The organism is Vibrio sp. McD22-P3, from assembly GCF_021568915.1.
Classification (GTDB): Bacteria; Pseudomonadota; Gammaproteobacteria; order Enterobacterales; family Vibrionaceae; genus Vibrio; species Vibrio mediterranei.
In genome coordinates, this window is sequence record NZ_JAKGTN010000009.1 from 1 (window position 1) to 115,343 (window position 115,343).

At 45.1% G+C, this 115,343-nt stretch carries 85 protein-coding genes, 1 other RNA gene and 2 other annotated features (1 of these 88 running past the window's edge); of the genes, 34 read left to right on the forward strand and 52 right to left on the reverse strand.

Annotated elements, in window-relative coordinates; translation table 11 throughout:
• Positions 1-519: 519 nt before the first annotated feature.
• The 3 genes from clpB to rluD form a co-directional block, all read right to left on the reverse strand.
• Positions 520-3,093 (reverse strand): ATP-dependent chaperone ClpB, encoded by a 2,574-nt coding sequence (clpB, locus tag L2W36_RS11905; protein ID WP_236110140.1) that lies wholly within the window; start codon positions 3,091-3,093, stop codon positions 520-522.
• A gap of 86 nt (positions 3,094-3,179) precedes the next feature.
• The gene (gene pgeF, locus L2W36_RS11910) at positions 3,180-3,908 is read right to left on the reverse strand and encodes a peptidoglycan editing factor PgeF (protein ID WP_124940214.1); all 729 of its coding nucleotides are present in this window, start codon (positions 3,906-3,908) and stop codon (positions 3,180-3,182) included.
• Positions 3,908-4,882 (reverse strand): 23S rRNA pseudouridine(1911/1915/1917) synthase RluD, encoded by a 975-nt coding sequence (gene rluD / locus L2W36_RS11915; RefSeq protein ID WP_171389603.1) that lies wholly within the window; start codon positions 4,880-4,882, stop codon positions 3,908-3,910. Before rluD ends, pgeF begins: the two co-directional genes overlap by 1 nt.
• 130 nt (positions 4,883-5,012) lie before the next feature.
• Here rluD and bamD point away from each other — a divergent pair, with 130 nt between their 5' ends.
• From bamD to pheA, 4 genes are all read left to right on the forward strand, one after another.
• Entirely contained in the window at positions 5,013-5,738 is a 726-nt protein-coding gene (gene bamD / locus L2W36_RS11920; RefSeq protein ID WP_006072929.1) for an outer membrane protein assembly factor BamD, read from the forward strand.
• Positions 5,739-5,898: 160 nt separating this feature from the next.
• Positions 5,899-7,320: a lytic transglycosylase F gene (locus tag L2W36_RS11925; protein WP_236110141.1), complete on the forward strand. Its 1,422-nt coding sequence runs from the start codon at positions 5,899-5,901 to the stop codon at positions 7,318-7,320.
• A 286-nt stretch (positions 7,321-7,606) separates the two neighbouring features.
• Complete coding sequence (hpf, locus tag L2W36_RS11930; RefSeq protein ID WP_006072926.1) at positions 7,607-7,933, forward strand: ribosome hibernation-promoting factor, HPF/YfiA family; 327 nt, start codon at positions 7,607-7,609, stop codon at positions 7,931-7,933.
• A 122-nt stretch (positions 7,934-8,055) separates the two neighbouring features.
• Positions 8,056-8,175: a sequence feature (Phe leader region), on the forward strand.
• A gap of 12 nt (positions 8,176-8,187) precedes the next feature.
• Entirely contained in the window at positions 8,188-9,369 is a 1,182-nt protein-coding gene (gene pheA / locus L2W36_RS11935) for a prephenate dehydratase (protein WP_006072925.1), read from the forward strand.
• 69 nt (positions 9,370-9,438) lie between these two features.
• Here the strand turns inward: pheA and L2W36_RS11940 are convergent, their stop codons facing one another.
• Positions 9,439-10,098, reverse strand: a complete 660-nt coding sequence (locus L2W36_RS11940) for an OmpA family protein (protein WP_236110142.1) — start codon at positions 10,096-10,098, stop codon at positions 9,439-9,441.
• Positions 10,099-10,288: 190 nt separating this feature from the next.
• Between L2W36_RS11940 and yjjX the strand changes: the two genes are divergently transcribed.
• Positions 10,289-10,804 carry an inosine/xanthosine triphosphatase gene (gene yjjX, locus L2W36_RS11945; protein ID WP_236110143.1) on the forward strand — a complete coding sequence of 172 codons (516 nt, stop codon included), beginning with the start codon at positions 10,289-10,291 and terminating at the stop codon, positions 10,802-10,804.
• 43 nt (positions 10,805-10,847) lie between these two features.
• On the opposite strand, the gene trpR is transcribed toward yjjX, so the two are convergent.
• Positions 10,848-11,135, reverse strand: coding sequence for a trp operon repressor (gene trpR, locus L2W36_RS11950; protein ID WP_006072922.1), 288 nt, complete (start codon positions 11,133-11,135; stop codon positions 10,848-10,850).
• A 72-nt stretch (positions 11,136-11,207) separates the two neighbouring features.
• Complete coding sequence (gene sltY, locus L2W36_RS11955) at positions 11,208-13,151, reverse strand: murein transglycosylase (RefSeq protein WP_236110144.1); 1,944 nt, start codon at positions 13,149-13,151, stop codon at positions 11,208-11,210.
• A gap of 303 nt (positions 13,152-13,454) precedes the next feature.
• On the opposite strand from sltY, the gene ettA reads away from it, so the two are divergent.
• Positions 13,455-15,122: an energy-dependent translational throttle protein EttA gene (ettA, locus tag L2W36_RS11960; RefSeq protein WP_236110145.1), complete on the forward strand. Its 1,668-nt coding sequence runs from the start codon at positions 13,455-13,457 to the stop codon at positions 15,120-15,122.
• A 148-nt stretch (positions 15,123-15,270) separates the two neighbouring features.
• Positions 15,271-16,278 carry a M23 family metallopeptidase gene (locus L2W36_RS11965; RefSeq protein WP_006072919.1) on the forward strand — a complete coding sequence of 336 codons (1,008 nt, stop codon included), beginning with the start codon at positions 15,271-15,273 and terminating at the stop codon, positions 16,276-16,278.
• Positions 16,279-16,331: 53 nt separating this feature from the next.
• Here the strand turns inward: L2W36_RS11965 and tyrA are convergent, their stop codons facing one another.
• The gene (tyrA, locus tag L2W36_RS11970; RefSeq protein ID WP_062459831.1) at positions 16,332-17,459 is read right to left on the reverse strand and encodes a bifunctional chorismate mutase/prephenate dehydrogenase; all 1,128 of its coding nucleotides are present in this window, start codon (positions 17,457-17,459) and stop codon (positions 16,332-16,334) included.
• Between the two features lie 8 nt (positions 17,460-17,467).
• A complete protein-coding gene (locus L2W36_RS11975; RefSeq protein WP_006072917.1) occupies positions 17,468-18,541 on the reverse strand; it encodes a 3-deoxy-7-phosphoheptulonate synthase in 1,074 nt (357 codons plus the stop codon).
• Between the two features lie 250 nt (positions 18,542-18,791).
• On the opposite strand from L2W36_RS11975, the gene L2W36_RS11980 reads away from it, so the two are divergent.
• A complete protein-coding gene (locus L2W36_RS11980) occupies positions 18,792-20,495 on the forward strand; it encodes a sensor histidine kinase (protein WP_236110146.1) in 1,704 nt (567 codons plus the stop codon).
• Positions 20,492-21,217 (forward strand): two-component system response regulator BtsR, encoded by a 726-nt coding sequence (gene btsR, locus L2W36_RS11985; protein ID WP_236110147.1) that lies wholly within the window; start codon positions 20,492-20,494, stop codon positions 21,215-21,217. Before L2W36_RS11980 ends, btsR begins: the two co-directional genes overlap by 4 nt.
• A 92-nt stretch (positions 21,218-21,309) precedes the next feature.
• Here btsR and nagZ read toward each other — a convergent pair whose 3' ends face one another.
• Positions 21,310-22,293: a beta-N-acetylhexosaminidase gene (gene nagZ / locus L2W36_RS11990; protein WP_088876192.1), complete on the reverse strand. Its 984-nt coding sequence runs from the start codon at positions 22,291-22,293 to the stop codon at positions 21,310-21,312.
• Positions 22,294-22,395: 102 nt separating this feature from the next.
• Between nagZ and L2W36_RS11995 the strand changes: the two genes are divergently transcribed.
• Together L2W36_RS11995 and murQ are read left to right on the forward strand one after the other, a co-directional pair.
• A complete protein-coding gene (locus L2W36_RS11995; RefSeq protein WP_236110204.1) occupies positions 22,396-23,514 on the forward strand; it encodes an anhydro-N-acetylmuramic acid kinase in 1,119 nt (372 codons plus the stop codon).
• A gap of 8 nt (positions 23,515-23,522) precedes the next feature.
• Complete coding sequence (murQ, locus tag L2W36_RS12000; RefSeq protein ID WP_236110148.1) at positions 23,523-24,455, forward strand: N-acetylmuramic acid 6-phosphate etherase; 933 nt, start codon at positions 23,523-23,525, stop codon at positions 24,453-24,455.
• 40 nt (positions 24,456-24,495) lie between these two features.
• Here the strand turns inward: murQ and L2W36_RS12005 are convergent, their stop codons facing one another.
• Positions 24,496-24,837: a DUF2799 domain-containing protein gene (locus L2W36_RS12005; protein ID WP_031493145.1), complete on the reverse strand. Its 342-nt coding sequence runs from the start codon at positions 24,835-24,837 to the stop codon at positions 24,496-24,498.
• A gap of 276 nt (positions 24,838-25,113) precedes the next feature.
• Here L2W36_RS12005 and L2W36_RS12010 point away from each other — a divergent pair, with 276 nt between their 5' ends.
• Positions 25,114-26,598 (forward strand): carbon starvation CstA family protein, encoded by a 1,485-nt coding sequence (locus L2W36_RS12010; RefSeq protein ID WP_006072910.1) that lies wholly within the window; start codon positions 25,114-25,116, stop codon positions 26,596-26,598.
• Between the two features lie 75 nt (positions 26,599-26,673).
• Here the strand turns inward: L2W36_RS12010 and L2W36_RS12015 are convergent, their stop codons facing one another.
• The 5 genes from L2W36_RS12015 to thrA all read right to left on the reverse strand — a co-directional run bounded on the left by L2W36_RS12015 (position 26,674) and on the right by thrA (position 33,391).
• The gene (locus tag L2W36_RS12015; RefSeq protein ID WP_236110149.1) at positions 26,674-27,666 is read right to left on the reverse strand and encodes a Gfo/Idh/MocA family protein; all 993 of its coding nucleotides are present in this window, start codon (positions 27,664-27,666) and stop codon (positions 26,674-26,676) included.
• 87 nt (positions 27,667-27,753) lie between these two features.
• A complete protein-coding gene (locus L2W36_RS12020) occupies positions 27,754-28,551 on the reverse strand; it encodes an arylamine N-acetyltransferase family protein (RefSeq protein ID WP_236110150.1) in 798 nt (265 codons plus the stop codon).
• A 139-nt stretch (positions 28,552-28,690) separates the two neighbouring features.
• Positions 28,691-29,971, reverse strand: coding sequence for a threonine synthase (gene thrC, locus L2W36_RS12025; protein ID WP_236110151.1), 1,281 nt, complete (start codon positions 29,969-29,971; stop codon positions 28,691-28,693).
• Entirely contained in the window at positions 29,968-30,930 is a 963-nt protein-coding gene (gene thrB / locus L2W36_RS12030) for a homoserine kinase (protein WP_124940226.1), read from the reverse strand. Before thrB ends, thrC begins: the two co-directional genes overlap by 4 nt.
• 1 nt (position 30,931) lies before the next feature.
• Positions 30,932-33,391 (reverse strand): bifunctional aspartate kinase/homoserine dehydrogenase I, encoded by a 2,460-nt coding sequence (gene thrA / locus L2W36_RS12035; protein ID WP_038223951.1) that lies wholly within the window; start codon positions 33,389-33,391, stop codon positions 30,932-30,934.
• Positions 33,392-33,420: 29 nt separating this feature from the next.
• Positions 33,421-33,536 (reverse strand) — a sequence feature (Thr leader region).
• Between the two features lie 277 nt (positions 33,537-33,813).
• Here thrA and L2W36_RS12040 point away from each other — a divergent pair.
• Positions 33,814-34,287, forward strand: coding sequence for a hypothetical protein (locus tag L2W36_RS12040; protein WP_038223952.1), 474 nt, complete (start codon positions 33,814-33,816; stop codon positions 34,285-34,287).
• Between the two features lie 29 nt (positions 34,288-34,316).
• On the opposite strand, the gene L2W36_RS12045 is transcribed toward L2W36_RS12040, so the two are convergent.
• The gene (locus L2W36_RS12045; protein WP_006072903.1) at positions 34,317-34,799 is read right to left on the reverse strand and encodes a putative 4-hydroxy-4-methyl-2-oxoglutarate aldolase; all 483 of its coding nucleotides are present in this window, start codon (positions 34,797-34,799) and stop codon (positions 34,317-34,319) included.
• A gap of 100 nt (positions 34,800-34,899) precedes the next feature.
• Positions 34,900-35,289 carry a DUF3293 domain-containing protein gene (locus L2W36_RS12050; RefSeq protein WP_236110152.1) on the reverse strand — a complete coding sequence of 130 codons (390 nt, stop codon included), beginning with the start codon at positions 35,287-35,289 and terminating at the stop codon, positions 34,900-34,902.
• A gap of 329 nt (positions 35,290-35,618) precedes the next feature.
• Between L2W36_RS12050 and arcA the strand changes: the two genes are divergently transcribed.
• Positions 35,619-36,335 carry a two-component system response regulator ArcA gene (arcA, locus tag L2W36_RS12055; protein ID WP_006072901.1) on the forward strand — a complete coding sequence of 239 codons (717 nt, stop codon included), beginning with the start codon at positions 35,619-35,621 and terminating at the stop codon, positions 36,333-36,335.
• Positions 36,336-36,405: 70 nt separating this feature from the next.
• Here arcA and L2W36_RS12060 read toward each other — a convergent pair whose 3' ends face one another.
• The 3 genes from L2W36_RS12060 to L2W36_RS12070 all read right to left on the reverse strand — a co-directional run bounded on the left by L2W36_RS12060 (position 36,406) and on the right by L2W36_RS12070 (position 40,231).
• The gene (locus L2W36_RS12060) at positions 36,406-36,876 is read right to left on the reverse strand and encodes a hypothetical protein (RefSeq protein WP_006072900.1); all 471 of its coding nucleotides are present in this window, start codon (positions 36,874-36,876) and stop codon (positions 36,406-36,408) included.
• A complete protein-coding gene (arcB, locus tag L2W36_RS12065; RefSeq protein WP_236110153.1) occupies positions 36,873-39,224 on the reverse strand; it encodes an aerobic respiration two-component sensor histidine kinase ArcB in 2,352 nt (783 codons plus the stop codon). Before arcB ends, L2W36_RS12060 begins: the two co-directional genes overlap by 4 nt.
• A gap of 68 nt (positions 39,225-39,292) precedes the next feature.
• On the reverse strand, positions 39,293-40,231 hold the full coding sequence (locus L2W36_RS12070) for a TIGR01212 family radical SAM protein (protein WP_236110154.1): 939 nt from the start codon (positions 40,229-40,231) through the stop codon (positions 39,293-39,295).
• A 526-nt stretch (positions 40,232-40,757) separates the two neighbouring features.
• Between L2W36_RS12070 and gltB (L2W36_RS12075) the strand changes: the two genes are divergently transcribed.
• The 12 genes from gltB (L2W36_RS12075) (at position 40,758) to L2W36_RS12130 (ending at position 59,941) form a co-directional block, all read left to right on the forward strand.
• Positions 40,758-45,305, forward strand: a complete 4,548-nt coding sequence (gene gltB, locus L2W36_RS12075) for a glutamate synthase large subunit (protein WP_236110155.1) — start codon at positions 40,758-40,760, stop codon at positions 45,303-45,305.
• Entirely contained in the window at positions 45,305-46,774 is a 1,470-nt protein-coding gene (locus L2W36_RS12080; RefSeq protein WP_236110156.1) for a glutamate synthase subunit beta, read from the forward strand. The genes gltB (L2W36_RS12075) and L2W36_RS12080 overlap by 1 nt, the downstream gene beginning before the upstream one ends.
• 371 nt (positions 46,775-47,145) lie before the next feature.
• Complete coding sequence (gene gltB, locus L2W36_RS12085; protein ID WP_236110157.1) at positions 47,146-51,609, forward strand: glutamate synthase large subunit; 4,464 nt, start codon at positions 47,146-47,148, stop codon at positions 51,607-51,609.
• Between the two features lie 18 nt (positions 51,610-51,627).
• Positions 51,628-53,040, forward strand: coding sequence for an FAD-dependent oxidoreductase (locus tag L2W36_RS12090; protein WP_236110158.1), 1,413 nt, complete (start codon positions 51,628-51,630; stop codon positions 53,038-53,040).
• A gap of 89 nt (positions 53,041-53,129) precedes the next feature.
• On the forward strand, positions 53,130-53,570 hold the full coding sequence (locus L2W36_RS12095; protein ID WP_236110159.1) for a DUF1499 domain-containing protein: 441 nt from the start codon (positions 53,130-53,132) through the stop codon (positions 53,568-53,570).
• Between the two features lie 85 nt (positions 53,571-53,655).
• Positions 53,656-54,351, forward strand: a complete 696-nt coding sequence (gene mtnN, locus L2W36_RS12100; RefSeq protein WP_006072892.1) for a 5'-methylthioadenosine/S-adenosylhomocysteine nucleosidase — start codon at positions 53,656-53,658, stop codon at positions 54,349-54,351.
• A 48-nt stretch (positions 54,352-54,399) separates the two neighbouring features.
• On the forward strand, positions 54,400-55,353 hold the full coding sequence (locus L2W36_RS12105; protein ID WP_236110160.1) for a cobalamin biosynthesis family protein: 954 nt from the start codon (positions 54,400-54,402) through the stop codon (positions 55,351-55,353).
• Positions 55,354-55,357: 4 nt separating this feature from the next.
• Entirely contained in the window at positions 55,358-56,176 is an 819-nt protein-coding gene (gene btuF, locus L2W36_RS12110; protein WP_236110161.1) for a vitamin B12 ABC transporter substrate-binding protein BtuF, read from the forward strand.
• Positions 56,177-56,288: 112 nt separating this feature from the next.
• Positions 56,289-56,897: a TRIC cation channel family protein gene (locus L2W36_RS12115; RefSeq protein WP_216610721.1), complete on the forward strand. Its 609-nt coding sequence runs from the start codon at positions 56,289-56,291 to the stop codon at positions 56,895-56,897.
• Between the two features lie 115 nt (positions 56,898-57,012).
• On the forward strand, positions 57,013-58,467 hold the full coding sequence (locus L2W36_RS12120; protein WP_062459858.1) for an ATP-binding cassette domain-containing protein: 1,455 nt from the start codon (positions 57,013-57,015) through the stop codon (positions 58,465-58,467).
• 3 nt (positions 58,468-58,470) lie between these two features.
• Entirely contained in the window at positions 58,471-59,055 is a 585-nt protein-coding gene (locus tag L2W36_RS12125; RefSeq protein WP_236110205.1) for a flavodoxin family protein, read from the forward strand.
• A 31-nt stretch (positions 59,056-59,086) separates the two neighbouring features.
• A complete protein-coding gene (locus L2W36_RS12130) occupies positions 59,087-59,941 on the forward strand; it encodes a LysR family transcriptional regulator (RefSeq protein ID WP_268980716.1) in 855 nt (284 codons plus the stop codon).
• On the opposite strand, the gene L2W36_RS12135 is transcribed toward L2W36_RS12130, so the two are convergent.
• The 23 genes from L2W36_RS12135 to rsmI all read right to left on the reverse strand — a co-directional run bounded on the left by L2W36_RS12135 (position 59,883) and on the right by rsmI (position 89,169).
• Positions 59,883-60,662, reverse strand: a complete 780-nt coding sequence (locus tag L2W36_RS12135) for a TSUP family transporter (protein WP_062459860.1) — start codon at positions 60,660-60,662, stop codon at positions 59,883-59,885. The two genes, L2W36_RS12130 and L2W36_RS12135, sit on opposite strands and share 59 nt — an antisense overlap.
• 97 nt (positions 60,663-60,759) lie before the next feature.
• Positions 60,760-61,257, reverse strand: a complete 498-nt coding sequence (locus L2W36_RS12140) for a porin family protein (RefSeq protein ID WP_236110163.1) — start codon at positions 61,255-61,257, stop codon at positions 60,760-60,762.
• Positions 61,258-61,426: 169 nt separating this feature from the next.
• Positions 61,427-64,651 carry a carbamoyl-phosphate synthase large subunit gene (carB, locus tag L2W36_RS12145; protein ID WP_006072883.1) on the reverse strand — a complete coding sequence of 1,075 codons (3,225 nt, stop codon included), beginning with the start codon at positions 64,649-64,651 and terminating at the stop codon, positions 61,427-61,429.
• 16 nt (positions 64,652-64,667) lie between these two features.
• A complete protein-coding gene (carA, locus tag L2W36_RS12150; RefSeq protein WP_062459866.1) occupies positions 64,668-65,807 on the reverse strand; it encodes a glutamine-hydrolyzing carbamoyl-phosphate synthase small subunit in 1,140 nt (379 codons plus the stop codon).
• 545 nt (positions 65,808-66,352) lie between these two features.
• Positions 66,353-67,162: a 4-hydroxy-tetrahydrodipicolinate reductase gene (gene dapB, locus L2W36_RS12155; protein ID WP_006075634.1), complete on the reverse strand. Its 810-nt coding sequence runs from the start codon at positions 67,160-67,162 to the stop codon at positions 66,353-66,355.
• Positions 67,163-67,237: 75 nt separating this feature from the next.
• The gene (mutT, locus tag L2W36_RS12160) at positions 67,238-67,636 is read right to left on the reverse strand and encodes an 8-oxo-dGTP diphosphatase MutT (RefSeq protein ID WP_236110164.1); all 399 of its coding nucleotides are present in this window, start codon (positions 67,634-67,636) and stop codon (positions 67,238-67,240) included.
• Between the two features lie 87 nt (positions 67,637-67,723).
• Positions 67,724-70,456, reverse strand: coding sequence for a preprotein translocase subunit SecA (gene secA / locus L2W36_RS12165; RefSeq protein ID WP_236110165.1), 2,733 nt, complete (start codon positions 70,454-70,456; stop codon positions 67,724-67,726).
• 497 nt (positions 70,457-70,953) lie between these two features.
• Positions 70,954-71,871 carry a UDP-3-O-acyl-N-acetylglucosamine deacetylase gene (lpxC, locus tag L2W36_RS12170; RefSeq protein ID WP_031494089.1) on the reverse strand — a complete coding sequence of 306 codons (918 nt, stop codon included), beginning with the start codon at positions 71,869-71,871 and terminating at the stop codon, positions 70,954-70,956.
• A 99-nt stretch (positions 71,872-71,970) separates the two neighbouring features.
• The gene (ftsZ, locus tag L2W36_RS12175) at positions 71,971-73,200 is read right to left on the reverse strand and encodes a cell division protein FtsZ (RefSeq protein ID WP_031495612.1); all 1,230 of its coding nucleotides are present in this window, start codon (positions 73,198-73,200) and stop codon (positions 71,971-71,973) included.
• Between the two features lie 29 nt (positions 73,201-73,229).
• Complete coding sequence (ftsA, locus tag L2W36_RS12180; RefSeq protein ID WP_236110166.1) at positions 73,230-74,492, reverse strand: cell division protein FtsA; 1,263 nt, start codon at positions 74,490-74,492, stop codon at positions 73,230-73,232.
• A gap of 110 nt (positions 74,493-74,602) precedes the next feature.
• On the reverse strand, positions 74,603-75,397 hold the full coding sequence (locus L2W36_RS12185) for a cell division protein FtsQ/DivIB (protein WP_006072718.1): 795 nt from the start codon (positions 75,395-75,397) through the stop codon (positions 74,603-74,605).
• A 233-nt stretch (positions 75,398-75,630) separates the two neighbouring features.
• Positions 75,631-77,091, reverse strand: coding sequence for a UDP-N-acetylmuramate--L-alanine ligase (murC, locus tag L2W36_RS12190; protein ID WP_006072717.1), 1,461 nt, complete (start codon positions 77,089-77,091; stop codon positions 75,631-75,633).
• Positions 77,092-77,109: 18 nt separating this feature from the next.
• Positions 77,110-78,171, reverse strand: a complete 1,062-nt coding sequence (murG, locus tag L2W36_RS12195) for an undecaprenyldiphospho-muramoylpentapeptide beta-N-acetylglucosaminyltransferase (RefSeq protein ID WP_031494213.1) — start codon at positions 78,169-78,171, stop codon at positions 77,110-77,112.
• Complete coding sequence (gene ftsW / locus L2W36_RS12200; RefSeq protein ID WP_236110167.1) at positions 78,158-79,384, reverse strand: cell division protein FtsW; 1,227 nt, start codon at positions 79,382-79,384, stop codon at positions 78,158-78,160. Before ftsW ends, murG begins: the two co-directional genes overlap by 14 nt.
• Before the next feature lie 14 nt (positions 79,385-79,398).
• Complete coding sequence (murD, locus tag L2W36_RS12205; protein WP_236110168.1) at positions 79,399-80,727, reverse strand: UDP-N-acetylmuramoyl-L-alanine--D-glutamate ligase; 1,329 nt, start codon at positions 80,725-80,727, stop codon at positions 79,399-79,401.
• A 23-nt stretch (positions 80,728-80,750) separates the two neighbouring features.
• Positions 80,751-81,833, reverse strand: coding sequence for a phospho-N-acetylmuramoyl-pentapeptide-transferase (gene mraY, locus L2W36_RS12210; RefSeq protein ID WP_006072711.1), 1,083 nt, complete (start codon positions 81,831-81,833; stop codon positions 80,751-80,753).
• On the reverse strand, positions 81,830-83,194 hold the full coding sequence (locus L2W36_RS12215) for a UDP-N-acetylmuramoyl-tripeptide--D-alanyl-D-alanine ligase (protein WP_236110169.1): 1,365 nt from the start codon (positions 83,192-83,194) through the stop codon (positions 81,830-81,832). The genes mraY and L2W36_RS12215 overlap by 4 nt, the downstream gene beginning before the upstream one ends.
• The gene (murE, locus tag L2W36_RS12220; RefSeq protein ID WP_236110170.1) at positions 83,191-84,690 is read right to left on the reverse strand and encodes a UDP-N-acetylmuramoyl-L-alanyl-D-glutamate--2,6-diaminopimelate ligase; all 1,500 of its coding nucleotides are present in this window, start codon (positions 84,688-84,690) and stop codon (positions 83,191-83,193) included. Before murE ends, L2W36_RS12215 begins: the two co-directional genes overlap by 4 nt.
• 9 nt (positions 84,691-84,699) lie before the next feature.
• A complete protein-coding gene (locus L2W36_RS12225) occupies positions 84,700-86,436 on the reverse strand; it encodes a peptidoglycan glycosyltransferase FtsI (RefSeq protein WP_006072706.1) in 1,737 nt (578 codons plus the stop codon).
• Positions 86,433-86,753 carry a cell division protein FtsL gene (gene ftsL / locus L2W36_RS12230; RefSeq protein WP_006072704.1) on the reverse strand — a complete coding sequence of 107 codons (321 nt, stop codon included), beginning with the start codon at positions 86,751-86,753 and terminating at the stop codon, positions 86,433-86,435. The genes L2W36_RS12225 and ftsL overlap by 4 nt, the downstream gene beginning before the upstream one ends.
• A gap of 11 nt (positions 86,754-86,764) precedes the next feature.
• Complete coding sequence (gene rsmH / locus L2W36_RS12235; protein ID WP_006072702.1) at positions 86,765-87,715, reverse strand: 16S rRNA (cytosine(1402)-N(4))-methyltransferase RsmH; 951 nt, start codon at positions 87,713-87,715, stop codon at positions 86,765-86,767.
• A gap of 153 nt (positions 87,716-87,868) precedes the next feature.
• An RNA gene (gene rnpB, locus L2W36_RS12240) (RNase P RNA component class A) lies at positions 87,869-88,275 on the reverse strand.
• Between the two features lie 30 nt (positions 88,276-88,305).
• The gene (gene rsmI, locus L2W36_RS12245) at positions 88,306-89,169 is read right to left on the reverse strand and encodes a 16S rRNA (cytidine(1402)-2'-O)-methyltransferase (RefSeq protein WP_006072698.1); all 864 of its coding nucleotides are present in this window, start codon (positions 89,167-89,169) and stop codon (positions 88,306-88,308) included.
• A 62-nt stretch (positions 89,170-89,231) separates the two neighbouring features.
• Here rsmI and L2W36_RS12250 point away from each other — a divergent pair, with 62 nt between their 5' ends.
• Genes L2W36_RS12250 through L2W36_RS12265 form a run of 4 tightly spaced genes read left to right on the forward strand, consistent with a single transcriptional unit; the run spans position 89,232 to position 92,790 of the window.
• Positions 89,232-91,136 carry a penicillin-binding protein activator gene (locus L2W36_RS12250; RefSeq protein WP_236110171.1) on the forward strand — a complete coding sequence of 635 codons (1,905 nt, stop codon included), beginning with the start codon at positions 89,232-89,234 and terminating at the stop codon, positions 91,134-91,136.
• Positions 91,099-91,488, forward strand: a complete 390-nt coding sequence (locus L2W36_RS12255) for a YraN family protein (RefSeq protein WP_038224001.1) — start codon at positions 91,099-91,101, stop codon at positions 91,486-91,488. The genes L2W36_RS12250 and L2W36_RS12255 overlap by 38 nt, the downstream gene beginning before the upstream one ends.
• Before the next feature lie 2 nt (positions 91,489-91,490).
• Positions 91,491-92,081, forward strand: a complete 591-nt coding sequence (locus tag L2W36_RS12260) for a phosphoheptose isomerase (RefSeq protein WP_006072694.1) — start codon at positions 91,491-91,493, stop codon at positions 92,079-92,081.
• A 10-nt stretch (positions 92,082-92,091) separates the two neighbouring features.
• Positions 92,092-92,790, forward strand: coding sequence for a BON domain-containing protein (locus tag L2W36_RS12265; protein ID WP_171392134.1), 699 nt, complete (start codon positions 92,092-92,094; stop codon positions 92,788-92,790).
• A gap of 67 nt (positions 92,791-92,857) precedes the next feature.
• Here L2W36_RS12265 and ilvN read toward each other — a convergent pair whose 3' ends face one another.
• The 5 genes from ilvN to erpA form a co-directional block, all read right to left on the reverse strand.
• Entirely contained in the window at positions 92,858-93,352 is a 495-nt protein-coding gene (gene ilvN / locus L2W36_RS12270) for an acetolactate synthase small subunit (RefSeq protein ID WP_006072691.1), read from the reverse strand.
• Between the two features lies 1 nt (position 93,353).
• Positions 93,354-95,090 (reverse strand): acetolactate synthase 3 large subunit, encoded by a 1,737-nt coding sequence (locus L2W36_RS12275; RefSeq protein WP_038224002.1) that lies wholly within the window; start codon positions 95,088-95,090, stop codon positions 93,354-93,356.
• Positions 95,091-95,514: 424 nt separating this feature from the next.
• A complete protein-coding gene (locus tag L2W36_RS12280; protein WP_236110172.1) occupies positions 95,515-98,664 on the reverse strand; it encodes an efflux RND transporter permease subunit in 3,150 nt (1,049 codons plus the stop codon).
• A 9-nt stretch (positions 98,665-98,673) separates the two neighbouring features.
• Entirely contained in the window at positions 98,674-99,789 is a 1,116-nt protein-coding gene (locus tag L2W36_RS12285) for an efflux RND transporter periplasmic adaptor subunit (RefSeq protein ID WP_236110173.1), read from the reverse strand.
• 252 nt (positions 99,790-100,041) lie between these two features.
• A complete protein-coding gene (erpA, locus tag L2W36_RS12290; protein WP_006072684.1) occupies positions 100,042-100,383 on the reverse strand; it encodes an iron-sulfur cluster insertion protein ErpA in 342 nt (113 codons plus the stop codon).
• Positions 100,384-100,686: 303 nt separating this feature from the next.
• Between erpA and hemL the strand changes: the two genes are divergently transcribed.
• A complete protein-coding gene (gene hemL, locus L2W36_RS12295; RefSeq protein ID WP_236110174.1) occupies positions 100,687-101,979 on the forward strand; it encodes a glutamate-1-semialdehyde 2,1-aminomutase in 1,293 nt (430 codons plus the stop codon).
• Between the two features lie 45 nt (positions 101,980-102,024).
• Here hemL and L2W36_RS27320 read toward each other — a convergent pair whose 3' ends face one another.
• A complete protein-coding gene (locus L2W36_RS27320; protein WP_261359919.1) occupies positions 102,025-102,147 on the reverse strand; it encodes a hypothetical protein in 123 nt (40 codons plus the stop codon).
• 170 nt (positions 102,148-102,317) lie between these two features.
• Between L2W36_RS27320 and L2W36_RS12300 the strand changes: the two genes are divergently transcribed.
• The 3 genes from L2W36_RS12300 (at position 102,318) to L2W36_RS12310 (ending at position 108,100) form a co-directional block, all read left to right on the forward strand.
• A complete protein-coding gene (locus L2W36_RS12300) occupies positions 102,318-103,391 on the forward strand; it encodes an AI-2E family transporter (protein ID WP_006072681.1) in 1,074 nt (357 codons plus the stop codon).
• A 66-nt stretch (positions 103,392-103,457) separates the two neighbouring features.
• Positions 103,458-104,480 carry a 16S rRNA (guanine(1207)-N(2))-methyltransferase RsmC gene (gene rsmC / locus L2W36_RS12305; protein ID WP_236110175.1) on the forward strand — a complete coding sequence of 341 codons (1,023 nt, stop codon included), beginning with the start codon at positions 103,458-103,460 and terminating at the stop codon, positions 104,478-104,480.
• Positions 104,481-104,713: 233 nt separating this feature from the next.
• Entirely contained in the window at positions 104,714-108,100 is a 3,387-nt protein-coding gene (locus L2W36_RS12310; protein WP_236110176.1) for a response regulator, read from the forward strand.
• A gap of 100 nt (positions 108,101-108,200) precedes the next feature.
• On the opposite strand, the gene acnB is transcribed toward L2W36_RS12310, so the two are convergent.
• The 3 genes from acnB to mrcB all read right to left on the reverse strand — a co-directional run.
• Positions 108,201-110,798 carry a bifunctional aconitate hydratase 2/2-methylisocitrate dehydratase gene (acnB, locus tag L2W36_RS12315; RefSeq protein ID WP_038224012.1) on the reverse strand — a complete coding sequence of 866 codons (2,598 nt, stop codon included), beginning with the start codon at positions 110,796-110,798 and terminating at the stop codon, positions 108,201-108,203.
• Positions 110,799-111,100: 302 nt separating this feature from the next.
• Entirely contained in the window at positions 111,101-113,419 is a 2,319-nt protein-coding gene (locus tag L2W36_RS12320) for a patatin-like phospholipase family protein (protein ID WP_236110177.1), read from the reverse strand.
• A gap of 81 nt (positions 113,420-113,500) precedes the next feature.
• Positions 113,501-115,343, reverse strand: the 3' portion of a protein-coding gene (gene mrcB, locus L2W36_RS12325; RefSeq protein WP_096442817.1) for a penicillin-binding protein 1B. 548 nt of this gene lie beyond the right edge of the window; 1,843 of the gene's 2,391 nt are visible here — the last part of the coding sequence; its start codon lies off the right edge, out of view; its stop codon occupies positions 113,501-113,503.

Genomic DNA, 115,343 nt, shown 5'->3' on the forward strand with positions numbered 1-115,343 from the left:
TTTTGTTCGGCTCAATGAATACTGACTTTAAACTACCTTAGTAATCTAAAGCTATTATCGTTCCAACAGAACGATAATGAATTGACTGTGCCAAGTCTTCCGACTTGATTGGTCACTTCGTTTCATTGAAACCTAATTTGATACCGAAGTATCCAATTTGATTATCATCAACGAGTGCCCACACAGATTGATAGGTTTATATTGTTAAAGAGCTTGTTTTGAGCCTTACTCAAAACGGACGGTCATTTTAGCTATTTCAGTTATCGTGTCAACCACTTTCCTAACTAATTTTGCTTTACTTCTTTAGAAGCAACTTAACCTGCTAACTCGTGAAGGCTTTTAGTTGCCTCATCCCGTGTCAGCGAGGTGGCATTATAGAGATGAACCAATTCTTGGCAAGCGCTAATTTGAAATAAAATCGTTTTTTACAGCCGTTCGAACACAAAAGAAACAAAGCGTCGAAAAAAGACACAAAAAAGGGGGCTAAGCCCCCTTTTATTAGTCTATTTCCCTTGCTATTTACTGCCCGACAGCAATTTTGTCGTTGTTCACTATCAAACGAACTGGCTTAGTCGGGTCAACTTTGCCGGCAAGTATCTCTTTAGCCAACGGATTTTCGATACTTTGTTGAATCGCTCTTTTAAGCGGTCTAGCTCCATATACTGGGTCATAACCTACTTTGGCGATGTAATTTAAAGCTGCATCGGCAACCACTAGGTGATAGCCATTGTCTTCCATGCGTTTGCCCAAGCGTTGCAACTGAATACCCGCAATAGATTTAATGTGCTCCGCACCCAAAGGATGGAAGACCACACTTTCATCTACACGATTTAAGAATTCTGGCTTGAAGTGAGAGGTCACAACATCCATTACTTCTCGCTTAATACCCTCATAATCAAGCACCTGGAAATTCTCTTGGATACGAGATGAACCAAGATTCGATGTCATAATGACTACCGTATTTCTAAAGTCGACTGTTCTACCTTGTCCATCGGTCAAGCGACCATCGTCGAGAACTTGCAGTAGAATATTAAAAACATCAGGATGCGCCTTCTCAACTTCATCCAGCAAAATAACCGAGTATGGTTTACGTCTAACGGCTTCCGTTAGGTATCCACCTTCCTCATAACCTACATAACCGGGAGGGGCACCTACTAAACGAGCGACTGAGTGTTTCTCCATGAACTCAGACATGTCGATACGCACCATGGCGTCTTCACTATCAAACATAAAACTTGCAAGCGTTTTACATAGTTCCGTTTTGCCCACACCAGTTGGGCCAAGGAATAAGAAAGAACCTATTGGACGATTAGGATCCGCGAGGCCAGCTCGACTACGGCGAATGGCATCAGATACAACTTCGACAGCTTCCGCTTGCCCTATGACGCGTTTGTGCAGAACATCTTCCATTTTTAGAAGCTTATCTTTTTCTGCCTCAAGCATTTTAGATACTGGAATCCCAGTTTGCTTTGATAATACTTCCGCGATTTCAGCATCTGTCACTTTGTTGCGAAGCAAGCTCATTTCTTGCATTTCAGCTTGAGTCGCTAAATCGAGTTGTTTCTCTAGCTCTGGGATACGGCCATATTGTAGCTCAGACATTCGGTTCAAATCGCCTGCACGTCTTGCCACATCCATATCGAGTCTTGCCTGTTCGAGTTCAGACTTAATATGTTGAGTACCCGATAGCGCTGCTTTTTCTGCATTCCAGACTTCTTCCAACTCCGCATAGTCACGCTCTTTTGACTCTAACTCTTCATTTAGAGCAAGCAAGCGCTTCTCACTAGCATTATCCGACTCATTTTTGAGAGCTTGCTGCTCGATTTTTAGTTGAATGATTTTACGTTCTAACTTATCCAAAGATTCCGGCTTCGAATCTATCTGAAGTCGAATGCTCGACGCGGCTTCATCAATAAGGTCGATCGCCTTGTCGGGTAGTTGTCTATCAGTAATATATCGATGCGATAAACTCGCTGCAGCAACAATAGCAGGGTCAGTAATTTCAACATGGTGATGGAGCTCATAACGCTCTTTCAAACCACGTAATATCGCTACGGTGTCTTCGACGCTTGGTTCATCAACCAGTACTTTTTGGAAGCGTCGTTCTAACGCCGCATCTTTTTCAATATACTGGCGATATTCATCCAATGTTGTCGCACCTACACAGTGCAGTTCACCGCGCGCTAATGCAGGCTTTAACATATTGCCTGCATCCATCGAACCTTCACCTTTCCCAGCACCAACCATAGTGTGCAGCTCATCGATGAAGAGAATGATGTTACCTTCTTCTTTAGCTAGTTCATTTAGGACCGATTTCAAACGCTCTTCAAACTCACCACGATATTTGGCGCCAGCCACCAGTGAGCCCATATCTAAAGAAAGAACACGACGCCCACGCAAACCTTCAGGGACTTCATTATTTATAATGCGTTGTGCTAGTCCTTCTACGATAGCTGTCTTACCTACACCGGGCTCACCTATAATGACGGGGTTATTTTTGGTACGACGTTGAAGTACTTGAATGGTGCGGCGAATCTCATCGTCACGACCAATGACCGGATCAAGCTTGCCTTGTTCCGCTCGCTCAGTAAGATCGATGGTAAATTTCTCCAAAGCTTGGCGCTTTTCTTCCGCATTGGGATCATCTACTTTCTGACCACCACGAATTTGCTCAATTGCTTGGTTTACTTTTGCTTCTGTTAACCCTTGCTGTTTCAAAAGTGCACCTAAAGGGCCTTTATCTTCTATTGCTGCAAGCAAAAAGATCTCAGAAGAGATATAGGCGTCTTGACGCTTTTGAGCAATTTTGTCACAGAGATTAAATATTTGCCCCATAGCACTAGACAGCTGAACATCGCCACCGACACCTGTGACTTTAGGAAGTTTGTCCATTAACTCAGACAGCTTGGAACGTAATTGAACCACATCGACGTTCAGCATGGTTAATAGTGGACGAATAGAACTGCCCTCTTGGTTAAGCAAAGCAACCATAAGGTGGACAGGTTCTATATATTGATGATCTCGACCCAATGCCAATGACTGAGCATCAGAAATAGCAATTTGGAATTTGCTAGTAAATCGATCTAGGCGCATAGCAACCCCCGTTTAAATTACATACAGCTTGTTATGCAATTAAGATGGTTGCTAGCAAAACGGATTTCAAGACAAAGGAGTGAAAATCAGTGATTGATCCAGATAAAGCTTGCCATACGACCTGTCTTTCCATCACGTCGATAAGAAAAGAAACGCTTTTCATCGCTAAACGTGCATAAGTTACTCAGCGTTACATCACTGATCGCTGAAGCTTGTAATTTCATCTGTGCAATGAGTGCCAGATCAGCAAGCCATTTCTCTGGATTCACGCTTTCTTTAAACGCAATTCCATATTCAGGATTCATCTGACAAAATGCGTGTTTCACATCCAGCCCAACTTCAAAAGACTCAAAGCCAATTGCTGGTCCAATCCAAGCCTGTGCTTCACTATCGAACAGGCCAGCGGCCTTTTCGACAATCCCGTCGGCCAATCCACGCCATCCTGCATGGACCGCAGCAACTGCTGTTCCATCCTTTGCACATATTAGAATTGGTAAGCAATCTGCCGTCATGGCACTAAGGACGACACCGGGCGTTCGTGTAAAACTCGCATCCGCGTCCAATACCAGTTCAGTTGGAGCTTGAACGATAGCGACTCTAGTCGAATGAGTTTGATTAAGCCAAACAGGAGAAGACGGCATATTCGCACTGATTTCCAGTGCTCGACGGTTTGCCAATACACCGGAAGGTTCATCACCAACATGCATCCCTAAATTAAAACTGGAAAATGGAGCCTTTGAGACTCCATTCTCACGTGTTGAGCTTACCGCTTCAACATTATTAGGTTTGCTCCAGTTTGGCGTCAGAAGCGACATTAATAATCTTCTTCTTTGTTTAACTTAGCGTCTTCACGCAACGCTTCCGTCATGACCACCATGTCATCTGGAATAGGAGCATGGAAAGTCATCTCTTCTCCAGTAACTGGATGCGCAAACTTAAGCATTACCGCGTGCAGAGCTTGACGATCAAAGCTACGAATCATCTGAGTCAGTTCTTCGCTCGCTCCGCGTGGAATACGAGCGCGGCCACCATAAGCGCTATCACCTAACAGTGGATGCTGAAGATAAGACATATGAACACGGATTTGGTGAGTTCGACCCGTTTCTAGACGTAAACGAATACGAGTGTGCTCTCGGAAATGTTCTGCAACTCGGTAATGAGTTACCGCAGGTTTACCAAGTTCGTTCACAGCCATCAGTGTACGTTTAGTCGAATGACGACCGATCGCTTTATCTACCATACCACCAGCCGTCATTTTACCGATAGCAATAGCTTCGTATTCACGGGTGATGTTACGCTTTTGTAGAGCACGTACTAATCGAGTTTGAGCAGGAACCGTCTTAGCGACAACCATCAAACCTGTCGTATCTTTATCGAGGCGGTGAACAATACCTGCGCGTGGTACTTCTGCGATCGCTGGGAAATGATGTAACAACGCATTAAGAACCGTGCCATCTGGTGTCCCTGCTCCAGGATGAACAACGAAATCTCTTGGCTTATTGATCACAATAATGTCATCATCTTCGTAGACGATATTAAGAGGAATGTCTTGAGCTTCAAAGCGCTCTTCATCTTCTAGTTCAGCTTGAACGGTTATCAACTCACCGCCCATAACTTTGGTACGCGGTTTAGTGATTACCTCACCGTTAACGGCAATTTTTCCGTCCAGAAGCCACTCTTTCAGGCGCGAACGGGAAAAATCTGCGAACAATTCAGCTACAGCTTGGTCTAAACGTTGACCTAACTGGCTGTCTTTTACTGTATTTGTTAATTCAATCTGCTGAGCCATATCGAACTTTTTAAAAAACCTTGGGACTAATACCACGAGTGTGGATAATATAGCCCATCATTGTATCCGTTACTGAGAAGAAAAGTAATGGACACGGAAAAATATTTACGTCAAGGAAACTCGTTCTCGTATGAAACTACTTAAACTAACAAGCTTGCTTTCTCTAGCTTTGTTGTTTGGTTGTGCTGACAAAGAAGTCACCGTCCCAGATGTTCCGCCTTCCCAACTCTACGCTGAAGCTCAAGAATCGTTACAAGGTGGTAACTGGACATCAGCCATTGAGCGCCTTGAAGCGCTGGATTCTCGCTACCCATTTGGTGCTTACACTGAACAAGTACAACTTGATTTGATTTACGCTTACTACAAGAACGATGACTTAGCGCTGGGTCTGGCTACGATAGAGCGTTTTTCTCGATTGAATCCAACTCACGAACGTTCTGACTGGGTGTTGTACATGCGAGGTCTAACGCATATGGCACAAGACAGAAACTTCATGCATGACATTCTCAGGATCGATCGCTCAGACCGCGACCCTGAGCCAGTAAAAGCTGCATTTGCTGATTTTGATCGCCTACTAAAACGTTACCCGAATAGTGCTTACGCCGAAGACGCGCAAAAACGTATGGTTGCGTTGAAAAACCGTTTGGCTAAATATGACCTTGCTACCGCTGATTTCTATATCCGACGTGAAGCTTGGATTGCCGCTATCAATAGAGCTCAAGAAATTCAAAAAACCTATCCTGATACGGAAGCAGCTCGCCAATCTTTAGTACTGCAAAAGAAAGCGTACGAAGAACTAGGAATGCAAGAGCAAGTTGAGCGTACTGAGAAATTAATGGAACTAAACCCACTTTAGGGTTATAGACAAATCCACCTTCCAGAAGCGCTGCCAATGCAGCGCTTTTTTGTGCCCATAAGTTGGCAAAATTCCTTTTTTATTTATATATTTATCTTTAGCTAAGTAGCAAAAAGGGATAGTTGTGAAGGCGATTTTATTATGTTTTGTCATAGGGATCATGACACTTCCAGTAAGGGCTTTAGAGTTAACTCCTCTAAGTAATGAACCATATACTGGCGATTTGGATAGTTTAGTAGAGAAGCGTGTTATTCGCGTTTTGGTCTCTGCTGATCTTGGTTTCTATTACATAGAAAAAGGACAACCCAAAGGGATTGGAGCGGAACAGCTCTATCACTTCGAGAAAAATCTCAAAAAGAAATACTCCAAGATGAAAGTACAGGTTATTCCTGTACCAAGAGACGACCTCATTCCGGCTTTAGTTAATGGCTATGGAGATCTGGTTGTCGCAAACCTCACAATTACACCCAAACGACAAGAAATCATTCAGTTCAGTACCCCGATTCTCTCTGACATCAGCGAGCTGATTGTGACGACTAGCGATTATCCGTCTTTAGAAAGTGTCGAAGACCTGAGTGGTCAAGAAGTTTGGGTTCGTGGAAGCTCCAGTTATTTCGAGAACTTACAGGCACTAAATCAAAAACTAACCAGCAATGATAAGCCTCCTGTCTACGTTCAGTATTTAGAAGAAACGCTTCAAGACTACGAATTGGTCGAAATGGTCAAGCAAGGCTATATTGGAGCGACCGTCCTCGATAGCCATAAAGCATTCTTTTGGAACAAGACGTTTGACGATTTGAATATCCATGACTCAATACCATTGAGTAAAGATGGTCAAATCGCGTGGGCCATGCGCAAAGACTCACCAAAATTAGAGAAACAAGTAAACGCCTATATTAAAACGGCCAAGCAAGGAACATTGCTCGGTAATGTTATTTATAACAAATATTTGGATAACACAGGCTGGTTTTCAAAGGCCCTTGATCCTAAGAATGTCCAACAATTGGATAGGCTGATTTCATTGTTCAAGAAATATGGCGACAAATACGACTTTGACTTCCTTATGATTGCCGCGCAGGCTTTTCAAGAATCTAAGCTAAACCAAAACAAAGTCTCACCCAAAGGCGCTGTTGGCATCATGCAGGTCCTTCCAAGTACCGCTCGTGATCGCAATGTAAACATCAAAAACATCAATAAAATTGAAAATAACGTCCATGCTGGCGTGAAATATATGCGCTTTATCCGAGATAGATACTTTAGCGATGACGCGATAAGTAATGATGACAAAGTTTATTTATCGTTGGCAGCCTACAATGCAGGTCCGGGAAACATCGCTAAAATGCGGCGCTTAGCCACCAAGCACGGTTACGACCCCAATAAATGGTTTGGCAATGTGGAGCTGATGGCACGAAGAAATATTAGCTCTGAGCCCGTTACTTACGTGGCAAATATCAACCGATACTATGTTATCTACAAACAGCTAGAGTCTCTACAGCAGATCAGGCAGGAACAACAAGCACTAAACAGTGACATTGAATTTTATCGAGTTTTGGGGTCAAAAGAAGAGACCATTACTGAGTGATAGTGATCACACTTTAAAGTCGAGTGAATTTTAAGCAGGAGATTTCTTAGGTCGTAAAAACGCGCCAAAAATGGGGGATTTTCAGTGCGCTACTCTTTCCAAATTAATGACTTTTGACAGAAAAGAAAGTCTTTTCATGTGTTAACAGTAAAAAGTTTTGCGTTAGATCACATTTAAATTTTGAGGCGAAAAACCCTATCATTTTAGTGATATAGATCACATTCTTTTCTCCATGGATAAGTAATCTGGAGTTAACCCATGAGGGATGCAACAGAGGAAAAAACATATGAGAGTAAACATCACTGGTAAAAACATTGAGATCACCTCTGCAATCCGTGAGCATATCGAAAGCAAGTTTAAGAAGTTAGAAAAATGGCAAGTGGATATCATTAGTTGCCAAACTGCTTTCAGCGAAGAGCCAAACAAACAAATGAAATTCGAAGCGTCCATTACGGTACCCAAAGGCAAACTTGTCGCTTCCGCTACTCATGAAGATTTATACGCTGCCGTTAACGAGGTAGAACAGAAGTTAGAACGTCAGCTAAACAAACTCAGACATAAGCCAGAAGCGAGACGCACGGATAAGCCTGAGTTAGTAGAAGAAACCGAATAAAGGCTCGTAAATAAAACGATTGTAGAATAGCGCCGTAAGGCGCTATTTTTTTGCTTGACGCTCCCCACTCCCTTGCTTATTGTGTGGCTTAGCCCAAAAAAACTTAAGACTACATTTTCTATGTACCCGATTAATCTGTTCTTTTTTGACTTCTTTTTTCTCCACTAGGCTTGGAGGCTTCTTCGTTTTCGAAAGAAAAGTCAAAAACGAACGGAAAGCCTCCCAATGGGAGGTTTTTTTATAAGGATTATTTGATGACAGACACAAACTACTCACTTGAAGAAATTCGCTTACGTCTGAACGAGCTAGACGACAACTTGTTGCAGCTTCTTTCTGAACGTCGCAAACTCAGCATTGAAGTAGCAAAAAGCAAAGTAGAAACCTCAAAACCGGTTCGTGATGCAGCTCGTGAGCAACAGCTTTTGGTTAAGCTCATTAATAACGGTAAAGACAAGTACGAGCTGGATGCGTCTTACATCACAAAGATCTTCCACACCATCATTGAAGATTCTGTTCTGCTGCAACAGGTTTACCTGCAAAACCTAGCCAACCCGCAACAAAGCAGAAAGCCTGTTGCTAGAGTGGCCTTTCTAGGTGCTAAGGGTTCTTATTCACACCTAGCAAGCCGAGATTATTTCTCTCGTAAGAACACGGAGCTCATTGAACTCAATTGTGACCAGTTTAAAGAAGTCACAAAAACGGTTGAGTCAGGTCATGCTGATTTCGGTGTATTGCCTATTGAAAACACCAGCTCTGGCTCAATTAATGAAGTATTCGACTTACTGCAACATACGACTTTACATATCGTTGGTGAAATCACCCAACCTATTGAGCACTGCTTGGTTGCGACCAAAGAAATTCGTCTGGAAAACATCAAAACGCTGTACTCTCACCCACAACCTCATCAGCAATGCAGTGAGTTCTTGGGCAGACTATCAGGTGTTCAACTAGAGTCTTGTGCAAGCACAGCGGATGCAATGCAGAAAGTTCAGCAGCTTAATAGAGACGATGTTGCTGCAATCGGCCACGCAGCCAGCGGTAAACTGTATGGCTTGCAATCGATTCAAAGCAACATTGCTAATCAGACAGAAAACCATACTCGATTCATCGTTGTTGCAAGAAAGCCCGTTGAAGTATCAGCACAAATTCCAGCAAAAACTACCTTTATCATGGCGACGTCTCAACAAGCAGGTTCGTTGGTTGAAACCTTATTAGTACTCCAGCGCTATGGAATCAATATGACCAAGCTCGAGTCACGTCCTATTATGGGTAATCCTTGGGAAGAGATGTTTTATGTGGATGTGGAAGCCCACAAAGACTCAGAATCAATGCAGCAAGCCATTCATGAGCTTATAAAGATCACTAAGTACCTTAAAGTACTTGGCTGCTACCCTATTGATAACGTAAAACCAGTGATGCCCGATTTAGGCGAGTAAAAACAAATAGCCCCAGTCATCATGAGCTGGGGCTATTTCTATTTAATGAGCCGTAGCCTGTCTTCAAAGCTACTTGAGCGGCAGAATCTTAATCTCCACTCGACGATTACATTGACGCCCCTCTGGTGTAGAGTTACTGCAAATTGGGAATCGCTCACCATTACCACGGGCTACCGCACGACCTGCCGCTACATTCTGGCTAATCAAGAACGAACGTACTTGCTCAGCGCGCTTTTCTGATAGCTCTTGGTTGTATTGCGCACTACCCGTGCTATCGGTATAGCCTTCGATCACTAAACTGGTATCAGGATACTCAACCAAAATACGCGCTACACCTCTCAGTGTGTTGTGAATACTGCTGTTAAGAGCGTGAGAGCTACTGTCAAAACCAATACCGTTTTCTAAACGTAATAAAAGTTGATTGTCACCAACACGCTCAACTTGCACACCTGAATTTAACAACTCTTGTCTGAGCGCTTTTTCTTGTTGGTCGAAATAATATCCGACACCACCACCCAACGCTGCGCCACTCGCCGCACCAATAAGAATCCCACGACTATCACCACCTGAAGCAATACCAACAGCTGTGCCAGCAATTGCGCCAATCACAGCGCCTTTGGTTGCTGAGTTTGTCTCATACTCTCCTGTTGTCGCGTTTTGTCGCTGCGTCGATTGGCAGCCAACAAGAGAAATAAGCCCTAAGGCAACCACTACTTTTTTTAATCTCATTTCTATTATCTCTTATGCGTACAACATCACCACCAAATACAGAATATCGTACCATATAAATTCTAATTATTCCTAATGGAGGCATTTAGCACTCACACTAATGATAAAAAGCACACCGTTATTAAATGACAAATCTAAGGCAAATTTACGTTAGAATTAAGCCCAAACGTATAGACATGGATAAGTAAGAATGAACAAAGTGGTTATCGCGTCACTTAATCCAGCCAAAATCAATGCCGTAAAAAGCGCCTTTGAATCCGCTTTTCCTAACCAAAAGTTCACTTTTGAAGGGGTAAACGTGCCAAGTGGCGTGGCCGAGCAACCTATGAGCAATGATGAAACTCATCTTGGTGCTAAAACGCGTGTTCACAATGCCAAGAAAACCGTCAAAGACGGTGATTTCTATGTTGGGATTGAAGCAGGTTTAGATGGGCATTCCACGTTTGCATGGATGATTATTGAAACCGAGACACAGACGGGAGAATCAAGAAGCGCTAGTCTAATGCTTCCACCCGCTGTCGTAGACCAGCTGTCGCCAAGCGTTGAACTAGGCGATGTGATGGATAAGACCTTTGGTACCGATAATATCAAACAAAAAGGCGGGGCAATTGGTTTGCTAACCCAGCATCAGCTCACACGCAGTTCTGTGTATCACCAAGCGTTAATACTGGCGCTGATCCCATTTACCAATCCTGAACACTTCTAAAGACGTTTTCTCTGACAAGGTAAGCGAAACCCATAGGTTTCGCTTACTTAAGCAATAAGTCGCTAAGCGCGTTCTTATCTTTGTCGGCCAAGCGCTTTACTTCCGCAGAGCCGCGAGTAATGGTTGCCACACCTACGCCTAACATCTGACTAATTTGGCGTTGGGACATGTCTCCCTTTAACAACTCACAGAGAATGTTCACCCGCGCCGTCACTGCTTCACGTTCATCTGGTGTTAGCAACATCGTCATCAGCATTGCTTGCTGCTCACTGCTTTGCGAACGCTGAATAAGGTCGAGTACCTGTTGCCAGTCTTGATAGTGTGGTTCCATTTAATATTCCATCAGAAACATCCAGTTACCCATTCTAACTCCAAGCCCACATGAATTGGTAGCCCATCTCCACTAGTAACGTTTTTTCGCTTCCGCTTCAGTGAGGAAACTTCCCTGAACACCGAGTAAATCTCGATAGTAGACTTGAAACATTAGAATATTCTGAACGTAACCACGAGTCTCTCTAAAAGGTATCGCTTCAATAAAGGCGATGGCATCTAACTTGCCATCAGAAGCTTCACGCCAACGTTTTACGCGGTTAGGCCCTGCATTGTAGGCAGCTAATGCATAGATACGGTTATCATCGTAGTTATCAAGCAGCTCATTAAGGTAGTGCGAGCCTATCTCAATGTTCTTACCCACCTGATACAAGTCACTTGTACTGCCGTAGCGTATCTTGTGCTTTTTCGCAGTATACTTTGCCGTAGCTGGCATAATCTGCATCACGCCGCGAGCACCAACAGGAGAGCGCGCTTCCACATCCATCGCGCTTTCTTGACGTGCTAGCGACATGAGTAACACGCTATCAAGGTCGAGCTTGTCACTGTAGAAATCAAACCACCAGCGATGAGCCGTTGGGAAGCGCAATGACATGTTGTCCCACATTTTGGCAGAAATTGTCGCTACGACGGTGAAGTGATGCCAACGGTTCTTACCAGCATAAGCCGCTAACATCTGCTTCTCATCCGCAGTTACGTTAGACAACAAGAAACGCCACTCTGATTTAGCTGCGGCTATTTTGTCTCGCGCAATCAACTCTTCGATTCGATCTAAGCTAGCTTGATACGGCGCTACGACTTTAGGGTCTAACACTGTCGTGGAAATAGGATAAACAATAGAGTGCTCTAGGTATGTCGCGGCAGCGGCGCTGTAGAAGTTACGCTGACCTACAATCCCTTCTAGGCGTTGTTTTCCTTGCTCTTTGTTACCTGTTACCAACTCAGAACGCGCCAACCAATATTGCCAACGACTGGTTTCTTGTTTCTCTGGCGACATTTTGCTAATCCAACGGTTCAAGCCTTTCCAATCGGCTTGTTGCACCGCAAGACGCGCTCTACGTTCCAAGTAACCATCATTGCTTGATTGGCTAAGCACTTTATCACGCCAGTTAGCTTCGGCTTCGGAATCCGTCGTGATGTAACGCATCGCCACATAATCTTGCATCGACTGTTGCAACTCATCGTCTAGCGAGGCATTTTTACTCAGTTGAGTTAGTGCGGTTCTTGCTTTATCTCTGTCACTACGAGCTAACTTTCGGAGTGACAGTTCAGTTAGCTGGTTTTTATACGGTTGTGGGAATTTACTGTCAGCAAAAGACACCACCTTATTAGGTGATTTGAACAGGTCTTTAATTTGTTTCCCATGCTGTTTACCTGTCGATGTTGCCAGCTTCTTATTTAGATAGTTAATTAATGACCCATTACGCTTTTCAAAAGCAAGGATCATTCGCTCGACAATTAGTTGGTCGGTCAGCGCTCCTGACTTATCCCATTCCTTGAATAACTTATCACAAGCACTATCAACACTATTTCCACTCAACCATAAGTTTTGAGCGCCTTTGTACGCCTCCTGTTTATTCCCAGTTTTAAGCTGAGCATAGTGGTAGTAACATTGATATCGCTCGCCATTTGGGTAAGAGGTTTGAAAGGTTAGAATGTCTTGCCATTTGTTTTGACGGGCCAATTGATCCAAATACGGCGCTCTAATACGATAGGAGAAAGGGAAACCCTTATGCTGCTCAATAAATGTATTGACGTCCTCAATCGACTTATCTGCTAGTTGCAAAGAAAACACTCGATAATCGACATAAGGAGTCAAAGCGTAATCTTCAATTTTAGGCCGAAGTTTTTGATAACCACTGATATCTTTTTTATCAATGAGCTTTTGCGCCCTATCATAATCTGAGCGTTGTTGTTCTAGTTTTGTTTCTGCCGCAAATGCAGGCCATGCCAGTGAGGCTACTATGACCGAAGTAACTGCTAGCAGTCGTTGCTTATACCGTCCGTATAAAAGCATGTACCGATTTCCTTAGATGCTGTGAAGAATGACCAGTGAGCTTATTGTTGTCGTTTTTTATTGAGCCTTGTCAGCTTCATTTGAATACATGGTCAATCTTCAATTTAAGACCAATTACTCCTTCTTGCCAATGGGTTTGTCATTAAGAATTTGTTTCCATTGTTGAGAATTCCCTGACTCTTGGCGAAACCGCGCATTTTGAATGATATTGAGGCTTAAGATCGCACAACGAAAATTGAAACGTTCTGACTGCGTAGTGTAAAATAACAACTTTATTGACTTCAAAAGTAGGAACGATCGGCAATGGCTGAATACGTCTATACCATGTCGCGCGTGAGCAAAGTAGTGCCACCAAAGCGACAAATCCTTAAAGATATCTCTCTTAGCTTCTTCCCTGGTGCAAAAATCGGTGTTCTAGGCCTAAATGGTGCTGGTAAATCTACCCTTCTACGTATCATGGCGGGTATTGATACTGATATCGATGGTGAAGCGCGTCCGCAACCTGGTCTAAACGTAGGTTACTTGCCGCAAGAACCTGTTCTTGATGAATCAAAAACGGTTCGTGAAATCGTTGAAGAAGCAGTATCCGATGTTGCTGGTGCAATGAAGCGTCTAGACGAAGTGTATGCGGCTTACGCTGAACCAGATGCAGACTTCGACGCATTGGCTAAAGAACAAGGTGAGTTAGAAGCTCTTATCCAAGCGAAAGATGGTCATAACCTAGAGAACGCCCTAGAGCGTGCCGCTGACGCTCTTCGTCTACCTGAGTGGGATGCGAAGATTCAACACCTATCCGGTGGTGAGCGTCGCCGTGTCGCTATCTGTCGTCTATTGCTTGAGAAGCCAGACATGCTGCTTCTTGACGAACCAACCAACCACCTAGATGCCGAATCTGTTGCTTGGCTTGAACGCTTCCTAGTGGACTACAATGGCACTGTTGTTGCGATTACCCACGACCGTTACTTCTTAGATAACGCAGCAGGTTGGATTCTTGAGCTTGACCGTGGTGAAGGTATTCCATGGGAAGGTAACTACACTTCATGGCTAGAGCAAAAAGATGCACGTCTACAACAAGAAGCGTCTCAAGAGAAAGCTCGTCAGAAAACCATTGAGAAAGAGCTGGAATGGGTTCGTCAAAACCCTAAAGGCCGTCAAGCGAAGTCAAAAGCACGTATGGCACGTTTTGAAGAGCTACAAAGTGGCGATCATCAAAAACGTAACGAAACGAACGAGCTATTCATTCCACCAGGTGAGCGTTTAGGTGATAAAGTTCTAGAAGTTAACAACCTGACTAAGTCATTCGATGGCCGTGTACTGATTGATGATCTTTCTTTCAGCATTCCAAAAGGTGCTATCGTAGGTATCATCGGTGCTAACGGTGCGGGTAAATCGACATTATTCAAAATGCTAAGTGGCACAGAGCAACCAGATGCCGGCACGATTGAACTTGGTGATACCGTGAAACTGGCTTCTGTAGAACAGTTCCGTGATTCAATGAACGATAGCAATACGGTTTTCCAAGAGATCTCTGAAGGCGCTGATATCATTAAGATCAACAACTTTGAAATTCCTGCGCGCGCGTACTGCTCACGCTTTAATTTCAAAGGTAGCGACCAACAGAAGATCATCGGTGAACTTTCCGGTGGTGAGCGCAACCGTGTTCACCTAGCTAAGCTTCTTAAAGCGGGTGGCAACATGTTACTACTCGATGAGCCTACCAACGACCTAGACGTTGAAACTCTACGTGCACTTGAAGAAGCACTACTAGAGTTCCCAGGCTGTGCCATGGTTATCTCGCACGACCGTTGGTTCCTAGACCGTATCGCTACTCACATCATCGACTATCGCGATGAAGGTCAAGTTAACTTCTACGAAGGTAACTACACTGAGTACATGGATTGGCTGAAGAAGACTTTGGGTCCAGAAGCTGCTGAACCACACCGTATTAAATACAAACGCATCTCAAAATAACCGTTTGAATTTGAGATAAACTTGTTTTTTTTCAAGAGGGCGCTAATAATAGCGCCCTCTTTTTTTTGTGATTTTCACCCACAAAAAAACAAAATTAACTGAAAAATCACCACATTTCATAGACAAATGTGGTGTAGCGATAATCACTATGCCGAATAGAATCAAGGTAGTAATACCGAATGAACAAGGAAAGAAACGAACTCTGCGTTTAGGACGAAAGCGTACTTACACTGCCATCCTCTTCGCTGCAGCCTTTCCTGTTGCCTTGGGCTTAGTCGGTTATTCCTATAACCAATCTCAAACACAGCTGTCATCTACTGAAGTGTCTCTGACGGATCTACAGCAAGAAAAAGCGCTACTTGAAGCTAAACTGGAAGAACAAGTCAATGTCACTCACGATCTTTCTCAAGAACTTGAAGAGAAACGTGATGAGCTCCAACTCCTGAGCAAACGAGTTAATGACGTGGAAACAGTTCTTGGTCTCACCGATGAAGAGCTCTACGATGCTGAAATGCCATTAGCGGAGCGTATTGATGCGGCCGCCATTGACTCCGCAGTTCGTGCCACAATGCTGCGCTTAATTCCCAATGACAGCCCGGTTACTTATCAGCGCGTTTCCTCGTCTTATGGACGACGTACTAACCCTATATCTGGTAAACGCCAGTTACATACTGGTATCGACCTAACCTGTAAAACAGGTGAACAAATCTTAGCGCCAGCCGATGGCGTTATTGAAACGGTAAGACCAAGCCGTCAAGGTTATGGTAACTATATGACGGTGCGCCATTCATTTGGTTTTATGAGCTCTTACGCTCACTTACATAAGTTTAAAGCTAAGAGTGGGCAGTTCGTCAGCAAAGGAGACGTCATCGCTACGTGTGGAAATAGCGGTAATTCAACCGGACCACACCTTCACTATGAAGTACGCTTTTTAGGGCGCACACTTAACCCTCAATACTTCATCGATTGGAGCCCTGAGAACTTCGATTACGTGTTCGAGAAAGAAAAGAAAGTGCAATGGGCACCGCTGATTGATCTTGTCGGTAGCGTGGTTAAGCTACAAATAAACCTAACTAATGCACCCTATGTGGATTCTTCGATTAAAACTGCCGTTACCGAAGACACCACCAACGAAACAAGTGAACAGACAAACTAAAAAAACGCAGCGACTTCGCTGCGTTTTTTAATTGGTTCTTTCATCGCCCGCGTTTAACCGCGATGTATGGCATCGTTAGCCTGCTTCAGTAGGTTCTGACTCTCAGACATAAACTGCTGTGAATAATCACCAAACCACTCGCTAACTTCATTAAACTCAGAGATGAACTTATCTTTATCTTTGCTATCAAGCAGTGCTAATGCTTCTCCAAACTGTTTATGGAAGCACTTGATCATCTCAATGTTCTCTTCTGAAGACATAATAATGTCACCGTATAAGCTTGGGTCTTGAGCAAATAATCGACCCACCATCGCCAACTCGAGTCGGTAGATAGGTGAACTGAGTTTAACTAACGTATCTAAATCCGGGTTCTGCTGACTTAAGTGGCGACCGTAAGCAAACGAGGTAAAGTGACGAAGCGCTTGGATAAGCGTCATGCCTTTATCATGCTGCTCTGCAGAAATCTGACACAAACTTGCGCCCCAAATCTTGAACTGCTCCAACAGCCACTGGTATTCGTTCTCACCTCGGCCATCACAGTAAACAATCACCTGTTTCGCAAGGCTTGGTACATCAGGACCAAACATCGGGTGAAGACCAACAACGGGACCTTTGTGAATATCAAGCATTGAGTTCAAAGGTTTAGATTTGATCGATGTTAAATCACAAAGGATACAATCTTTCGGTAACGCATTTAGCTTTTCAATCACACCCTCAGTGAGGTGAATCGGCACAGTGACAACAACCAAACCAGCGTTATCGAGAATCTCATCTGCACGATCCCAATCTTGGCTGCCTAGTACTCTGACTTCGTAGCCAGACAGTTTGAACATTCTACCAAATAGGCCACCGAGTTGACCGTTACCACCAACGATAACCACTGAACGTAACTCTGGATTTAGACATTTGAATCCAGAGTCTTTTTCGCTCGCGTAAGACTCGCGCATCGTACGGCGCAGAATGTCTTCAATTAGCTGTGGTGGTATGCCCTTCTTCGCCGCCTCTTCACGACGAGACGCTAGCATGGCAGCTTCTCGATCCGGAGCATAGATAGGTAAACCATGACGGCTTTTCACTTCACCAACTTGTTCTACTAGGGATAGACGCTTCGCAAGAAGCTCGAGCATTTGCTTATCGACTTCATCAATTTGGTCGCGCAGTGCGTTCAATTCAGCAGCCATGGACGTAATTATTCCTTAATACGATTTTCCAAGAATGGGACAAGCTCTTTATGAGCATGACGTAATAGTGCCTCAGTTGTATCCCAATTGATACATGCGTCGGTGATCGACACCCCATATTTCATTTGATCTAGAGGAATGTCTGAACTTTGGTTTCCTTCATTGATATGACTCTCAATCATTAGACCAATAATAGATTTGTTGCCTTCTCGGATTTGGTGAATGACATCTTCAGCTACTAGTGGTTGACGACGGTAATCTTTACGAGAGTTAGCATGACTACAATCCACCATCAATGACGCATCAAGATTCGATTTCGCTAACTCTTGCTCACATTCGGTGACCGATACTGAGTCATAATTGGTCTGCTTACCACCACGTAAGATAACATGGCCATTTTCGTTACCTTGAGTCGTTAATAGGGCGACTTGACCTTCACGGTTGATTCCCATAAAACGGTGACTTGATGAAGCAGCTTGCATCGCATTAATTGCTGTCGCCAAACTACCATCGGTACCATTTTTGAAGCCGATTGGCATCGAAAGACCACTGGCCATTTCGCGGTGAGTTTGTGACTCTGTTGTACGTGCACCAATTGCCGCCCATGAGAAAGTATCCGCCAAGTATTGTGGACTAATCGGGTCAAGCGCTTCTGTCGCCAATGGAATATCCATTTCCGCAAGCTCTACCAAGAGTTCGCGCCCTACGTGCAGTCCGTGCTCGATATCGAAGGTACCATCCAGTTGAGGGTCATTAATCAAGCCTTTCCAGCCTACCGTTGTACGCGGCTTTTCAAAGTAAACACGCATAACAATGTATAGCTGGTCGTTAAGCTGCTCCGACAACGCTTTCAAACGCTTTGCGTACTCTTTCGCCGCTTCTACATCATGAATAGAGCAAGGCCCACATACGACAAGTAGACGATGATCTTTCTTATGAATAATGTTAGCGATAGTCTCACGGGAATCTTGAATGAACTTTCTAGCTTTTTCACTCAGCGGTAATTTTTCTTTTAGTTGTTCTGGTGTAATCAGTACCTGTTCGTCACTGATATTAATATTACTTAGTTCACTCTTCTTCATGGCCTCACCTGTAAATATTATTTTACACCGAACTTTATAATTAAAACCGTCCGGCTAAGCTTTAACTGGTAATATACCTAGATAAAAAACACATGCAAGCGTAAACTATAAAAAACATTATATGTAAATATAATTTTACAGCTAGAATTACTGGTGCTTCAGTTCTTGCTAACAGTTCGATGATAACAAACTGCCACGATTGGCCAGTTGCGTATACAATAAAATACAACTTCGTTGTTGGTTGTAATCTATGGACTTAATCATCTCCCTTTTGCAGCAGATGTGCGTGTATCTAATGCTCGCTTATATGCTGAGCAAGACTCCGCTTTTTATTCCACTGTTTAGTGTCTCCAATCGTTTAAGTCATAAACTCAGCATTTATGTGCTGTTTTCATCGTTTTGTATTTTGGGCACCTACTTCGGATTGCAAATCAACGACGCTATCGCCAATACTCGAGCCATTGGTGCGGTGATGGGAGGGCTATTCGGCGGCCCCATCGTAGGATTTGCTGTTGGGTTAACCGGTGGTCTACACCGCTACACCTTAGGAGGATTTACCGATTTAGCCTGCGCGATTTCCACTACGGCAGAAGGGGTAATCGGTGGTTTAATGCATCTGTATTTTCTCAGAAAGGATAAAAAAGAAGAGCTATTTAACCCCCTGGTTGTCTTCTACATTACTTTTGTGGCGGAACTGGTTCAGATGCTAATCATCCTCATTGTAGCTAAACCTTTTGATCAAGCTTATGCGCTCGTTTCTGATATTGCTGCTCCGATGATCATCGCCAACTCTGTCGGTGCCGCGCTATTCATGAGCATTCTTCAAGACCGTAAGACCATTTTCGAGGAATACTCAGCGACCTTCTCTCGTCGCGCATTAAACATTGCAGAACGCTCCGTGGGCATTTTAGTCCATGGTTTTAACTCCAATAACGCCAGCAAGATTGCACGAATTATCTACGAAGAAACCAATGTCGGTGCTGTCGCCATTACCGATCATGACAAGATACTGGCTTTTGTCGGTATAGGCGCTGACCATCATCACCTTAACCGATCTATCTCCTCTCAAAGTACGCTCGATTCGATGAACAACAACGAGATCATTTACCTCGATGGCAAAGAGAATCCTTACCAGTGCTCAATCTCTGAAGACTGTAAACTGGGATCTGCGCTTATAATTCCACTGCGCACGGGTGACGAAGTAATTGGCACTATCAAGCTATACGAACCCAAGCGTAAGCTGTTCTCAACCATTAATATGTCCATGGCTGAAGGTATTGCTCAGCTGCTCTCTAGCCAGATCCTTCATGGTGACTACATAAATAAACAGACCTTACTCAAACAGGCAGAAATCAAGCTACTTCACGCACAAGTTAACCCACATTTTCTGTTTAATGCATTGAATACCATTAGTGCTATCACTAGACGCGACCCTGATAAAGCACGCAGCCTAATACAGCATCTTTCTCAGTTTTTCCGTAGCAACCTGAAACAGAATATCGAAACGGTCACCTTGAAAGAGGAATTAGCCCACGTTAACGCCTACCTCACTATCGAAAAAGCACGTTTTACCGACCGTTTAGAAGTGGATATTGATATTGCTCCAGAACTGTTAGAACAAGAAGTACCGAGCTTCACTTTACAACCTCTGGTTGAAAACGCGATTAAGCATGGTATTTCCAATTTAATTGAAGGTGGGATCATTCGAATCTATAGTCACACCACTCAGTCAGGGAGTGAGATAGTCGTCGAGGATAATGCCGGAACCTTTATTGCGCCCAAGGAGGGACATGAAGGGCTAGGTATGCAAATTGTCGGTAAACGCCTAACAAATCAATTTGGTCGTGACGGAGCGCTAAAAATTGAAGTGGAAAAAGACCACTTTACGCGAATGAGCTTTATCATCCCCTCGCCTTCTACACGCAAAGATAAAAGGACGGCTATTGCGTCATGACACAGTTAACAGCTTTAGTAATTGATGATGAGTTATTTGCTCGTGAAGAGCTAATAGAGCTCTTGGAGGAAACCGAGCAAATTGACATCATTGGTGAGGAAAGTAATGCCATTGAAGGTCTCAAGAAAATTAACCAACTCAAACCAGATGTGGTCTTTCTTGATATTCAAATGCCACAAGTCACCGGTATTGAACTACTTGGCATGCTCGACCCTGATACCATGCCGAAAGTCGTCTTTGTCACCGCTTACGATCAATATGCCATCCAAGCGTTTGAAGATAATGCGTTCGATTACTTACTAAAACCTGTTGATCCGTGTCGTCTTGAAAAAACCGTTAAGCGACTAAAAAAACGTGAGCAACAAACGCTGGAAGCGATCGATACTCTCGCACCACAAACACTCGACCAAATCCCTTGTGTCGGCCACAACCGTATCGTCATTATTCCAACTACCGATGTTGAGTTTGCCTACAGCGACCTTTCCGGTGTACATGTTCAAACTGCCGAACAAAAGGCCACATCGCAGCTAACGCTTAAAGTACTGGAAGATAAAACGCCGTTGATCCGTTGCCACCGCCAGTTTTTAGTGAACGTCAAGGCTATTAAAGAAATTAAGTTGTTAGACAATGGGTTAGCCGAGATCATTACTCAAAGTGATCACCCAATACCTGTAAGTCGCCGCTACCTGAAATCATTAAAAGAGACGTTAGGCTTTCATTAACGGAAGTATTACCACCTATCTCGATCAGCTGAGGCTAGGCATTTCTCAATTCCTATCCCCCTGCACCGACAAGGGGATAGCAATAGCGACTCTTAACCTTCCAACGACGACAGAATTTTGTGATTCGCCGCTTTCCATTGAGCACTCTTCTTAAGGTCTTCTAAATTAAACTCTTTTTTCCTCAACATCCGACTAGCCTGCTTCACCTTAGTAATTGGTAAGTTATCTAGTACCTCGATAGAGTATTGACGATTATTACACATGAGCAACGTATCACAGCCTGCGTCCAGCGCTTGTTGAGCACGCTCTGCGGGTCCTCCCATGATCGCCGCGCCTTCCATAGAAAGATCATCAGAGAATACTATGCCTCGAAAGCCTAGCTGATTACGAAGTACCTCTTTTAACCAATAGCTCGAACCACTGGCAGGCTTGTCATCATAATGTGGGAACACTACGTGAGCTGGCATCATTGCATCCAACACACCCGCTTTGATATGAGCCTTGAAGATTCGCATATCATCTTCAAAGATAGTGTCTCGACTGTCCATTGGCGTTTCGAAATGAGAATCTGCCGTTACTCCTCCGTGACCAGGGAAGTGCTTGCCAGTAGTCGCCATACCCGCAGCTTTCATGCCGGCCATAAACGCTGTGCTGTACTGGACGATGGTTTGAAAGTTATCACCAAAAGCACGATTGCCGATGGCTTTAGATTGGTGTCCTTGGTCGAGAACAGGCGCGAAGCTCAAATCAATATCGTGAGCAATCAATTCTGCTGCCATAAGCCAACCAGCTTGGTTCGCGAGCGCTTCATCACGTAATTGCGCGTATCGAGCGGCTGGCGGCAATAATGTAAAACCATCTCGAAAACGTTGAACACGCCCCCCCTCTTGGTCCACACCGATAACAATGGGCTTTTTCGCCGCTTGACGGATTTGGCGGTTCAGTTCAATAAGCTGCTCGGAATCATGATAGTTACGCGCAAACAAAATCAAGCCCCCAACGGTAGGATGCTCAAGAATCTCTTTATCTTCAGCACTCAGTTCATAACCTTCCACATCAAGCCATAGCGGTCCCATAATTGCTCCTCTGCAAATTTATTATCAAATGGGCGTCTCCAGAGATTATTCTGATTATTTTTGATTTACAATATTGCTAGGTAAAAACGGAGTAAGTTTATGATGACTAAGGAAGCGCTTTACATAGGCATAATGTCGGGTACCAGTTTGGATGGTGTCGATACTGCACTGGTATCGATAAAAGACCGTGAAATTAACTTACTCGCCAGCGATTTCCTTAGCTACCCTGAATCACTGAAAACTCAAGTGCTTGCTATCTGTCATGGTCAAGAAACCAACCTTAAACATATCGGTGAGCTCGACCACCAGCTAGGGCTACTTTATGCTGAGGCCGTCAATTCTTTGCTTAGTAAAACCACCTATACGGAGCACGATATCGCAGCCATCGGTAATCACGGCCAAACCGTCTTTCACCAACCAGATGGTGCAATACGCTTTACCACTCAGTTGGGAGACAATAACCTCCTAGCAACACTAACAGGTATTGATACAATCGGAGACTTTCGGCGTAAAGATATGGCACTCGGCGGACAGGGTGCGCCCTTAGTACCCGCATTCCATCGTTACTTATTTGCCGATAGTGACTCAACACAGGTGATTTTAAACATTGGTGGCATTTCCAATGTTTCCATATTGCAGCCTAACGGCGAGGTTATTGGCTTTGATACAGGACCTGGAAATGTGCTTTTGGATCATTGGTGCTCTCACGCTTTTTGCCAACCTTTTGACAAAGATGCACAACTTGCTGCACAAGGCAATGTGCTCATCCATTTGTTAGATGAAATGCTCAAAGATAACTACCTAAAACGTCCTGCACCAAAAAGTACCGGACGCGAGCATTATCATGAACAATGGTTGAAACAATGCCTTGATGCCATCTCAACGCCAATAAACGAGCATGATGTGCTCAGAACTCTGACCGAATTTACCGCCCTGACTATCGCTAATGCCATTGAGAACTATCCCATCGGTACTACGCCGAAGCTTTTAGTGTGTGGCGGTGGCGCAAATAACCCAATAATAATGAAACGCCTGAGTGAACTGCTTAAAGGCTGGAATGTGGCACCAACCGATAGCGAAGCCATTAGTGGAGATTATATGGAATCCATGGCCTTCGCTTGGCTTGCACATTGCTATCTCAACAAGATACCGAGCAATTTGCCCTCAGTAACTGGCGCCAGTAAAGCCGTCCCTTTAGGCGTATTCTATTCAGCTGACTAGGAACCACTATGACTAACGACGCACTTCTCAATGCGCTTTCTCAACTTGTCTCCGAGGGAAGAAACCCTGAGACCATGGATATAGATTTACTCTCATCGCAACAGATTCTAGCGCGCATGAATCAACAAGATGCCCTAGTGCCTCTTGCGGTAGAAAAGGTCATTCCAGACATTGCGCTGGCGGTAGACGCCATCACTAAGGCCTTTAAACAAGGTGGTCGATTATTGTATTTGGGTGCTGGCACCAGCGGCCGATTAGGCGTACTCGATGCATCAGAATGCCCACCAACCTTTGGCACCGACCCTGATATGGTCGTCGGTATCATCGCTGGCGGTAATGACGCGATGTTCCGAGCCAAAGAAGGTGCAGAAGATGACCCAGCTCTTGGTGAACAAGACCTTATTGACCATAAACTGACTTCAAAAGATGTGGTTGTTGGCATCGCCGCTAGTGGGCGCACGCCTTACGTCGTTGGCGCATTAGAATACGCCAATCAATTGGGTGCCACGACAGTCGCACTGTCATGCAATCCCGCTTCTGATATTGCTAACATCGCTCAAATAGCTATTAGTCCTGTGGTAGGTCCGGAAGCTCTGACAGGTTCCACTAGACTGAAATCGGGGACCGCACAGAAGTTAGTTCTCAACATGCTCACGACAGCAAGTATGATCCGTTTAGGTAAAAGCTATGAGAACCTGATGGTGGATGTAAAAGCGACCAATGCAAAGTTAGTCGCCAGAGCGACGCGCATTGTGATGCAGGCTACGGATTGCAACAAACAACAGGCAGAAGTCACGTTAAAAGAAACTCAATATGACGTGAAGCTGTCGATTCTCATGATTCTAACTGGATTAGATAAGCAGCAAGCACATCAGCAGTTGCATCAACAAGACGGTTTCCTAAGAAAAGCGGTAATAAGCAAGAACCAAGAAAGTGAATAAAAAAGCTAGGGTGTCATGCCCTAGCTTCCTAAATCATTTTTTAATGAGAATAGTCATTCCAACCGCGTTGCCATTCCATTCTAAAACGCTGTCCATCGGGTAAGCCTTCACACGCCCCAGTGTAATACTGCCCAGACAACCCGATTTGATAGGCAAAATCAGCATCACAAAACTCTAGAATGCCTCTTTGATAGCCCGAGTCGTACTCTGAATGAACGGCAGCGCCGAGTTTATTAAGGTCAGAGTAACTGCGAGACAATTGCCCACGCACACCATCTTGATAGCCAATCTGTTCCCAACTTCCCTCTTTAGCGAGGTCATCCACTCCTTTGGCGCATCCAAATATTAACAAAGCGGATGCTGCCACTAAAAACGCTTTCATGAGATTCCTTTTCATCCAACTCTCTCTGCCGTCACAATGCCAGTTTTAAGTGTTTTTTACCACTCAATCCTTGACTAAGTGATGAGCTTCACGCTTTTCTACCGCCACTTAACTCGGAAAAACGACCACTTACTCTTCGATAAAACCACTTAAGTTGGTTATTGACCACTTAATCATCTATTCCACCACTAACCGAATAAGCCGATGTGTAGCCAATTCATCATTTTTATAATGGTTACCAGAATTTAATGTCATCACAAACTAGGGATAACAGTTATGTTGTGGTTTTTAACTTGTGTTGCAGCCTTGATCGGCGGCTACTTTATCTACGGGGCTTTCATTGAGAAGGTCTTTGGTATTAATACAAAACGTCAAACACCAGCTCACACTAAAGCTGATGGTGTTGACTACGTGCCAATGTCGACCAAGAAAGTGTACTTGGTTCAATTGTTAAATATCGCTGGTGTTGGTCCAATCTTCGGCCCAATCATGGGTGCGCTATACGGTCCTGCCGCTATGCTTTGGATTGTCATTGGTTGTATCTTTGCTGGTGCAGTGCATGATTACTTCTCAGGTATGCTTTCAGTACGTAACGGTGGTGCTTCTGTTCCTACTATTACCGGTCGTTACTTAGGCAATGGCGCCAAACACTTTATGAACATTTTTGCCATCGTCTTGTTGCTACTTGTTGGTGTGGTATTCGTTTCTGCACCTGCAGGCATGATCACTAACCTAGTGAATGACCAAATGGGCATGTCAATGAGCATGACAACCATGGTTGTGGTTATCTTCGCTTATTACATCATCGCGACAATCGTACCTGTCGACAAAATTATTGGTCGCTTCTATCCACTATTTGGCGCACTGCTCATCTTCATGTCTGTTGGTCTTATCACAGCAGTAGCACTATCAAGCGAGCACCAAGTTATGGGTGGCTTTGAAGTCAGCGATATGTTCACCAACATGAACCCAAATGACTTACCGTTATGGCCAGCTCTATTCATCACTATTGCTTGCGGCGCTATCTCTGGCTTCCACGCAACACAGTCTCCACTAATGGCGCGCTGTATGGAAAACGAAAAGAATGGTCGCTTCGTCTTCTACGGTGCAATGATCGGTGAAGGTGTTATCGCCCTTATCTGGTGTGCTCTTGCTCTGTCTTTCTTCGGCTCTATCGACTCGCTAGCTGAAGCAGTTAAAAATGGTGGTCCAGGTAACGTAGTGTACAGCGCTTCATTTGGCCTATTGGGTGTATTTGGTGGTGTGCTTGCTTTCCTAGGTGTGGTTATTCTGCCAATCACTTCAGGTGATACTGCATTCCGCTCTAGCCGTCTAATCCTTGCTGAATACTTCAACATGGAACAGAAAACACTACGTAACCGCCTACTGATGGCTCTACCACTATTCGTTATCGGTGGCATCTTAACTCAAGTAGACTTTGGTGTTATCTGGCGCTACTTCGGTTTCGCTAACCAAACAACTGCAGTAATGATGTTATGGACAGCCTCGGCTTACCTACTACGTCACAACAAGATGCACTGGGTAACGACTGTTCCGGCCATCTTTATGACTACGGTTGTTATTACCTTCATCTTGAATAACGCAACCCTAGGCTTCGGTCTGCCAATGCAGCTGTCAACAATTCTAGGTATTGTTGCCTCACTGTCTATCACTGGCTACGTGATTAAGAAGTCGAAAGGTAAAGGTGAAACAGACCTTGCAGATGAAGAGAAGCCACAAGGCAAAGCAGAAACTGCTTAACTGATTATCCCGTTATCCGCTCTTAGAGCTAAAAAAGCGCCTTCACATTGAAGGCGCTTTTTATTTGTTATCTGATTATTCGCTAAGATAACCCAAACCACCAGCAATCAGGCTTTGCTCCATCACCTCAATGACGGCTCGACTGGTTTCATGCTTTAGGATTGATGAGGCCTTAGCACCTTGCAAAATCAGCCCACTTAGATGATCAATTTCATGTTCAAAGCCAGTGCCGATAGTTTGCGGTGCTATCAATACGGTCTCACCTCGATACACCACTTGAATTGATTTCGGGTTCCACCACTTTTCAGCAATAGTCGCTTCAAAGTCCTCACCCTGAATGACAGCACTACGCACTAAATTGCGTGTTATTGAGGCCGCTAACTGACCTTGAAGTCTGGATTTAAAATGAAACTCTGCGGTTTCATCCACCTTTGCTTGAGGGTTATCTTGAGAAAAGACCACGTCGGGCTTACCAATAGTTACGCCACACAATGTACATAAATCCGCGTACAACCACAGCGCATACACTCCCACATCCAGTGTCGCACCACCGGCTTGCTGAGCATTGAAGATCTGGTAGTTCTCATCATACTCATGCCAATTACCAAATGCTGCCTGTACTGAGGTTAGCTTGATATTGTTGCTGACAATAAACTGTTTTAACTCTTGGTAGGCAGGAAACACAACAGACTTCATGGCTTCAGCCAAGATGACACCATGTCGTATCGCTAGCGCAGTCATTTCATCCCAATCTTTTACATTGGTAAATGCGGGTTTTTCTACCAGCACATGCTTACCAGCGCTTAAAAAAAGCTCCACCAAATCTCGGTGATAGGGATGCAATGTCGCAACATAGACCACATCTACGTCGGCATCATCCGCTAATGCTTGGTAGGAACCATACGAGCGGCTGCACTCAAACTCTTCGGCAAACTTCGAGGCCCTAGCTTCATCACGTGCTGCCACCGCAACCAATTCGCCACATTGCGAATGTTGAGTTAAGTCGATGGCAAACCGACGTGCTATTTTCCCTAAACCTGCAATACCCCAGCGAGCTTTCTCCAACATCCTCTACCCTTCACCATTACGTTTTTTGCCAACCATACCTAAGTCATATGATTACTCAAGTATCATACGGTGTAACATTGTCAGTTATTACCATCCAAGTTTTGCGATGATACTACCAAGCTGTGATGCCTCTAGTTGAATACCAAAGTGGCGTTCAACGTTCTCCGCCAAGTCCGCTTTAGTCAGTTCTACTTCTTGCGCCTCTTCGTTACCCATTCTGATTTTTAACGTGCTATCGAGTAGTGTAATGATGCCGCCTTCAATTGGCTTTGCTGCAATCAAACTGTTGGTAAAGTGAGTCTCTGGGCTGGTCGAGGTAAAATGATTGCCATACAAAATATCGCCACGACATACATAGGTCATATCCAAGCTGTATAGACTCACCCAATCTTGCTGTTTCACTTGAAGTAAATAACCACAGCTTTCATCTTCGATAAATCGAAAACATTGGTGGTCAATACACTGCTCGCGATGCAATGTCAGCTCCAGAGGTGCTCTTGGCGTATTCGCACCGAACCCTGCATCAACAATCCACTGCTGGTCATCAATCGTAGCCAATGTCACTTGATGGCTTCGTCCCGAAGGCTCGCCGCTAAGATGTACTCGGGCTAATAGTGGCCTAACGGTAAAACCTAAGCTCTCCATAACTCGAAACAGTAAGCCATTGACTTCAAAACAATAGCCGCCACGCTGATGACGTATCAGTTTTTCGAAGATCGCATCAATATCAAGTTTAATTCCTTGCTCAACGAAGACGTCAAAGTTTTCAAATGGCAACGTCCTATGCTGAGCACGATGAAGTGATATCATATCGGCCACCGTAGGCTTAAGCTCATTCTTAATGCCAAGCTTATCGAAATAATCACGCATTTGAACAGGGGTCATCCTGAGCTCCTTTAATAGTGGCAGTGTTGATTGTTTTAGGTAATCTGAAAACAACAGATACAAAAAAACGCCCGAAACCTAAATGTGCTTACTCAGCCACACTTAAATTTCAAGGCGTTGCGATTAGTGTCATCTAGACCTATTGGACTCGGCGTAACACCGCTTTTAGTGCCTCAAAGTCATTAGCTAAATCTTCAGATAACAGCTCCATTGCCGCGTGTTTAGCCAATGGCCCAGGCAACTCAATGTCAGAACCTAAGATATCATCGACAACTTCTTTAAACTTAGCAGGATGCGCGGTACACAAGAACAAGCCTGTTTCACCCGGTTGCAACTGCTCTTCAAGTACTCGATAAGCAATCGCACCATGAGGTTCACATAAGTAGCCTAGTGCATTAAGATCACGAACCGACTCCGCACTTTGCTCATCAGAGACCGCCCCTTTGCCTAACGTGTCCAAACCCCAATCTTTAAGGCGGCAGAGTTCTTCGATACGCGGCCAGTTGTTTGGCTGACTAACATCCATCGCATTTGACGTCGTTGCCACTGTCGGTTTTGGAGCCCACTCACCTGTTTCTAGGTAACGTGGCACAGTATCATTCGCATTGGTTGCCGCGATAAAGCGCTTAATAGGCAATCCAAGCGCTTTCGCAAGCAGGCCTGCCGTTAGGTTACCGAAGTTACCGCTTGGCACCGATACTACGAGGTTTTCGCGCTGCTCTTTGCTAAGTTGAGACGCGGCTTCAAAGTAGTAACAAATCTGCGCCATCAAACGACTGATGTTGATTGAGTTTGCTGAATTTAATCCAATTTCTTCACGCAATGCTGCATCATCAAATGCCTGTTTCACGAGCGCTTGGCAAGCATCAAAGTCACCATCGATGGCCACTGTGTGAATGTTTTTGCCTAGCGTACAGAACAGCTTTTCCTGAAGTGGACTGATTTTACCTTTCGGGTAAAGAATCACGACATTGATGTCTTCCATACCATAGAAAGCGTGAGCGACTGCCGCACCAGTATCACCTGATGTTGCTGTCAAAATAGTGATTTTGCCACCATCAGAAACCGCGGCTAAAGACTGAGCCATAAAACGGCCTCCAAAGTCTTTAAATGCCAACGTTGGGCCATGGAAAAGCTCTAGTGCGTACACACCATCTTTCACTTGGTTGATTGGAGCCGGAAATTGGAACGCATTGTCCACTAATTCACTAACCTTCTCTGCAGGCAACTCATCGCCAATTAGCGCAGAAAGTATCTTTGCGCTGCGCGACACAAAATCTTCAGCTAATAAAGCATCTACGTCATCGAACTTAGGCAGCTCAGATGGGAAAAATAGACCTTGGTTGCGACCTAAGCCTTGACGGACAGCTTGGCCAAACGAGACTTGCTCGTCATTTTCTTTGATGTTGTAAAGCTTCATAGCTCACTTCCTGTTACTTTCGAACCCTGCTTGTCTAAACGACAAACGTGCACGAATCCTTCGTTATTTTGTACGTAATTTTCTTCTAGCCAGCGAGCCACTCGCTCTGCCACATCTTTTTCTTTACAGATGCTGAACAGCGTTGGGCCACTGCCTGAAATTCCGGTTGCCAAAGCCCCTGCTGTTGCCGCGTATTCACGCGCTTGACTAAAGCCAGGTAGCAACTTAGCACGGTATGGTTCGGCAATGACATCTTTGATCATCTTTGCTGCCAATTCAGGCTGATTAGAATGACATGCATGGATAAACCCTGCCAGATGACGACCATGAGCAATGATGTCTTGACGACGATATTGAGAAGGTAAAATTTCACGCGCTTCTGCCGTCGACACTTTAATGCCTGGATACGCCATCACCCAATACCAATCATCAAAACAAGGCACTTCTTGGCTAATAATACCAAGCTCTTCCAACATCAGTTGCACACCGCCTAAATAGCAAGGTGCCACATTGTCGTAATGGATGCCACCAGAAATTTGCCCTTCCATCTCTCCCATAAGAGCCAGTAACTCGGTCTCATTTAATGGATTGCCATGAAATTGGTTCAAAGCGTCTAGCGCCGCGACGATAGAACAAGCACTCGATCCTAAGCCAGAACCAATCGGCATGTTCTTCTCAAGTGTCATAAGCACAGGTTTAAGGGCTAGCCCTTTCTTATCTAATTCACGGGCGTACACTTTCCAACAATCGTAAACAATATTCTCTTGCGGGTCAGCGGGCAGCTTATCAACAAAGCTGCCTTTCGTTGCTAGGTCAAAAGGCTTATCACCGAGCTTAACCTCAACGCAATCGCCAAGTAGAGTGCCATCTATAGGAGAGACTGCCGCACCCAATACATCAAAACCAACACTCACGTTACCAATAGAGGCCGGAGCATAAACGACAACGCTATCACTCATCTTACACTCCTAGTTTCCAGCCTAATGTACGCATCACATCAGAGAACACGCCTGCTGCGGTCACTTCTGTACCCGCACCGTAACCACGTAATACCAGTGGAATTGGCTGATAATAGCGACTATAAAATGCCAGTGCGTTTTCACCATCTTTAATCTTGAACATAGGGTCGTTTTCATCCACGGCAGCAATGCGTACGCGACACTTACCATCTGCGATTTCGCCCACGTAGCGCAGCACTTTGCCTTCTTTGGCAGCGTCCGCTGACAGTTGGCTGAAGTAAGCATCCGCTTCAGGCAGACGGGCCATAAACTCATCTACTGAACCTGAATCATCAAAACCTGGTGGCAACGCTTGGTCAACTTCGACATCTTCAAGTTCAAGCGCCATCCCCGCTTCGCGAGCTAAGATGAGCAGTTTACGTGCTACGTCCATGCCTGATAGATCATCACGTGGATCTGGCTCAGTGAAACCTTTATCTTTTGCGACATTAGTTGCTTGGCTTAGCGTTAACCCTTCATCTAACTTACCGAAAATGAAAGATAACGAACCAGATAGAATACCGTTGAATTTCTCTAGCTCATCACCCGCTGCGATCAGGTTCTGTAGGTTCTCAATAACTGGCAGACCTGCCCCTACCGTTGTCTCATACATTAGCTTACGGCGAGAGTTACGAGCGACATCACGCAGTTGATGATAGTAAGACATGCTCGCAGTGTTTGCCTTTTTATTTGGCGTGACTACATGGAAGCCTGCCGCTAAAAACTCGGTATATTGATTGGCAATGTCTTCACTAGAAGTACAATCAACCAAAACAGGGTTAATAATGTGATTACGCTGAACCAATGCGGCTAAACCTGCCACCGAGAACTTCTCACTTACGTCGCCCATACGATCGCGCCATTGGTCGAGAGGAAGTCCTTTGCCATCGAGCAAGACACCTTTACTGTTTGCTAGACCACATACGCGGATAATGATGCCTTTCTCTGCCAGTTTGGCTTGCTGGCGCTGAATTTGATCCACCAGCTCACCACCAACACCGCCAACACCAACGACAAACACATCTAGGAAATGCTTAGAATTGAAAAGATTTTCATGACACGCTTTGATGGCCTCAGAAATTTTGTCTTCTGGGATTACCGCTGAGATAGCGCGCTCGGAGGAGCCCTGTGCGATTGCGACAATATTGACGTTAACTTCTGCCAGTGATGAGAAGAACTGAGAAGCGACACCGCGAGATGTGCGCATACCATCGCCCACTAGTGTCACTATCGCGACATCATCCATAAACTCAACAGGCTCTAGTAAACCGTTTTTAAGTTCCAGTTCAAAGGCTTCGCGCAATGCTCGCTCTGCATCAAGCTTGTCTTCTTCTTCAATACAGAAACTGATGCTGTATTCTGAAGATGACTGAGTAATAAGAACGATAGACACACCCGCTGATGACATAGCGCCAAAAACGCGACTCGCCATGCCCACCATGCCTTTCATACCAGGTCCAGATACGTTCACCATGATAAGGTTAGACAGTGTCGTGATACCTTTGATTGGTAAATTGTCTTCACCAGTATCTTGACCGATCAAGGTACCAGCCCCTTGTGGGTTGAACGAGTTCTTGATGAGACATGGAATATGGAACTGAGCGATAGGTGCAATAGTTTTTGGGTGAAGAACCGAAGCGCCAAAATAAGAAAGCTCCATCGCTTCTTGATAGCTCAGTGACTTGAGAAGGCGAGCATCATCAACCAGGCGAGGGTCACAGTTGTAAACCCCATCAACATCCGTCCAAATTTCACAACAATCAGCACGCAAGCACGCTGCTAATACCGCAGCAGAATAGTCAGAGCCGTTACGACCAAGCGTAACCAATTCACCCTTAGCGTTGCCAGCAGTAAAGCCCGGCATAATGTGCACGACACCTTCTGCCAGTGGGTTAGCTTGGAAGTTTTGGGTTGATACTTCCACATCCACCATCGCTTCTAAATGATCACCTTGAGCAAAAAGGTACTTAACTGGATCAATAAGATCCGCAGCTTGACCTTTAGCTTGCAGTACAGCTTTCATAAGTTGAATCGAGATTCGCTCACCTTTTGATATAATGCGAGCATTCACGTGATCTGGGCAAGTTCCGAGTAATCGGATACCGTGGACAAATTGATGCAATTGGAATAAAGATGTTTTGACTTGGTTGTCAAAATCTGTGCGCTCAATATTCGGGAGTACAGCTGCAATATTAGAAAATAGTTCGTTGAATGATGTTTCAAGCTCTGAAATCTGCAACTCAACTTCATTGTTTTTTAGGGCAGTTTCAATAACGGCGACAAGTTTGTTTGTCGTTTTACCCGGTGCCGATAGCACCACTGCCAAATCTTCTTGCTGGGCATTATTAGCGATGATGTCCGCTGCTCTTAAAAAGCGGTCTGCATCAGCTAATGATGAACCTCCAAATTTTAGTACTCGCATCCTTTCCTCCCGAAATACTCAAAACAGGTAAAAAAAAGGCCCGTATCTTGGGGATACAGGCCTTGTTTTTGAATTTCTTCCGTCTACCAGCCCGCCCCAACATTGGTAATGTCGGTAATAATAATCGTGGTGGTCATTACTACGTGCTGGCAACTAAACATAGGGTCTTCTTAAAAATCTCTTATGTGCTTACCCATACGTTTAACCTATTTGTTGTAGCTGAGTCAATTAAAAAATGTACTTTTATTGCTTTAGCGGCGTTTTTTTCTTAAACGCATAGAAATTGATAATTGCAGATAACTTATTCAGTTAGGATCTTTATTAATAACCAATTGCTATATAGATTTACAACTTTTTGCTTAGTTTATGTGCTTTAATTAGAAGTCAATAAACTATAAAAACAATAACCAAGGAGTGGTGCTATGAAAGCAGTGTCTTTTTACGCTTTACCCTTGCTATTGTTCTCAGGAATGTCCCTCGCGGTAGACTTACCTACGCTGCCTTCGCAGCATGACGCCTCCCCTCATAACTTCTTTCTTTCTTCAGGCACTAAGCTGGGTAGCAGTGATTCTTTTGATACTTGGAATATTGATAGTGGCTATTCCTATTCAATCTTTGACTCATTAGATGTTTACATTGGGGCTCGATTGAATAATTCTCACGAGTCGATAGACCAAGGATTTTTGAGTGGTGTTAGCTACAATGTTTCTGACCGTATCTCGGTAAAAAGTACACTTCGTGGCTACCAATATGAAGAGAATAACGAAAGGCAAGGCGCAATGGCTGCGGAAATATCAAGTAGGATGAGATTAACCGAAAACCTAGACGTTCACGCCACCTTCGATTTTGAGAAGATACAACAAGGCGTTGAAGTGGGTCTAGGCTTCCGTTTTTAACTGAGCATCAATTCAAGCATGATTGCGCTTTAAAACTCTAATGCTTCTTTAGCGATCAATACCCCATTCCAATCAGAATAAACGTAATGCCCAGGTTGAACGATTTGGTTGTTCATCGTTAATGTAACGTTGATTTGACCTGCTCCACGTTTTTCTGTTTTGAAAGGACATGCCGCTAGCGCTTTCACTCCCAGATCCATTTCCGCCATAGCCGCCACGTCGCGAACTGCGCCATTCACAATCACGCCTTCCCATCCGTTTTCTATTGCCATAATCGCGAGTTGGTCCCCAAGCAGTGCTTTGGCACAAGAACCATTACCGTCAACAAAGAGTACTTTGCCTGTACCATTTTGCCCTAACACTTCTCGCACCATTGAGTTATCGTGGTAACAGCGTACCGTTACAATCTCTCCCCAGAACGCGGCGCGTTGCCCGAAATTTTGCAGTGGCAAATTCAGCAACATGACTTTATCTTCGTGTTGGTCACAAATATCAGGTGTGATATCTCTCATTTTTCCTCCGTGATTTTTTGCTCAATCGCCATGCTAGTAGCAAGTCTTTAGAAGAGCATTAAATTAAAATCCTTTATCGCCTATCCGGTAATTTTTTCTGCTAACGTAAGAAATCACCCAATAGGCCTAATTTTTTTTGCGTTTGACTCTCATCACAGGAAACCAAAAACAGTACACCATTTTCTACCCAATAAATGGCATTTTGCTGATATTTTTGCGCTAACTCACAGCCTTGCGTTAAAGTCATTTCTACCGCAAAGCTGTCTTCAACCCAGCTGAAACTCGGGTTCCCCACCTTAACATTTTGGTAGTCATAGATTTTGAGCCTTTGCTCTAAGTCGAGGTTTTTTATGCAATTTAATTCGTTAGACAGTTTACGACTCTGTGGGTTCCAAGCCGTTATGATCACGTAATTTTTGCAGTCCCACTCAGTGATAAATTCTATGCGAATTTCTGAATAGGCACGCCACAAGTGTGCATCAATACTCATATTATCTAAATTGTTGTATTTGCCCAATACTATTAATATTTGTTACAAAGGCGCTATTGATTTAAATCAACAAAGTGCATGGAATTAACATTTGACCATTGTTAGCATGCTGTTAACATTATAGAATTCGCCTCAATGACATAGCAGAATAATAAGAGATTTAAGGGATTTCTCGTTTTTTTGGCAACATCACGGAAGGCGACTTAACCTGTAACTGTTTCTACGATTTTGAGTAAACATCTAAGAAACATTACCTATATGTTAACTTTTTGCCTAGAATTTATTCTACTAGCGACAGAATTATCACAAGTTTAAATTAGGTACCGCCGATGCAAAGCCCGCAGATTCTTATTGTTGAAGATGAGCAAGTAACCCGTAACACCCTTAAAAGCATTTTTGAAGCAGAAGGATATGCTGTATTCGAGGCCAGCGACGGTCAGGAAATGCACCAAGTCATGTCTGAGAACTCTGTAAACCTTGTTATCATGGATATCAACCTTCCTGGTAAAAACGGTTTACTACTAGCTCGTGAACTTCGTGAGCAAGCTAATGTAGCATTAATGTTCTTGACTGGTCGTGACAACGAAGTGGATAAAATTCTAGGTTTAGAGATTGGCGCTGATGATTACATCACTAAGCCATTCAACCCTCGTGAATTAACTATCCGTGCACGTAACCTGTTAACTCGTTCAATGAGCACAAGTGCCGCTACTGAAGAAAAACGCAGCGTTGAGAAATATGAGTTCAACGGTTGGGTTCTTGATATCAATAGTCGCTCACTAGTTAGCCCAAGTGGCGACGGCTACAAGCTACCTCGTTCAGAGTTCCGTGCTCTACTGCACTTCTGTGAGAACCCAGGTAAGATTCAAACTCGCGCCGATCTTCTTAAGAAGATGACTGGTCGTGAGCTTAAACCACACGATCGCACTGTAGATGTAACGATTCGTCGTATCCGTAAACACTTTGAGTCGGTTTCAGGTACTCCAGAAATCATCGCAACTATCCACGGTGAAGGCTACCGCTTCTGTGGCGATCTAGAAGAATAATCATCTTCTAACGAATAGCAAAAGGGACGCACTATGCGTCCCTTTTTTAATGTAAGCGATTCAGCCTCAATCAATACACCGTATCCACATTCACTTGTTTGTTGACAACCCAAGTTTGTTTATCGCCACCAACCAGCTGCACAGCCACATCTACTGGCTTAGTAATGTTGACTTCTAACTGCCAGTTAAACGCCACTTCCCACTGATTCTCTGAGTGATTTCGCAGTTCAAAGTCATCACCTTCAAACTCCCAAGACACATCACCTTGTTTCAATACCACCATAGCGACATCCATATCAGCTGGTAGCTGCGTGTCAGTCACTAGGTTTAATGCACCGTGAAGAGTTTGTTCTTTTACCAGTGCAGTCGTTTCACCAATTTTTGGCATCATATCGATCCAAAGGTTCGACTCTAGACGAACAGTCTGCTGTTCAACCATAGCAGTATTTCCCGTCATCCATACTTTTGAGTCTGTCGCTGGAGAGGTTGCACAACCGGCTAAAGCTGCAGAAAGTGCTAGTGCTGTGAGTATTTTCTTCATTTTGATTCCTTACTTTCCAACCACATTTTAAGTACTTGAATATCATTGTGATATTCGTTTTTTATCTCTTCAACCCAATCTTCAATGTTCTCCCACCATGCTGGCATATCCGGAGACTGAGCCTTCTGGGCAACTGATTGAATGCGTTTTAAGCCAATAGATCCAGCAGCACCTTTAATCTTATGTGCTTCAGAGGCAATACCGGATTGATCTTTCGCAGTCATGTTCGAATCCAGTATCTCGAGATAGTCTGGCATCATTTGCTCGAACATAGTGATGCTATCGTACACAGGTTTGGTGCCGACAATATCAACATAAGAGTCCAACATATCGAAATCTAAAAGTCGGTTAAACAGTTCGTCATTAATATCTGTTTTCTCAACTACGGTTGCTTCCTCAACGTCAGTAGACTCTTCATCGCCAGCAAACTTGTTAATGACTTCCGTGAGTGCTTTAACACTCAGTGGCTTACTGATAGCGTCATCCATACCTTTTGTTAGGTACTCTTGTTTATCCTTTAGCACATTCGCCGTTAAAGCGACCAAAGGAGGCAATTGTGTGTAGTGCTCCCTAAAATTCTGTGCAACATCAAAGCCCGTCATATCAGGTAACTGAATATCGAGCAACGCGAGGTCATACTCTTCTGGCTTAAACGTCGCGATGGCTTCTTCGCCCGTCATTGCAACACTGACTGTATGTCCTAAGCTTTCCAACAGCGAACGTGCGACCGTAATGTTCAACTCAATATCTTCCAGTAAGAAAATATTGAGACTACCTTGTTGCTTCACTTCTACTGGAGCCAATTGTTGTTTATCAGCACAAGGGACATTGATGGATACCGTAAATGTACTTCCAAACCCTTCTTCACTGTCTGCCGTGATGTCACCATCCATCATCTTTATCAGTTGCTTAGAAACCGCAAGACCAATTCCGGTGCCCACAGCATGTAAATTGTCTTTCCCTGACTTCACCTGATAATACATAGCGAAGATCTTATCAAGTTCGTGCTGAGGAATACCTATTCCAGTATCTTCAACTTCGATAATGATATGAGCATAATTATCTTCAATATCCGCACTGATGGTCATCACAACGCCACCCTGCTTAGTGAACTTCATGGCGTTGCTAACCAGATTCCAAATCACCTGACGCAGTCTCGTCGCATCGACTACCACGCCTTCTGGGAGATCCGTTAAACGCTCAAGATCAAATCGTAACCCTTTCTGCTCCGCCATAAGAGCCGAAATGCTCTCAAGTTCAGTGACAAAGTCTTCAAAGTTCAGTGGTTCAGGGAAAAGCTCAAGCTTACGTCTATCAAACTTATCCATATCAATTATGTCATTAAAGATATGGCCTAGCGTGATGGCACTGACGTTAATAGTTTGCATGTGCTTACGCTGTTCAGTATTTAGATGGCTATCAAGTAACATTCGGCTCAAACCGACAATGCCATTTAACGGTGTACGCAGCTCATGACTAATGGTCGAAATAAACGTTGTTTTGTCTCGACTCGCTTTCTCTAATGACTCTTGATGACGCTTACGCTCGGTGATATCACGACCAAAACCAACCAGCCCAAGGTGCTTACCATCTTTGCTATAGAACGGCACCTTACGCAGTTCATAGAAACATTTCTTGCCATCTGGGTACTCTAACCACTGCTCATACGTCAGTGCTTGGTTATCACCCATCACTTTATGGTCGGTTTCAACAACTTGTTTAGCGATCTCTTCAGAGTAAACGTCCCATGGCGTCAAACCCACTAGCTCTTTTTCTTTTCGACCAGTCAACTCTTCCATCGCCCGGTTACAACCAGAGAAGACACCTTCCGCATTGCGGTAATAGATCAAGTCGGGAGAAGCATCAATAAATGAACGCAGTAAAGCGGTTCGTTCAGCCAGCTCGAGTTGAGTACGTTCACGTTGAAACACCTCATTTTCTAGATCCTTCATCGCCTCTTCACGCGCTTCCTCCGCTTTTTGTCTCTCTTCAATCTCTTGATTGAGTTTGCGGATATTTTGTTGCAGCTTGTGGTTCAAATCTTGGTCACGCGAACGCATGTCTTTTAGTTTAGAAACCATCTTAGAGAGACGCTGACGTGATTCTTCCAACTGGTCGACAACAACAGAGAGAAAATACACAGCCCACGGAGTAATAAGCAGACCGAAAAATACCGAACGGACAATATCTATGTCATCTACACGCCCATTCAAAACAAGGGTAATACCCACCTGAACCACAACGGCTAATGCCACCAAAGCCAATGCGAGAAGAATAGAAAAACGAACAATGCCGAGCTTTACTAACAAGTCGACATAATATTGAGCGAGGTTTTTGATAGGTTTCATTCAGCACTCCGTGCGTTACAACTGACCTAAGTCTATCATTAAGCCAGTAGCTTCACACGGTAGTAGAATTATTTGAGAACAGGTTTGTGATAAATAAACGGATTCAGAGTCAATGAGCCCTGTTGGCCTTCTTTGGTTAACACTCGGCCTAGCTCTGTCATCGCTAACCAACGGTTCTCACACCAAAGTGGCGACAACAAGGTCGGTCTTCGCGCGGAAGAGGAGACGCGGTGAAAAATGATCTCTGCTGGCGTACGACGAATCATTTCACTGGCCACATCTAAGTAAAACTCTAGCGTTGGCGCTTCTAATCTACCAGCACGCCACGCCTTAGCCATCGTACTGCCTTCAACAATATGTAAACCGTGCAATTTAATGCCATCCGTTCCGGTGGCCAGCACCTTGTCTAGAGTAACAAGGTTATCTTGCTTTGATTCATTTGGCAGACCGACGATAAGATGTGTACATACCTTGATTCCAAGTGCACGAGCGCGTCGGGTGATTTCATCGTACACAGCAAAATCATGGCCTCGATTTATGCGTTTAAGTGTGTGATCGTGAGCCGTTTGTAGCCCTAGCTCCAACCAAATTTCATATCCTTGCTCGACATACCCAGCCAAAAGCTCTACTACGGACTCAGGAACACAATCAGGGCGCGTTCCGACACACAATCCGACAATGTCAGCATACTTAAGTGCTTCTTCGTACATGTTTTTCAACACCTGTACTTCTGCATAAGTGCTGGTGTAAGCCTGAAAATAAGCGAGATACTTCTTTGCGCGCTTCACTTCACCAGCACGATCCGTGAGCTGTTCATGAATGGATTGAATCTGTGTCTCTTCACTTGCAAAGGAGGCAACATTACAAAATGTACAACCACCACGACCTATCGTGCCGTCTCGGTTAGGGCAGCTAAAACCACCGTGCAGGGTCAGTTTGTGAACTTTTTCACCGTATCGACGCTGGAGATCTTGGCCGATGGTATTCACCAACTCATGTAATTGCATGTTCGAAAAACCTATTAATAAGAATGAATCTCACTCTAATTAGTGAAACTAAATTACATCCCTGCAAAAGAAAACCATGCATCGTATCAACGAGCGGGAAAAGCATGCTTAACCAAAATCAATAAATATTCATAAAAACAACAGAAAAACGGCAAATGTTGCATGTATGTTATTAGATATATTCAAAATTAGATAAAAAAAATGTGGAACAGACGTAACTTTCGTTGGAATTACACAGCGCAAAATTGTAGGATACTTACACAATTCTGCTGTTTTTGCCGTTTTTATTACAGTACGAATTAGTAGATTGAAGGTTGATATTCTACTCCCACCAACATATTCCACTGGATTGTGGAAAGATGACATTGAATATCACCACGGAATGTTTTTCTCGCAACACTTTTCCTGCGAGATGCAGAATGGACTCGAAAACTGCCCCCTCTGGCAGTCAAGAATCAAAATTACAAAGGACAAGGCACAATCACACACTCAAGTTGTGCCTAGATTAAACTGGAAGGAAGTATCTATGGTAGATAGAGAGCAGAATACACAAGGTCTGTATACTCCAGAGTTGGAGCATGACGCTTGTGGTATCGGTTTTGTTGCTCACCTAAAAAACCGTAAATCACACGAAGTAGTGACCCAAGCCCTGGATATGCTAGCGCGCATGGAACACCGTGGCGGTCAAGGCTGCGATCCATGCAGTGGCGATGGCGCAGGTATCCTACTTCAGAAGCCCCATGAATTTCTTTTGGAAGAAGCTGTTAAGCTTGGTATTAAGCTGCCTTCTTTTGAGAAATACGGTGTCGGTGTTGTTCTTTTCCCGAAAGACGAGCACAAACGCGCACAATGTCGTGACATTCTAGAGCGCAATGCACAACGTTTAGAGTTGGAAGTAATTGGATATCGTGTCTTACCAACTGACAACTCAATGATTGGTGCTGATCCATTGAGCACTGAGCCACAATTCGAACACGTATTCGTTTCTGGTGGTCCGGGCTGTACGCCTGAAGAGCTAGAACGTAAGCTTTACGTGTTACGTAACTACACAGTACGCGTTTGCTTAGAAAGTGTGTCTAACATTGGTGATGACTTCTACATCAATTCAATGTCGTACAAGACACTGGTTTACAAGGGCCAGCTCACTACTGAGCAAGTACCTCAGTACTTCCTAGATCTACAAAATCCAACGATGGTGACAGCGCTTGCACTGGTTCACTCTCGTTTCTCTACCAATACTTTCCCGAAATGGCGCCTAGCGCAGCCTTTCCGTTATATTGCCCACAACGGTGAAATCAACACAGTTCGCGGTAACTTGAATTGGATGAAGGCTCGTGAAGCTATCATCGAATCTGACTTGTTCACACAAGCAGAAATCGACATGCTGCTCCCGATCTGTCAAGAAGGCAGCTCGGATTCATCAAACTTCGATATGGCACTAGAGCTCCTGGTTCTTTCTGGTCGTAGCCTGCCACATGCGTTGATGATGATGATCCCTGAAGCATGGCAAGAAAACAAAAACATGGACCCAACACGTCGTGCATTCTACCAGTATCACGCGAACGTAATGGAACCATGGGACGGACCTGCATCGGTGTGCTTTACTGACGGTGTTCAGGTAGGTGCAACGCTTGACCGTAACGGTCTGCGCCCGTCGCGCTATACCGTGACTAAAGATGACTTCTTGGTGATGGCATCAGAATCTGGTGTTGTCGACATTGAGCCAGAAAATGTTGAGTTCCGTGGTCGTCTGCAACCTGGTCGTATCTTCGTTGCTGACCTAGAGCAAGGTCGCATCATCTCTGATGAAGAAGTGAAAGATGGCATCGCAAGTGCTCAGCCATACCAGAAATGGGTGGAAGAAAACCTGCTAAGCCTTAAAAAGCTTCCAGACGCGAGCAACGAGTTCAGCCAACCTTCTCCTGAAAAGCTACTCCACAAACAGCAAGCGTTTGGTGTTAGCTCAGAAGAAGTGAACGAAATCATTGTACCTATGGCAAAAGATGGCAAAGAGCCATTGTCTGCAATGGGTGCTGACTGGCCACTAGCGATCCTTTCGCACCAGTCACAACATCTATCTAACTACTTTAAGCAGCTATTCGCTCAGGTTACCAACCCACCAATCGACCCGATTCGTGAACGTATGGTGATGTCTCTGAACACTTACCTTGGTAAAGATCAGAACCTGCTATCGGAATCTCCGGAGCACTGCCAAAAAGTTGAGCTAGAGTCCCCAGTTCTATCTAACTCTGAACTTGAGAAGCTGCGTGCTATCGATAATGAGCACCTGCAAGCGAAAACTCTGGATATCGTTTTCCAAGCAAGTGAAGACGAAGGTAAGCTAGAGCGCGCACTAAAACGTATCTGTCAATACGCAGAAGATGCGGTTATCGATGGTTACTCAATCATTCTGTTAACTGACCGAGCTATCAACTCTAACCATGCCGCTATCCCAGCGATGCTGGCGGTAGGCGCGGTTCACCACCACCTAATCCGCAAAGGCTTGCGTGCCAAGTGTGACATCGTAGTAGAAACTGGCGATGCTCGTGAAACGCACCACTTTGCAACGCTTGTTGGCTATGGTGCAAACGCGGTTAACCCATACCTCGTTATCGAGACCATGGTTGAGCTACAACGCACTAAAAAACTGGATCCAGAAACCAGCATCTCTGAGCTGTTCGAGAACTACCGTAAGTCGATCAACGGCGGCCTATTAAAGATTTTCTCGAAAATGGGCATCTCCACACTTCAGTCTTACCATGGTGCACAAATCTTCGAAGCGCTAGGTATCAGTAAGTCTGTAGTTGAGAAGTATTTCACGGGTACGGTTTCACGTATTCAAGGCCTTACCATCGATGATATCGCCAAAGAAGTCTTGGTTCGTCACCGTATTGGTTTCCCAACACGTGAAATTCCAGTTCAAGTTCTTGATGTGGGTGGGGTTTATCAGTGGAAACAGCGTGGTGAAAAGCACCTGTTTAACCCAGAAACTATTTCCCTACTGCAAGAGTCAACTCGCAACAAAGATTACTCTCAGTTTAAGAAGTATGCGAAAGCCGTCGATGACCAAGGCGATAACGCTGCGACTCTGCGTAGCCAATTAGACTTCGTTAAGAACCCAGCTGGCTCCATTCCGCTGGAAGAAGTTGAGCCAATTGAAAACATTCTGAAGCGCTTTGCTACAGGTGCGATGTCATTCGGTTCTATCTCTTACGAGGCTCACTCAACACTTGCTGTAGCCATGAACCGTATCGGTGCTAAGTCTAACTCAGGCGAAGGCGGTGAAGATCCAACTCGTTTCGAACGTAAAGAAAACGGTGACTGGGAACGCTCAGCAATTAAGCAGGTTGCATCCGGTCGTTTCGGTGTCACGTCTTACTACTTAACTAACGCTGATGAGCTACAAATCAAGATGGCTCAAGGGGCTAAGCCAGGTGAAGGTGGTCAGCTTCCTGGTGATAAAGTCGATGATTGGATCGGTGCGACTCGTCACTCAACGCCAGGAGTTGGCTTGATTTCACCACCACCACACCACGATATCTACTCAATCGAAGATTTGGCACAGCTGATCTACGACTTGAAAAACGCTAACCGCGCGGGTCGCGTTAACGTGAAGCTAGTATCAGAAGCGGGTGTAGGTACTATCGCCTCAGGTGTTGCAAAAGCGAAAGCTGACGTTGTCCTGATTGCGGGCTTCGACGGTGGTACTGGTGCTTCACCAATGTCTTCAATTCGCCATACAGGGCTTCCTTGGGAGCTTGGTTTGGCAGAAACACACCAAACGCTTCTGAAGAACGGTCTACGTAACCGTATCGTGGTTCAATCTGATGGTCAGATGAAAACGCCACGTGACCTTGCGGTAGCAACTCTACTTGGTGCTGAAGAATGGGGCGTCGCAACCGCAGCGCTTGTGGTTGAAGGCTGTATCATGATGCGTAAGTGTCATAAGAACACCTGCCCTGTGGGTATCGCAACACAAAACAAAACACTACGTGAGCGCTTCGATGGTCGCGTAGAAGATGTTGTTACCTTCTTCCAATACATGGCTGAAGGCTTACGTGAAGTGATGGCTGAACTTGGTTTCCGCACTATCGATGAGATGGTGGGTCAATCTCACAAACTAAAAGTTCGTGAAGATATTGGTCACTGGAAATATAAGAACCTCGACCTAACACCTGTACTACATATTGAACAGGCTCGTGAGCAAGATGGCGTTTACAACCAAACGGAACAAAACCACAACCTAGAACAGGTTCTGGACCGTAAGTTAATTCAAGTAGCGATTCCAGCACTTGAGAAGGGCGAAGCCGTAAATGCTGAGTTCCCTATCATCAACACCGACCGTTCAGCTGGTACCATGCTGTCGAATGAGATTTCTAAAGTCTACAAGGACCAAGGTCTACCTCAACCAATGAACGTGAAGTTCACTGGCAGCGCAGGTCAATCATTCGGCGCTTTCCTTGCTAAAGGCGTTAAGTTTGAAGTGGAAGGCGATGCGAACGACTACTGGGGTAAAGGTCTGTCAGGCGGTACGTTAGTACTCTACCCTGATGCGAAATCAACGATTGTCGCTGAAGATAATATCGTGGTTGGTAACGTATGTTTCTACGGTGCAACGTCTGGTGAATCCTTCATTCGCGGTATGGCTGGTGAGCGTTTCTGTGTACGTAACTCTGGTGCTAAAGTCGTTGTTGAAGGTGTTGGTGACCACGGTTGTGAATACATGACTGGCGGTGCGGCCATCATCCTTGGTTCGACAGGACGTAACTTTGCGGCTGGTATGAGTGGCGGTGTTGCCTACGTTTGGGATACAGCGGGTGATTTTGAAACCAAGCTAAACCCTGAATTGGTCGACCTAGACCCAATCGAACAAGAAGATCGCGAACTACTTAAAGATATGCTGACTAAGCATGTAGAGTTCACAGGAAGTGAAGTCGCTCAGTCGTTCTTAGATAACTTTGAAGTAAGCCTAGCGTCACTCGTTAAGGTTATGCCGCGTGATTACAAAGCGGTACTTCAAAAGCGCAAAGCAGAAGCTGAGCAAGCTCAAACGGAAGAAGTGGAGGCAGTATAATGGGTAAGCCTACTGGATTTTTAGAACATGGTCGCGAGCTTCCAAAGAAGCTCGACCCAGCCGTTCGTATTGAAGACAACAAAGAGTTCGTACTAAACGAAGAGTTTGGCGACAAAATCAATACTCAGGCTTCTCGTTGTATGGATTGTGGCGTGCCGTTCTGCCACAGTGGTTGCCCAATCGGCAATATCATCCCAGAGTTCAACGATGCCGTATATCGTGATAGCTGGGAAGAAGCTTGGAACATCCTAAGTTCTACTAACAACTTCCCTGAGTTTACAGGTCGCGTCTGTCCGTCTCCTTGTGAGAGTGCTTGTGTACTGGGTATTAACCAAGACCCTATCACCATCTGTAATATCGAGAAAACTATCGTTGAAACAGCATACCGCGAAGGTTATGCAAAACCGAAAACGCCACGTTCTCGTTCTGGTAAAACTGTTGCTATCATCGGTTCTGGCCCTGCTGGTCTCTCTGCCGCTGAACAGCTCAACAGTGCAGGTCACTCTGTGACTGTATTTGAACGCGATGAGAAAGTGGGTGGCCTACTTCGCTTCGGCATCCCAGATTTCAAACTGGGTATGGACATCATTGACCGTAAGATCAATCTGATGGCAGAAGCTGGCGTTGAGTTTAAAGTAAACCAACATGTGGGCGTTGATGTTAATGCTCAGCAACTGCGCCAAGAGTTTGATGTGGTGCTGTTAACAGGTGGATCTACCGTTCCTCGTGACTTACCTGTTCCTGGACGTGAACTTAAAGGCGTACATTTCGCTATGGAGTTCCTTGCTCAGAATAACCGTCGTGCTAACGATATGGATCTGAAAGGCGAAGAAATCCACGCTAAAAATAAGCACGTTGTGGTTATCGGCGGTGGCGATACAGGTTCTGACTGTGTTGGTACATCAAACCGTCATAAAGCGGAGAGTGTTACTCAGGTCGAAATCATGCCGATTCCACCAGAAAAACGCCCTGCGAATATGCCTTGGCCTCAATACCCAATGATTATGAAAACAACCACTTCTCATGAAGAAGGTTGTGACCGTCATTGGAATATCCTGACAAAAGAATTCATCGGTAACGATGAAGGTCAAGTAACAGGTCTTCGTATTGCTGACATCGTATGGAAAGACGCAGCGCCAGGTGAACGCCCAAGTTTTGAAGAAGTGGCTAACTCTGAGCGTGTCATTCCTTGTGATATGGCATTCCTAGCAATGGGCTTCTTACACCCAGAACCAACGGGCGTATTAGCACAACTTGATATCAAACTGGATGAGCGAGGAAACGTAGCGTCACAAGGTTTCCAAACCAACCAGCAAGGTGTTTTTGCCGCAGGTGATATGCGTACTGGTCAGTCTCTGGTCGTGCGTTGCATCAACGAGGGACGTGAGTGTGCACGTGCCATCGATGAATACCTTATGGGCAACACCAACCTTGAAGCGAAAGCAGATTCATTAATGCTTTCAGCCTAAAGGTTGTCTGTCTGGTTACACCAATAAGTAACTAACAGTATTCCTTCCTAATTTGGCCAGCAGTTTGCTGGCCTTTTTTGTGTCCGTCTTCATTGCAACCCCAACAAACTGTTAACCTTCTCACTATTTCACAGCAATGACTTGTCACTTATCGCAGATAAATCGTTTGAATTTCTGAATCATACACAACAAATTTCTGAAAACTTGACCTTTATCGCCATAAGCTATACGTTGTGAAGTTCGTGAAAATAGAATAGATACAATTTGTTAAGTTTATAAATTCTAAAAATTTGACGCAAATAACAACAAAAAGTCATTAAAAAGCATTAATTTACTGTCAGGATGACAGCAAGCTCAAAGGGAGAAAGGCAATGGCTCTTTACGATCCAAGTCTTGTAAAAGACAACTGTGGATTTGGTCTTATTGCGCATATGCAAGGTCAGCCCAGCCACAAACTGGTTCGCACCGCAATCTCAGCATTAGACCGCATGACTCACCGTGGCGGTATCAACTCAGATGGAAAAACAGGCGACGGATGTGGCCTACTACTCCAAAAACCGGATTCTTATTTTAAACTCATCGCAGAAGAAAATGGTTGGAACCTCGGCAAACAATACGCCGTAGGCATGCTATTTCTTTCCAAAGACCCGGTAAAAGCGCAGTCAGCGAAAGATATCATCAACCAAGAATTGTCACAGGAAACACTCACTGTTTCCGGTTGGCGAGACGTTCCTACCAATGATGACGTACTTGGTCCAATCGCACTGAGCTCGGTACCTAACATCGTTCAAGTCTTTATTTCTGCACCCGCAGGTTGGCGTGAACAAGATGTTGAACGACGCTTATATATAGCCAAACGTCGCATTGAAAAGCGCATCATCGATGATGAAGATTTCTATATTTGTAGCTTATCGACGCAAGTGATCGTCTACAAAGGGCTGTGCATGCCAGCTGATCTTCCACGCTTCTATCTCGATCTTGCTGATCTCCGCATGGAGTCATCGATCTGCCTATTCCACCAACGTTTCTCAACGAATACTCAACCTCGCTGGCCATTAGCACAGCCATTCAGATATTTGGCGCACAATGGTGAGATCAATACTATTGAGGGGAATAGACAATGGGCAAAAGCGCGTGCCTACAAGTTCGCATCACCTCTCCTGCCTGACTTACAAACCGCTGCGCCATTCGTGAATGAGACTGGCTCAGATTCATCCAGCTTAGATAACATGCTGGATCTGTTCCTGTCTGGAGGTATGGATATCTTCCGTGCCATGCGTATGCTTGTGCCACCAGCATGGCAAAATCACCCAGATATGGATCCTGATTTGCGTGCCTTCTATGACTTCAACTCCAAACACATGGAGCCATGGGATGGACCCGCTGGGATCGTATTATCAGATGGTCGCTATGCCGCATGTAACCTAGATAGAAATGGCCTGCGTCCAGCGCGTTACGTGATTACCAAAGACAATTTGATTACCTTGGCGTCTGAAGTGGGCATCTGGGACTACGCGCCTGATGAAGTTGCAGAGAAAGGTCGCGTTGGCCCCGGCGAGCTGCTTGTTGTCGATACTCAACAAGGTGAGCTATGGCACTCAGAAGACATAGATAACGATCTAAAGAGCCGTCATCCTTACCGAGAGTGGATGGCAAACAACGTCCACAAACTGACCTCCTTTAGTGAATTACCGGACGACCAAGTCGGAGCTCGCAGTTTTGATGAACCCCTGCTGAAAACCTATCAAAAGCAGTTCGCTATGACGAACGAAGAGACGGATCAGGTATTACGTGTTTTAGGTGATATGGGCCAAGAAGCCGTCGGCTCTATGGGTGATGATACCCCAATGGCAGTCCTCTCTTCTAAAGAGCGCTTGGTCACCGACTATTTCCGTCAGAAATTTGCTCAGGTCACCAACCCACCAATTGATCCACTGCGCGAAAAGCATGTGATGTCATTGGCGACCAGTGTTGGTCAAGAGATGAATGTATTTTGTGAGACCGATGGTCACGCTTATCGAGTCACATTCGACTCTCCAGTACTCCTTTACTCTGATATGCAGCAACTGTTAGAGCTGAGTGATAAGCACTATCGCAATACTATTTTGGACATTAATTACGACCCAAATGAGAAAGATCTCAAGCAAGCTCTGCTTGACCTTTGCGATAGTGCCGAGAGCGTCATCAAGCAAGGAACCGTTTTATTGGTTCTTTCAGATCGAGCTCTAGTCAAAGGAAAACTACCTATTCCGGCAGCAATGGCCGTCGGCGCGGTGCAAACTCGTTTAATCGAAGCCAACTTACGTTGTGACGCCAATATTATCGTTGAAACTGCAACGGCCCGAGACCCTCACCAATTTGCTGTATTGCTTGGTTTCGGCGCTACGGCTATCTACCCTTATTTGGCCTACGAAGCACTTGGTAAACTGATCGATGATGGTGCTATTGATAAGTGCTACCGAGACGTGATGCAAAACTATCAATACGGTATCAATAAAGGTCTGTATAAAATTATGTCCAAAATGGGCATTTCCACCGTAGCCTCCTATCGCTGCTCTCAGCTGTTCGAAGCCGTTGGTCTGCACACCGACATCGTCGATCTTTGCTTCAAGGGAGTGACTACTCGTATTCAAGGTGCAAACTTCGAAGATTTCCAACAAGACCTGTTTAACCTAGCTAGAAAAGCATGGGCAAAACGCAAGCCTGTAGAGCACGGTGGACTACTAAAATATGTTCATGACGGCGAATACCACGCCTACAACCCAGATGTTGTTGGTACGCTGCAAAAAGCAGTGAAAAGTGGTGAATCATCTGATTATCAGACGTTTGCCAAACAAGTAAATGAACGTCCTGTGTCTATGCTGCGCGATATGATGGCGCTTAAAAAGTCAGACTCACCACTGGCACTAGACAAAGTCGAGCCGAATTCAGAGCTGTATAAACGTTTCGACTCTGCTGCAATGTCCATTGGTGCTTTAAGCCCAGAAGCTCATGAAGCACTGGCCATGGCGATGAATAAGCTTGGCGGATATTCCAATTCAGGTGAAGGTGGCGAAGATCCGCGTCGATTTGGCACTAATCGTAACTCTCGCATTAAACAAATTGCCTCTGGACGTTTTGGTGTCACGCCGCACTATTTGACTAATGCCGATGTATTGCAAATCAAAGTTGCTCAGGGTGCTAAACCCGGTGAAGGCGGACAGCTTCCTGGCCATAAAGTGACAGCGGAGATTGCCAAACTGCGCCATTCAGTACAAGGTGTTACCTTGATTTCCCCACCTCCTCACCACGATATCTATTCTATTGAGGATTTAGCACAGCTGATTTTCGACCTTAAACAAGTCAACCCAAATGCGCTCGTGTCAGTTAAGTTGGTGTCTGAGCCGGGAGTTGGCACTATCGCAACAGGAGTAGCAAAAGCCTACGCCGATCTTATCACTATTTCCGGCTACGATGGCGGCACTGCGGCGAGTCCACTAACGTCGGTCAAATACGCAGGTTGTCCTTGGGAACTCGGTCTGGCTGAAACTCAACAAGCTCTTGTTGCCAACAACTTAAGACACAAGATTCGTCTTCAAGTTGATGGCGGTCTTAAAACAGGGCTTGATGTAGTCAAAGCTGCAATTTTAGGTGCGGAAAGCTTTGGCTTTGGTACTGCACCAATGGTGGCTATGGGCTGTAAGTTCTTACGTATTTGTCACTTGAATAACTGTGCCACGGGCGTAGCCACTCAGGATGAGACCTTACGAAAAGAGTACTTTAAGGGCTTACCTGAAATGGTGGTCAACTACTTCACAGGTCTTGCTGATGAAGTAAGAGAGTTACTCGCTCAGTTAGGAGTAGAAAAGCTTACTGACCTTATCGGTCGTACTGATCTGCTCGAGAGTCTCGAAGGTATGACCGCGAAACAAGCCAAGCTTGACCTGTCGAATATTTTGGAGGCCCCTATCTCACCTCTTTCGCTGCCTTTGTACTGGACAGAGCCAAATCAGCCGTTTGATAAAGCACTGCTAAACCAAAAGATTGTCGAAGAAACGCAAGCTGCGGTCGAGGCTAAATCAGGTGGTAGCTTCTACTTTGATATCCGTAATACCGATCGCTCTGCAGGAGCGAGACTCTCAGGTGAAGTAGCTAAACGTTATGGCAACCAGGGGATGGCGAGTCGCCCTATTAAGCTTTACCTCGATGGTACAGCGGGTCAGTCTCTTGGGGTATGGAACGCGGGTGGTGTTGAAATCTATCTAACCGGTGATGCTAACGACTATGTAGGCAAAGGCATGGCTGGCGGTAAGCTGGTCGTGAAGCCGCATGTCGGTACAACATTCACTTGTAATGAAGCCACTATCATTGGTAACACCTGTTTGTATGGCGCCACTGGCGGTAAATTGTTCGCCGCTGGGACCGCTGGCGAGCGTTTTGGTGTCCGTAACTCAGGCACCATTGCAGTGATCGAAGGGGCAGGCGACAACGCTTGTGAGTATATGACTGGTGGCATCGTGGCGATTCTAGGTGCAACAGGCGTGAACTTCGGTGCGGGTATGACGGGCGGCTTTGCCTATGTAATGGATACTAACGAGGATTTTGAAGGACGTGTGAACACCGAATCTGTCGAAGCTATCTCTTTATCCGATCTCTATATTCACCAAGAACACCTTCGTGGACTGATTGCCGAGCATTTAGAAGAAACCGGCTCTGTGCATGCTGAGAATATTCTGGCGAACTTTGATGAATGGATTCCAAAGTTCTACCTAGTCAAACCAAAAGCTGCGGATTTACGCACACTACTTGGTCATCAAAGCAGAAGCGCCGCTGAACTGCGCGTTCAAGCACAATAATTGGAAGGAGCCAGAATTATGAGCCAGAACGTATACCAATTTATTGATGTGAACCGCGTCGACCCGGCTAAAAAGCCGCTCAAGGTTCGCAAAATTGAGTTTGTAGAGATTTACGAACCCTTTACGAAGCAACAAGCAACCGCTCAAGCAGACCGATGTCTTGACTGTGGTAACCCTTATTGTGAGTGGAAATGCCCCGTTCATAACTATATCCCTCAATGGCTTAAACTGGCGAATGAGGGACGAATCATTGAGGCTGTCGAGCTATCACATCAAACCAACAGTCTACCTGAAGTCTGCGGGCGAGTTTGTCCACAAGATCGCCTTTGTGAAGGCTCGTGTACACTCAACGAAGATTTTGGTGCCGTTACTATAGGTAATGTCGAGAAATACATTACCGACAAAGCCTTTGAAATGGGCTGGAAGCCGGATATGTCCCATGTGGAGTGGACGGACAAGAAGGTAGCTATCATAGGTGCAGGCCCGGCGGGACTCGCCGCTGCCGATATCCTAGTTCGTAATGGTGTTAAGCCCGTTGTCTTTGACCGCTACCCAGAAATCGGCGGACTGCTGACATTCGGTATCCCATCGTTCAAGTTGGAAAAGGATGTCATGTTAAACCGACGTCGAATCTTTAGCGAAATGGGCGTCGAGTTTCAGCTCAATACTGAAGTGGGCAAAGATATCGACATGGCAACACTAGTCAAAGACTATGATGCGGTATTTTTAGGTGTCGGTACTTATAAAAACATGCGGGCAGGTCTGACAAATGAAGAGGCATCTGGTGTATTTGATGCCCTACCATTTTTGATTTCCAACACCTACAAAGTTATGGAGTTGGAAGCCTCTGATCCTTTCATTGATATGAAAGGTAAAAAAGTGGTCGTTCTTGGTGGTGGTGATACAGCTATGGACTGTGTCAGAACGTCTATTCGCCAAGGAGCTAGTAGCGTTGTCTGTGCTTATCGACGAGATGAGGCTAACATGCCGGGCTCCCGACGCGAGGTAAAAAATGCTCGTGAAGAAGGCGTGAACTTTATGTTCAACTTGCAGCCTCTAGGCATAGAGGTGGATGCCAATGGCAACACATGCGGCGTTAAAGTAGTGAAAACGGCACTAGGTGAGCCCGATGAGGCTGGTCGTCGTCGTCCAGAACCAGTAGAAGGCAGTGAACACGTTCTTGCCGCTGATGCTGTTATCATGGCGTTCGGTTTTCAACCGCACCAGATGTCATGGCTTGAACCTTACGGTGTAGAACTCGATCAATGGGGACGGATCAAAGCTCCAGCCTCTCAAGAATTTATGTATCAGACGACCAATGAGAAGATCTTCGCTGGTGGTGATGCAGTTCGTGGTTCAGATCTCGTGGTTACTGCCATTGACGAAGGGCGCAAAGCGGCAGAAGGCATACTAGACTTCTTAGAGGTCTAACACCAGACACGCCATTCCGATCTTCATCAATCAGAATGACCATTGTTTTCTTAGCCCAGCCTAGCTGGGCTTTTGTTTAAGGGATGATTATGACATTACCCAAGTGGCTTACGCTTTCTTCAGTGATGATCCTAACCGCATGCGGTGCAGGTTATAAAACAACAACGGACCGGACAGAGCAGCCCTGTGGCGATAGCCCTCGGTGTGTTTCAACCCAAGATAGCCGAGAAGAGTTTACACTTGCCCCATTCACATTAACGCCAAACACCAATATCAATCAGATAGAACAAATCGCCCTAACCCTTCCGAATGCCGAAGTTGCGGCCAAAGAAGGCAATTATCTGCGGGTTGAATACACCTCCAGTGTTTTTCGCTATGTCGATGATATGGAGCTAAAAATTGAAGGAGACCAATTATTGGTTCGCTCCGAAGCTAGAATTGGCTATTACGACTTTGACGTGAACCGTGAAAGAGTTGAAGCATTTCGCCTCAAGTTGATCGAATCAGGACTGATTGAAGCAAACCCTTGAGTAATTGCTATAGCAATGGTTGGGCTGTGCAAAGACTATTGCTATACTGCACGCCAAATACGTTTTCCAACCTGAGAGAATCTCTATGAAAATCGGCGTAATCGGCGCAATGGAGCAAGAAGTTTCCATCCTAAAATCAGCATTAACAAACCTTGTTGAAACTAAAAAAGGCGGTTGCACCTTCTTTACTGGTCAACTTAACGGTGCAGACATTGTCTTGCTACAGTCAGGTATTGGCAAGGTAGCGGCAGCAGTAGGAACAACGATTCTTCTTAGCGATTACCAACCTGATGTGGTTATTAACACAGGTTCTGCAGGTGGCTTTGAGTCTTCACTAAACCTAGGAGATGTCGTCATCTCCACTGAAGTTCGTCATCACGACGCTGATGTGACGGCATTTGGCTATGAAATTGGTCAGATGGCGGGTCAACCAGCGGCCTTCGCTGCCGACGCTAAATTGATGGAAACAGCAGAACAAGCGCTTGCACAGATGAAAGATAAGCACGCAGTACGTGGTCTAATTTGTACTGGTGATGAGTTTGTATGTCGTCCAGAACGTCAAGAAACTATCCGTAAAAACTTCCCTGGTGTTATCGCTGTCGAGATGGAAGCATCAGCTATCGCACAAGTTTGCCACCAGTTCAATACACCTTTCGTCGTGGTACGTGCTATCTCTGACGTGGCAGACAAAGAGTCACCAATGAGCTTCGAAGAATTCCTACCTTTGGCAGCACAAAGCTCGTCTGAAATGGTAGTAAATATGGTGGATTTGCTTAAGTAACCCTTCAACTTAAGCCTCCTAAGGGAAATAAAACGCAAGGACTGCTGAATGAGCTCTTTTCTAGAGAGTTTATATGGAAATGGCGCACTGCTGGTAATGTGGAGTGCGCTGTTATTTCATCTGCTAATTCCAATCCCCTCCGCCGCTCATCCTGTTCGATTTTGGCAACAGATTGCTGCGCTAGTGGCAGATAAAAGCAATTCTCCATCGTCAACAAACGAGCAACAGCACCTTGCGGGTTGGCTTGCCCTGTTACTAATGTTAGTCCCCACTGGCCTAGTACTTTGGGCTCTTGAGCCATTAGTTTGGAAGCCAGAATTCTATCAATTAGCCTTGCTTCTCTTGGCCATTGATTGGCGCAACAACGAACAGTACGCCCACAAACTTATTAATGCCCTCGCTCAAGAAGATAAAGCCAATGCGCGTAGACTGCTTTCAACCAAAGTAAACCGAGAGACCAACAATCTATCGCTTCTGGGCATAGGCAAAGCAGGCTCTGAAACGCTACTTCTGAGTTATGCTAGAAACGTAGTCGGCGTGCTGTTTTGGTACGGCGTTAGTGGTGGTGTTGGCGCCTTGCTGTATCGACTGACTTTAGAGCTCGCTCGCAATTGGAGTCCTAGCCAAAAAGGCTTTGCTAGTTTCGGTAAACCTATTGCTTGGCTATTTTCACTGTTGGATTTCGCACCCCAGAAGCTGTTTTCAATACTCATGTTTGCTGGTCTGCCCATTACCTCTATTAAACACGCCATAATGCAAGCTAAATCGTGGCATAACCCAGTCACGGCTTGGCTCATCAGTGGCTGTGCACACCGTTTTGAGCTTGCTCTTGGTGGGCCAGCTATCTATCAAGGTGAAAAACTTCAGCGAGCACGTATCGGCGGAAAAGTAGCACCGTCGGCTTATCACTTGGCCTTGTTGCAGAAACACATTGCTTGGCGTATCTATTTTTGGCTAGTGATGCAGAGCCTAGTCATGTTTATCATTCACAGAGGTTTCTAATTTCATGAAGAATTGGCTCATACTTGCCATTACTTTTTTGGCAACTCAACATGCTCTAGCAGACACACAACGTATTATCAGTTTAGCTCCTCATGCTACGGAACTGGCGTATGCCGCAGGACTTGGTGATAAGCTTATCGCAGTAAGTGAATACAGTGACTATCCAGAGCAAGCGAAAGAGTTGGAGCGAGTGGCCAATTACCAAGGTATCAAATTGGAACGAATCGTGGCGATGCAACCTGACCTCATTCTTGTCTGGCCTGCGGGAAACCCTGCACGTGAATTGGAGAAACTAGAAAAGCTGGGATTTAACCTATTTTACTCACAAACCAAAACTCTCGATGATATCGCTATCAACATCGAGAAATTAAGCCAATATGCCGATGACCCTTCCATTGGCTTAAACGCAGCCAAAGAGTTTCGTCGAGGTTTAGCGCAGTTAAAGCAAAAATATGACACAGAAACACCCGTTCGCTACTTTTACCAGCTAAGTGAAAAGCCCATTATCACCTTAGCGCAAGGCAGTTGGCCGAGCGAAGTGTTTGAGTTTTGTGGTGGTGAAAATATTTTTGCCGATAGCAAAGCCCCCTATCCACAAGTCAGCCCTGAACAGGTAATAGTTCGCCAGCCTCAAGCCATTTTTACTTCAGAGCATGCCATTAAAAACGGCACCATGTGGCACAAGTGGCAGCAGGAGTTACCAGCCGTTAGCCAACATCATGTGTGGTCATTGACGTCTGACTGGCTAAACAGACCAACACCAAGAACACTTCTAGCCATACAACAGGTTTGCCAGTATCTGGATCAGGTAAGAACTCAATAATAATTGAGAGATAGATCACATTCAGCTACGAACCACTAGGCGCAATCGTTAAATCCCGTAAAATTGGCGAACTTTCCTTTTATGCTTCAGTGAGAAACTAGCTGTGGACTCCATGCTCTATTTGGTCGACTTATTTGGTACGGCAGTGTTTGCGATATCAGGAGTGATACTCGCAGGAAGACTCAGGATGGATCCTTTTGGTGTAATGGTACTCGGTAGCGTCACTGCGATAGGTGGCGGCACGATTCGAGACATGGCACTCGGTGCAACGCCAGTTTTCTGGATCACCGACAACACTTACCTTTGGGTCATTTTCATCACCTGTATTTTGACCATGCTATTGATTCGCCATCCACGTCGACTTCCTTGGTATGTGTTACCAGTGTGCGATGCCGTTGGTCTTGCGGTTTTTGTCGGTATCGGGGTTGAGAAGTCAATGCTATTCCAAGACTCCTATATGGTTGCAGTCATTATGGGAGTAATTACCGGATGCGGTGGCGGTATAATTCGGGATGTACTGGCTCGCGAGGTTCCTATGGTACTGCGCCGTGAGGTATACGCAACAGCCTGTATCATAGGTGGTGTTTTCCATACCTCAGCTCTGTTACTTGGTGCTTCTTCAGAAGTAGCCTTCTTGTGTTGTATTGTTGCAACGCTGGTTATTCGCTTAGGCGCTATTCGCTGGCACTTATCCTTACCTACGTTTGCTTTAGATAAGTAACCTGATTACCAAAAGCTAGAGATAACAATCTCTAGCTTTTACTCTTCATTTTTCCCATTCGCTTTAGTATGTTGGTTAATTCATCGTCTCTCAGACCAATGACAGGGAAAAGTCTATGGATGTCATCTTCAATCACGTTTCTTTTGACCAAGCTGGTTCTATCTCTATTCCAGATTGGCGCATTCAATCTGGTGAACATTGGGCAGTATTTGAAACCCAAGGCAATGTAGGCTCTTTATTGGGCGACTTATTGTGCCAAGAAATCTTTCCTAAAGAAGGGGAGATTCTTGGTTTACAAACCGGCATTGCACAAGTTTCTTTAGCAGAGCAGCAGCGATTACTTGAACTGGAAAATGCCAATGACGATACCGACTTTATGGATCGAATCGATTTTGGTCGCACCGTGACTCAACTGGTATCCGAGTTTGCCAGCAACGAAACTGTAGCAGAGCAGTTGATTCAAGAGCTGGATCTTTTGCACTTAAAAGAGCGAGGCTTTAAGCAACTATCAACCGGCGAAACACGTCGCGTTATGTTAGCCAGAGCATTAGCAACCTCACCTAAACTGCTTATTTTGGATGAGCCATTTGTCGGCTTAGATACGTTGCATCGCAAGATGCTCGCCGACTACCTTCGCGACCTATCACTGCATATTCAATTGGTGGTGATCACCTCAAGGGAAGATGAAATCCCTGTTTGGGTTAATCATGTCGCCATGTTTGAAGATGGTACATTGACCGAACAACTAAGCTACCAGCAATGGCGCGCTCACCCTGTCATTTCGCAGCTACTGGCTCAATCTTCAGCGCAAAGCGAACAATGGCTTGCGCTAATTCGTAAGCATCAACATCAATCGAAGTTTCCAGACCCCTTGGTTAAAATTACCGACGGACACGTAGAATACGTCGACCAAAAAATATTCTCCGGCGTGAACTGGCAGATTAACAATGGAGAACACTGGCAAGTTCGTGGACCAAACGGTTGTGGAAAAAGTACATTGCTCGGCATGATCTTTGGCGATCATCCACAATGTTATAGCAATGACATTCTTATTTATGGTTTGAAGCGCGGCAGCGGAGAAACCGTGTGGGACATCAAACAGCATACCGGTATGGTCTCTTCTGCACTTCACTTGCAATATCGTGTCAGTTGCAGCGCCTTGGAAGTCTTGCTATCGGGCTTTTTCGACTCTATCGGACTTTATGATAAGCCTAGCCAAAATCAGATAGATGCGGCGAAAGAGTGGTTAACGCTGCTTCATATGGAGCACTTGCACGACCGTTCTTTTAAGTCCCTCGAATATAGTCAACAAAGACTCCTTTTAATTGCTCGAGCTATCATCAAGCAGCCTACTATCCTTATCTTGGATGAGCCTTATCAAGGGCTTGATTTTCTAGGTCGTAAGCTGGTGATGAATGCCCTCGATATGATAGCCAAAGAAAACTTAAGCCAGTTGCTCTATGTCTCCCATTATGTGGAAGATGAACTAGACAGCATTCACTATTTTGTCGATTTTATTAAAGATGAAGACGATGAATACTATCGCGTTGAACTCACACAGCCTATGTAGGAGATTGAGATGTCAAACATCGCTATTGTTTACTTCTCTAAGAGTGGAGCGACACGAGCACTCGCAAAAGCCATTCAAAGTGGCATCGAGTGTGCGCTCTATAGTGCCACTCTGTTTGAGATTGAGAGCTGTGATATTGAAGAGGGTCGTTACGTCAATAATCATTTACTTTCATCACTAAAGCATTTCGATGCTATTGTTTTCGGAAGTCCTACTTACATGGGTTCGGCCAGCGCTCAATTTAAGGCGTTTATGGATGCGAGTAGCGATGAATATGTCCAACTCAATTGGCGTAATAAGCTTGCCGCAGGATTTACCATGGGCGGTAGTCTCAATGGTGAGCAACAACAAACGCTGCTTGGTTTCTTTGCCTTAGCCTGCCAGCACGGTATGATTTGGGCAGGGTTAGATGTTTCAAAACACACAGATAACAAAGCTTTGAACCGCACAGGCTCCTCAATTGGCTTAGTGGCAAGCTACGATGACAATGAGCAAGTTCACTCTAATGACTTAGAAACTGCACATTACTTTGGTCGCCGAATTGCTGACTTAGCCTACCAACGTCGTCGTCAGGTTATGTTAGAATAATAAAATCCATTCCCAATTTTCATCAAAGCGTATGCTATTGGAAGGCATTGAAACCTTACTCGTGCTCTCACAAGAAAAAACCATGAGCCGTACTGGCAGCAGACTATATATCAGCCAGTCGGCGGTCAGTAAGCGAATAGCCAATCTAGAGAGAAAACTTGGTAAAAAATTAATCGAGCCAGAAGGGAGGCAAATAAAACTGACTCCTGACGCTCTCTCTCTTATCAACCGTGTTGGTCCAAGTCTGCATGAGCTTCGCGGATTAATTGCTGAAGAGCAGACTCTTGATGATCAAACGATTATTCGTGTGGATTGTTCGGAAACCTTAGTGGCAGGTTATCTCAGTGAAGTATTTCCCACGTTGCTGCTTAAAGACCCATTCCTCACCATTACCACCAACCATACGCCCCGAATCATTGAACACGTTAAAGCTGGGGACGCGGCGATTGGACTCTGTGCAGGGCATCTTAATAGTCGTCTTGGCCTGCACGCTACCCATCTATTTAACGAACCGTTTCGAGTCGTGAGCCATCAACCGCTTACAGCACCGCCCGCTAAGCTCATCACTAACGACCTCAACAATCCGGCGAATACCTATCAAGCGGGCTTGCTTCAGCAAGCGGGTATTATTCCTAGCATGCAGATGGACTCGTATACTGCAGCAGCGCAGTTGGCAATCAAAGGTGTCTCTGCCGCTTTGGTTCCATTATCAATTATAAAAACCCTTCACATTGATGAAGGGCTTTGCTTTGACTTCGATTTTCTTGCTACGTTGACACGTCCCGTGCACCTTGTTTATCGTCCCTCGGCACTGAAATTAGAACGAGTTAGAACAGTGATTGAAACCATTGAGGATGCTGTTCCCAAAGTAGCTTCAATGCCATGACCATTGACATGACCACAACCAATGGGCGGATGAATTTTTTCCCCTTAGATACAACGACCTTAGCTCCCATTCTGGCACCCAAAAAACCGCCCACTGCCATAACTAAGCCGATTTCCCAAACCGGTAAGCCTGCAATAATGAAAAAGATTAATGCGGCTAGATTGGAAGTAAAATTGAGCACTTTGGTTTTTGCTGTCGCATGAACAATCGACAGTTGTGCGATGGCGACAAAACAAATGGTAAAGATAGAACCGGTACCCGGTCCAAAGAAGCCGTCGTAAAATCCGACACCAGTACCTACAGAAAAGGCAAATAGGGTTTCTGACATTTTAGGTTTGCCACCGCCCTCTCCTGCTTGTGGAGCCAGCAAAAAGTACAGAGAAATCCCCAGCAGTAAAACTGGAATCAAGCTCGTCAGCACCCCTGCATCAATATGCTGTACTAATTCAGCACCAACTGCAGATCCTATAAAAGTACATAGAATCGCAAGTCGCATTTCCTTGAGGTCAACAATACCATTGCGCACAAAATACCAAGTTGCCGAAAAGCTACCAAATGAGCTTTGTAACTTGTTAGTTGCCAATGCTTGAGTTGGGGGAACGCCGACTGACAGGAGAGCAGGAAGAGTAAGTAACCCGCCACCACCAGCCATCGCATCAATAAAGCCCGCTAATCCTGCCACCAGGAATAGGAGTCCAAGAATTTCTATCGTAACTTCCATTATGCTAACTCAACGTGAAATATCGTCTCATTTTACTCGCGACAAATATCAACACTAGCGAAATCATGGATACAAACCTATTCCCTTAAGGAATTAATTAGAAGCAGTAACTTAAGCCGATATTGACAGCATTACCTTTATAAAACTTGCTTTGAGCTAAAGAGACATATTCTAATGACCCTTTAAGTTTATCCGTAAAGGTATAAGAGACACCGGCACCTCCCGAAAAATACCCTTTAGTTTGACTACTTGCGGAATATTCTTTCGCAAAGTTGACCCCAGCTAAGGCGTAGATCGAAAAAGTGTCACTGAGTGGATAGCTTGCTTTGGCATAAATTTGCGACTGGTGTTGAGGCAAAGAACTTGAACGATTGAGTGTATAGAAATATCGCCCCTCAAGGGCAAAATGCTGATTGAATGAGTACCCGGCCTGAAGTCCTAAATTACTAATATTGGAAGTCGATTTGTTAACGCTCTCATCCGATGCTCGCACCGTATTAAATATGGTACCTAGGTAAAAACTATCGTCAGCCGAAGCTGAAAAAGATAATGTCATTGCTGCCATTAATATGGATAAAGTATGTTTAATTTTCACTGCTAATTTCCTACGTTCTAATTAGGAGTAGGAATATAACGGCTAAAAGAATTGTTTAAAAAACACTCTCTGAATAAAGAATGCGACACAAAAAAAAGCCCGCTCAAATGAGCGGGCAATGAGGTTGTCTAAAAGGCAGGCGCTAGACCTACTTCTTAGTTTTTATCTATTAAGCACTTTTTACTTGTGCGTGAAGCTCTTGAACCGATGTCACTGTCGACTTCGCATCTGCGGTATGAGACATACAGGTTGCAAACGCTGCATTTAGCGTTGTGGTGTAGTTCACTTTCTCCGCTAGCGCGCCACGACGTAGAACTTTTGAGTCCTCAATCGCTTGACGACCTGCAGCCGTGTTAACGATGTAGGTGTACTCGTTGTTCTTGATACGGTCTAGGATATGTGGACGACCTTCGTGTACTTTGTTTACAAGACGAGGGTTGATACCTGCTTCACCTAAGATTACTGCTGTACCGTGTGTTGCATCTAGTTGGTAGCCAAGCTTAGTTAGCTTAGAAGCTAGGTCAACTACGCGTTCTTTATCACCTTCACGAACAGACAGTAGCGCACGACCACCTTCAGGGTAAACATTGCCGCAACCTAGCTCTGCTTTCGCATAAGCTTCAGCAAATGTCGCACCGACACCCATTACCTCACCAGTGGAACGCATTTCTGGACCTAATAGTGGGTCAACGCCAGGGAACTTGTTGAATGGCAGTACCACTTCTTTCACTGAGTAGTAAGGAGGAATAATCTCTTTAGTAAAGCCTTGCGACTCTAGAGATTGACCCGCCATAACACGAGCAGCAATCTTAGCAATAGGTGCACCTGTTGCTTTCGATACAAACGGAACGGTACGCGCGGCACGTGGATTAACTTCAATCAAGTAAACCTTGTTGTTCTTAACCGCAAACTGAGTGTTCATTAGACCACGAACACCCAACTCAAACGCTAGCTTTTCAACTTGCTCACGCATTGTATCTTGGATTTCTTGGCTTAGCGTGTATGCAGGAAGTGAACATGCTGAGTCACCAGAGTGAACACCTGCTTGTTCGATATGCTCCATAATACCGCCGATAACCACTCGCTCACCGTCACATAGTGCATCGATGTCAACTTCAACGGCGTCGTCTAGGAAGCTATCTAGTAGCACAGGAGACTCGTTCGAAACACTCACAGCTTCGTTGAAGTAACGACGTAGGTCTTGCTCGTCATAAACGATTTCCATTGCGCGACCACCTAGTACATACGATGGACGAACAACCAATGGGAAGCCGATTTCGCGAGATTTCTCTACCGCTTGCTCCATTGTCGTTACTGTTGCGTTTTCTGGTTGTAGAAGGCCAAGACGGTCTACCGCTACTTGGAAACGCTCACGGTCTTCTGCACGGTCGATAGCGTCAGGGCTAGTACCAATGATTGGCACACCAGCAGCTTCTAAAGCACGAGCCAGTTTCAGAGGCGTTTGACCACCGTACTGAACGATTACGCCTTTCGGTTTCTCTACTCGAGCGATAGCCAATACATCTTCCAGTGTAACTGGTTCGAAGTACAAACGGTCAGACGTATCGTAGTCAGTAGAAACCGTTTCTGGGTTACAGTTAACCATGATGGTCTCGTAACCGTCTTCGCGTAGTGCTAGAGACGCGTGTACACAACAGTAATCAAATTCGATACCTTGGCCAATACGGTTTGGACCGCCACCTAGGATCATTATTTTGTCTTTATCTGTTGGATTCGCCTCACATTCGTCATCATAAGAGGAGTACATGTAAGCGGTATCAGAAGAGAACTCAGCCGCACAAGTATCAACGCGCTTGTAAACTGGATGGATATCGTATTGGTCACGTAGGCGACGAATTTCGCTTTCCGCTACACCTAGAATCTTAGATAGGCGCGCATCAGCAAAACCTTTACGCTTAAGCTTGTTTAGCTCTTGCTTATCAAGACCTGCAAAGCCTTTCGATCGCAACTCTTGCTCTAGTTTCACAATCTCTTCGATTTGAACTAGGAACCAACGGTCGATTTGTGTCAGGTTGAAGACACCATCTACAGATAGACCAGCACGGAATGCGTCAGCGATATACCAAATACGCTCAGCACCAGCTTCTTTCAGCTCGTGGCGGATTTTAGACAATGCATCTGGAGCATCAAGGTCAACCATTTCGTCAAAGCCAGTCGCGCCAACTTCTAGGCCACGAAGCGCTTTTTGTAGCGACTCTTGTTGGTTACGACCAATCGCCATTACCTCACCAACTGACTTCATCTGTGTTGTTAGACGGTCGTTAGCGCCAGCAAACTTCTCGAAGTTGAAACGAGGAATCTTGGTCACTACGTAGTCGATAGTTGGTTCGAACGATGCTGGTGTTGCACCACCCGTGATATCGTTCATCAGTTCATCTAGTGTGAAGCCAACCGCTAGTTTCGCTGCAATCTTGGCGATAGGGAAACCCGTTGCTTTAGACGCTAGAGCAGAAGAGCGAGATACACGTGGGTTCATCTCGATGATAACCATACGGCCATCTTTCGGGTTGATACCAAACTGAACGTTTGAACCACCTGTTTCAACACCAATCTCACGCAGTACCGCTAGAGAAGCGTTACGCATTAATTGATATTCTTTATCTGTCAGCGTTTGCGCTGGTGCGACTGTGATTGAGTCACCCGTGTGGATACCCATTGGGTCGAAGTTTTCAATCGCACAAACGATAATGCAGTTGTCCGCTTTGTCACGAACCACTTCCATTTCGTATTCTTTCCAACCGATAAGTGATTCATCGATAAGAAGTTCGTTCGTTGGGGAAAGGTCTAAACCACGGCGACAGATTTCTTCGAATTCTTCTTTGTTATATGCGATACCGCCACCAGTACCACCCATAGTGAAAGAAGGACGAATGATACAAGGGAAGCCAACCATATCAAGAACCGCGTACGCTTCTTCCATAGTTTTCGCAGTATCAGCGCGTGGACATTCTAGGCCAATTGATTTCATCGCTTTATCGAAGCGAGAACGGTCTTCTGCTTTATCGATAGCGTCGGCCGTTGCACCAATCATTTCCACACCGAACTCTTCAAGTACGCCGTGCTTCTCTAGGTCAAGTGCACAGTTCAGCGCGGTTTGACCACCCATTGTAGGTAGAACCGCGTCAGGACGTTCTTTAGCGATGATGTTACGAACAACTTCCCACTGAATAGGTTCGATGTACGTCGCATCCGCCATATCCGGGTCAGTCATGATTGTTGCAGGGTTCGAGTTCACTAGGATAACTCGATAACCTTCTTCACGTAGCGCTTTACACGCTTGTGCGCCAGAATAGTCAAACTCACAAGCCTGACCGATAACAATCGGGCCAGCACCAAGAATTAGAATACTTTTAATGTCAGTACGTTTTGGCATTCTCAACTACTCCGAATTACGCTTTGTGTTTTTTAATCAGTTCAATGAAGTGGTCAAACAATGGTGCAGCATCGTGTGGACCTGGGCTTGCTTCAGGGTGACCTTGGAAGCTAAATGCCGGCTTATCAGTGCGATGGATACCTTGAAGCGTCCCGTCAAATAGAGACTTGTGCGTCGCACGCAGGTTTTCAGGTAACGTCTCTTCATCAGCAGCAAAACCGTGGTTCTGAGAGGTAATCATCACTACATTGCGATCGAGATCTTTTACCGGATGGTTGGCACCGTGGTGGCCAAACTTCATTTTCACAGTTTGTGCACCTGATGCTAGCGCCAAAATTTGGTGACCCAGACAGATACCGAAGATAGGCAGTCCGTTATCTAGGAAAGTCTTAGTTGCCTCAATAGCGTAAGTACAAGGTGCTGGGTCGCCAGGGCCGTTCGATAGGAACACGCCATCTGGGTTAAGCGCGAGCACTTCTTCTGCTGAAGTTTGCGCTGGAACCACCGTTAGGCGGCAGCCGCGGTCAACAAGCATGCGCAAGATGTTACGCTTGGCACCGAAGTCGTAGGCAACAACGTGATATGGCAATTCACTGTCGTCTTTCGCTTCAGGAAGTCCACCCTCGAGCGTCCACGAACCTTGTTTCCATTGATACGTTTCTTTTGTTGTAACCTCTTTCGCAAGATCCATACCTTTCAAGCCAGGGAATTCTTTTGCTTTAGCAAGTGCCAGAGCTTCATCTAGGTTATCGCCCGCTACGATACAACCGTTCTGCGCACCTTTTTCACGAAGAAGGCGAGTCAGCTTACGTGTATCGATATCAGCGATACCAACGATGTTCTGAGACTTGAGATAGTCTGAAAGGGATTGTTCGTTACGGAAGTTTGATGCGATAAGAGGAAGATCGCGAATCACAAGGCCTTGTGCGTGGATTGCTGAAGACTCTTCGTCTTCTTTATTAGTACCAGTATTGCCAATGTGAGGATAAGTAAGAGTTACGATCTGTTGAGAATAGGAAGGATCAGTGAGGATTTCTTGGTACCCCGTCATCGAGGTATTAAAAACAACTTCACCAACGGATAAACCATCTGCTCCAATGGAAACACCGTGGAACACTGTCCCATCTTCTAGGACTAACAGTGCTGATTTACTCAAGACAACCTCCAGAATAAAAATGCATAAATTTTAAATTAAATTGCAGATTTGCCTTCCTCTTCGCTATAAATAAGCGCTTTTAGGTAGTTCAGACAAATTGGCGGTATTCTAATGATGCCCGTGACAAGTGTCAACAACTGCCGAAAAATAAAATTAAATTTTATCGCCATTGACCATTTTTTTACTCTAAACCCTCAAAAAAACACATTTCAAGAGCAAAAATCAATCAGTTATGATTCCGCATAGTTTTTCGTGCTAGCAAAGTTAATAACAACCCCGCAATTTTTACCTCATAACTACGCAAACGTTAACCGAAACAAGTTAACATATAAAAACAAGACATAAGAGACAGTTTTTATCTCAAAGCTACAAAATTAACACATAAATCCATTTATTTTGTACAGTTATTGTGTTTTTGGTCGATTTGGCGAGATGGCTATTCATACCCTAGAACAATACTGACCTTGAGAATAATTATGTAAAACAATTGAACTTTGAGATTCGACGCCATGAGATATAAAAAAAGCGCCGACTGGCGCTTTTCGTTAAATGCTATCGAGACCGAGAACTTCAGTCATGGTATAAAAGCCCGCAGGCTTATCATTGAGCCATACTGCAGCTTTAACGGCCCCATTGGCAAACGTCATGCGATCGGTCGCTTTGTGGGTAATCTCGACGCGCTCACCAATATCAGCAAACATAGCGGTATGTTCACCAACAATATCGCCAGCTCGAATCGTAGCAAAGCCAATTTCGTCACGAGTACGCTCACCAGTGATGCCTTCACGAGCATAGACGGCTACATCGTTGAGTTCATTACCCATTGCGCCTGCAATCGCTTCTCCCATACCGATAGCAGTACCAGATGGAGCATCTACTTTATGGCGGTGATGTGCTTCAACAATTTCGATGTCGCAGTAATCGCCCATAACTTTCGCCGCTTTCTCAAGAAGCTTAAAGACAAGGTTAACCCCTACGCTGTAGTTCGGCGCCATAACCACTGGCACAGACTGAGCAGCCTCATCGATGATCGCCTTCTCTTCTTCGCTAAAGCCAGTTGTACCAATCACCATTTTTTTGCCATGCTGTTTACATAGCTCTAGATTCGCAAGGGTACTTTTTGGCGCGGTGAAATCGATGATAACGTCAAAGTCATCAATAGACTTGTTAAGATCATCCACCAAAGCGACGTCAAATCGCCCTTCACCACACAATTCACCAACATCAACACCAACTAAAGATGACTCTGGGCGTTCAGAACCTGCGCCTACTTCAGCCTGATTGTTGTGAAACGTTGCTTTCACTAGGTTGCGACCCATACGGCCCGCTGCTCCTGCAATCGCAATTCTTACCATTGCGTTATTCTCCGTTGTTTATGTTGCTACCAATGTAACGCAAAGACACTAGGGCTACCAGAGTCGTTACAGATTTTAACGGTATTTTTCGACCACTTTATTTAGGATGGGTACATTCGCTTCGGGGAATGCATAATTCGGTAAATCGGAAATATTTACCCAACAGCCTTCCTGTCCCTCTTTTCCGTATGGTTCATTGTCAAACGACGTCACCGAGATAAAATCAAACTCCAACGATTTTTCTGGGTAGTCATGAAGTAGGTGCTCGAACAACTCAAACTCTTTAACTTTTATGTCGATCTCTTCGAACAGCTCACGAGTTATCGCCTCGCCGACTGATTCTCCTACCTCAACTTTACCCCCAGGAAACTCCCAAAAGCCGCCTTTGTGAAGATTATCAGGACGTTTAGTGATATAGATTTGCGACTTATCTTGATTAAAGATAATTGCGGCAACGATATGAACTCGCTTCACGTTTTTCCCCACCTATTTCTGTGTTTCTCGTAAATTCAGATTAAAAAAAGAGCCGCATAATGCGACTCTTCATTTTTACATCATGGTTTAGTTAATCTTACCATGGCATTGTTTGTATTTCTTACCAGATCCACAAGGACATGGTTCATTGCGCCCAACCTTACGTTCTTCACGAACCATAGGCTGTTGTGAATCATCACCAGACTCTTCTGAGTGATCAGCAAGTTGGTTCTCAGCATCCGCGTGTTGAGCATGCGCTTTTGCTGCTGCTGCCTCTGCTTGCGCTTGACGCTGAGCTTCCATACGCTCAACTTCTTCTTGCTGTTGCACGCGTACTTTTGAAAGTATAGTGATCACGTCAAATTTCAGAGAATCCAACAGTTGCTCAAACAACTCAAACGACTCACGCTTGTATTCTTGTTTCGGGTTCTTCTGAGCATAACCACGAAGGTGAATACCTTGACGTAGATGATCCATAGCCGCTAGATGCTCTTTCCATAGCGTATCTAGAGTCTGCAGCATGACCGATTTTTCAAAGTTACGAAGTACTTGTGCACCAACAGTTTCTTCTTTCTGTTGATAAATCGTTACTGCTGTATCAAGGATTTTCTCACGAAGTGCTTCTTCATAGAGCTTGTCATCTTCATCAAGCCAAGTTTTGATTGGAAGCTCTAAATCGAAGTCATTCTTCAGACGTTCTTCTAGACCCTCGATATCCCACATATCTTCTAGAGATTGAGGTGGGATGTACTCATCGATAACAGAAGTGAACACATCAGCACGGTTTTGCTCAAGCATTTCACTGATGTCTTCTGCCGTCATTAATTCATCACGAAGCTCGTAGACAACTTTACGCTGGTCATTGGCCACGTCATCAAACTCAAGCAATTGCTTACGGATATCGAAGTTACGACCTTCCACTTTACGCTGAGCTTTCTCAATAGAGCGTGATAGCATCTTACTTTCAATCGCTTCACCTTCGTCCATACCACTTTGGATAAGGCTAGCCATACGATCAGAAGTGAATATACGGAGTAGTTGATCTTCCATTGATAGATAGAAACGAGATGAACCAGCATCACCTTGACGACCAGAACGACCACGTAACTGGTTATCGATACGGCGAGATTCATGACGCTCTGTACCAATGATATGTAGACCACCAGCAGCAAGAACTTGATCATGAATCACTTTCCATTCTGCTTTAATGGCATCGATTTGCTCTTGCGTAGGCTCAGAAATCTGTTCAACTTTAGACTGCCAGCTGCCACCTAACACGATATCGGTACCACGACCCGCCATGTTAGTTGCGATAGTTACTGCACCTGGCGTACCCGCTTCAGCAACGATTTCAGCTTCGCGTTCGTGGAACTTCGCGTTAAGAACGTTGTGCTTGATCTTAGCTTGCTTCAACGCATTAGATAACAGCTCTGACTTCTCAATCGAAACCGTACCAACCAGAATAGGCTGACCTTTTGCACTGCGCTCTTTAATGTCTTCGATAATCGCGTTGAATTTTTCAACTTCAGTACGATAAACCACATCAGCCATGTCATCACGAACCATTGGTTTATTGGTTGGGATAACAACTGTTTCTAAACCATAGATAGACTGGAACTCAAACGCTTCAGTATCTGCCGTACCTGTCATACCCGACAGTTTTTCATAAAGACGGAAGTAGTTCTGGAACGTAATAGAAGCAAGTGTTTGGTTTTCGTTTTGAATCTTCACCCCTTCTTTCGCTTCAACAGCTTGGTGAAGACCTTCAGACCAACGACGGCCTGGCATAGTACGACCAGTATGCTCATCAACGATAACCACTTCGCCTTGCTCGTTAACGATATAGTCAACGTTTTTCTCAAATAAAACATGAGCACGAAGGGCTGCGTTCACGTGATGCAATAGGCTAATATTGGTTGGCGAGTAAAGTGTGTCACCCTCTTCCATCAAACCATTCTTGATCAATAGTTCTTCAACAAACTCCTGACCTGTTTCGGTTAAGTGAACCTGTTTTGATTTTTCATCAACCGTGTAGTGACCATCACCACGGTACTCTTCTGAGTCTTCTTGATCTTGTTGTTCAAGCTGAGGAATTAACGTGTTAATACGTGTATATAGCTCTGAACTGTCTTCAGCAGGACCTGAAATAATAAGTGGAGTACGAGCTTCATCAATTAAAATTGAGTCCACTTCATCGACAACAGCAAAGAATCGCTCACGCTGAACTCGGTCTTCCACACGGAAAGCCATGTTGTCACGTAGGTAGTCAAAACCAAATTCGTTGTTGGTACCGTATAGAATGTCCGCTTGATAAGCTTCTTTCTTTTCTTGCGGGTGCATGTTTGGCACGTTCACGCCAACACTCATGCCTAGGAATTCAAATAGAGCGCGGTTTGTTTCAGCATCGCGTTTTGCTAAGTAGTCATTCACAGTTACGATGTGAACGCCTTCGCCAGGTAGAGCATTTAGATAAGCAGGCAAAGTTGCTGTTAGCGTTTTACCTTCACCAGTACGCATCTCTGCAATTTGACCAGAGTTCAACACCATACCACCGATAAGCTGAACGTCGAAATGGCGCATCCCGAAGACACGTTTAGACGCTTCACGAACTGTAGCAAATGCTTCTGGCAGAAGTTGGTCTAGGTTTTCACCTTTATCCAATCGCTCACGAAACTCTACTGTTTTTGCTTTCAGTTCTTCGTCAGACAATGCTTCGAACTGTGGCTCGTAGTTATTGATCTGCTTTACGATTTTTCTTAGTCGACGCAGTGTTCTGTCGTTACGACTACCGATGACCTTTGTCAGTAGGTTAGTAATCATTGTGTTTTTATTCTCTCTACCATTAGATCATATCGACCTATTAAAATTGCCTTCCGTCTCGACTAGGGTCTACTGACCTAACTGAGATAAAATCTATACCAACTGATATTGAGTTCAAGCTGTTAAATTTCAAGGCAGATATACCAATTAATGGCACATAGTTTAAGGAATTTTTGCCCTAACAACCAAGCTTCAATACAAACTAACAGTAATTAGTTTGATGTGTTTGGAAGTTTTGTAATATAAAGCCGCATTCAGCGCAGCATTGTGGCGGATATTTCTAAACGGAGATAGCGGCAGCATACATCAAAAGTGAAAACTTAAACTGCACAGCGAGTTTCATTTAAAGCAGCCAAACTGCAAGATCACGAAGATCCACTGCAGATCTTTGCCACTGTTAAGTAAAGTTCAACAGGCAACAAACTGCCACTTCACTGTTTAATAGGCATAAAAAAACCAGACTCAAGGTCTGGTTTTTTTTAAACACTAGTAGTTTTTTAAGCAAGAACCATGTTTGGTTCTGCAAAAGCAACTGGAGAACCAGCTTGCTCTTCGAATGTGGCCCATTCCCACGCTTCTTGGTCTGCCAATACCGCACGCAGTAGTTGGTTATTTAGACCATGACCCGATTTATACGCAGAGAACTCACCAACAATCGCGTGACCAGCCATATAGAGATCGCCAATCGCATCCAACACTTTGTGAGTAACAAACTCATTATCGAAACGAAGACCCTCTTCGTTAAGAATACGGTATTCATCAAGAACGATAGCATTATCGAAGCTACCACCTAACACAAGATTTTGTGATTGTAGGTACTCGATGTCACGCATGAAACCAAAAGTACGAGCTCGAGCGATATCTTTAATAAAGCCTTGCGACGAGAAATCAAACTGCAGACGCTGTTCGTCAGCATCAATTGCAGGGTGGTTGAACTCAATCTCGAAATCCATACGGAAACCGTTGTATGGACGAAGCTCTGCCCACTTATCACCATCTTCGAAACGCACTGGTTTCTTGATACGGATGAAACGTTTTGGTGCATTCTGAGTTTCGATGCCGGCTTGTTGTAGCAAGTATACAAACGGGCTTGCACTGCCATCCATAATAGGGATTTCAGGCGCATCAACTTCAACGATGATGTTATCAATGCCCATACCCGCTAATGCTGCATTCAAGTGCTCGACTGTTGAAATACGAACACCGTCATCATTAACAAGCGCAGTACATAGCATTGTGTCGCGCACAGAAAGAGGATCCGCAGGAAAATCCACAGGCGGATTCACGTCAGTACGACGGTAAACGACACCAGTATTAGCAGCCGCTGGACGCAAAGTTAGTGTTACTTTACGGCCAGAGTGGAGACCCACTCCTACAGTAGTCACTATTTCTTTAAGCGTACGTTGTCTGATCATCTACAAACCTCTTCTTCAACGCTACAAATCACGGTTGATTATGTAAGCAACCGCGAATCCTACCAGATTTTTGAGCTGTGTCAAATTTAAGCAGACAGCTTAGTCTGCTTGACGACGCAAAAATGCTGGAATATCTAAGTAGCCACTTTCCTTTTCAGGTTTAGGTGCAGCACTAGTATTCGCGCCAGATGCAGGTGCATTTGATCCCGAATGACTCGGTGTGTTCACTTCAACCTTGTCCTGACTATTTACAGGCAAAGTTTGTGCCACTTTCTCTTCAACTTTCGCAGCTGGAGCTTGCGTTTGTTGTTGTGGCTGACTTGCTGTTACTGGTGTTTTACCACCTGCAACAAGCGTGATGTCAGGTTTGCGTTCATTACCGATACCAGTAGCAACCACAGTCACGCGAATTTCGTCGCTCATATCAGGGTCTAGCGAAGTACCAATTACCACTGTTGCATTATCAGAAGCAAAAGCCTTCACTGTATTACCGACTGTTTCAAACTCGTCTAAACGCATATCCAGACCAGCAGTAATGTTCACTAGAACACCACGAGCACCAGCAAGATCGATATCTTCTAGAAGCGGGCTAGAAATTGCCATTTCAGCGGCTTCTTCTGCACGGTCTTCGCCTTTAGCAACACCGCTACCCATCATCGCATGACCCATCTCAGACATCACAGTACGTACGTCCGCAAAGTCGACGTTAATCATGCCTGGGCGAGTAATTAGCTCTGCAATACCTTGAACGGCATTCTTAAGAACATCGTTCGCACTTGCAAAGGCTTCTAAAAGCGTAACACCACGACCTAGTACTTTAAGTAGCTTTTCATTTGGAATAGTGATTAAAGAGTCAACATGCTTTGATAGCTCTTCAATACCCTGTTCTGCAAATGCAAGACGCTTTTTACCCTCGAAGCTAAATGGTTTAGTCACCACCGCAACAGTAAGAATACCAAGCTCTTTCGCTACTTCAGCAATAACGGGAGCTGCACCGGTTCCGGTACCACCACCCATACCAGCTGCGATAAATACCATATCGGCGCCAGTAATGCTTTCTTTAATTCTTTCTTTATCTTCGAGAGCTGCATCACGTCCAACTTGTGGGTTTGCACCCGCACCCAAGCCTTTTGTAATATCGCCGCCGATTTGAATGACGTGACTAATACTCGTTTTGCGAAGTGCCTGAGCATCCGTATTCACACTAATGAAATCAACCCCTTCGATTGACTCACGAACCATGTGTTCTACAGCGTTACCACCGCCACCGCCGACTCCAACTACTTTAATGACTGCTTCGTCAGACATTTCCATCATCGGTTCAAACATTTGTTATCTCCGTTTTCCTGCAACTCAGGTTAAAACTCTTTTTGTATCCAATTACGCAACTTTCCAAAGATTGTCGACACCGATTGACGTTTTGGTTCGTTATAATCATTGTCGTCATTGATCTGACTGTCTCTTGCGTAATGAAGTAATCCAACGGCCGTAGAATGATACGGCTCCTTTACATAGTCCGTGAGACCGCTAACCTCTAAAGGCTTGCCTACACGAACCTGATTGCGGAAGACGCGCTCTGCACACTCCACAACCCCTTCAATTTGTGCTGCGCCGCCCGTTAAGACCACGCCTGCTGCTAGATGATGTTTTACACCATTCTCTCTTAGTTTAGCTTGAACATTATCAATGGTTTGATTTACTAGTCCCATTAACTCTGTATAGCGTGGTTCTATAACTTCTGCCAATGTTTGGCGTTGCAAACTACGAGAAGGTCGACCACCAACGCTTGGAACGTTAACTGTATCATCTTTGCTCACTAGTTCGCTTAGAGCACAACCATACTTTACTTTTATTTCTTCTGCATCACTAAGAGGTGTACCAAATGCAAATGCAATATCACTGGTCACCGCATTACCAGCATAAGAGAACACTTCTGTATGTCGAAGTGCACCACCGGTCCAAATAGCGACATCCATGGTTCCCGCGCCAATGTCTACGACACAAACGCCCAGCTCTCGTTCATCTTCAGTAATAACAGCGTTACTGGAAGCTAATCCAGAGAAAACCAACTGCTCTACCTTTAATCCACAACGCTCAACGGCCTTGATGATATTTCTTGCCATATCATTGTGACAAGAAATCAGATGAACACTCACTTCCATTCGAACACCAGACAAGCCAAGCGGATTTTTTATCCCTTCTTGATAGTCTATGGTAAATTCCTGAGGAATCACATGAAGAATACGTTGTTCATCACCAATTTTAATGGATTTCGCGGTATGAATCGCTCGGTCCATATCATCCTGTGACACTTCTTCCTCAGAAATGGTTCCCATGCCTTTTTCAATTCGACTCGCAATATGCTTGCCTGAAAGAGAAATAAATACATTGCTAATCTGGCATTCTGCCATCAACTCAGCTTGATCGATCGCACGCTGCACGGATTTAACCACTGACTCTAGGTCGTTTACACCGCCTTTGTCCATGCCTCGAGAAGGACTGGAGCCAGCACCAATGATATTGACCTGACCGTCGGGTAATACTTCACCGACCAACGCAGATACAGTTGCAGTGCCTATATCAAGACCGACAATAATATTGTCATCCGTGGTCTTCGTCATCTGTACTCTCTTTGTTATAGATATTTCAATTTCCAGCGAACAATCTTGTTGCTCAATGTCCAAACTGAACTTAGGTATCGATAAATTGCTCTACCGATACGTAATACCAGTCATCCTACTTTTTTGCTCTCTGCGTGAGCGGTTCCAGCCTCTTCCGCAGGGAACCAGCCAACCGCAGCGCCGGTATCATATCTTAAGTCGATATAACTAATTTTAGAGACTTGATCGCCCAACTTTCGATAAAGCGAAATAAAGCGCTCCAAGCGCTCCTGCATCGAGTCTTTACCCAACTCTAAACGGATACCGTTGTCCAAAATAACTTGCCAAGCTCGGCGTTCGTTCAGTACCAATGATGATATGGATAACCCAAGCGGTGCTAATTGCCCGTTGCTGTCTCGATAAGTTTGAAGTACTTGTAACTCAGTGCCTTTTGGCCCATAAAGTTTTACTTTCTGCTCTTCAATTGCCGACACATCACCGCTAAACACAACACCGTTTGTGTCTAACATATCAATACCATTCCAGATGGCACTAGCTTGATGCTCTGTCAGAAAGACTTTTACTGTATCTGGCCATTGTTTGCGAACGGAGGCCTGAGATACCCAAGGGATTTGCTCGACACTTTGCTGCAGCACATTGATGTCTTGAGACATAAAAGTGCCAATGTGTTCAAGGTTGGCAAATGCGTGTTGCACATCCTTGGCAGTTACATGAGTCAAATCGCCCTGCAACACTATCTTTGATAAAGGGAGGCGCTGGTCGTCCCACATCCAGCTAATGGTGGAATAAAGTGTTGAACCTATTACGGTGATTACAGCTAATAAAAAAACAGCCCCGACCCCATGTTTAGAAAACAAGGTAATTCGACGCGTTGATTCTGCACTGCTCTCTGAAGTTTCAGTCAAACTCTTTGGTCCTTTATTAACTTCTCTTCGCCTTTCCTTAAGATAGTGGAATAAGAGTCTAATCTAATATTGTTAACCTTAGGATTATACTAATGAATATCAAACTATCAAACACTGAACCTAAGAAATATCGGCTTTTACACATTGAAATAACAAAAATGTTCGACTAAGCGATCAAAATTCTCGATAGCTCGGTCGAACAGTTAAGTTTTTTACTAATTGAACTGACGTTGCTAACTATTCTGCATTAGCTGGATATCTAACTTCATCTGCTCTAGCTTTCTGGCTACTTTACCGATATCACCAGCACCTTGCGTCAGAAGAAGGTCGCCTTCTTGCAAAAGATTCGATAAAACAGATGGTAACGCATTCACGTCTGGAACAAAAACAGGATCCAACTTACCTCTTGTACGAATAGTACGACATAGTGAGCGTCCATCAGCCCCAGCAATCGGAGCCTCTCCTGCCGAATAAACATCCAACATCACTAAAACATCAACTTGTTCCAGCACATTGGCAAAGTCATCATATAAATCGCGAGTACGACTATATCGATGAGGTTGGAAAATCATCACTAAGCGTTTTTCAGCCCAGCCATTGCGCGCCGCTTTAATCGTAACATCCACTTCTGTTGGGTGATGGCCGTAGTCATCCACTAGCATCACTTTACCGTTACCTGTTTCAAACTCACCAAGGTGCTCAAAGCGTCGGCCAGTACCTTCAGTCCCTAACATGGCGTTAACGATAGCTTCATCGGCAATATTATCTTCCGTTGCAACAGCAATCGCCGCCGCTGCATTAAGAGCATTATGTTGACCTGGAATATTTAGAGTAATTTCTAAGTTCTCTCGGCCTTTTCTGACAACCGTGAATTTACCTTGCTGGCCGTCTTGACGATAGTTCTCAATTCGCACATCTGCATCATCAGAAAAACCATAAGTAATCACTTGACGACTAACACTTGGAATCAATTCACGAACTACCGGATCGTCAACACACATCACCGCCTGACCGTAGAAAGGCAGGTTATGTAAGAAATCGATAAAGGTTTGTTTTAGCGTATCAAAGTCTCCACCATAGGTATCCATATGGTCAGCTTCAATATTAGTCACAATACTCACCATCGGTTGCAGGTGAAGGAAAGACGCATCACTTTCATCCGCTTCAGCGATCAATATTCGGCTTGAGCCTAATCGAGCATTAGTACCAGCACTTTTTACCAAGCCACCGTTAACAAACGTCGGATCCATTCCAGCTTCCGAATAAATCTGAGTAACCAGTGCAGTCGTCGTGGTTTTACCGTGCGTACCAGCCACAGCGATCCCATGTCTAAAACGCATCAGTTCCGCTAGCATTTCAGCACGGCGAACTACAGGAATTCTCAGCTCTTTTGCAGCAACTAATTCTTGGTTTTCTGGATCGATAGCCGTAGACACCACTACCACACTTGCATTTTCAATATTGCTCGCCTGATGGCCAATATAGACAGTGGCACCTTTTTGAGTCAGACGCTCTGTCACAGCATTTTCAGCAAGATCTGAACCGGTAATCTGATAGCCTTCATTAAGCAGTACCTCTGCGATACCACTCATGCCAGCACCACCAATTCCGACAAAGTGAATACACTTCACTCGTCTCATTTCAGGTATCAGGGCCCGTATTTGTGCTAGGTCTTGAGTATGTTGCTGTGTCATGGATTAAATCTCGTCAATCTATTTTGTTAATTCGATAATTTCTTGGGCGACGCGTGTATCTGCATCAAGTTTAGCGGCTTTTCGTGCATTCTTCGCAAGCTCTAGTAGTTGCAGTCGATCGAGCTGTTTTACCTGTTGCGCCAATTTTTCTACCGTTAAATCCGGCTGTTCAATCATATAGGCAGCGCCACTGTGCACTAGGTGATCACCATTAAGTGCTTGCTGCCGATCTTTGTGCATAAATGGAATAAATATTGCGCCTACGCCGACCGCAGCTAGTTCAGAGACAGTCAAAGCACCAGAGCGACAAATTACTAGGTCAGCCCAACGATAGGCTTGGGCAACATCGTCGATAAACTCAGTAACGTCTGCATTGTCAACTGCATTGGAGCGATATAGCTCAGCCACTTCTTCGCTATTACCTTTACCCGCTTGATGACGGATTGTGTAGCCTGAACCAAGCTTTGCCATTACGGGAGGTAGCGTCTGGTTTAAAATACGTGCACCTTGACTGCCACCCATGACAAGAATACGAATATCACCTTCGCGGCCTTCAAGTCTCTGTTGCGGTTCTTCAGTATCAATTAAATCTTGTCTTACTGGGTTCCCAACTACTTCAGCGTTAGGGAATGCACCAGGGAACGCCTGGAATACTTTCTTGGCAATTTTCGACAACCATTGATTGGTTAATCCCGCTACACCATTTTGTTCGTGTAATACAACTGGAATGCCCATGGTCCAAGCCGCAATACCACCAGGGCCACTCACATAACCACCCATGCCTAGCACGGCATCCGGTTGCCATTTTTTTAGGTGCTTTCTAGCCTGTAATATAGCGCTAAATATCTGAAATGGCGCTTTCATAAGCTTGGTAATTCCTTGTCCTCGAAGACCTTTCACTTTAATGAAATCGATCTCAATACCATGCTTGGGAACCAAGTCGGCTTCCATACGATCAGCCGTTCCTAACCAGCGAATCTCCCAACCTTGTTCTTGTAGTCGATGCGCAACAGCAAGCCCTGGAAACACGTGACCACCAGTACCACCAGCCATCACCATCAAACGTTTATTCTTTTTCATCTTTGGCTTTTTTCTTGTCTTTCTCAGGAGGCGCTTCCTGAGGTGTAGGTTCATCTATGTCTGGTAACAGACGGCATTCGTGGTCGATACGTAGCAGTATCGACACCGCAACGGACATAATTATAAGACTGGAGCCACCATAACTGATTAAGGGCAATGTCAAACCTTTGGTAGGAACCATACCAGCGGCAGCACCAACGTTGACTAACGTTTGAAAAGCAAACCAAATTCCGATGGCAAAAGAGAGATAGCCCCCAAACAGTTGCTTCTTCTCAAAGGCACGCTTGCCGATGTACAGAGCTTTAATCACCAAAGCAAACACCAACATCAACACGAGAAGCACACCAATAAAACCTAACTCTTCAGCTAAAACCGCAAATACGAAGTCAGTATGCGCTTCAGGCAGGTACTCCAATTTTTGCACCGAGTTACCTAACCCTTGCCCCATCAAATTACCGCGGCCGAACGCCATCAATGATTGTGTTAGCTGGTAGCCACTTCCGAAAGGGTCTTCCCATGGGTCAAGGAAAGATGTCACTCGGCGAACACGATAGGGCTCCACCAAGATCAGGGCAATAACCGCACCAACACCAGCTACCAATAACGCGATAAACTGAGACAGCTTTGCGCCCGCTATAAACAGCATACCAAATAGGGTCACCAACATTACCACCACGGTTCCTAAGTCAGGCTGACCAAGCAACAAAATAGCAAAGGTAGTAAACACCATGATAGGTTTGATAAAGCCGCCAAAGAAGGATTGCCTTACCTCATCTTGCTTGCGAACTAGATAGCTCGACATGAAAATGAACAGTGACAACTTAGCGACTTCAGCGGGCTGCAGGTTAAAGAGCCCAAGAGGGATCCAGCGCGAAGCACCATTAACCGACTTCCCGACGGCCAATACGACGACCAGAAGAAATATCGACAGCGCAAGCAAATAAGTACTGTAACGAAACCATTTTTCCGTTGGAACTTGCAGAACAATGGACGATGTCCCAAGCGCTAGCACCAAGAAAATCGCATGTCGAAACATGAAGTGGAATGGTTGGTCAGTGAGTCTTGAACTAATAGGAAAAGAAGCCGATGTTACCATAACCAAGCCGGTAATCATCAATGCAAACGCTAACCACACTAACTGTCTATCGTAGAAGGCATCAGGAGCTGGATGTGAAAACCAACCTGTTACCCTTTGTCGAAATTGATGGAACATAGTAGCGAGTCCGTTTAACTAACTTGTTTTGAAAATTGCTGAGCCAGCTGGGTAAAGTCATCTCCACGAGCCATAAAATTGGCAAACTGATCAAAGCTTGCACAAGCTGGAGATAACATAACCATATCACCCTTTTGCAGTTCGGGTGTAATATCGGTTAGGACATTGTTGAGCGTGTCATATCGAACCGCCGATGGATGCAAGGCCATGAACTCCTCACCATCTCTCCCAAAACAGCACAACTTCACATTCAGCTCAGACAGTGGTTTGGCTAACTCAGAAAAGTCAGCGCCTTTGCCAACGCCACCTACCAAAAGATACAGTTTACCCTCTAAGGTTAAGCCAGATAACGCCGCAAGTGTGCTCGCCACGTTTGTAGCCTTGGAATCATTCACCCACTTGACGCCCTTTTCATCTGCAACCACTTGGCAACGATGACTCAAACCAGTGTACGCAGCCAAACACGCCAAACCTTTTCGGTAGTTGATACCGCTCAGTTTGAGCAATGCACAGGCCACCAGCGCATTGGACCAATTGTGCTTGCCAACCAAACGAAGTTGGTCGGTGGAAATAATGGTTTCACCGTTATCGACTAGCCAGACTTGTCCGTCGATTTCACGCATACCGAAGTCTTGCTCATTAAAACCAAACGTTGCTACAGGAAGCCCGGCCAGCTCAGGGGAAGTCTCTGGCTCATCACGATTCACCAAAGCATGTTCTGCATTGAAGAAAATACGTCGTTTCGCTTGTGCATAATCTTCCATCCCATGGTAGCGATCCATATGATCTTCGGACAGATTCAAAAATGTCGATACTTTGGTTTTTAGAGAATAGGTTGTTTCGAGTTGGAAGCTAGATAATTCTAGGACATACAAGTCGGCATTCAGTTCCAGCAAATCTAAAGCAGGAACACCAATATTACCGCCAACACCGACGTTGATACCCGCAGCTTTGGCCATTGCCCCTGTTAAATCGGTCACTGTACTTTTACCGTTAGAGCCCGTAATAGCAATAACAGGCTTGGTATTTGCCCACGCAAACAGTTCGATATCGCCAACAACGCGAATACCTTTGTCCAGTGCTTGCTGAATTTCTGGTGTTGCCAAAGCAATACCAGGGTTGCAAACAATTAGGTCTGCTTGACTCAACCACTCAGTATTAAAGCTTCCAGCATGCAGTTCTGCACCTTCTGGCAACTGCTCAGCACCGGGAGGGTTCTCCCTACTGTCCATCACACGAACAGTCACGTCAGGATGGTTTTTACTAACATGATTAACGACAGAGAGCCCGGTAATACCGAGCCCAACTACAACGACTTGCTTTATGTCTTGCCAAGAATCCATGAACTGATTGTCCTACTGCGTTTCTAACGTACTTTAAGAGTGGCTAATCCAATAAGAACTAGTACGATTGAAATAATCCAAAAACGAACAATAACACGTGGTTCCGGCCATCCTTTTAGCTCGTAGTGGTGGTGAATAGGCGCCATACGGAAAATACGCTGGCCACGCAGTTTGTATGAACCTACCTGAAGAATAACCGACAGCGTTTCCATTACGAATACACCGCCCATAATAACAAGCACAAACTCTTGACGAACCAACACCGCAATCACACCAAGTGCACCACCAAGTGCCAGTGAGCCAACATCACCCATAAACACTTGTGCTGGATACGTGTTAAACCAAAGGAAACCAAGGCCAGCACCAACCATTGCGGTACATACAACGACCAACTCTGAGGTATATGGGATATAAGGAATATGTAGGTAGTTAGCGAAGTTAACGTTGCCCGTAGCCCAAGCAATAACCGCAAAACCCGCCGCTACAAGTACTGTCGGCATAATAGCCAAGCCATCCAAACCATCCGTTAGGTTTACAGCGTTACTTGTACCTACAATAACAAAATAGGTGAAGACGATATAAAACAGCCCCATCTGCGGCATTACGTCTTTGAAGAAAGGCACAACCAGCTGAGTTGCAGCCGTATCTTGTCCATGAGCATATAAAGCGAAAGCCACGAACAGAGCGATAACTGACTGCCAAAAATACTTCCAACGAGCAATCAAACCATCAGTGTTCTTACGGACAACTTTGCGATAATCGTCGACAAAACCCACTGCGCCGTAGCCAAGTAAAACAACCAATACAGCCCAAACATAAGGATTGCTTAGGTCAGACCACAACAACACTGTTAATGTAATCGCAAACAAGATCATCACGCCGCCCATGGTTGGCGTTCCGCGCTTACTAAAGTGCGATTCAGGACCTTCGTTACGAACAACTTGACCGATTTGCAACATTTGCAGGCGAGCAATCATTTTAGGTCCCATCCATAAGGACAACCCTAAAGCGGTTAACACACTGACTATGGCTCTGAATGACAGGTATTCAAACAGTCGAAAAAAAGAAAAGTATGGCTGTAGTAATTCCGCAAGCCAAATAATCATGTGTAAGTCTCCTTCAGTGCATTAGCAATGGTGTACATGCCTGCACTTAGTGCCCCTTTCACCAATAAGGTATGAGAGGTCTGGTTTAGCTGTGTTAAATTGCGCTCGATATATTCAAGCATGCTGTCGTGACTCTGAAAATGCATACCACCACATAGGTCACTGATAACCTTCGCATCTTCACCATAGGTCAAAACATGTTCAAATGCGAAAGGAGCAGCATGTTGTCCGACTTCTTTGTGAAGTGCAAGACTTTCATGCCCCAATTCTGCCATATTACCCAGAATCAACCAGCGCTGCCCTTGCTTAAACTGTGCAAGTAAGTCAACCGCCGCTTTCATCGCAGGCACACTGGCGTTATAGCTGTCATCAATTAAGGTAATGTGCTCAGTAAGTTTTTCGACATCAACTCGACGTTTAACCTTACTTAGCGATTGCAAACCTATTTTGATTTGCTCTAAGGTCGCACCACATTGAATCGCCAAAGCACTAGCAGCAACGGCATTCGCCACATTATGCTCACCTAGCAATGACAACTGCAATTCGACATTGCCGATAGGTGTGTGCAGTGTAAATAACGGATAGCCCTCTGATGACATCGCTATGTCAGAGCCATAAAAATCGGCGTTAGTGTTTTGTTTAGAGAACGTTATAAGGTTTTTATCTTGTAAAACTTCTGACCAAATCGACTCACCTTGGCTATCGAGATTGATCAGCGCTGTCCCGTTGGCTGTGAGACCCTGGTAAATTTCACCTTTCGCAGTTTTCACGCCATCAAGAGAACCAAAGCCCTCTAGGTGCGCTTCTGCCACATTATTAACCATGGCAATATCAGGTTTCACCAGCGCCGTGGTGTAAGCAATCTCGCCAATATGATTCGCACCTAGTTCGATAACAGAAAAGTCATCTTGTGGTGTGCTGCGAAGTAATGTCAGTGGGACGCCAATATCATTATTGAAGTTGCCAGCCGTATAGAGCACTTGTCCAAGGCCAGATAAGACACTCGCCACCATCTCTTTTACTGTGGTTTTGCCACAGCTACCAGTGATGGCAAGAGTTTTTGTACCACAACGACGATGCACTTCAGCGCCTAATAAGCCAAGTGCAACTTTACTATCTGCAACGATAACCTGCGGAATATCGATATCAAGTTGACGTTCAACAATAAGTGCGGCGGCACCTTTATCAGCAGCTTGCTGGCAAAAATCGTGAGCATCAAAGCGCTCACCGACTAACGCAATAAACAGTGCTCCAGACTGAATCGCACGAGTATCTGTCGTGACTTCTAGGATTTGAACCTCACCGCCACTCTGCGTACCTTCAACAATATTGGCAATGTCAGATAGTGTTAATGCAATCATAATGTAAGTCCCAATAATGTTGCGGCCGATTCTCTGTCTGAGTAATGCACCGTTTCGGTACCAACAACCTGATAGTCTTCATGACCTTTACCGGCGAGTAAAATAATGTCCGATGCCTCAGCTTGGTTCATCGCCACCTGCGCCGCATCAAACCGTTTGTGTTCAACAATAGCAGCTTGCGGTTGGCTCATACCGGCCAACATATCTTCGACAATAGCAGCAGGGTCTTCACTTCGAGGATTATCATCACTAAGAATAACGTGGTCAGCTAAGCGTTCAGCGATCGCCGCCATCATTGGTCGTTTACCTTTATCTCGATCACCACCGCAGCCGACAATCACCCAAAGTTTACCTTCACAATGTACTCGCAACGCCAACAGCGCTTTTTCAAGAGCATCGGGAGTGTGAGCATAGTCGACAACTATTTTAGGTTTATTGGTGGATTGGAATAGTTCCATTCTGCCAAGCACTGGTTGCAGTTTCGGCGCAGTTTGTTGCAGATGGTCGATATCAAAGCCAAGCGCTAATAACGACGCAAACGCCAACATGAGATTGCTAGCGTTAAATTGACCAATCAGTGGTGCATGCAGATTGCCTTGCCCAAAGTAACCATCGAATTCAAGTGAGATTCCGCTATCGCTGTATTCTACTGTTGTTGCCCACAGCCCTCTTTTACCTTCTTGACGTCCTTCCACAGACACCGCGATGGCATCACTTCGTTCCGTCAACCAACGGCGACCAACGACATCATCAATATTGAGAACCGCATGTTCACAATGATGGCCGGTAAACAGGAGCTTCTTGGCGGCTTCGTATCCTTCCATTGTGCCATGATAATCGAGATGATCACGGCTCAGATTGGTAAAAATACCTAACTTAAATGGCACAGCGGCAACGCGACCTTGAACTAAGCCGTGAGAAGACACTTCCATCGCTGTATAGTTCGCACCTTGCTGATCTAACTTTGCTAAGATTCGCTGTACATCAATGGCACTGCCTGTGGTGTTTTTTGCCTCTTCAAGCTGATCTAAGAAGCCATTGCCCGTCGTGCCCATAATAGCGGCTTTATCACCGAGTAAATCAATCCATTGAGCAATAAGCTGGGTGATGGTGGTTTTGCCATTCGTCCCAGTTACACCAATGACTTGTTGCTGATATTGATATAGGCGTGCCGCGATGACAGAAAGCAGCGTGTCGAGTTGGTAGAGATGGATAATTGGCACTTCACCAATATAGGTCACTTCGCCATGCTTATGCTCACTGTCTGCTTGAGCCAGCACAGACGTAGCGCCTGCTTGCACTGCTCTTTCGATAAACAGACGGCCATCGACAGTATGACCAATGATCGCAACGAAGCTATCGCCTTGTTTAATAGCCCGGCTATCTAATTCCAAATTGGAAACGACTATGTCATCAAGTGACAAGTAGCTCACTGAGCTTTCCATTTCGCTAATCCAAGGTTTTAGCAGTTTTGCCAATGTCAAAGAGGTCAACATTGTTTTCACCTATTTTTGAAACTGATTTTCATCAGGCGCTACATTTAATATTTGCAGCGAGCCTTTCATAATTTCTGAGAATACTGGGCCTGCAACAGCACCACCATAATACTGATCACCTTGTGGTTCGTTAATCACCACAACAAGCGCAATGCGAGGGTCACTCACAGGAGCAACACCCGAAGTAATTGCCACGTATTCGTCACTATAGCCACCAGCGGCTGCTTTTCGTGATGTACCTGTTTTGGCTGCAACACGATACCCAGGAACGGCAGCACGCGTCGCTGTACCACCAGGTTGAGTTACCGCTTCTAGCATGTGTAATACTTCAACCGCGTAGTGATGGTCTATGACCTGCTTCGATAAATCTTGCTGGTTATTCTCGATAATATGCACTGGTTGATACAACCCGCCATTACCTAATGTCGCATAGGCATGCGCTAATTGCAGTGGAGTAATCGAAATACCATAGCCGAAGGCAAGTGTAGCAATTTCAAATTGAGACCAACGGCGACGGTTAGGGAAAATACCGGTGGTTTCACCGACTAAGTTCAACCCAGAAAGCTGGCCAAAACCGATCGAACTATACATTCCCAATAGTTCTTGCAGTGGCATTTCCAACGCAAGCTTAGCCACACCGATGTTACTGGACTTTTGAAGAATCTTCGCCAAGTTAGCCTTACCAACTTTTGAAGTATCACGAACACGACTCCCACCAATTTGCATGATGCCATTACCGGTATCAATCACGGTATTTTCATCGGCTACACCCGCTTCTAAAGCGGCTAACACAACAAACGGTTTAACAGTCGAGCCCGGTTCCATCGCATCGGTTATCACTCGGTTACGCATGGTAAAGGATTGACGAGAGGAGCGATTATTAGGGTTGTATGATGGCGCATTGACCATAGCCAACACACCGCCAGTCTTCACATCGATAATCACTGCACTGCCTGAGGTCGCGCGGTAATCAGCAACGGCTTGTTTTACTGCGCGATAAGCAATCGCTTGCAAACGCTGGTCAATAGTAAGTTCGAGCGGCTTACCTTCTTCGCGCTCCTCTAGAGAGATATTTTCTACGACTCGACCATAACGGTCTTTACGAATAATTCGTTTACCCGCCTCACCTGTCAGCCATTTATCATAGCTGCGTTCCACCCCTTCGAGACCATGACCATCAATCCCAGTAACCCCAACTAAATGCGCGCTAACTTCACCAGCAGGGTAATAGCGGCGAGATTCCGCTTTCAGTCCTACTCCTGAGAGTTTGAGTTCCTTGATGTACTTTGCCATGGCAGGGCTGACTTGGCGTTGCAGATAGATAAAGCGGCGAGTTTTATTTTTCTCAATCTTATTGATAAGGGCCTGTCGGTCAAGACCAAGTACATCCGCTAGGGCATGCCAACGGTCAAGTTTTGCCAAACCATTATCTTTAAATATCGTAGCAGGATCTGCCCATACCGCTTGAACTGGAACGCTGACCGCCAAGGGCTCGCCATTGCGATCTGAAATAATGCCGCGGGCAGAGGGAAGTGCTTTAACGCGAACCGAACGTAAATCGCCTTGCTTGATTAAGTTATCCGGTTCGATAACTTGGATATAGCCGATTCTGGCTACCAGTGCAGTGAAGATTAATAACACACAACCTAAGATGAGACGAAAGCGCCATGCAATCAACGTTGGAGCTTCCGCAGTTTGTGTACTTTTCTTCTTGTTGGAGGGTTTTACAACTTTTTTGCCTTTCATTTCAGGGAAACCACTACTTCCTTGTCAGCATCAGGACGCTTCATATCCAGTTCTTGCTTTGCCATCGCTTGGACTCGACTATGTTCAGACAACGCATTTTCTTCAAGAAGTAAGTTGCGCCATTCATTATCAAGCCTTTCACGCTCTTGGAGCGCCACATCTTTTTGGTTAATTGCCTGGCGAGTATGGTGAGTAGCAAAGACGACCCCCATCGCTGACGCGAATATTAATAGCAATACCATTAAAGGTACTCGACCCACCGTTATGATATCTATCCCGATGAGTTTGGCTAAGTTGTGTTTTGGCTCGTTAGACATCCACTTGTCCGCTACAGTTTTTCTGCAACTCGAAGTACAGAGCTGCGTGATCGCGTGTTCATTTCAACTTCTTGATCCGATGGTTTAAGTGCTTTACCAATTGTTTTTAGATTTGCACTCCCCAAGGCACGAATTTGATCTTCCGTCATCGGAATACCGTGAGGCACTTGAGGGCCTCTACTTTCTTTACGCATAAAACGCTTTACCATGCGATCTTCCAACGAGTGGAAACTGATTACAGATAAACGACCTTCTGGTGCTAGAATGCTTGCCGCTCCTTTTAGAGCAGTATCGATCTCTTCAAGTTCACTGTTGATATAGATACGAAACGCTTGGAATGAACGTGTCGCTGGGTGCTTCTTCTCTTTGAAGCTTTTTGGTGCCGCGTCAGAAATTAACTTCGCTAGTTGGCCTGTGCGAGTAAGTGGCTCTTTCTCTTCATCTTCACGATGAGCAACAATCGCTTTAGCGATTCGACGAGCGTGCTTATCTTCACCAAATTCACGAATAACCCAAGTGATATCATCTAGCTCAGCCTGAGCCAACCACTCAGAAACCGGCATGCCTGATGTTGGGTCCATGCGCATATCCAGTGGGCCATCTTTCATAAAGCTAAAACCACGTTCCGCATCATCCAATTGTGGTGAAGAGACACCTAAGTCCAGCAATACACCGTCAACTTTACCAACTAAATCATAGCGTTCCGCATATTCTGCCATACCAGAAAACGGGCCGTGAATAATGGTGAATCGTGGGTCATCGATTTTACCCGCTTCTTCAATCGCTTGAGGATCTCGGTCAATACTATAAAGGCGACCATTTTCACCCAATTGTGAAAGAATTTGACGACTGTGACCACCACGTCCAAACGTCCCATCGATATAGATACCGTCAGGTTTAATGGCTAAGCCATCGATAGATTCATGAAGTAGTACCGAAATGTGTTGGAATGATTCGCTCATTGGTGATCTCGAGAGTTGCTAAAGGCAAAGTAGACAAGTGTACTGATTTCCTTCAGTAACGTCATCTGGTTAAGTTCAGCCTAACGTAAAGATAGGTGATAAAAAAGCAAAAAACCCATCACAAAATCAATTTGTAATGGGTTTTTTTATAATAGGTGAAGTTGACCTGTACGCCGGGTTCTGTATCCGCCGAAGCGGTGATAGCCATTCGTCTAGGCCAGCAATCGCTCACTGGCTCGAGCAACCTACCCGCCTCCATACGCGAGCAACGCAATGTGGAAGCCTATTTGGTCTTGCTCCGGGTGGAGTTTACCTTGCAACGAACTGTTACCAGTCGTCCGGTGCGCTCTTACCGCACCCTTTCACCCTTACCTGTGCTCCTTCCGAAGAAATGGAGCCATCGGCGGTCTTCTCTCTGCTGCACTTGTCGTGGGCTCACGCCCCCCAGGCGTTACCTGGCACCCTGCTCTGTGGAGCCCGGACGTTCCTCCCCTCCGTCAGTCTCCCCCAAGACAAGCTCAAGGGGACGTCAACGAAGCAGCGACTATCCAGTCAACTTCAGGGCGCGGATTGTAGCGGAGCGCGAGCAATTACTCAAGGTTTTCTAAACCCCATTTGTATAATGCGTTCTTTTTCAGGTTATAAATCTCTGCCGTCGCTGCCGCAGCTTTTTTCAATGGCAGCTCTTTAACTAAGATCGCTAAGGTTCGAGTCGCCTCGTCTGGTAGCGTGTCCGTCACGGGTTCGCGGTATCCATGAATCAATAAAACCATCTCACCGCGCTTGCGGTTTTCGTCTTCTTCAATCCATTCAACCAATTCACCTAATGGCAGGCCCTGTATGGTTTCGTAAGTCTTTGTCAGCTCACGTGCCAATACAACTTCACGCTCCGGACCAAGAACTTCAAGCATATCTGCCAACGACTCAGTGATTCGATGTGGTGACTCATAGAAAATACAGGTACGCTCTGCCTTAGCGATTTCCATAAACTTGTCTTTACGACCTTTGCTTTTTGCAGGCAAGAAACCTTCAAAGCTAAATCGATCAGATGGTAGACCTGAGGCGCTCAAGGCAGTTATTACGGCACACGCACCAGGTAATGGCACAACTTTAACGCCCGCTTGACGACATTGAGACACTAAATGGTACCCTGGATCGCTGATCAGTGGCGTACCCGCATCTGAAACCAATGCGATGGATTCGCCCGCTAACAATTTATCGACTAAAACTTGTGCTTTTTGCTGCTCATTGTGATCATGGAGCGCAAATGTCCTAGTTTGAATATTGAAGTGCGATAAAAGTTTACCCGTATGACGAGTATCTTCAGCAGCAATAATATCGACGCTGTTTAAGACATCGAGCGCTCTTTGTGTGATATCACCGAGATTTCCAATAGGAGTCGGTACAATAAAGAGCGTTGGTTGCTCAATATAAGTGGTTTTGTTGCTTGTCATTTGTTTACCAGCACTTCAACGATTAATATAATGATTTTACACGAATAGTGATTAAAGAGCTCATGGCAATGATGAACCCAAAGAGAAATAGTGTAACACGCCTACTGACTCCAATTGCATTGGCTTTGTCCATTGCCGCTTGTTCTACTCAGCCAAGCGCCCCAACGAGTGTTGATATCACCCTTGCTCCAACCGCATCTTCTGAAACGTACTTAATGCGTGCCGATGCCGATCAAGGTGGTTTTGCTAATGAATGGCTAATTCTAGCGTTCAAAGCATCGATTCAAGAAGGCAACTACGAACAAGCTAAGCGACTTTCTAATCGTCTAGCCAAACAAAACCTAACCGTTATTCAGCAAGCAGAATGGCAGTTAGCTCGTGCCGAGCTTAACCTAGCGCAAGGCAATGCACAGGATGCGTATCTACAACTGAACTTCCCAGCGGAATGGCCTCTTGCCCAACAGCAATGGCAACGCTACTACGAGTTAAGAGCGCAAAGTCTGGCTCAATTAGGCCGCTACTTTGAAGCGAGCCGAGAGTTGATTGCCATGTCAGGTTTCGCACCACGCGAAGAGCAGCAAGGCATCAATGATGAGATTTGGAATAACCTCAACCAGTATTCTGCTGAGCAGCTCTCAACCCTAATCGCAGAACCTAAAGAAGAAGTTCTTGATGGCTGGTTACAGCTTGCAACTTATATGAAAGCACTAGGTGGTAGCCTTCCACAGCTACAAAATACCTTAAAGAACTGGTTGGCCGAGAACCCGGACCATCCCGCTGCTGAATACACCCCACAAAGTATCTTAGACATTTTAAGTTTAGAGATCACGACGCCTCACAGCACTGCACTGCTGCTTCCATTAACGGGCAAATATGCGAAACAAGCGCAGCTGGTTCGTGATGGGTTTATGATGGCAATGATGGACGATGAGCAACGCGACCCAGAGGCAATTTTTACCGTTATCGATACTAATGAAACGGCTCCAGCAGATATCAAAGCACAACTAATTGCCAATGAAGTGGACTTCATTGTTGGTCCACTTATCAAAGAAAACGTTGAGAAGCTGCAACAAGCACAAAAACAATCTGAAACGCCAATTCCAGCACTTGCACTCAATATTCCTAGCGAGTTAGAACCATCACAAATGATGTGTTACCTAACGCTTTCCCCAGAGCAAGAAGTAGCGCAAGCCGCCGCTCATCTTTCTGAAGGTAACTATGAGTATCCTCTGGTCCTAGCACCAAGAGGCAACCTCGGTGACCGCGTAGTGAAAGCATTTGAAGAAGAGTGGGCGAAAGTCAGTGACAACAAAGTGGCTATTGCACAATATGGAAATCGCGCTCAGCTGCAAAAAACCATCAATAATGTATTCGGTCTTCAGCAAAGTCAGCAACGCATTGCCCAGATGGAAGCGTTGACAGGCATGAAGCTAGAGAATCAACCACGTAGCCGCCGCGATATTGACTCTGTTTACATCGTTGCTAACAGTGCAGATCTGACGTTGATCAAACCGTTTATTGAAGTGGCGATTAACCCAGATGCGAAGCAACCTCAATTGTTTGCTGATTCACACAGCCACACTAGTAAACGTCAATACGAGGATCTCACTGGCGTAGTCTACAGTGATATCCCTCTGCTGATTGACCAAGATCCTCAGCTTGACGCACAAATGACCAAGTTCTGGCCGAAGAGCTCGAATGCAGAGAAACGTCTGCAAGCATTGGGAATGGATGCTTACTCATTAACTAAAGAGTTACCGCAGTTAAAAGCCGTTCAAGGTTATTCTGTAGATGGCCAAACTGGCACATTGAGCGTTGATTCTGACTGTGTTGTACAGCGCCAAATTTCGTGGGGTGTATATGGTCAAAAGCCGACTCAAGTAACGGAAGCTTCTGAGACACAAGCGCCTAACACGGAAGAAGGTACGGATGGCACTGCTACCGTGGAACAACCGATCAGCCAATAAAAGAGCGGTTGGCAAAAACTACGAAATTCTCGCTAAGGACTATCTAGGTCGACAAGGCCTGGTAGCCTTAGCGGAGAATTACACCGCTAAATGCGGTGAGTTGGACCTCATCATGCAAGACGGTTCCACTCTTGTCTTTGTCGAGGTAAAGTATCGTCAAAGCACTCAGTATGGCTTAGCTCAAGAGATGGTGACGCCCTCTAAAGCACGAAAGCTTCAAAAAGCCGCCACCCTTTGGTTGCTGCAAAACGGCTTATCGCCTTACGATACTGATTTTCGATTCGATGTCGTTGCCATTCATCAGCAAGGCAATGACATTAACTGGATAAAGAACGCGATCACTCAAGGATAACCATGCGCGATAGCATTAAAGAAAGTTTCACTGAAAGTATTCAAATTCAAATTGCGGCTGCAGAAGCGCTTCCTGACGTTATTACCCACGCTGCACAAGCCATGGTAGCAACACTACTCAACGGTCACAGAATTCTTTGCTGTGGTAATGGCGGCTCAGCTTCCAACGCCCAACAATTTGTCTCTTGTTTACTGAATCGCTTCGAAACTGAACGTCCCAGCTTACCTGCTATGACTCTAACTGCCGATAGCACCACAATGACCGCAGTAGCAAACGACTATAACTTCGAAGATATCTTTGCCAAGCAAGTACGCGCCTTTGGTCAAGCTGGAGATATACTGCTTGCGATTTCCACCAGTGGTAACAGTAAAAACGTCATCAAAGCTATGGAAGCCGCAGTAACTAGAGATATGACCATCATCGCCTTTACTGGTAAGGACGGTGGCGAAATGGCAGGTCTGCTGGGTGAGAATGATGTGGAAATCCGTATCCCATCTCACAGAACCGCACGCATTCATGAGGTGCATATGGTAACTCTGCATTGCTTATGCGATCTTATTGACCAAGTTCTATTCCCTTCCCACGAAGAGTAATACCATGAAGATGTACAAAGTTCTGACTTTGCTATTGGTTAGCATCATGTTGTCTGGATGTGCGGGCTTGTTTGTCGCTGGCGCAGCAACCACTGTCAATTTAGTGACTGATACTCGAACCACAAAAGAGATTTGGAACGATAACTCATTAGAATCCGAAGTTGCGGGGATGAGCAATAAAGCCCCCTACGTAGGCCAAGTACGTGTGGTTGCAAGTTCTCAACGCGGTACCGTGGTTCTGATGGGACAAGCTAAGACCCAAGCACTAAGCAACCAACTTGAAGCGCAAGTTAAAGGCTTAAAAGGCGTTAAACGAGTTTATAACCAAATTCGAATTAAAGATCCGATCAGCTTCACTAGTGTCAGTAATGACAGTTGGTTAACGACAAAAGTGAAGTCAGCGTTGCTGACCGATGAGCGCCTTAACGGTGTAAAAGTTAAAGTCATCACTGAAGACAAAGAAGTGTTCTTACTCGGTTACGTTTCTAAAGAGCATGCAGATGTTGCCACTGAAATCGCTCGTAACGTCTCTGGGGTAAACCAAGTTATTCGCGCTTTCCAATTTAGTGAGCAGCAAGACAAACTCAATACCGAGGCTCCAGTTGAAGAAACAAAACAGCCAGAAGCTCCGGTTAAAAATGCCGAACCTGAAGAAGAAATGAGACCAATCATTGAAGAGCCTGCACCTTTTCATGAAATAGAAGGTTAAAGTCCTTAAACGTAAAAAGCGAGCTTAATGCTCGCTTTTTTAATATCTGTGGTGCGTCTTTAACTCTCTATGGCTTAAGTGCTCGCTCACCACGGGCAATACCTACGATACCACTTCGAGCAACTTCCACCACATCAGTCACTTCAGAAAGTGCTGAAACAAAAGCATCCAACTTCTCTGCGGTGCCCGCGAGTTGCACGGTATACTGAGAAGCCGTCACATCAACAATCTGACCACGGAAAATATCTGCAGTACGCTTTACTTCCGCACGAGCGAAACCACTGGCTTTTACTTTCACCATCATCAGCTCACGCTCAATATGGTCAAATTCAGTTACTTCTTGAACCTTTAGAACATCAATAAGTTTGTGGAGCTGCTTTTGAATCTGTTCAAGTTCCATTTCGTCTGACTCAGTCGTGATATTAAGACGAGATAGGGTTTCATCATCTGTTGGTGATACGTTGAGTGACTCGATGTTATAACCACGTTGAGAGAACAAACCTACCACTCGAGAAAGTGCACCCGGTTGGTTTTCCATTAGTAGTGAAATGATATGTCTCATATTATGTTCTCTCCGTTTTGCTTAGCCACATCTTATCCATGCCTTCCCCTTTAATTTGCATTGGGTAAACATGTTCTGTTTCGTCAACATTGATGTCGACAAATACTAAGCGATCTTTCATTTCTAGCGCTTTCTTCAAACCAGACTCAAGCTCGCTTGGGTTAGAGATTCGAATCCCTACATGGCCGTAAGCTTCTGCAATCGCAGCAAAGTCTGGAACAGAGTCCATATATGAGTTTGAGTGACGACCTTGATAAATCATGTCTTGCCACTGTTTTACCATTCCTAAGAAACGGTTATTTAGGTTAATGATCTTAATTGGCACATCATATTGCATCGCCGTCGACAGCTCTTGAATATTCATCTGAATACTGCCGTCACCGGTGACACACACCACTTCCTCATCGGGATGCGCAAATTTCACGCCCATGGCTGCTGGGAAGCCAAAGCCCATGGTTCCTAAACCACCAGAGTTGATCCAACGACGAGGTTTGTTGAATGGGTAATAAAGCGCTGCAAACATTTGGTGCTGGCCAACATCTGACGCGACATACGCATCACCGCCAGTCAGTTTGTGCAACACTTCAATAACTTGTTGTGGTTTAATACGTTCTTCTGAGGTCTCATAACCTAAGCAGTTGCGCGCTCGCCATCCTGCAATGTCATCCCACCAAGCATTAAGCGCAGCTTCATCATTCGTTCCGCCTTGCTCCACAAGCAATCTAAGCATGGTCTCAAGCACCACATCTGCAGAGCCAACAATCGGCAGGTCAGCACGAACGTTTTTAGAAATCGACGATGGATCGATATCGATGTGAACCACTTTGGCATTAGGGCAGTACTTATCAAGGTTGTTAGTTGTACGATCGTCAAAACGTACACCTACACCAAAAATCAGATCAGCATTATGCATTGCCAAGTTCGCTTCGTAGGTGCCGTGCATACCCAGCATACCTAGTGCATTTTTGTGAGTACCAGGGAACGCGCCTAGCCCCATCAAAGTACTAATAACAGGTAAGTTAAGCGTTTCAGCTAGCTTAATAATATGCTGGTCGGCTTCTGACATTACCGCACCACCACCGACATAAAGCACTGGTTTCTTCGCTTCTAGAATCGCTTTTAGTGCTTTTTTGATTTGTCCTTTATGGCCCGTCATTGTCGGGTTGTAAGAACGCATCTTAATCGTTTCCGGATACTCGTAAGGAAACTTAATTTGCGGATTCATAACATCTTTTGGAACATCAACAACAACTGGACCTGGACGACCAGAAGAGGCGATATAGAACGCTTTCTTTAATGTTTCGGGTACATCTTCTGCACGTTGTACTAGAAAGCTGTGTTTGACCACAGGACGTGATACACCCACCATGTCACATTCTTGGAATGCGTCATTACCAATCAGGTTATTTGGTACGTTACCAGAGATAACAACCATAGGGATAGAGTCCATGTATGCGGTTGCAATACCAGTAATCGTATTAGTTGCACCAGGACCAGAACACACTAATACAACACCAGGTTTACCGGTTGCACGTGCGTAGCCATCAGCCATATGAGTCGCAGCTTGTTCGTGACGAACGAGTACGTGTTGAATGTTTTCGCGCTTTTCATGCAGCGCATCGTAGATATCGAGAACGGAACCACCTGGGTAGCCAAAGATTTGTTGAACACCTTCGTCAATCAAAGATTGTACGATCATCTCTGCACCAGATAGCATTTCTGGGGTTGAATCTGCCATATTGTCTCCTTACCAGTTATCGCAGCAATTTGGTTATTGCTGAGCTGGCATTACATAGTTAGGTCTTATTCGTAGCCTAAATCGAAATTACTCACTTTCGGCTATGTCACGCCTAGCTTGTCATAACAAGCCATTCGTTTACGCAACAACTTTAACTCTTTCTTAGCACAAGATCTAACCCTATCAAGTTCTCAAAAAACACACTCCACTTTTTATGAGTCGTTTTGCAAACATTTGTTACAAGCTTCAACCACCAGCCAAACGATCAACAAGGACATCAATGAAAATTCAGTATTAAATTCTTTCAAATAGCCCCAAAAACCGCGCAAACCTATCGTTGAGTTGGATAATTCGCAACAAAGCTATCCGCAGAAATAACAAAAGCCTCCCAAAGGAGGCTTTCAAATTTGAAGGCTCTATGTTTTTAAGCCGCTTTTGCTGGAGGCTTTCTCTTACTAAAGCGCCAACGCTTGAAAATGGATGGTTTAGATTGCTTCTCCTCTCGCTTGCCCAACATTAACAAACAAGGAGTTAATACTAATGTCAATACTGTCGCGAATGCCAAACCACCAGCGATAGCTGTTGCTAACTGCGACCACCACTGAGTGCTCGGAGCCCCAAACTCTATTTTTTGGTTAATGATGTCGACATTCATCTCCAGCACCATTGGCATAAGGCCAAGTATGGTCGTTACTGTAGTCAATAAGACGGGACGCAAACGCTGCACTCCGGTTCTCAATATGGCATCTCGCTTGTCTAATCCTCGTTTTAGCAGTTGGTTATATGTGTCGATAAGCACGATGTTATTGTTCACGACGATCCCAGCTAAAGCGATAACCCCAATTCCCGACATGATAATGCCAAATGGTCGCTGGAAAATAAGCAGACCTGCAAATACCCCCACTGTCGAGAATATAACGGCACTTAAGATAAGGAAGGCTTGATAGAAACTATTAAACTGAGTTATCAGAATCAATGCCATCACCGCTAATGCAACCAAAAACGCACTTTGCAGGAATTCAGATGAGTTCTTCTGTTCTTCGTTTTGACCACGAATTCTATAATCGATACCGGCTGGTAAATCGATATTACTCAGTTGCTGCTGAAACCCTGGCAGTTCGACCGCGAGGTTATACCCTTCAGCCATATCAGCCTTAACACTAATAATACGAACGCCATCTAAACGGTTGATCGTATCTTGTTTAGGCTGAGGGGTTATCTCTGCAAAGTTGGTAATAGGCACCAATCCCGCTGGGGTTTTGATACGGAGCTCATCAAATCGGCCAATATCTCGTTTGTCACTTGGGAATCGAACGAGAATATCCACCTCCTCCGTCGAGTCGTCAGGCAAATAGTCGCCAATTTTCAATCCATTAGTGACAAACTGTACCGTATTTCCAACCAAAGTCGCATCTGCAGCAAACCGTGATGCATCATCGCGACTGATATCAATTTGCCAATCAATACCCGGCTTATTCGAGGTATCACTGATATTGGTCAGCTTAGAGTTACCATCAGCCCAGCGACGTATCATTTTAGCGGCTTCATCGAGCTTTTCTGGGAAACGCGCTGAGAGCTCAATTTCTAGATCGTGTTCAACAGGCGGTCCAGCATCTGGGAATTTGTACTCGATTTCGACACCAGCAAACTGATCCGTGGTCTGCTTTAGGTCTTCGATAATAACATTCACACGGCGACGATCTTGCCAATCAACCGGAGTGATCTGAATCGTACCAATTTCATCCTTACCACCGGTTTTGGTATAGACGCTCTCAAATTCTTTGTGGTTAAACATTACCTGTTCCACCACTCTCATCACTTCATCTTTCTCCTTGATCGATAAGTCACCGTGAGAACGCACTTTTACATTGAAGTAAGGAGGATCTACCTCAGGGAAGAACTCGGCACCTAGACCCGCTTTGTTGTAGGCGAACCCGACCCCTATCGCCATCAAAATCGCCAACAACAGTATTTTCAATGGGTGACCGATGGCAATATCTAGTGTGTGGTAATAGAGCTTAGTGATACCGGTTGCTTGATCAAATTCACCGTTATGTAACGCAATCATCTGTTGCTGGCGCTTCTGTGAAACATACTGAGGCTTGCCAATCAAACCACCGATCACAGGTACAAACAACAGTGCCATGACAAGCGATGCAGTGAGGGTTGCGATAAGAGTCAACGGTAGGAATTTCATAAATTCGCCGGTGGTGTCCGGCCAGAATAATAGCGGCGCAAAAGCTGCTAGCGTAGTGGCCGTTGAGGCTGTAATTGGCCAAGCCATTCGCCTTGCCGCGTCACGATAAGCTTGTTTACGAGGGGTACCCTCTTGCATTCGACGGTCAGCAAACTCCGTTACAACAATGGCCCCATCAACCAGCATCCCCACAGCCATGATTAGTGAGAACAGCACGATAATATTGACCGTTAAACCAAATACTGAGAGCACCAATAAGCCCGTTAGGAAAGAGCCGGGAATTGATATCCCTACCAACAAGGCCGTGCGTACACCAAGAATAGCAATAATGACGATCACTACTAAAATGATGGCCGAAAGAATATTGTTTTGGAGATCATTAAGCATGATCTTTACGTCTTTCGATTCATCTTTGGTGAATTTCACCAAAAGGTTATTTGGCCACTCCGGTAGCATTTGCGCTTGGCGTAATACCTCTTTAACGAGATCTACCGTTTCAATAATGTTCTCACCCGAGCGCTTTTTGACATCGAGTACCACTGCCGAGCGACCATCTAAACGAGCAAAGCTGTCAGGATCCCTAAATGCGCGGCGCACTGTCGCCACATCACCAAAAGTAATCACCTGTTTGCCATCGACCTTAACCGGTAGCTCTAATACATCTTTCAAGCTATCAAATACGGAAGGAACTTTAACGGAAAAACGTCCATATCCAGTATCGACAAAACCCGCAGCCACCACCTTATTGTTCAATGCGATTAAATTGTAGATATCGCCCTGATCTAAGCCATAGCTTTCCATCAACAATGGATCGACAACGATTTCAACGATGTCTTCACGGTCACCCGCGATATCCACTTCAAGGATCTGCCTATAGCTCTCCAACTTATCCCGCAATTGGCGAGCGAGTTGAACAATTGTGCGCTCTGGAACAGTACCGTAAAGAACGACTGATAACACAGGTTGCTCAGAGGCAAGGGTTACTTCGTTTACCGTCGGCTCATCACTGCCATCAGGTAGCTTAGGCTTCGCTAAATCTACCGCATCTCTGACATCGGCCATTGCTTTGGCTAGATCGACACCGACGTTAAATTCCAACGTCACTGAGCCATGCCCTTCTGAAGCCGTCGCCGTCATCTCTTTCACTCCCTCTACGGAGCGCATCTCTTTTTCAAGGGGACGGACTAACAATCGTTCACTGTCAGTAGGAGAAATACCTTGGTGGCTAACAGAAACATAAATGATTGGAATGGTAATGTCGGGGCTCGACTCTTTTGGTATCGAGTTATAAGTCGCAATACCAGCAATCAAAATTAGAACCAGTAAACTCAACATGGTTCTGGAGCGAGACAGCGCCGCATCAATTAATGCAAACATAGCAGCTCCTTATTGCTCTTGCTGCTGGGCAATTTGATTGGCTTGGTCAACACTGATGGCTTCAACGTTGTCGCCATCACGAACAAACCCCTGTCCGAGCACAATAATGTCAACTTGCTTGCCCAGTCCGGTCAGCCAAACGCCATCTTGCTCAGCTTTAACAAGCTGAATCGGTATAAAGGCGACTCGATTTTCCTTGAGAGTTTTCACCCCTAGGTTGCCACTTTCATCTAGCGCCAGCATTGCAGGCGTAATCTTAATCGCTAATTGCTCATCTAACGCAAGTTCAACCTCAGCACTGATACCAGCCGGAATACGTTGATTAGGATTTGGTACTTCGATTTCAATCGGGAAAGTATTCGTCGATTCGGAAGAAACTCGAGAGATATAGCGCAACTTTCCAGTCACTTCATCACCGTTAATAAAGCGGATTTGCGATGGCTGGCTAGTGACCAATTGCTGAATATGTCTCTCGCTAACATCCGCTTCGATGATCAACGTTTCTAAATCAATCAGCGTCGCCACAGGGTCACCAACCGAAACAAAATCACCAAGTTCGATATATAGATGGTCGACAATACCGGTAAATGGAGCTTTGACTGATGTATTGCGTAATGCCAATTTCGCCGCACTCACCATAGCTTTCGCTTCAGTTAAATTTGCGGCAGCGGTTGAGTAAGCTACCTCTCCTTGAAGTCCTTTGCTTTTTAAAGATTTAGAGGCATTGAATTCTTGCTGTCTGACATTTAGCATCGCTTGAGCACGCTCTAAGCGTATCTGCAAATCACCGAGATCGATTTGAGCGATTGACTGACCTGCTTTAACTGAGTCACCTTTTCGTACATTCAGTTTAGTGATCTTACCTGCAATCTCAGCACCCAATTTCGCGGTACGATCTGGCGCTGTTCGGCCGTAGAGATCGATTTTCTTCTCGACTTGTTGAGCATTAAAGGTTTGATAAACAACACGAGCTAAAGGCGCAGGGTCATCGGAAGGTGCGGTAGATTGATTTTCTTCAGCTTTTAACACACCTAAACCTAACCACACACTAAGTATAAAGATACAGAGCAGAGAAATAAGCCAAGGACGTTTCGAAAAAAAACTGCCAGATTGACTGATTGGCATAATCATTTCCTTATAATTGTGTTTTTGACGCTAACGGTTAGATACGTTGCTCTAAGGCAACTAGTTCTAAAAAATTATTAGCAATCAAACATTAAACGACATCCTATGTTTAATGTGATGACTGAACTACTTTACTCAGCCTAGAGAAATAGACAACTAAACTTCTCTCCTAATCTGCTCTTAATGGGGAATTTTTCACAATGTTAAAAGCGAGATCAAAAAAGGCGAACACATGGTTCGCCTTTTTATTTGCTATACGCTAAAAGATGCGCCACAGCCACAGGTTGTGGTCGCATTTGGGTTATTCACGAAGAAACGAGAACCTTCTAGTCCCTCAGTATAATCAACCACACCACCAACTAAATACTGCAGGCTCATTGGATCAACCACTAGAGTTACACCACATTTCTCAATAGTCGTGTCACCTTCGTTCACGTTCTCATCAAACGTAAAGCCATATTGGAATCCACTACAACCGCCACCCGTAATATAAACGCGAAGCTTAAGCTGTGGGTTTTCTTCTTCTGCAATTAGGGTCTGTACACGCGTTGCCGCGGCATCTGAAAAATCTAAAGGAATAGCTACATCACTCACGGGAACCTCTCTTGCTACTCAATCGCAAATAACACCCTACCACAACCTAATGATGGGCAGATATCCCCTGCGATGAAAAACGACGGCCCAGTTGCTCACCAGACCTTCCATATAATTTTTAAAGTTATTGCACCAGATTATCTAATACCTGACTGCTTCGTTCAAGTATTACGCAAAAGCAAATTAGCTTTACAGCAGATTCAAACGCTAATTTACGAAAATGTGCTCAAAACACTACTAGAATCTGTGCGGAGATGTACAATGCTGCTCAACTTGGTCCGAACAAGCAAAGAGGAACTTTCCATGACCAAATCAGCTGAGCTGTATGAAAAAGCGCAACAGACCATCCCGGGCGGTGTTAATTCTCCGGTTCGTGCCTTCAACGGCGTAGGTGGTTCACCTATTTTTATCGAACGTGCCGATGGTCCATTGATTTTTGATGCTGATGGTAAAGCGTACATTGATTACGTAGGTTCATGGGGTCCTATGATTCTAGGCCACAACCACGCTGCAATTCGTGATGCTGTGATAGATGCAGCACAACGTGGATTAAGTTTCGGTGCACCAACTGAAATGGAAATCAACATGGCGGAATTAGTTCGCAAGTTGGTGCCATCAATGGAACAACTGCGCATGGTTAGTTCTGGTACAGAAGCAACCATGAGTGCGATTCGTCTAGCGCGTGGCTACACTGGTCGTGACAAAATTCTTAAATTTGAAGGTTGCTACCACGGTCATGCTGATAGTCTATTGGTTAAAGCAGGTTCCGGTGCACTAACACTTGGACAACCAAGCTCTCCAGGTGTACCAGCTGACTTTGCTAAATATACACTGACGGCACGTTTCAACGATCTAGATTCTGTTAAGGCTCTGTTTGAAGCAAACAAAGGCGAAATCGCTTGTATTATCGTTGAGCCTGTTGCGGGCAATATGAACTGTATTCCGCCAGTGGAGGGTTTCCATGAAGGTCTACGTCAAGTTTGCGATGAGGAAGGTGCTCTACTTATTTTTGATGAAGTAATGACAGGTTTCCGTGTTGCTCAAGGTGGCGCACAGGCACATTACAACATTAAACCAGACCTAACCACGCTAGGTAAAATCATTGGTGGTGGTATGCCAGTTGGTGCTTTCGGTGGTCGTAAAGAAGTGATGCAATACATTGCACCGACAGGTCCTGTTTATCAAGCAGGTACGCTATCAGGCAACCCAATTGCGATGGCGGCTGGTTACGCTTGTTTGACGCTACTTTCTGAAGAAGGCAATGAAAAACGCCTAGCGAACAAGACTAAACAACTTGCTGATGGCTTTAAGCAACTCGCTGACAAACACGGTGTACCACTAGTCGTGAACCAAGTAGGTGGCATGTTCGGCTTCTTCTTCACTGAGCAAGAAACTATAACTTGCTATGAAGAGGTTGCTAAGTGTGATGTTGAACGTTTCAAACGCTTCTTCCACTTAATGCTAGACCACGGTGTTTACCTAGCCCCATCAGCATTTGAAGCCAGCTTCACATCGTTGGCACACGGCTCTAAAGAAATCGATGCGACATTAGAAGCAGCTGATCGCTGTTTCGCCATCATTGCTAGCGAAGCATAAGCAAGCATTGAAAAATATCTTAAGGGCTGATTAATCAGCCCTTTTTTATGCCTGCCAATTAAACAGCGCCAGAATAATGAGCACTGCAATGGTCAGAGAAAACCAAGGAATAGCACGCTTTTGACGCTTATTCGATTGACACTTCTTGTCGTCGCTACAACACCCCATATCCCCTCCGTAAAGCCAATGAATGAAAAGTAATTAACGTTGATCGATCAACATTTTGCGTCCATTATATGACCACTATAACTAAGTAAAAACGCCTCGTCTGTAGGTGTTTGTCATAAAGTCATTACCCCTTCTTTAAGAAGGTCTGAGGAAACGTTGTGAAAAATAAAATGAATGTGACTGCTAGCCACTGGGTACTGATCCTTGCCCTTCTGTTTGCAGCGTTTGCTTGTTATTTATTAGTTGAACCCTATATGAACTCCATTGTTATGGCGTTCATCCTTTCTCTGTTGATGTTCCCAATTCATGAGTGGATTGAGAGCAAAATGCCGAAGCACAAGAACGTCGTCGCCTTGCTCTCATGTATTGTATTGACGTTTATTATCGTTATGCCTCTACTTTTGGTGTTTAGTGCTATCGTTCAACAGGGTTCCGTGTTCTCTCAAAACATGTATCAATGGGTCACTGGCGGTGGTATTCAAGAGGTTATCGCCCACCCTTGGGTAAAGAAAGGGTTGTCTTTTATCAATGACTACCTACCTTTTGACGCAATTAACGCACAAGATATTGCTCAGAAAGCGGCTGAATTTGCGACTTCGCTAGGTTCGAATTTAGTTGCGACTAGTGCAAAAATTCTTGGTGACGCAACAAACTTCCTGATGAACTTCTTCTTGATGTTGTTTGTTCTGTTTTTCCTATTGCGTGACCACGACAAAATCATCGCTGCGATTCGCCATATTCTGCCGTTCTCGCGCAGTCAAGAAGATCGCCTATTAAATGAGATTGAAAAAGTGTCGAAATCAGCGGTCATGGGATCATTCTTGACCGCGATAGCTCAAGGTGCCGCAGGTGGGTTTGGTATGTGGATGGCAGGGTTCCCTGGACTGTTTTGGGGCACAATGATGGGCTTTGCGTCCTTTATTCCTGTTGTAGGTACCGCACTTATATGGATACCAGCTACCGCTTACTTGCTCATTACCGGCGATACCACATGGGGCTTGTTCTTAGCTGTCTGGAGCATCGCTGTCGTCGGCTCTATTGATAACGTGCTGCGCCCGCTGCTAATGCAAGGCAGTGCGGGTATGAATACTCTGATGATATTCTTCTCTCTCTTAGGGGGTATTCATCTATTTGGCTTAATTGGATTGATTTACGGCCCTCTTATCTTTGCCATCACTATGGTTCTGTTCAATATGTACGAAGAAGAATTTAAAGACTTCTTAGACGGACAAGATAACAGCTAGACACTTTTTTCAGGGAGGGCTTTGTGAGAGAATCCCCTCCCTTTTTACTTCCAGAGATAACTCGTCATGGCAACCTACATCGCACCTAGTCAAATCGCGGAAAGGCAACTCGAATACTTCGCACAAAAGCGTGTATTGGTCATCGGCGAAATAGAAGATCAGTTCCCTATCGAGCTTAGTAAACATTGCGACAAGGTGACAGTATTTACCAGTAATTACATCACCTACCGCATGTTAAGCTCTTCAAGTAAAATCACGACGTTGTTCGGCGCTTCATTACCGAGTGACATTGATGCCGATATGATTTTACTCTACTGGCCAAAAGCGAAAGCCGAAGCGCAAATGCTACTGGAAATGGCACTAGCAAAACTTGGCAACGACACTGAAATTGCTGTTGTCGGTGAAAATCGCTCTGGTGTAAAGAGCATCGAAAAAATGTTCAAGCCTTACGGACTAATGAACAAATATGACTCAGCTCGACGTTGCTCTTTTTACTGGGGCATGTGTCAATCAGCGCCTGAGTCATTTGAGCTTGAAAACTGGTTTAAAAGCTACCACGTAGAGCTCAATGGATTACCCATCACAGTTAAAAGCCTGCCAGGCGTCTTCAGTCACGGTGAATTTGATGGTGGTAGTCAGTTGCTCCTGAACAACCTACCTGAACTGAAAGGTAAAGTGCTCGACTTTGGTTGTGGTGCCGGTGTTATTGGCGCTTACATGGGGCTAAAATATAACGATATTGAACTCAATATGTGTGATATCAATGCATTTGCCATTGAATCAAGCAAGCAAACTCTATTAGCGAATAATTTAGAAGGGCAGGTATTTGCGTCAGACGTCTACTCCGATGTCACCCCAGGACTCGACTTTATTATCAGTAATCCACCGTTTCACGCTGGTTTAGATACCAGTTATTCAGCAACAGAAACCTTATTGTCTGACGCACCTAACTATATGAATAGCAAAGGGCAGTTAATGATTGTCGCCAATAGCTTCCTCAAATACCCCCCTATTATTGAGCAGCAATTTGGTCACTGTCACACTGTCGATAAAAATCGTAAGTTTGCTATCTATCACGCAACAAAATAAGTCATAAAGAATCCAATTGGTTGGTATTCTCAACCCTTTCACCAACCAATTGAATTCATTTAAATAACTCGCTTCATTAGGCCCTTTCTTACACCACAAAGCTGATTGCATACGTTATTTTTGTGTTACTCAACACGGTTTATCGCCAACTTACTTGTCAAAGAAAAAAAAGTCATTAAATTGCTAAGGTTAACTCTTTCTTAATTCGTCATACCGAGAGCTAAGCGATAAATATGTTCAAGTTGTATCGAAAACAGAAATTCAAACGACTGCAAAACACCTTGATGATGGCTTTTTTGGTGCTCAGCATTACACCCTTGACGGTCATCGCGCTATTCTTTCTCAACGCACACAGTCAGGATCTAAAAGATCAAAGTACCTCTCATCTGGTATCGATAAGAGATACTAAAAAACAGCAGTTGATCAACTACTTTCAAGCTCAAGAGTCTGAAGTCATGGGATTCGTACGTTCAGAACTCGCTTATGCCAGTGGTGGACGATTCTATGGACTGGTAAACGCGTTTCAGCGCCTCGGTGACGATATAGAACAAGCAAGAGAACATGCGCAAGAACGCTATATTCAAGGTTCAGGCAATCAAGTAAAAACCGCAATCCTTCCAGACTCTAGTAGTTATGTAGGAAGTGAGCGCTACCGTCTTCTACACAAGCGCTATCATAGGGCGTTTATGGAGCACCTGAAACGCTCAGATTTTGATGACATCATACTGGTTGATCTTGCAGGCAACGTCACCTACTCCGTCTATAAAAATCGCTATTACGGCACAAATTTAGAAACGGGCGAGTTTTCAACTCAGATCCTTGGCGAAACCTTTGATCGTTTGAAATCTGAAGTCACTCACAAGCGCAAAGAAAACGAAGAGTACACCCCGGTTGTTATTTCCGATTTTGCCCTACAAGATGACCAACAGTACGCTTGGCTTGGTGCACCGATTATCCAGCAAGGTTATCTTCACAGTTATGCCATGTTCAGGCTTCCCATCAAAGGAATCACTAAACTCATCACTGACGGCAAACCAGATGATATTAAGCTGCTGCTGGTCGGTAGTGACCATGCCGCCAAGATACTTGGGCTTGAACAAGACACCATAGACAACAGCAACGAAGTTATCTCACAAGCCTTATCGGGTCTCACCATGGTGGGTAGCTACACCAATGCCAAAGGCGAAGACTACTTTGCGGCATTCACTCCTATTCAACTCAATGAAACCAATTGGGCACTGGTTGCCGAAACACCAGAGGCCATCGCTTTTGCTAGCGTTAAGCAACTAGAAAAACTGTTTGTTATTGCAATGCTGACCGCGATTGTACTGGTTGTCATTGCTTCACACTACCTTTCTAACTTCATTACTTCTCCACTGCTTAAGCTTACTTGGGCAGCCGAAAGAGCCTCTGGTGGAGACTTAGAACCTTCGATTATTAGCGCAGACCGTAAAGATGAGATTGGCCGATTGGCTCTGAGTTTCGAGCGTATGAGGCGCTCAATAAAAGAGAAGATCGAGCTCATTAAGAGTCAGAACCAAGAGCTAGAACAGAATCTAGTCACGATTAAAAAGCAAAATGAAGAATTACAGCTAGCAAACAAGCTGAAAGATGAATTCCTTGCAACCACTTCTCACGAACTTCGCACTCCACTTCACGGCATGATTGGGATTGCAGAGGCAATGATCTCTGGTGCCAATGGACCAATTGGCGCCAACCATAAGTATCAGCTTGATATCATTGTTAACAGTGGCCAGCGCCTTGCTGGATTGGTGGACGATCTTCTCGATTATCACAAGATGCGTTACGGCAACTTAGATATTGAACGTTCTGCTATCAGCTTAACCGGTGCAACACAGCTGGTCTTGGAGCTGTCACATCACTTGCTTGGTGAAAAGAAGATTCGAATTATCAATCAAGTCCTCGAACCATTGCCTTATGTCTCAGCCGACCCACAGCGCTTAGAACAGGTACTTTATAACCTTGTAGGCAATGCCATCAAATACACCAATGAAGGTAAGATCGTATTATCGGCCACCGCCATGGATGATCATATTCGAGTGCAAGTTGTGGATACCGGCCAAGGGATTCCTGCTCAACAGCTTGAACATATTTTCGAGCCGTTGGTTCAAGCAGGCCATGATTCAGGTCATTACCGCCAAGGTGCAGGGCTTGGCTTATCGATAAGTCGACAGCTTATTGAGTTAATGGGCGGTTCTCTTTATGTCAGTAGTCAGCCTCATGTTGGCACCACGTTCAGCTTCACCCTTCCTTTAGCGACACAGGAAGAAATAGAGCATATGTCTCAATTAGGACAAAATAGTCACTTTCATATCGCCGAGCCAACTGAGATCAATCTCGAAGAAGAGGAAGTCCTTCCAGAGAATCCTGATGGACCAGTGTTGCTTGTCGCGGATGATGAGCCAGTGAATTTACGTATCCTAGAGAGCTTTTTAAGACTAGAAGGCTATCAAGTGAAATTGGCCAAAGATGGCTTAGAAACACTGGATATCATTGAGCATGAAAAACCAGACTTACTGCTACTCGATATTATGATGCCTGGAATGAGTGGCTTTGAAGTGTGTGAAACCATTCGTGAACAATACGATCATGCCGCGCTGCCTATCATTATGCTCACTGCTTTGAATCAATCAGAAGACAGAGTTCGTGGTTTTGAGCTCGGTGCCAATGACTACCTTGCAAAACCGTTCAGTAAGCCGGAGCTAGCGGCACGTATCGCCGCTCACCTTCAAGCAAGCAAAGCTGAAGAGAGACGCGCCGAAAATCAACTTCTCAAGTATGAAATCAAGCAACGTGCGTTGGTTGAAGCAAGTTTGTTAGAAACACAAGGGCGTTTGATCGAGCAACTCGATAGTGCGCCGGAAGCGATTCTATGCATCCGAGAAGACCTCAAGGTACAGTTTGCTAACCAAAGTGCCGGACGTATGTTTAAACGCAGTGTTGAACAGCTCAAACGCTCCAATGTTGAAGAGCTAATTGCGCCTAAATTTATTCACTTGTCTCAGGAGCATTATTGCGGCGATATCGATATTTTTGTCGATGATGTACGCCAACATATAAACACCGATATTCTCACCTTACCTGAAGGTTCGGGGTTAAAGAGCATTTACATATTCGAACAAGGGCAGTCCCTAGATCAAACGCGCGTGAAGAACCTAGAAACCGCTATTGATGCGTTATCTCGATATGCGATTGAAGGTGATAAGGCGAAACTGCTGGAACTCAAAGAGCTGGGCGGAGAATTTACTCAATTAGCGGATAAAGCCGTCGATGAAGAGAAGTCTCGTCCTGAATTGATGCGCGAGTTATTGGTAGATACCATGACCAATGCGCTGGAGTATTGGGAAAGTGTTACCGGACAAAGCAAATTTGCCTTTGCTGAACAAAGTGGCTTGTGGCGTGTTTACTTGGACCGCAGTACCTTGCAAACGCGCACATTGGATAAGTATTTGCGCGTAGAGACTTTACCTAAAACACCTCGTTGGCGCACAGTACTCAGCTCAGTAGAATACATACTCGACCATTGTCACCGTCAAAGCCCAGAGCGTGACCATATTATTGCTCTGCGCGACAAGCTGCAAAAGTTGCTGACCAATTAGACTAGAGCAAATCACTAACTCAGCGCATAAAAAAACGGCCACTCAAAGTGGCCGTTTTTTTATTCAGTATAGAGCTCTTAGCAAGCTCTATAATTCACCATTAAGCAGGCTCTTGAAAGATGACTGTGTCTGCTTTCTCTGTGTACTGGCCCATACGGTGGAAGTTTAGATAGCGGTATGTATCTGCTGCCGTTGGGTCAATCTGCTTCATGTACTCTAGGTATTCTTCTTTCGTTGGAATCTTACCTAGGATTGCACCGACTGAAGAAAGTTCAGCTGACGCAAGGTATACATTAGCACCAGTACCAAGACGGTTCGGGAAGTTACGAGTCGACGTAGACATAACTGTCGCTTCGTCAGCAACACGCGCTTGGTTACCCATACACAAAGAACATCCCGGTGTTTCGATACGAACCCCAGCGCGACCAAAGATACCGTAGTAGCCTTCTTCCGTTAGCTGGTCACGGTCCATTTTCGTTGGTGGAGCAATCCATAAACGAGTATCTAGTTGACCATTGTATTTATCAAGCAACTTACCAGCAGCGCGGAAGTGACCAATGTTAGTCATACAAGAACCAATGAAGACTTCGTTGATTTCTGTCCCTTGCACCTCAGAAAGTAGACGAGCATCATCTGGGTCATTTGGTGCACAAAGGATTGGCTGCGTCACGTCTGCAAGATCAATCTCGATAACATGAGCGTATTCTGCATCGCTATCCGCTTGCATTAGTTCTGGGTTAGCCAGCCACTCTTGCATTGCAACAATACGACGTTCGATAGTACGACGGTCACCATAGCCCTCTGAAATCATCCACTTAAGCATAGTGATGTTTGAGTTCAAGTACTCTTCGATGGACTCTTGAGACAGTTTAACAGTACAACCTGCAGCACTACGCTCAGCCGAAGCATCAGAAAGTTCGAATGCTTGTTCAACAGTTAGATGTTCAACGCCCTCAATCTCTAGGATACGACCAGAGAACTCGTTGATCTTACCGGCTTTCTCAACCGTCAATAGACCTTGCTGAATCGCATAGTAAGGAATCGCATGAACAAGATCACGAAGTGTGATGCCTGGCTGCATTTCACCTTTAAAGCGAACAAGGATAGATTCTGGCATATCAAGAGGCATAACACCGGTTGCCGCAGCAAACGCGACCAGGCCAGAACCTGCTGGGAAAGAAATACCAAGAGGGAAACGAGTATGTGAATCACCACCTGTACCAACGGTATCAGGTAGAAGCATACGGTTTAACCAAGAGTGGATAACACCATCACCTGGACGCAGTGAAACACCGGCACGGTTCATGATGAAATCAGGCAGTGTATGATGAGTATTCACATCGACTGGTTTTGGATACGCTGAGGTGTGACAGAATGACTGCATTACTAGGTCTGCAGAGAAGCCCAGACATGCTAAGTCTTTCAGTTCATCACGCGTCATTGGGCCTGTCGTATCTTGAGAACCAACCGTCGTCATCTTCGGCTCACAGTAAGTCCCCGGACGAACACCTTCAACGCCACAGGCTTTACCAACCATCTTCTGAGCCAATGTATAGCCAGCATCTGACTCTTCAACAGCTACTGGGCGGCGGAAAACTTCTGACGGCTCAAGGCCTAGAGATTGGCGAGCACGGTCTGTTAGACCACGACCAATGATAAGTGGAATACGACCACCAGCACGAACTTCATCAATCAGTACGTCTGTTTTTAGTGCAAACTCTGCTAGGGTTTCACCTGAGTCGTGGTTACATACTTTGCCTTGGTATGGATACACGTCAATCACGTCACCCATGTTCAGCTTAGTTACATCCACTTCGATTGGCAGTGCCCCTGCATCTTCCATTGTGTTGAAGAAGATTGGCGCAATCTTGCCACCCAATACATAACCACCAGCACGCTTATTTGGTACGTTTGGAATGTCATCACCCATAAACCACAACACGGAGTTGGTTGCTGATTTACGAGAAGAACCTGTACCTACCACGTCACCTACATAAACAAGTTGATGCCCTTTGCCTTTAAGTGCTTCAATTTGTTTGATTGGACCGATTGAACCTGGTTGATCCGGTTCAATGCCATCGCGTACATTTTTCAACATCGCTAAGGCGTGTACTGGAATATCTGGACGAGACCATGCATCAGGTGCAGGTGACAGATCATCAGTGTTGGTTTCACCCGTCACCTTGAATACTGTCAACGTAATTTTCTCTTGTAGCTCTGGTTTAGACAGGAACCATTCTGCCTCTGCCCAAGAGGTTAGGACTTGTTTCGCGTAAGCATTGCCTGCTTTTGCTTTCTCTTCAACATCATAGAAAGCGTCAAACATCAGTAGCGTATGAGACAGTGCTTTAACGGCAATTGGCGCTAGCGCTGCATCGTCAAGCAAGGCAATCAGTGATTCAATGTTATAACCACCTTGCATGGTGCCTAGGAGTTCAGCTGCTTTTTCACGGCTCACTAGTGGCGATTCTACTTCGCCCTTAGTTACAGCCGTCAGAAAACCTGCTTTAACATAAGCAGCTTCATCAACACCAGGTGGAATACGGTTCTCGAGGAGGTCTAGAATAAACTCTTCTTCACCCTGAGGTGGGTTCTTTAATAGCTCAACAAGTCCAGCAACTTGTTCGGCATCCAGGGGTCTTGGGACAACTCCTTCGGCAGCACGCTCTTCGACGTGTTTACGGTAGGCTTCAAGCACGACTTTTTCCTCTCATTGCGGTCCCTCCTTAATAATTAGAATTAGGAGTGGACATCCTTGGAAACTTGGCTCTCCCTCGCCTTATCTCGTCATCAAGTAACTGAATCAGCAGTGCCAGAGAGGCCAAACTGTGGGGCGAAGGATAGCAAATTTAACGTTAGATTAAAATCTTATCATTTTGACCAACATTGCAAGTTTGAGTAAAAACAAGCATTTTGCGACTAAAGTTGCAGCAGGTCGCTGCAATACTACCCTTCATTTAGAGTATTTATATTCAACATAATCTGGAGTGATAATGACGTTTAATAAGCAGCTCCAATAATCAAATAGAACGAGCGCAACCCTGTTTCTACTTGACCATAAGACAGCATAATAGGCCCGACAGGAGAGTCTATGCCAGCAAAGACCGACCCTGCCAGATACAGTGGCGCATTAGACAACGAACGGTCGCCATCCCAGACACCGCCATACTCAGCACTTGCTCCTAAGTAAACTGGGGATTGAAACATGCCAAAGTCGTTATCGAACCAGCGATAGCGATACACGAGACTACCATAGAGTTTGTTCTGGCCAATCAAACTGTTACGAGGAATACCCGACATATTCAAAAAGCCACCAAGTTCTCTTGGGCTCACTGGCAATGAGTCGTTTTCCGTCTCGATCATTTCGTAATCGAACGAGCCGACTAAGGTATTACGATTAAAGGTTTTTGCATATTTAGTAGCAATGCTAATTTCGTAGGCGTTATCAGAAAATTCTGAAGGTTCAGTTTGGATGTTTTGGTCGCCACTGTCTCTCGATAGCAAATACTCTAAATTCACCAACCAGCCTTTTGTCGGCAAACTATAATCATCTAACGTGTCCAGTTTGTAGTTGGCAAAAATACCTCGACGATCAAAATCAAACGTACCAGCAGAAGGTAAAGGTGATACATACGATTCACCAGTCGTATACCTTGCACCAATTTTCACTTCTTGCCATAGCGCTGGTTGATAACCAACCGCAAACTCTCCTTCCCACTCGCGATACGATACTGGAATAAAATCAGCATTGCCTTCAAGAGCTGGCTCCATGCAACCATCCCCGCTAGAGTTTAATTGACAGAGCACATTTCGCTTGTCGCTGTTGTAGCGAAGGCCACCTAACAAGAAAAAGTCTTGATTGAACATGAATGGCGAGTAGACCTCTGCTTCCACTCGCTTGTCAGTACCAAAGTCCGCGTTCACTCTCAGCTCTGCCCCGCGATCGTTCAAGTCGGTAAAGTTAGTGGTAACACCGATCGAATAGAAGCTGTTCGCATTGAAGTCTTCTTCAAGGTAGAAACGAAAGTCCATATAATTTGGACCCCAAGATTTCTCTTTTACATCGACAACAAGATCTGTTTCATCGCCTTTATCATCGTAACGGTATGTGATCAATTCAAAACGATCGAGCGCATAGAGCTCCTCGATATGCTTCTCTATCTCATCGGTTTCTAGAATCTCACCCGCTTCCAGCCCCAGACGGCTTTTGATTAACTCATCACTGTAGTGACTCTGGTTATTGATCACTATCTTATCGACTACGTTCTCATCACCGTACACCAACTTTTTGCGTGCTAACTGTTTGGCATCGATGTAATGCTGAAACTTAGCACTGTTTACGGTCAGAGCTTTAAGCTGTTTCTCATTACGATAAGCCGCTTGATACCCTAAGTCATACGCTTTCGGCATCGCTGAAAAATCGGTGGTAGCGATCTGTCCCACATCTGGATGCATTAAGATGTCGTTGTCATCCAGAGCTTGCATTTGCTCTTCTGTACTGCGGCGTACCAAATAATTGGATAGCTGCTCGCCAACAGTTAAGAAGCTACTGAAATCCTCTCGGGTTTTGTAATCACTACTGATATCAACCGCGATGATAATATCCGCACCCATTTGCTTCGCCAGCTCGACAGGCATGTTATTGGTCACCCCACCATCAACCAGTAAATAGCCATCTAGCTCATAAGGAGGTAGTGCGCCCGGCACCGACATACTCGCCATCATTGCGTCCACTAGATAACCTTTATCCAGTACAACAGGCTCAAGTTTTAGTATATCCGTCGCCACCGAACGATAAGGAATGGCCAAATCATCAAACGATTTGAACTCAGGAAGGTTGCCCGTAGTTTTGCGCAGAATGCGTAACATATTCTGGCCTTGTACCACCCCTTTTGGGGCTTCTATCGATCCAAAATGTAAACCGATATCGGTGCGGATTTGGTAGCGATCTTCCGACTCCTTATCGCGAACCCTGCGTTGACTGCGGCTGACGCGGTCGCGATATCCATTATTCCAATCCACGGTATAGATGAAGCTTTCAATCTCGTCAGCGCTCATTCCGGTCGCATAAAGGCCACCCACATAGGCCCCCATGCTCGTGCCCGTGATGATATCAACAGGAATCTGCATTTCTTCTAGTGCTTTTAGAACACCGATGTGTGCAGCCCCTTTCGCGCCGCCACCTGCCAGAACCAATCCTATTTTAGGACGGTCAAGTTCCTTTGCGTTGTTATCGGTATTTTCGGTTGCTAACACCCGTCCACTGCTGGACAGGAGAGCGACGGCTACTAGCCACTGAATCAGGCGTTTCACATTCATCCCTAAAAGCACTTTTTACTATGGTTAATCCAATATATCAGGTAATTAGCAAATTCTCTTCATAATTAAACGTAGTTGAAATCACCAGTCAAATAGGTTTTTTATCCACTGTTTGGGTTGGTTGTCACAGGAAGCTTTCAGTTTTCCACCTTCATCCCAGACGGGTAATTCAAATTGGCTACCGCAATCAAGCTCCAGTGCACCACTGCGCTGCTTAGAGAAACCAATCATGCTGATGTTTTTAGGCCAAGGCAATGTTAACTTCTCTGGAATTCGAGCTTTCAAATAGTCTGAATACACTCGCAATGCACCGCTTGAACCTGTGAGTTTAGTCGACTTGTTATCGTCACGCCCAACCCAAATTGTCGTCACTTCTCGTCCATCAACACCAACAAACCAACTATCACGAGTATCATTACTGGTACCCGTTTTTCCTGCCAGTGCTGCCCATGCAAACTGACTATTCAGGTAACGTCCCGTTCCTTCAGCTACCCCTTTTTTCATCGCAAAGGTGGTAAGCCATGCAGCTTGTTGAGGGACCTTCTGCTGCGCTTTAGGTAGAGATCGATAGAGCACCTCTCCGTCCACAGTAACGACTGAGCGTAAAGCCGATAGCTCGGCTTGTCGTCCAGAGTTGGCGATAGTTTGGAACATCTGAGCCACTTGATACGGCGTCAACGATAGCGAACCAAGGAACATGGATGGAACAGGCCTGATCTCATTCGCATCTACACCTAAGCGCACTAATGTCTCAGAAACCGGTTTAATACCGAGAGACATACCTAAGCGCACAGTCGGGACATTAAGAGATTTTGCAAGCGCTTGATAGAGCGGCACATCACCACGGAACTTACGGTCGTAGTTTCGTGGCTGCCAAACATTACCTTGACTGCCTTTCAAAGTTATCGGAGTGTCTTGAAGTGTCGATGCCAAATCATAGCTCTGCGGTTGTTCCAACGCAGTAAGATAGACCGCAGGCTTGACTAACGAACCAATTGGCCTACTCGCATTCAACGCTCGGTTGAAACCACTGTAACCAGTACGCTTACCGCCTACCATAGCGCGGATCTCGCCAGTATTTCTGTCCACCGCGACGGCAGCCGCTTCAAGACCTTTACCGGATGTTTTCTCTAACTGAGGTACCCGCTTAGCAATGGCCTTTTCTAACTTGTCCTGTGAAACAGGATCCAGAGATGTGTAGATTCGAATGCCTTTGCCACCACGTAGCTTATCGCCTAGCTTGCTATTCAGCTCACGGTTAAGCTGCTGAAAATACGCTGGTTGGCGGCTCGCAATTTGTGGATTGTTCTGCAAGTCGAGATCACGAGAGGCTGCCATTTCAAACTCACGTCCGGTCAGCATGTTCTGATCCATCATTAAACGCAGCACTAAGTCTCTGCGCTGCTTAGCTCGCTCTGGATGACGAATAGGGTTGTAGTACGATGGTCCTTTTACCATGCCCACCAATAACGCAAGCTGGTCAATTCTCAACTCTTGTAATGGCTGACCAAAATACAAACGAGACGCTAGCCCAAAACCATGAATAGCCTCACCGCGGCTTTGGCCAAGGTAAACTTCATTTAAATATGCTTCTAAGATTTGGTCTTTGCTATAGCGATAGTCAAGAATGAGTGCGATAAACACTTCTCTTACTTTACGCCATAAGGTTCTATCACTGGTGAGGAACAGGTTTTTAGCCAACTGTTGTGTTAACGTACTGCCCCCTTGTACCGTGCGGCCAGCACGAATGTTAGCAAAAAACGCACGAGCTATGGCAGTAGGGGAGATGCCATCATGTTGGTAAAAATCACGATCTTCCGTTGCTAATAACGCGTCGATCATGATTTCTGGAAATTGATCACGCCTTAAAAACAAGCGTTGTTCATCGGCTTTTTTCTCGAGCATCCCTAGCATCTTAGGTTCA

Excerpts from the sequence above, each read along its gene's own strand:
- clpB (WP_236110140.1), bottom strand. The coding sequence starts at position 3,093 with ATGCGCCTAGATCGATTTACTAGCAAATTCCAAATTGCTATTTCTGAT.
- pgeF (WP_124940214.1), bottom strand. The coding sequence starts at position 3,908 with ATGTCGCTTCTGACGCCAAACTGGAGCAAACCTAATAATGTTGAAGCG.
- rluD (WP_171389603.1), bottom strand. The coding sequence starts at position 4,882 with ATGGCTCAGCAGATTGAATTAACAAATACAGTAAAAGACAGCCAGTTA.
- bamD (WP_006072929.1), top strand. The coding sequence starts at position 5,013 with ATGAAACTACTTAAACTAACAAGCTTGCTTTCTCTAGCTTTGTTGTTT.
- L2W36_RS11925 (WP_236110141.1), top strand. The coding sequence starts at position 5,899 with ATGACACTTCCAGTAAGGGCTTTAGAGTTAACTCCTCTAAGTAATGAA.
- hpf (WP_006072926.1), top strand. The coding sequence starts at position 7,607 with ATGAGAGTAAACATCACTGGTAAAAACATTGAGATCACCTCTGCAATC.
- pheA (WP_006072925.1), top strand. The coding sequence starts at position 8,188 with ATGACAGACACAAACTACTCACTTGAAGAAATTCGCTTACGTCTGAAC.
- L2W36_RS11940 (WP_236110142.1), bottom strand. The coding sequence starts at position 10,098 with ATGAGATTAAAAAAAGTAGTGGTTGCCTTAGGGCTTATTTCTCTTGTT.
- yjjX (WP_236110143.1), top strand. The coding sequence starts at position 10,289 with ATGAACAAAGTGGTTATCGCGTCACTTAATCCAGCCAAAATCAATGCC.
- trpR (WP_006072922.1), bottom strand. The coding sequence starts at position 11,135 with ATGGAACCACACTATCAAGACTGGCAACAGGTACTCGACCTTATTCAG.
- sltY (WP_236110144.1), bottom strand. The coding sequence starts at position 13,151 with ATGCTTTTATACGGACGGTATAAGCAACGACTGCTAGCAGTTACTTCG.
- ettA (WP_236110145.1), top strand. The coding sequence starts at position 13,455 with ATGGCTGAATACGTCTATACCATGTCGCGCGTGAGCAAAGTAGTGCCA.
- L2W36_RS11965 (WP_006072919.1), top strand. The coding sequence starts at position 15,271 with ATGCCGAATAGAATCAAGGTAGTAATACCGAATGAACAAGGAAAGAAA.
- tyrA (WP_062459831.1), bottom strand. The coding sequence starts at position 17,459 with ATGGCTGCTGAATTGAACGCACTGCGCGACCAAATTGATGAAGTCGAT.
- L2W36_RS11975 (WP_006072917.1), bottom strand. The coding sequence starts at position 18,541 with ATGAAGAAGAGTGAACTAAGTAATATTAATATCAGTGACGAACAGGTA.
- L2W36_RS11980 (WP_236110146.1), top strand. The coding sequence starts at position 18,792 with ATGGACTTAATCATCTCCCTTTTGCAGCAGATGTGCGTGTATCTAATG.
- btsR (WP_236110147.1), top strand. The coding sequence starts at position 20,492 with ATGACACAGTTAACAGCTTTAGTAATTGATGATGAGTTATTTGCTCGT.
- nagZ (WP_088876192.1), bottom strand. The coding sequence starts at position 22,293 with ATGGGACCGCTATGGCTTGATGTGGAAGGTTATGAACTGAGTGCTGAA.
- L2W36_RS11995 (WP_236110204.1), top strand. The coding sequence starts at position 22,396 with ATGACTAAGGAAGCGCTTTACATAGGCATAATGTCGGGTACCAGTTTG.
- murQ (WP_236110148.1), top strand. The coding sequence starts at position 23,523 with ATGACTAACGACGCACTTCTCAATGCGCTTTCTCAACTTGTCTCCGAG.
- L2W36_RS12005 (WP_031493145.1), bottom strand. The coding sequence starts at position 24,837 with ATGAAAGCGTTTTTAGTGGCAGCATCCGCTTTGTTAATATTTGGATGC.
- L2W36_RS12010 (WP_006072910.1), top strand. The coding sequence starts at position 25,114 with ATGTTGTGGTTTTTAACTTGTGTTGCAGCCTTGATCGGCGGCTACTTT.
- L2W36_RS12015 (WP_236110149.1), bottom strand. The coding sequence starts at position 27,666 with ATGTTGGAGAAAGCTCGCTGGGGTATTGCAGGTTTAGGGAAAATAGCA.
- L2W36_RS12020 (WP_236110150.1), bottom strand. The coding sequence starts at position 28,551 with ATGACCCCTGTTCAAATGCGTGATTATTTCGATAAGCTTGGCATTAAG.
- thrC (WP_236110151.1), bottom strand. The coding sequence starts at position 29,971 with ATGAAGCTTTACAACATCAAAGAAAATGACGAGCAAGTCTCGTTTGGC.
- thrB (WP_124940226.1), bottom strand. The coding sequence starts at position 30,930 with ATGAGTGATAGCGTTGTCGTTTATGCTCCGGCCTCTATTGGTAACGTG.
- thrA (WP_038223951.1), bottom strand. The coding sequence starts at position 33,391 with ATGCGAGTACTAAAATTTGGAGGTTCATCATTAGCTGATGCAGACCGC.
- L2W36_RS12040 (WP_038223952.1), top strand. The coding sequence starts at position 33,814 with ATGAAAGCAGTGTCTTTTTACGCTTTACCCTTGCTATTGTTCTCAGGA.
- L2W36_RS12045 (WP_006072903.1), bottom strand. The coding sequence starts at position 34,799 with ATGAGAGATATCACACCTGATATTTGTGACCAACACGAAGATAAAGTC.
- L2W36_RS12050 (WP_236110152.1), bottom strand. The coding sequence starts at position 35,289 with ATGAGTATTGATGCACACTTGTGGCGTGCCTATTCAGAAATTCGCATA.
- arcA (WP_006072901.1), top strand. The coding sequence starts at position 35,619 with ATGCAAAGCCCGCAGATTCTTATTGTTGAAGATGAGCAAGTAACCCGT.
- L2W36_RS12060 (WP_006072900.1), bottom strand. The coding sequence starts at position 36,876 with ATGAAGAAAATACTCACAGCACTAGCACTTTCTGCAGCTTTAGCCGGT.
- arcB (WP_236110153.1), bottom strand. The coding sequence starts at position 39,224 with ATGAAACCTATCAAAAACCTCGCTCAATATTATGTCGACTTGTTAGTA.
- L2W36_RS12070 (WP_236110154.1), bottom strand. The coding sequence starts at position 40,231 with ATGCAATTACATGAGTTGGTGAATACCATCGGCCAAGATCTCCAGCGT.
- gltB (WP_236110155.1), top strand. The coding sequence starts at position 40,758 with ATGGTAGATAGAGAGCAGAATACACAAGGTCTGTATACTCCAGAGTTG.
- L2W36_RS12080 (WP_236110156.1), top strand. The coding sequence starts at position 45,305 with ATGGGTAAGCCTACTGGATTTTTAGAACATGGTCGCGAGCTTCCAAAG.
- gltB (WP_236110157.1), top strand. The coding sequence starts at position 47,146 with ATGGCTCTTTACGATCCAAGTCTTGTAAAAGACAACTGTGGATTTGGT.
- L2W36_RS12090 (WP_236110158.1), top strand. The coding sequence starts at position 51,628 with ATGAGCCAGAACGTATACCAATTTATTGATGTGAACCGCGTCGACCCG.
- L2W36_RS12095 (WP_236110159.1), top strand. The coding sequence starts at position 53,130 with ATGACATTACCCAAGTGGCTTACGCTTTCTTCAGTGATGATCCTAACC.
- mtnN (WP_006072892.1), top strand. The coding sequence starts at position 53,656 with ATGAAAATCGGCGTAATCGGCGCAATGGAGCAAGAAGTTTCCATCCTA.
- L2W36_RS12105 (WP_236110160.1), top strand. The coding sequence starts at position 54,400 with ATGAGCTCTTTTCTAGAGAGTTTATATGGAAATGGCGCACTGCTGGTA.
- btuF (WP_236110161.1), top strand. The coding sequence starts at position 55,358 with ATGAAGAATTGGCTCATACTTGCCATTACTTTTTTGGCAACTCAACAT.
- L2W36_RS12115 (WP_216610721.1), top strand. The coding sequence starts at position 56,289 with ATGCTCTATTTGGTCGACTTATTTGGTACGGCAGTGTTTGCGATATCA.
- L2W36_RS12120 (WP_062459858.1), top strand. The coding sequence starts at position 57,013 with ATGGATGTCATCTTCAATCACGTTTCTTTTGACCAAGCTGGTTCTATC.
- L2W36_RS12130 (WP_268980716.1), top strand. The coding sequence starts at position 59,087 with ATGCTATTGGAAGGCATTGAAACCTTACTCGTGCTCTCACAAGAAAAA.
- L2W36_RS12135 (WP_062459860.1), bottom strand. The coding sequence starts at position 60,662 with ATGGAAGTTACGATAGAAATTCTTGGACTCCTATTCCTGGTGGCAGGA.
- carB (WP_006072883.1), bottom strand. The coding sequence starts at position 64,651 with ATGCCAAAACGTACTGACATTAAAAGTATTCTAATTCTTGGTGCTGGC.
- dapB (WP_006075634.1), bottom strand. The coding sequence starts at position 67,162 with ATGGTAAGAATTGCGATTGCAGGAGCAGCGGGCCGTATGGGTCGCAAC.
- secA (WP_236110165.1), bottom strand. The coding sequence starts at position 70,456 with ATGATTACTAACCTACTGACAAAGGTCATCGGTAGTCGTAACGACAGA.
- lpxC (WP_031494089.1), bottom strand. The coding sequence starts at position 71,871 with ATGATCAGACAACGTACGCTTAAAGAAATAGTGACTACTGTAGGAGTG.
- ftsZ (WP_031495612.1), bottom strand. The coding sequence starts at position 73,200 with ATGTTTGAACCGATGATGGAAATGTCTGACGAAGCAGTCATTAAAGTA.
- ftsA (WP_236110166.1), bottom strand. The coding sequence starts at position 74,492 with ATGACGAAGACCACGGATGACAATATTATTGTCGGTCTTGATATAGGC.
- murC (WP_006072717.1), bottom strand. The coding sequence starts at position 77,091 with ATGACACAGCAACATACTCAAGACCTAGCACAAATACGGGCCCTGATA.
- murG (WP_031494213.1), bottom strand. The coding sequence starts at position 78,171 with ATGAAAAAGAATAAACGTTTGATGGTGATGGCTGGTGGTACTGGTGGT.
- ftsW (WP_236110167.1), bottom strand. The coding sequence starts at position 79,384 with ATGTTCCATCAATTTCGACAAAGGGTAACAGGTTGGTTTTCACATCCA.
- murD (WP_236110168.1), bottom strand. The coding sequence starts at position 80,727 with ATGGATTCTTGGCAAGACATAAAGCAAGTCGTTGTAGTTGGGCTCGGT.
- mraY (WP_006072711.1), bottom strand. The coding sequence starts at position 81,833 with ATGATTATTTGGCTTGCGGAATTACTACAGCCATACTTTTCTTTTTTT.
- L2W36_RS12215 (WP_236110169.1), bottom strand. The coding sequence starts at position 83,194 with ATGATTGCATTAACACTATCTGACATTGCCAATATTGTTGAAGGTACG.
- murE (WP_236110170.1), bottom strand. The coding sequence starts at position 84,690 with ATGTTGACCTCTTTGACATTGGCAAAACTGCTAAAACCTTGGATTAGC.
- L2W36_RS12225 (WP_006072706.1), bottom strand. The coding sequence starts at position 86,436 with ATGAAAGGCAAAAAAGTTGTAAAACCCTCCAACAAGAAGAAAAGTACA.
- ftsL (WP_006072704.1), bottom strand. The coding sequence starts at position 86,753 with ATGTCTAACGAGCCAAAACACAACTTAGCCAAACTCATCGGGATAGAT.
- rsmH (WP_006072702.1), bottom strand. The coding sequence starts at position 87,715 with ATGAGCGAATCATTCCAACACATTTCGGTACTACTTCATGAATCTATC.
- rsmI (WP_006072698.1), bottom strand. The coding sequence starts at position 89,169 with ATGACAAGCAACAAAACCACTTATATTGAGCAACCAACGCTCTTTATT.
- L2W36_RS12250 (WP_236110171.1), top strand. The coding sequence starts at position 89,232 with ATGGCAATGATGAACCCAAAGAGAAATAGTGTAACACGCCTACTGACT.
- L2W36_RS12255 (WP_038224001.1), top strand. The coding sequence starts at position 91,099 with ATGGCACTGCTACCGTGGAACAACCGATCAGCCAATAAAAGAGCGGTT.
- L2W36_RS12260 (WP_006072694.1), top strand. The coding sequence starts at position 91,491 with ATGCGCGATAGCATTAAAGAAAGTTTCACTGAAAGTATTCAAATTCAA.
- L2W36_RS12265 (WP_171392134.1), top strand. The coding sequence starts at position 92,092 with ATGTACAAAGTTCTGACTTTGCTATTGGTTAGCATCATGTTGTCTGGA.
- ilvN (WP_006072691.1), bottom strand. The coding sequence starts at position 93,352 with ATGAGACATATCATTTCACTACTAATGGAAAACCAACCGGGTGCACTT.
- L2W36_RS12275 (WP_038224002.1), bottom strand. The coding sequence starts at position 95,090 with ATGGCAGATTCAACCCCAGAAATGCTATCTGGTGCAGAGATGATCGTA.
- L2W36_RS12280 (WP_236110172.1), bottom strand. The coding sequence starts at position 98,664 with ATGTTTGCATTAATTGATGCGGCGCTGTCTCGCTCCAGAACCATGTTG.
- L2W36_RS12285 (WP_236110173.1), bottom strand. The coding sequence starts at position 99,789 with ATGCCAATCAGTCAATCTGGCAGTTTTTTTTCGAAACGTCCTTGGCTT.
- hemL (WP_236110174.1), top strand. The coding sequence starts at position 100,687 with ATGACCAAATCAGCTGAGCTGTATGAAAAAGCGCAACAGACCATCCCG.
- L2W36_RS27320 (WP_261359919.1), bottom strand. The coding sequence starts at position 102,147 with ATGGGGTGTTGTAGCGACGACAAGAAGTGTCAATCGAATAAGCGTCAA.
- L2W36_RS12300 (WP_006072681.1), top strand. The coding sequence starts at position 102,318 with ATGAATGTGACTGCTAGCCACTGGGTACTGATCCTTGCCCTTCTGTTT.
- rsmC (WP_236110175.1), top strand. The coding sequence starts at position 103,458 with ATGGCAACCTACATCGCACCTAGTCAAATCGCGGAAAGGCAACTCGAA.
- L2W36_RS12310 (WP_236110176.1), top strand. The coding sequence starts at position 104,714 with ATGTTCAAGTTGTATCGAAAACAGAAATTCAAACGACTGCAAAACACC.
- L2W36_RS12320 (WP_236110177.1), bottom strand. The coding sequence starts at position 113,419 with ATGAATGTGAAACGCCTGATTCAGTGGCTAGTAGCCGTCGCTCTCCTG.